Below are 113,027 nucleotides of genomic sequence, written 5' to 3'. Positions count from 1 at the left end.
ATTCCTTTCATGTTAAACCTTCTTTTTCATATCCCTCTCCCACCCGTGATATCTCTTATGTAAGAGCTCACCGTTCTTTATTATATCAGAACATCATGTTTTTACAACAAGTAAAATGATAACGTTTACTTGTAAAGAGAATTCGTTATAAATACGTAAAAATAGCCCGTATGGATGAAATGATTTCTAATTCACCCGATTGAATGGGAGGGGCTGCTTGCGCATGTAAAGTAGCATAAGACGTAACCTCCCGTGGTAATTGGGCAGATTCTTCAACGAATGAGAGGGGAACAGGATTAATATTTAAATTATATGTACTCGCAATAGCACGAGCTTTTTCTACTGCTTGGTGCAGAGCTTGAATGAGAGCTTGCTCATAATATTTATTTGGATGAGATACTCGGAAACGTAAACCTTTTGCTACATTTGCGCCATTTGAAACGGCTATATCATATACTTCCCCAGCTTTTTGTACATTTAAAACGGTAATTTCATACAAATGCTCCACGCGGTATCCTTGTAGCAATGCTTTATCATTTACATATTCGTATTGAGGAGTAATTGTATAAGAAATCGTTTCTATATCTTTATCGGCAATACCAAGCTGTTTAAGTGCATCCAGCAATTGTTTAGATTGCACTGCATTTTCTTCTTGAGCCTGTTTTACATTTTTATCATCTGTTCGAATGCCAAGCGTTAATATAACAACATTCGGTTTTGCTTTGACAACGCCTTCGCCTTGTACAGTAATAGTAGCTTCTTTACCAGTATTAGCTGTGCGTACGTTGTGTAAATAAGGATTCATTCCACCCTGCATTTTCCATCACCATCCTTTTTATATGTATATGTGTGAACAAAAAAGAAATTTATATGAAAAAAGTTACATAAATGAGAATGTTGAGGAAAGAAAGCATGTACAACATAGGTATTTATAGATTATAATATGTGTAAATATGATAAAAAAGGGACGAGGCTATTGAACGAAAAAAGAGAAACACTGATTTTAGATTTATCTGCATCATTTCGAAAAATGATACGTTTATTACAAAATGATATTAATACACGTTTTGCAGAACATATGCCATATAATGAATTTTCTGTATTACGTGCGTTATTTTTAAAGAGTCCACAGATGGCTTCGCAAATTGCGAGTGAAGTAAACGTAACCTCCAGTCATATTACAGCTGTTACAGATCGTCTCGTACGAAAAGGATTAGTAGAAAGAAAACGTTCTAATTCAGATCGTCGAATCGTGTATTTAGAAATTACAGAGCACGGAAGAGAAGTAACTGAAAAACTTGAAGCTGTGCGTAAAGAATATTATAAAGAGAGATTTAAAGGTTGGAGCGACCAAGAAATAGAAATGGTCTTAGAACTATTTGGCCGCGTATTATAATAAATGAGGATAGGAAGCGAAAGCATTCCTATCCTTTTTCTTTTGAATAAAAATATTTTGAAACTCCGATACTTTAATTAAAAGATCGGAGGAAAGATTATGAAATATATTGCTGCACTTACCATTTTATTTGGTGGTTTTTTCTATTTTCAAACATTTACGTACGCAGATACGCCTATCCAAGTGGTACGAAAAGAAGTGAAGTACATTGAAACCGATAATACAGTCTTATATTCGAAATTATGGGTTCGTTCTATGCAAAACGCAGTATTATTCCACCATAGCGATAATATTCGTAATCAGGACACATTACGTAATGTAACAAGTTCATCGCTTGTTAAAGCGAAACAACTATCTTTTCAGAAAGCAGCACTCTATATACCGAGACTATCGCAATACGTATCAAAAATAGGAAAAGAAAATATTCAAGTGTACTACATTGCGATTCACTATAATGTGAAAAAAGAAAATGCATATCAATTAGATGGCATGAACTATTTTCTACAAGTATTTGTGAAAGAGCGTGGGGAATGGAAAATTGCTGAAAGTGTAGTTGCACCGACAGAGCAAATTGTGCAAAATGGTGATGGATTTGGGATGAAAGAAGAGATGGTGTATGGGGATAGGAGAGAGAATGTGAAATAACCTCCTTTAAAAGGAGGTTATTTCACACGCCAAGAAAATTTGAATTTTAATAAGCGAGATAATAGTAGGTAGACTATCGTACTGGTCCCTATAAAACCAATATAATAATTTACGATAGAATGACTTCCGCCCGCTGCCATTCCTCCAAACATTCCAATAAAGGTTACACAACATATCATACATAGTGTTTTAAGCTTCGGATATAATAGAAAGTTTCCGTTTTGTTCATTAGGTGATCTTGTATATAAGTACATTCCTAAAGGTAATAGAATAAGTATATTTACGATTGGACCGATAAGTTTTGTTGCTGAAGGAATATACGTAAAATTAGGTTCATCATGACGTACGCCTTGTTGATCAGTATAAGCACGTTGAGGATCGTAATTAAAATTAATATTGAATCCGCGAACTGGCGCTAAAATACTCACTTTTTCTATTACTGAACCGTAACGATCTACATTTTCCTCCGTATAGACGGGATGATTGGAAATAAGTCCAACCGTATGAATAGAAATAGCCCCGGCAATTAGAGTCGGCAAAATAAAAGGGAATCCAAGTATAGCAACACTGAAAAATCCTTGTGAAATCATATTACCAGCAATTGTTCCTATGCATAATGCAAGTGTATATATAGCAATTAAGATAATAACCATGTATAAGAAGTAAGTATGAAATGGTGAAAATATTTGATACTTATTATGAAAGGTTGTCTTTTTCATAATAGCAAAAAGTCCCCAATTTAGTATAACGATAGCTACAATATTACACACACCAAAAAGCCATTTCGTTATGAAGAGATGTGTTCGTTTAAATGGCATAGACCATAAAATGTCACTTGATTGATTTTGACGTTCCCATCCAATAAGAATACAGGCTAATATAATAAGGAGTCCTCCTTGAACCATAATAGCATCGGGAAGTGAAAGCTGATAATTATATCGGTATATATATTTCCATTCATTATGTTCATGAAAATATTTTAATTGCTCGGCAGCTGCTAAATAGTATTTATATGATAGTACATAAAAACTTACTAACCAAAATAGCCAAACAATATATTTACTTTGTTTGTAGGTATGCACCCATAATGCTTTTTGAAACATAGGATCTCTCCTTTAAAAAACTTTATAGTTTGTAAGACGTGATAATATAAAATAAGTGACGATTCCAAATAAAAAGAATCCAACATAGTAACTAAATAATAAATCAAAACGTTTTAACATTTGCCCACCTATTAATGCAAAATAAAAGGTAGTACCCCACATCCAGAGTGAGTTGTATTTTGGAAAAAGGAAAATTTTCTTATTATGTTCATTAGGTGATCGTGCATAAAGAAACATACCAATTAGTAAGCTGGAAATAGTATAGAAGATAGGAACAAGTATTACTTTTGCAGAGTAGTAACTATGAAAAGTGGGTCCCCTTTGTATTACTTTTCCATGATCTTCATCTGATTGGACAGTAGGGTGGTAATTATAACTAATTGAAAAGTCTAATATAGCGCTTGAAATGTTGGTCTTTTTATTGAATTTATAAATGTTTTCGAAATTCGTATAACTTTTATTCCCCTGTATTGCCTCAGCGTGAGCTGTAAAGAAAAGGAGTAAGAGTGAAAAGATTCCCATTCCCATTATGCAAAAAGTAATGCTGAAGATGCTTTGTGAAATAATACTGCCAGTAAATGTACCTATACATAAAGAGACAGTATAGATAGCGATATATGTGAAAATTGCGTACAGGAAATATCGGTGAAATGGTTCGAAAGATTGATATTCAAAGTGAATCGTAGATTTATAAATAAAATACATAAGACCCCAATTGATTAGAAATGATAGTACAATGAAAAATCCACCGAAAACCCATTTCGATAAGAACATATCACGTCTTTTAAATGGAAATGTCATAAGTGAATCTCCATTTTGATTACTTCGCTCCCAGCCAATTAATATACAGGATAGGATAATTGTAATAATACCTAACCAAAAGCTATTAGAAGAATAAAAAGAATAATGATAGTAGAACTTTTCTTCACCTATTTTTTCTGGATGGAGAAAGAGAGACTGTTGAGTTTCTGCTTCTTGATAGTATTCGAAAGATAAAAAATAAAGTGAACTGAAGAGAAAAAGTAACGCAGCATATTTCCCACGCTTCCAATTCCACATCCACAACGCTTTATGAAACATACTCATCCTCCTCCAGTGTCGTAACGAAGACATCTTCAAGTGACATTGTTAATTCTTCAATAAGTATAGGTTGCTCTTTGTAAAACTTCTCCAGTGTTGTAGCCACATTTCCTTCGATTAAGATTGTATATACTTTTCCTGTTTGATTTAATATTTTAATATTGCTTAAGTTTTCTAGTTTTTGAGGTAATGAACGTTCATAAGCAACTTGTATTTTAGCAAATCGTGATTTTGCATCGTCTAGTGATGTAATAGACGAGATAGTATGGCCTTTTAATATAATAATTGTATCTGCAATTTGTTCTACTTCATCTAAATGGTGGGTGGAGATGAAAATGGTAATCTCTTTTTCTGCAACTTCTCCAACGAGAAACTGTAAAATTTTCCTTTTCACGATAGGATCAAGTCCATTTGTCGGTTCATCTAAAATGATATATTCTGCCTTTGTAGAAACGGCTAAAATGATGGCGAGCAGTGCTTTCATTCCTTTTGAATAACTACGAATTCGTTTATTTGGTAAGTTAAAACGTTCTAACAGTTCATAGAAATGTGTTTCATCAAATGCGGTATAAACTTCTTTATAAAACTTTACGATTTCTTTTATCGTATAGCCGTTCAGTATATTAGTAGAATCAGGAACATATACAATTTTTTGCTTTATTTCAGGAAACTGATGAATGTTTGTATCTTCATATGTAACAGTTCCCTCGTCTGGGTCTAAAATACCGACCATCGTTCGCAATAAAGTTGTTTTCCCCGCACCGTTTCTTCCGAGTAATCCGATGATACTCCCTCTTTGCAATGTGAAAGAAACATCGTCTAAAATTGTTTGATTATCAATTGTTTTCTTCAAGTTTGTCACTTTCAACATCCGTATTCCCTCCAATCTCTTTATAGTATGAATCTATCCAATCATGAATTTTATCTTTCGTAATACCAAGATAAGAGGCTTCTAATAGTAATTGATGAAATTGCTTTTCAACCATAGCGATTTTCCTTTCGTCTAATGTTGGGGTAATCGATTGGGATACAAATGTTCCTTTTCCTCGTAACGTTTCAATAATTCCTTGTCGCTCTAACTCTTGATACGCTTTACTCACTGTATTTGGATTTATAACGAGTAAAGAAGCGAGTTCGCGTACAGAAGGAAGTTTATCACTTGGAGCCAACATGTTTTTCAATACGAGTTCTTTTATATTTTGAACAATTTGTTCCCATATCGGAGTGTTGCTTCTTGGGTCAAGTTGAATATGCAAGAGCAATGTCTCCTTCCTCATATGTATTAAGTGTACTACTGTGTGTAATACACTTAATACAATATAGGGGACGAATGTATTTGTCAACTGAAAATGTTAGAAAAATTTGGTATTAAAAAAAGGTAAATTGGAAAAAATAGGTCTGATATAGAATGGAGGGTTAGTCATGAAGCGAGTTTTTGGAATACTTGTTTGTTTCATGTTATTGCTTTCTGGAACTTCAGTGAGTTTCGCACAATCTGAGAAAACGAAGCAGGAGAAAACAGAAGAAACAACACCGAAGTTAGCGGAACAAGCGTCGTCAGCAATCGTAATTGAGCAAGATACAGGTAAAGTTTTATTTGATAAAAACCCAAATGAAAAATTACCACCTGCTAGTATGACAAAGATTATGACAATGCTTTTAATTATGGAACAAGTTGAAAAAGGAAAACTAAAACTGACCGATAAAGTTAGAGCGAGCGAACATGCAGCTTCAATGGGTGGATCGCAAATCTTTTTAGAACCTGGGGAAGAGATGACTGTAAACGAGATGTTAAAGGGTATTGCAATTGCATCTGGAAATGACGCATCTGTTGCAGTAGCCGAGCATATCGCAGGTTCAGAAGAAGGATTTGTAAATATGATGAACAAAAAGGCGAAAGATCTAGGGCTGAAAAATACACATTTTCAAAACCCAACAGGTCTTCCGGCCAAAGACCATTATTCGACAGCAAATGATATGGCTATAATGGCGAGAGAATTGATGAAGTATCCACTTATTCGTAAATACACAGGTAAGTACGAAGATTATTTACGTGAAGATACGGATAAAAAGTTTTGGCTCGTTAATACGAATAAGCTAGTACGTTTTTATCCTGGCGTAGATGGAGTAAAAACAGGTTTTACGACAGAAGCGAAATATTGTTTAACAGCATCGGCTGAAAAAAATGGCATGCGTGTCATTTCAGTTGTCATGGGAGCACCAACATCAAAAGAACGGAACAACCAAGTGACGAAGCTTCTTGACTACGCATTTGGTCAATATATGACAAAGAAATTGTATACGCGCGGCGAAAAAATTAAGACAGTTCAAGTAGGGAAAGGGAAAAAAGAAAAAGTAGATTTAGTTGCATCAGATAATGTTTCTCTTCTTATGAAGAAGGGCGAGAATATGGACAAGGTAAAACAAGAAGTAATTGCTGAAAAGAAAGTAAAAGCACCGATTAAAAAAGGTGACGCGCTTGGTACACTTGTTATTAAAAAAGATAAAGATGTTTTATTAAAACAAACAATTGTAGCAAAAGAAGATGTTGCTGCAGCGAGCTGGTGGGAGTTATTTAAAAGAAGTTTTGGGATGTTTTCAACATCAAAATAGCGGCAAATATTTTGCCGCTTTTCTATTCGTATGTAAGTGAATAATGCTGAAAGGTTTCACTTTATGACGAAATAGTTCTTCTTTTGTCAGCAGGAAGGATTCTTATTTTGTATCACGAAAATCTTTATGTATGTGAATAAGTAAAGTTTGAGCATAAGGAGGAAATCGTGTGAGTCTTTCCATGCAATTAGAAGTAAAACGTGACGTCCTATGTGTGAGACTAGAGGGTGAATTAGATCATCATACGGCTGAAGAGTTGCGAACGAAAGTAACAGATATGATTGAGACACATGGTGTTCATCATATTGTTTTGAGCCTAGAGAACTTATCTTTTATGGATAGTTCTGGTCTAGGTGTTATATTAGGCCGATATAAACACGTAAAGGGATTAGGTGGAGAAATGGTTGTTTGTGCAATTTCACCGCCTGTTAAGCGTTTATTTGAAATGTCGGGCTTATTCAAAATCGTTCGCTTAGAAGAAAGTGAAGCGCACGCGCTCGCGACGTTGGGGGTGGCATAGATGAGAAATGAAATGAACCTTCAATTTTCAGCATTAAGTCAAAATGAATCGTTCGCTCGCGTTACAGTAGCGGCTTTCATTGCACAACTAGATCCAACGATGGAAGAATTAACGGAGATTAAAACAGTTGTGTCAGAAGCGGTTACAAATGCAATTATTCATGGATACGAAGGAAATGCAGAAGGTATTGTTTATATTTCTGTAATTTTGGAAGAAGCAATGGTGAAACTCACGATTCGAGATGAAGGGATTGGAATCTTTAACTTAGATGAAGCGAGACAACCCCTTTTTACAACTAAACCTGAATTAGAGCGTTCCGGAATGGGATTTACTATCATGGAAAATTTTATGGATGAAGTAGAAGTTATTTCAAACGAATCTTTCGGGACAACAATCCATTTGACAAAATACTTATCAAATAGTAACGCTCTATGCAATTAAGGAGAATAGCCTATGGACATAGAGGTCAAAAATGAGAAGAAGAAACCTCAGTTAAAGGACCACGAGCTAAAAGCGTTAATTCAAAAAAGTCAAGATGGAGATCAACAAGCGAGAGATACAATCGTTCAAAGTAATATGCGCCTCGTTTGGTCGGTTGTACAGCGGTTTCTTAATCGAGGATACGAACCAGACGACCTATTTCAAATTGGATGTATTGGGCTCTTGAAATCGGTAGATAAATTTGATTTATCTTTCGACGTGAAATTTTCAACATATGCAGTTCCAATGATTATTGGTGAAATACAACGTTTCTTACGTGATGATGGATCAGTGAAAGTTAGTAGGTCTTTAAAAGAAACAGGAAACAAAATTCGAAAGATGAGAGATGAGCTTTCGAAAGAATTCGGAAGGGCTCCAACGATTAATGAAGTGGCAGAGGCACTAGAACTAACGCCAGAGGAAGTTGTTCTAGCACAAGAAGCGAGCCGGGCCCCTTCGTCTATACATGAAACTGTATATGAAAACGATGGAGATCCAATCACTATTTTAGATCAAATTGCAGATCAATCTGAAACGAAATGGTTCGATAAAATTGCTTTAAAAGAAGCGATTAGAGAACTAGATGAACGAGAGCGCTTAATTGTATACTTGCGTTACTATAAAGATCAAACACAGTCAGAAGTAGCAGAGCGCATAGGCATTTCGCAAGTACAAGTTTCAAGACTTGAAAAGAAAATATTAAAACAGATGAAAGATCGAATAGACGAATAATTGTCTATTCGATTTTTTTATGCCGTTAATAGGAGAGAGATGTTAATTTTCGCAAAAATTAACAGAATTTATTGATAATTTAGTCAATTTAAAATATAATCCAAGTATGAACTTGTCATAAAGGGGGAAGGAAACATGGAAACGAGGCAACAATGGGGAACGAGAGCTGGATTTATTTTTGCAGCGGTCGGATCTGCCGTTGGATTAGGAAACATATGGCGTTTTCCTTATACAGCGTATGAAAATGGAGGAGGAGCATTCTTTTTACCGTACTTATTTGCATTATTAACGACTGGTATTTCATTGTTAGCGTTTGAGTTTGCCCTTGGTCATCGTCATCGTGGTTCAGCACCACTTACATTTTTCCGTATTAGCCCGCGTGCCGAATTTATTGGATGGTGGCAAATGTGCGTAACATTTATCGTTTCAACATATTATGCAGTGATTATTGCTTGGTCTATATCGTATACATACTTTGCAATTACTGGAGCATGGGGAAAAGACACGCAATCATTTTTATTTAAAGAGTACTTACATGTTGCAGATAAGCCAGGGCAATTTGGAGGACTTGTACCGGAAGTATTAATTCCATTAGCTCTCGTTTGGATTATTGTGCTTGGCGTTGCATTTAAAGGAGTTAAAAAAGGAATAGAAGTTGTTAACCGTATATTTATTCCTTTATTAGTTGTTATGTTCCTTATTATCGTCGTTCGTGCAGTGACGATGGAAGGTGCTATGCAAGGACTAGATGCATTCTTTAAACCAGATTGGAGTCGTATTTTTGATGGGAAAGTATGGCTTGCTGCTTATGGTCAAATATTCTTTAGTCTATCTTTAGCATTTGGAATTATGATTACGTATTCTAGTTATTTACCGAAAAACTCGGATACAACAAATAATGCCTTTATTACTGGATTTGCCAACTCAGGATTTGAATTATTAGCAGGTATTGGGGTCTTTGCAGCTCTTGGATTTATGGCGAATAATATGGGAGTACCGGTTGATAAAGTAGCAAGTGCTGGCGTTGGGCTTGCGTTCGTAGTATTTCCGCAAATTATTAATGAATTGCCGATGTCACCGTTGTTTGGTGTATTATTTTTCTTATCGTTAACGGTTGCTGGAATCACATCACTTATTTCACTCGCGGAAGTATGTTTTGCCGCTGTATCTGAAAAATTCAGTTTGAGTCGGGAAAAAACCATTGGAATTATGGGAACCCTTCTCGTGTTAGTTTCTCTTGTATTTGCAACACGTGGTGGGCTTATGTTCTTAGATGTTGTCGACTATTTCGCTAATAATTTCGGATTAATTACAATTGCACTTGCGGAAGTAGTGACGATAGGGCTCATTTTACGTCGTTTACCAGTTTATCAAAATCATGCAAACTTTGTATCTGATATTAAATTAGGAACGTTTTGGAGAGTAAGTTTACTCGTTATTACTCCGCTTATGTTAGGGTATATGCTAATTGATGGTACAATCCAAAACATTAAAAAGAATTATGGAGATTATCCGACTGAGTTTGTTGTAACGTATGGTTGGTCGATAGCAGCAGCCTTCCTTATCGTTGCGCTAATTATTAGTCTAAAGAAATGGAATGCACAAATACATTCGGATTCTGCCAAGCTTGAAAAAGAATGGAAAGATCGAGGTGTTTCATAATGAGTGGATCAGCAATTATGATGATGGTTATTGGAATAGTAGTCATTTGGGGAGGGCTTGCATTAAGTATTGCAAACTTATTTAAGAAAAAGGCATAAGTAAAAAACATCTGTACCGAAATGGTGCAGATGTTTTTTTATGAAAAAATTGTATTAGAAAAAAATTCAATAACCATACTACAACTACGAGGAAGAGTGAAGGGGTGAATGAAAGTTGGAACAAACGATTTATATTAAAATGCGCAATCGTTTAAAAGTTTCTCCTACTTATGAAGTAAAGCTGGGCGATGTTGCTCAACTTGCCGGAGATTCTTCCGTAGTTGAGTTGTTACAAAATGAGATAGTTTACAAAATAACAGCGCATGATAAGACGCATGTTGTAATTGATGTTATGAAAGTAATTGAGATTATTCAACAGAAAGCATCTCATCTACAAATTAATTTACTCGGTTCTGGACAAACTCTTGTTGAAATTATATACGAAAAAAAGAAGACACACCCAATTTTTTTCGGGCTTGTATGGCTATTACTTTTCATTGGAGCGGCCCTTGCGATCATTTATTTCCATGAAGATGTAAGTATGCAACAAGTACATCAACGGTTATATTACATGATTACTGGAGAATTTAATGCGCAACCACTTTTATTTCAAATTCCTTATTCTTTAGGTCTTGGTTTAGGGATGGTTTTATTCTTTAATCATGTATTTCAAAAGCGAATTAATGAAGAGCCAAGTCCGCTAGAAGTTGAGATGTTTCAATACCAACAGTCACTTGATCAGTATGTAATCGTTAATGAAAACAAGGATAATATGAAACAACTTACCGATGATTGAGTCTGGATTTGTTATTTTAATTGGTTTAGCTGGAGGGATTGCGGTAGGTAGCGGATATGTCGCATTTTTAGCTGTACTTGGTATAATCCCCCGTTTAGCCCAATTAACGAGAAGTGGAAAGCATATTCAATATTTTGAGTGGGCAGTCATTGCAGGTACTTTAACAGGGGCTTGGTGCAGTTTGAAAAACATTACATTTCAAACGTCGCAATATTGGCTCGTTATATTAGGGATATTTTGTGGCACGTTCATTGGAATGCTTGCTGCGGCATTAACAGAGGTGTTAAATGTTCTACCTATTTTAGCGAAACGAGTAGGGGTAGAGGGGAAGATTATTGTTTTACTCGTTGCTCTTGTACTTGGGAAAGTAATAGGATCGTTGTTTCACTGGATTTATTTCGTAAAGTAGGAGGCAGTATATAAATGACAAGTCAGAAATTGAAGGATGATTACATAAATAAAGTGAAGGAGTATCATCCAAAGCCAAACTATTTACTAAATTGTATCAAAGCATTTCTTGTAGGTGGACTCATTTGCACAGTTGGAGAAGTATTGATGAAATTTTATATACATTATTTTCACTTCAGTGAACAAGAGGCAGGAAACCCAACTGTTGCAACCCTTGTTTTATTATCCGCGATTTTAACAGGGTGTGGTGTATATGATAAAATCGGTCAATTTGCTGGAGCAGGATCAGCGGTACCGGTAACAGGATTTGCAAATTCTATGGCGAGCGCTGCCTTAGAACATAAGAGCGAAGGGGTTGTTCTAGGGATTGCTACAAATATGTTTAAACTGGCAGGAAGTGTGATTGTATTTGGGGTTGTTGGTGCATATATCATTGGGTTAATAAGGTATACCTTTAAAATTTTTATGTCTTAAAGGAGGGGCTAGTATGAGGTTGACCGGAAAACAAACGTGGGTATTTCAAAATGATATATATGTGAATGCAACGGGTACTGCTGTCGGTCCGAAAGAAGCTGAGGGCCCTCTTGGGAAAAAATTTGATATTTCATATGATGACTTGCATTGTGGAGAAGAAAATTGGGAGCTCGCCGAACGAAGATTAATGTCAGACTCAATTCAACAAGCAGTGCAAAAAGGGAATATAAAAACATCGCAAATTGATTTCTTTTTAGCGGGAGATTTATTAAATCAAACAGTGACAGCAAATTATGTTGCGCGTAAGTGGGGCATTCCTTTTTTAGGAATGTTTAGCGCTTGTGCAACGTCTATGGAGACTTTAGCAGTTGGCTCAGCTTTTATAGACGGTGGATTTGCAAATCGTGTCTTAGCTACAGTAAGCAGTCATAATGCAACGGCTGAAAGACAATTTCGCTATCCAACAGAGTACGGTGGGCAAAAACCAGGGACAGCAAATTCAACTGTGACTGGTGCAGGATCTATATTAATTAGCAATGAAAAAAGTGCAATTAAAATTACGTCAGCTACAATCGGAAAAGTGCAAGATTTAGGAATTACAAATCCTTTGGATATGGGGGCAGCGATGGCTCCAGCAGCAGCTCATACAATTCAACAACATTTTGAAGATTTAAGAAGAAGTGCCGATGATTATGATTTGATTGTTACGGGTGATTTATCAGCTGTTGGGACGCCGATTGCGAAACAACTTTTACTTGAGGAAGGTTATGATCTTGGGCATATATACAATGATTGTGGATTGATGATTTATGAATCAAGTCAAGAAGAAGTGTTTGCAGGTGGTAGTGGTTGCGCTTGTTCAGCAGTTGTTACGTATGGCCATTTATTACACGAGATGCAAAAAGGGAATTTACAACGAATTTTTGTCGTTGCGACTGGTGCATTATTAAGCCCGATGATGATGCAACAGAAGGAAACGATTCCAACAATTGCACATGGTGTCGTATTTGAGAGAGTTAAAGGAGAGTGAATTGTGGATTTTATATATGCATTTCTTGTAGGTGGAGCTATTTGTTTAATTGGGCAACTATTGTTAGATTTCGTAAAGTTAACACCAGCTCATTTAATGGCAACTTTTGTAGTCATCGGAGCAATTTTAGATGGATTTGGATTGTACGATAAACTAATAAAATTTGCAGGTGCTGGAGCGACAGTCCCTATTACAAGTTTTGGACATTCACTATTGCACGGAGCAATGCATGCAGCAGAAAAACATGGATATTTAGGAATTGGTATTGGCATGTTTAGTTTAACGTCTGCGGGCATTTCCGCAGCGATATTGTTTTCATTTTTTATAGCACTTATATGTAAACCGAAAGGATAAATCAAATGAGACGAAGGGTTGTTTTGGTCACAGATGGAGATGAATATGCAAAGCGGACAATTGAGCTTTTAACGAAGGAATTTGGGGGAAGGTGTATTTCAGCATCACAAAGTAATCCAACCAAATTGACAGGGAAAAAAGTTGTTGAGCTTATTATGCAAACGCCATATGACCCTGTATTTGTCATGTTTGATGACAGTGGATTTATTGGAGAAGGATCTGGTGAAAAGGCATTAAAATATGTGGCTACCCATAAACAAATTGATGTGCTCGGTATTTTAGCAGTGGCGTCTAATACGCATCATTGGGAATGGGCACGTGTAGATGTAAGTGTAGATCGGAACGGGAATTTAACCGAATATGGTGTTGATAAATTTGGACTTCCAGATGGTGAAATTGGCAGGATTAGTGGAGATACAATATATTGTTTAGACGATTTAAATGTTCCTGTCATTGTTGGAGTTGGTGATATTGGTAAAATGTGCGGAAATGATGAATGGGAGAGAGGGTCACCTATTACAAAGAAAGCAATTCAATTAATTTTGGAAAGGAGTGGTTTTTATGACGAAGCCTAAAAAAGTGGATATCCCTATATCAACTTTCATAAGTGACAATGAAAATTATTTAAAGCAGACAGTTGGACTAGGCGTTACATACGATGTTGGCATTCGTAAATTTCAAATTTTGAATAAAGAAATTGGTGTGTTATTTGTAAACGGACTTTGTGATACAAATTATATTATCCCTATTTTAGAAGAAGCGGTGGATACAAATGAGATAAGGGATGTAGAAGAAGATACAGTGAAGCTTTTAGAGAATCGCTTAATCCATCAACAAGTAAGTAAAGTGAAAACGATGGATGAGGTAATGCTCCAAGTATTATCAGGACTCATCGTGATATTTGTGGAAGGTGAAACGGAAGCGTTCGCGATCGATGTTCGTAGTTATCCAGGGCGAACACCGACAGAACCAGATACCGAAAAGGTAGTACGAGGTGCGAGGGATGGATTTGTTGAAAATATCGTTGTAAATACAGCGTTAATTCGTAGGAGAATTCGAGATCCACGTCTTCGAAATGAAATGGTTCGAGTAGGAGATAGATCGCAAACGGATATTTGTATTACATACGTTCAAGATGTTGCAAATCCAGATTTAGTAAAGATTATAAAACAAGAATTAAATAACATCGATGTAGATGGAATTACGATGGCGGATAAAACAGTAGAAGAATTTGTTGTAAAGCAAAGCTATAACCCATTCCCACTTATTCGATATACAGAAAGGCCAGATGTAGCAGCAAATCATCTACTAGAAGGACATGTGTTAGTACTTGTTGACACATCGCCAAGTGCTATGATTACACCGACAACATATTTTCATCATTTACAGCACGCGGAAGAGTTTAGACAAAATCCAGCTGTCGGTACATTTTTACGCTGGGTGCGCTTTTTAGGTGTTATATTCTCGTTATTTTTATTACCATTTTGGTTAGTGTTTGTATTTGATCCAACTCTTTTGCCAGCAAATCTTGCTTTTATTGGACCGACTAAGATGACGCATTTACCAATTTTATTACAGGTGTTAATGGCAGAGGTCGGACTTGAGTTTTTAAGGATGGCAGCCATTCATACTCCAACGCCGTTATCGTCTGCAGCAGGGTTGATTTCCGCTATATTAATTGGTCAAATTGCAATTGATGTAGGTTTGTTTGTGCCAGAAGTAATTTTGTATGTAGCAGTTTCGATGGTTGGTGCATATGCAACACCGAGTTATGAATTAGGATTAGGGAATAAGGTTGGGAAATTGTTTGTTATTATTTTAACAGGTCTCTTCCATGAGATGGGATTTGTAATTGGTATGACGATATTAATTTTATTTTTAACGTCTATAAAAAGTTTACAAACACCTTATTTATGGCCGTTTTTACCATTTGATTGGGGCGCGTTAACAAAAATTTTACTCCGTCCAACGATGTCTAGTTTAAAAGTACGACCAAGTATTGTAAGACCTCAAAATGTAAAAAGACAAAAATAAACGGGATTATACACCCGTTTATTTTTTTTAGCAAAAAATTTATTATTTTTTAACAAAAATCAAACATTTTTTGTGTACACTTAGAGTAGATATTGTGTATGAAAGGGGAAGAGGACATGATTAAATTATTTGTAAGTGATTTAGATGACACGCTCGTTTACGATGTGAATCATATGCAAAAAGAAGATGAACGTGCGCTGTGTTGGTTAGCTGAGAAAGGGACAAATATTTGTTTTGCCTCTGGCCGCTTTACACACAGAATTGATGAAGTTGTAAAAAGGTTTGCATTCCCATATTACACAACTGGCTTAAATGGAGCGACAATGTTACTTCCGGATGGAAATTTATTTCATGAATCGAGTTTTGAAAATGTGGTTGCCCAGGAAATATATCGATATATACATAAAAAAGGACTAGCGGATATTGTTTGTGCAAATGAGCAGCGATATACAAAAAGGAAGAATGAACATCACCATAATTTTGAAGCATATATGGGCGTGCATATCGCTGAAATTGAAGCGTTAGAAGAAGAGTTTGGTAAGACTGTACACCCTGCAAAATTGTTTGTTTTTGGAGAAGAAGAGAAAATTGTGACGTTAGATCAAGAGCTACGAGATACGTTTCAAGGCGAAGCGGAAGTTTTTATATCAGGTAAACGCTATGTTGATATTATGCCAAGAGGCGTGAGTAAGGGGAGTGCTCTAAAGCGACTAATGGATCATTTGCAAATTGAAGCAAATGAAGTTGCTTGTATTGGAGATTCTTTCAATGATATTTCTATGTTTGAAGTAACCCCACATTCATTTACTCTTCATCATGCCCATCCATATGTAAAGGAGAAAGCAAATCATATAGTGCGTTCGGTTGAAGAGGCTGTTATGAAATTACCGTTACTTGTATAAAAAAGAAGCCCGTCATTGGCGGGCTTCTTTTTTACTTGAATAAAGATTTAACAAAATCAATGATACTTGAGAAGAAATCTTTCACTTTATCTAGAAAACTTTGCCCTTCTTCAGATCCTAAAAAGGCAGAAACATGTTCTTTTGCTTTGTTTAATTGACTACCAACTTGATTCCAATCGATATTAAGATTTTTCATTTTATCAAATAACGATACTAAGTTATCTAACTGTTCATCTGTTAATGTAATGCCGAGTTGATCAGCAATTTTTTTAATTAATGAACGTAAATCTTCTGTTGTTTTTGGCTGTTCTTTTGCAATTTCTTCTTTAATTTTTGCAACAAGTTGAACTGCTTTTTCTTCACCAATTTTATCACCAAGCTGGGCTGTTTGTACCATTTCTTCATTCGCTACTTTTTTAACTTCTTCAGGAATTTGTTTATTGGACGCAGTTTCGTATGCTTTCATTAATCCAGTTAAAGCTGCAGTTCCTGAAACTTTAAAAGGTGCAGTAATTTGAATTTCTGCATCTTTTACACCTGCTGTAATCAAAGCGTTAGTGTACATTGCATCTGTTACCCAGTTAATGTTCTTTGATCGTACAATAAGACCAGATCCTGGTTTTGTGTATGTAATCATAGAAGAAGAAATTGCTCTCGTACCAATTTGTGCTTTTGGAACAATGCCTTCTAGAAATTTATGTTCTTCCGCATTAGATACAGTGATAATTGTAGCATCTTTTGGTGCTTTCATTTCTTTTAACAGATCTTGTTTTTGTTGTTCGGATAAGTTCTCTCCTAATGTAACAATTGATTCTCCCTCGATGATGTCTGCAAATGAAGCTGTTGGCATCATAAATACCGTTACAGCTAATAGCAGAGCTAATAATTTCGTTTTCACGAAAAATCGCTCCCTTTCTCTTTCTAAAATTTTCGGGCAACAAAGTTATTATAGTATATATTTCTTATTTGTCACCTAGCTTTTTCCACATTTCAAAAAAGAAGTATCTAGATTGTCGGATTCTTTTTGTTTCTAGTCATGAATGTGGTAATATAGTGCTGAGATAATTGAAAGGAGACATATACGCATGAAAACTTTAGGATACATATTAATGGAAAACGGTGAAAAAATCGACTTGGAATTTTTCCCAGAAGAAGCACCGAAAACAGTAGAAAACTTTAAAAAATTAGCAGAGCAAGGATTTTATGATGGTGTGACATTCCACCGTGTTATTCCTGGCTTCGTAAGCCAAGGTGGAGACCCAACAGGTACAGGTGCAGGTGGCCCAGGTTACTCTATTCCATGTGAAACTGATGGAAACCCTCATAGACACCTTGTAGGATCACTTTCTATGGCTCACGCTGGCCGTAACACAGGCGGTAGCCAATTCTTTATCGTTCATGAGCCACAACCGCATTTAGATGGTGTTCATACTGTATTTGGTAAAGCAACAAGCGGTATTGAAACAGTATTAAAAATGCGTCAAGGCGATGTAATGAAAGAAGTTAAAGTTTGGGAAGAATAAGGTAAGGAAAAAGAGAGCTTTTGCTCTCTTTTTTATTTTTAATGAGATTGAGTACTTCTTCTACAGCTCATCATACAAGTAGTATTGTTGCTAAAATATATTGCTTGTGAGAACAAACCTTTAACCAATTACATAGAATACATTACATTATATGTTTCAATAAATATTTTTTGTTATATTAATTTTGCTAGAATTGTGCTGCTTTAGGGTAACTATGAATGAAGTGGTGTTGAATGATATGTTTCTTTCCATTCCATATAAAATTTTCTTTTTTTAACTCTATTTATTAAAGGAATAGTGCTGAAACATAGATTTGACTTTCTTCTTTTCGCTTTGTATGATTATCAAGTTGTTTTAGACTCTTCTCACTCTGTTGAAAATATTGTAAAATGAATGTGATATGAAAAGAGTGATTGAGGGGATTACTAGTTTGTAACTTTTGTAAGAAGGGATAAGGGTTATGTTAATTCGTTTTAAAAAAAGTTATGAAAAAATTGCAATGGGGCTTCTTTCGTTTATGCCAACTGAAAAAGATGTGAAAACATTACAATTGACAATGAAAGAATATGAAGCAAAAGATGATTGGCAATTGTATTTGTGGAAAGAAAATGAAGATTTTGTTGGAATAATGGGGATTGTAAAAAAAGAGAATCAAGTATTAGAAATTCAGCATTTGAGTGTGAACCCGTCTCACCGTCATGTGGGGATTGGGACGAAGATGGTTCAAGAGTTAAAGAGTAAATTTCTTGAGTTTACAATTTGCGGAAATGAGCAAACGGCAAGTTTTTGCGAAAAATGTAAAGGGCTAGAACAAAATATACATTCGTGAAAGCAGAGATAAGTAGTTTATTATCTCTGCTTTCTTTTTTGTAATTGTTCGTTTCGTTCAGTAATGACCTCTGTGCGATCACGCATAGTGTGCTTGTTTATAATATATTCACCTGGGATAGCATTCAAGTCTTTCCAAGAGAGGTTTTGTTTTTGACATAACTCTATGCACTGCTTCTCTAACGATGGATCTGATAAGGGTAAAAATAAAGGTAAAAAACGTTCTTTTTTATGGATAGATTGCAATCTTTCATTGAGCAAGGAAAGAAGTTGTACTTGATTAATTCCTAAACGTTGTAAAGGCACACCGCTTTTTTCTAAAATTGTGATTGCGCTTTTCATCATTTTTGTGGAACCATTCCAATTAGCACGTCTTTGGTGGTATAAAGAAACTGCGATTTGAATGAGACCAACTAAGTAATAATCACGATTACCTCTTGGTTTTGTTTTCCAATACTCTTCTAGTATTTCGTGGCATTCAAAATAGTCATAATCTCCATGGAAATGAATTAAAAATTGTATGTATTCGGTAGGATACATGTTTTCTCGCTCCTATCTAACGGTTATACATATAAGTGTATCATAGAAATATGAACAATAAACGACTAGGAGGTTTCCCCCTAGCCGTTATTGTTCATATTAGCAGAAGCAAGCTGCTCCTACAATAATTAGTAAAATAAACAGTACAACAAGTAATGCGAACCCACCGCTAAAACCACAATCAACGTGACCCATAGTTTTTTGACCTCCTACATTGTTCTTACTACACTGTTATCATATGAAGTGGTGGGCATGATGACATAGGCATCGGTCTATTTTTAATTAAATTTCTTAAAAAGGTTGGATAGAACATGAGTATGCTCTATACTTATGTTGTTATAGAAAAAATGTGGTGGGATGCTTTGTGCAATATAATTTTAAAGTAGAGGCTTTTGAAGGGCCGTTAGATCTATTGTTACATTTAATACATCGTTATGAAATTGATATATATAATATTCCTGTAGCAGATATTACAGAGCAATATTTATCTTATGTGCATACGATGAAAGAACTTCAATTAGATGTTGCAAGTGAGTATTTAGTAATGGCTGCAACGTTATTACAAATTAAAAGTAAGATGTTGTTGCCGAAACATGAAGAAGATGTACTTGATAACGGTGATGATTTTATAGATGATCCTCGTCAAGAATTGATGGAGAGGTTAATTGAATATAAGAAATATAAGCAAGTTGCTACTGAGTTAAAAGAAAGAGAACAAGAAAGAGCACAGCTATATACACGTCCACCAATTGACTTTACATCGTTGCAACAAGAAGAGGAGACAAGCTTACCTCTTGATGTTACGTTATATGATATGCTAGCAGCATTTCAAAAATTAATGCGCCGTAAAAAGGCAAAAAAACCTGTAACAACACGTATTACTCGTCAAGAAATACCAATTGAACAGCGAATGACTGATATTTTAAAGCAGTTAAAAATAAAGGGTGGTCGCCAAAGCTTTTACGATTTGTTTGTTGATGCTGAACGTGAAATAATGGTTGTAACATTTTTAGCAGTTCTGGAACTTATGAAAAATCAACAAATCATAATTGAGCAAGAACATAATTTTGATGAAATTTTCGTATCAAGCTCTAATAAATCTGCATAGAGCAAGTATGTGAAAATGGGATACAAACATTTTATCTCATGCTATGTTTTAATGTATCGTTTGGAACAAGAGAAAAAATATTGAACCGAACGCATTAATTGTGATTCGGTTTTTTGATGTGTATTTTTATGGGAAAATAGAAGGAAGGAGCTCGTGAAATGGATAGGAAAGAACAAAAGTCAATTATTGAAGGCCTTTTATTTGTTTCTGGTGATGAAGGGATTTATCCAGAACAAATAGCAAAAGTTCTTGAAATTGAAATGAATGAAGTAATTAATATTTTAGAAGAAATGCAACAAGAATGTGAAGGTGCAAACCGTGGTTTGCAAATTGTACAGTATGCAAAAGTATATCGTTTTGCTACAAAGAAAGAACATGCTTCATATTATCAAAAATTAATAGATACACCAACAGCTGCTTCACTCTCACAAGCTGCCCTCGAAACTTTAGCGATTGTTGCATATCGCCAACCAATCACAAGGACTGAAATGGAAGAGATTAGAGGAGTTAAAACCGATAAGGCGTTACAAACGTTGGTTTCACATTTACTTATAAAAGAAATGGGAAGAGCAGAAGGACCAGGGCGTCCTATTTTATACGGAACAACAAAAGAATTTTTGGACACATTTGGATTGAAAACATTAGATGATTTACCACTGCTTTCTGAAGAGAATGAACAAATGAATGAAGCAGATTTATTCTTCGGTTCCTTACAAGAGATATCGAAATAAAAGCTTAGCATTTTGCTAAGCTTTTTTTGTATATCAATTATTTACAGTGCCATACTAAATGAAAAAAGGAGACGAGTTATGAGAGGTATGCGGATTATTTTATTATTAGTTTCTGTTTTATTATGTTTTTCTTTAAATAGCGCATCAGCTAAAAGGTATATGATGTCCATTCATACTACGTCTCCTTTACATATGCATCGGCAACATCTTAGTAAAATGAAAGTGAGCTTTTTAAAAGTGGGGCAAGGTGACGCAACACTTATTATAATGCCAAATGGACAAACAATGTTAATTGATGGAGGACCTTATGAAGCAGGAGAGGTTATTATTCAGAAATTAATTGAGAAAGGGATTAATCATTTAGATGTAATTGTCAGTACGCATCCCGATATGGATCACATAGGGGGGTTAATTCCAATTGTAGAGCAAATGCCGGTATCGCTTATATTAGATAGCGGAAAAACATATAGTTCTCTTACTTATCATACGTATCGGAATAATATTAAAAAAAGAGGGATACCTTTCGTTTCAGTAAAGGAAGGACAATATATACCGCTGGATCCACATGTTTCTATACAAGTATTAAACAACGGGAAATCAAAAGATGAAAATAATGAATCCTCAATTGTTTTAAAGGTGCGATATGGAAAAGCGGATTTTTTATTAATGGGTGACGCGGATGTACGGACAGAACATGAAATATTAAAACAATTTGATGTCCATGCAGATGTGTTAAAAGTAGGGCATCACGGCTCATATACTTCAACAAGTGAAACGTTTATAAAAAAAGTGGAACCGCAGTTTGCTATTTTGTCGTACGGGAGTAGTAATCCGTATGGACATCCTCACCAAAGTGTAGTGAAACGCTTAAAAAGGCACGGTATAATGGTATATAGAACGAATAAACGTACAGTAGAAATGGAAACAGATGGTGAACATATTATGTTAGAGTCTAGCGGGTTAATGCCATTATTGAAGTGATTTCTAGATTAGGGGGCGATACTGTCCCTTTTTGGAAAAATGAATAATATATATTATAATTATAAGAGACGTAAGAAATTTCCTTTTCTGTTGAATAAAAAGGAAATTTCATTAGAATGTATAGACAACTACTCGTGCGTATATTAAGATGGAACTAGGCGAATAAGGTAATAATAAAAAGTAGGTAATTCATGGGAAAGGATCGATGAAAATGAAAACGCAAATTGTCATCAATGCCAAAATTTACACAGGTCAAGAAATAGTGGAAAACGGATTTATTCGTTACGCAGAAACCATTAAAGAAATTGGTTTGATGGCTCAATATGTACCACAAGAAAATGAAACTGTTTTTGATGCTACAGGGAAGATTGTAATTCCAGGTATGATCGATGTTCATATTCATGGTGGATACGATATTGATGCGATGGATGCAAATAGCGATGGGTTAGTAACTCTAGGTAAAGAAATGTTAAAAGAAGGGGTTACAACTTACTTCCCAACAACAATGACACAAGCTCCAGAGGCAATTGAAGCAGCGTTAACTGCTGCAAAAGAAGCAAAAGAAAAAGGAGCGCATTTCGAATATATTCACTTAGAAGGACCTTATGTTTCAAAGAAACGTGCAGGTGCACAACCACTTGAACATATCGTTCCTGCAAATATTGAGCAATTTAAACAATGGCAAGAAGCAAGTGGGAATTTAATTAAATTAGTAACATATGCACCAGAAGAAGAGGGAGCATTAGAGTTTGAACAATATCTTGCTGAAACTGGTGTAGTTGGCACAATGGGGCATACAGATGCAATTGATGAGCAACTAAAAAATAGAAAGATTACACATGCGACACATTTATACAATCAAATGCGTGGATTACATCACCGTGAACCAGGAGTTGTTGGTCATGTGTTATTAAATCCAGATGTAATGGTTGAAGTAATTACAGATGGCATTCATATTCACCCTGATATGGTGAAATTAGCATATAAGTTAAAAGGACCAAAAAAAGTAAGTGTTATCACTGACGCAATGCGTGCAAAGGGTCTTGAAGATGGATTATATGAGCTTGGCGGACAGCCAGTACATGTAAAAGATGGTAGTGCTCGATTAGAAGATGGAACGTTAGCTGGTAGTATTTTAAAAATGGATCAAGCTTTCCGAAATGTAATTGAATTTACAGGTTGTTCAATCGAAGATGCAGTACTGATGACATCAGTTAACCAAGCAGAAGAGTTTGGATTAAATAATAAAGGTGCATTAGCGGTAGGAAAAGATGCAGACTTTGTTGTGATGAATGAAGATTTACATGTATATGATACGGTTCGTTTAGGAATTCATATGAAGGAAGGGAAGTAATTAAATGAATATTCTTGTTGTAAAAACTCCAGAAGAACTAGCAGAAGCAGGTTATAAATTAATTGAAGAAGTTGTAAAAACAAAAGAAAATCCAACGTTAGGAATGGCTACAGGAAGCTCTCCATTAGGTATTTATGCAGAAATGCGAAAAAATAAACTTGATACAAGCCGTGTAACCACTGTAAACTTAGATGAGTACGTAAATTTACCACATGAAGATAAAAACAGCTATCACTATTTCATGCAAGAACAGTTGTTTGATCATCTTCCATTTAAACAAACTTATGTACCAAACGGGATGGCAAGTGATTTAGAGGAAGAGTGCAAACGTTACGAGAGCATTCTAGCTGCTAACCCAGTTGACCTACAGATTCTTGGAATCGGTGAAAACGGTCACATCGGATTTAATGAGCCAGGAACACCGTTTAATTCTCCAACAAACATTGTTGAATTAACAGAATCTACACGCCAAGCAAACCTTCGCTTCTTCGAAAAAGAAGAAGATGTGCCAACTCATGCGATTACAATGGGAATTGGAAGCATTATGAAAGCGAAACAAGTTCTACTTGTTGCTATGGGTTCTAAAAAGGCAGAAGCTGTTAAAGAATTATTGCAAGGTGAATATAGTGAAGAGTGTCCGGCTACAGTTTTACAACGTCATCCGAATGTAACCGTAATCGCTGATCAAGAAGCTCTATCTTTATGCAGTGAGGCGATTGCTGATGAACATCGACAAGTATTCACCATTTCCGATCTATTATCAGATTCAAGAGTGGGTGAAACAGCTAATTGAGGACGGCGAATGGAAGCCGGGAGATAAAATCCCATCTGAGAATGAACTTTGTGATAAGTTCGAAGTGAGTCGAATGACAATCAGACAGGCGATTAATAATTTAGTGGAACAGGGCTATTTATATCGGAAGCGTGGAATTGGAACATTTGTCCAACTTCCGAAAGTGGAACAAAAATTGCAAGGAATGACGGGATTCACAGAAGACATGATTTCTCGTGGGATGAACCCAAGTAGTCAATTACTTAGTTTCCGCCTAGTTCCAGCTACTGCGAAAATAGCAGACCGGTTGAGAATACAGGAGGGGGAATCGGTTTATGAAGTGAGGCGTATTCGCTTAGCTGATGATGAACCGATTGCTTTTGAGACGACATATTTGTCGCCAGCTCTTGTAAAAGATATTAACGAAGAGATATTGCAACAATCTTTATATGAACATTTAGAGAAAAAACTGGGCTTTAAACTTGTTAGCGCTACTCAGTCAATTGAAGCTTCCGTTGCGACGGAAAATGAAGCTGAACATCTGCATATTCCTAAAAAGGCGCCTGTACTTGTAATGCGTCAATGGTCATATTCAGAAGGTGAGGTACCGCTAGAGTACGTGAAATGTATTTATCGTGGAGATCGTTATAAATTTATTACGAATATCGCACGTAACAAATAGTATATTTCAGTTTGTGAAGTACAGTGGAATTGAAAATGGTTAACATGTAAAGAAATAAAAATACGACTCATCCTTATAAGGAATGAGTCGTATTTTTATTATGAGCAATTACGTGGTTAACAGCATCTTTGACGTGATTTACTACATAGTGAGCGTGATTTTTTACTGCATTATCTGCTTGTGACATAGCAAAACTGTGAGGAGTTAAAGAAAACATAGGAATATCATTGTAAGAATCCCCTATACAAGCAATTTCCTCAGGTTTTATTTGAAACTCATTTAATAAAACAGAAATGGCAGAGCCTTTACTAACATTCGGTGGCATTACATCTAAACATTGTTCTGCTGAGATGAAAGTACTAACTTTCCCGTGGAATTTTTCATCAATTTTTTTCTGAAGGAGTTGTAAGCTCTCCTTTGTTCCACCGACAGAAATTTTATTTGGGAAAATTGTATCATCAATCTTCTGTAGTAAGTTTGGTTCTTCAACAGAAGTCATAGTTACTTGTTGTTCAAGTTCTTGAATAAAAGGTGTTTTCTCTTCAATGTAATAATTATGCTCATCACTTACATAACGGAAATAAGGATCTTCATTCGTCATAGCTAACAAATCGGGAAGTATGCTGGAATCAAAAGTTGCAGATAATAGTTGTTTATTTTCATGTGTATATACAAAAACACCATTTACACTAATGCGATGAAAATTTGTATTTACAGCTTTCATTAAGTCTGCAATTTCATTATCAAGTCTTCCGGAAGCGAAGCAAAGAATAACATTTTGTTCGGCAAGGCTGCGTAGTGCCGCAACATCTTGTTCATCAATAAGACCTCCGTGTTGCATCATTGTACCATCGATATCACTTACAAACATTTTAATCATGCTGTTATCTCCTTTCTATGTACAGTTGCTCTTACATTATACGCATCATATATAAACATGTCTAAAAAATGAATTTTTATTAAATGGCAGATGTTTTACATTGACGACAAAGAAGAATATTCTGTAACATAAAAGTAGGCTATTTAAGTACGAGGGTGGTGTTATATGAGTAATTATCTAGAAATTAAAAAAGTTTTAAATAATAATGTCATCATTGCTAGCCATCCGGAACACGAGGAAGTAGTAGTGATTGGTAAAGGAATTGGATTTGGGAAAAAAGCGAAAGATGTATTGGAGCAAGAACAAATCGAAAAAATGTTTGTCTTAAAAAATGAACGTGATCGTGAACAATACAAATTATTAGTGCCGCATATTAGTGAAAAATTAATTGAATTGATGAACGATATTATGCTGTACATTCAAGAAAAAGCGAAATCTCCACTAAATGAACATATTCATATTGCGTTAACGGATCATATTTCATTTGCGATTAAAAGGTTAAAACAAGGACTTACAATTGATAACCCTTTTTTAGTTGAAACAAAAATGCTCTATCCAGAGGAATATGAAATTGCGGAAGGTGTTGTACAACTTTTAAATTCTCGTTTGCAAATTACATTGCCAGAAGGAGAAATTGGTTTTATTGCACTTCACATTTACAGTTCGCTTACAAATTCTGATTTATCTTCAGTTAATCAAAACTCCCGTCTCATTGCACAACTTGTATCTTTAATTGAGACAAACTTACAAATTACATTAGACCAAGAGAGCATTCATTATTTACGCCTTATTCGTCATCTTCAATATGCCATTGAGAGGGTGAAAAAAGGAGAAAAAGTAGAAGAATCGCAAAGTTTTGCTGATTTATTAAAGGCGGAGTATCCAGTTTGCTATAACTTGGCTTGGAAGCTAGTTAAGGTCATGCAAAAAGAGTTGCAACTACCTGTATATGAAGCTGAAAGTATTTATTTAACGATGCACTTGCAACGCTTAGTAAAGGCAGAGCATGTGTAAAAAGTCATATATTTTTGTCTAAAATGAAAACGTTAAAAAAAATGATTGAATCGCTTACAATAGTTATGTATAATAACTATTGCAAAGTTATACAAATTTCGACAAACACATTAAGGTGAGTAACGAAAACGTTTGCCTTAATTATAGTGAACTTATACGTAAACCTATTTTTGACACGTGTTACTGATTCGATCAGGCATGAGTGGAGAAAAGTAAGGAATGTAAGCTAGAGAAAGGGATATACTACCCTTTGTATAGCTATCGTTCTATCTTTTTTTCCTCATGTCTTTTTGGCGTTTGTCGGAAGGTATCAATATAGATAAGAGAGGAAGGGTTTCCATGTTTAAGAATATCTTTGGTGTTCTTCAAAAAGTCGGAAAAGCGTTAATGCTTCCAGTAGCGATTTTACCGGCGGCAGGTATTTTACTTGGATTTGGTAATGCATTTCAAAATCCACAGTTAACAAATGTTATTCCTGCTTTAAAAGCAGATTGGTTCGTAATGGTTGCAAAAATTATGGAACAATCTGGTGATATTATTTTCGCTAACCTTGCATTATTATTCGCAGTTGGGGTAGCAATTGGTTTAGCTGGTGGAGACGGAGTAGCTGGTTTAGCAGCATTCGTCGGCTACTTAATTATGAACAAAACGATGAGTGTGTTCTTAGAAGTAGATAAGCTAGTGAAAGTAACAAGTTCTGGAGCAGACCCAGTAAAAATTGGATTTGCAGATCCAGCGTATGCAAACGTATTAGGTATTCCAACGCTACAAACAGGAGTATTTGGTGGTATTATCGTCGGTATAGTAGCGGCATATTGCTATAATAAATACTTCAACATTGAATTACCATCATACTTAGGTTTCTTTGCAGGTAAGCGCTTCGTACCGATCGCAACTGCAACATTTTCTTTAATAGTAGGTATTATCATGTGCTTCATTTGGCCATACATTCAAGGTGGCTTAAACACGTTCTCACATCAAATGATTGATGCAAATAGAACAATCGCAGCATTTATATTCGGTTTAATTGAACGTTCATTAATTCCATTTGGATTACATCACATTTTCTATTCACCGTTCTGGTTCGAATTCGGTCAGTATACAAATGCAGCTGGCGAATTAATCCGTGGTGACCAAAAAATCTTTATGGCACAGTTAAAAGACGGTGTAGAATTAACAGCAGGTACATTTACAACTGGTAAGTATCCGTTCATGATGTTTGGTCTTCCAGCAGCAGCTTTAGCAATGTACCATGAAGCACGTCCAGAAAATAAAAAATTAGCAGCAGGTATTTTAGGTTCTGCAGCATTAACATCTTTCTTAACAGGTATTACAGAGCCACTTGAATTTTCATTCTTATTCGTAGCGCCAGTATTATTCGGAATTCACGCTGTATTTGCTGGTCTATCATTTATGACAATGCAAATTTTAGGTGTTAAAATTGGTATGACATTCTCTGGTGGTTTAATTGACTTCCTATTATTCGGTGTATTACCAGGCCGTACAGCATGGTGGTGGGTAATTATTGTTGGTCTTGTACTAGCAGTTATTTACTACTTCGGATTCCGCTTTGCAATTCGCAAATGGAATCTAAAAACACCTGGTCGTGAAGTGGCAAATGCAAATGACGGCGCAGGAAAAGCAGAAGCAGGCGAACTTCCTCGTGAAGTATTAGTAGCACTTGGTGGTAAAGAAAACATTGCTTCTTTAGATGCTTGTATTACTCGTTTACGTGTTCAAGTTAACGAACAAAAGAATGTAAACAAAGACCGCTTAAAAGAACTTGGAGCAGCTGGCGTACTTGAAGTTGGAAATAACATTCAAGCTATTTTCGGGCCGAAATCTGACACATTAAAATCACAAATTCATGATATTATGTCAGGTCGTACACCTCATGTTGAAAAAGAAGAACCTGTAAAAGTGGAAGAAACTCCTCAAAAAGTTGATGAAAATGAAACAATTGTATCACCAATCGAAGGAAAAATCTTACCAATTACAGAAGTACCTGACCAAGTATTCTCAGGAAAAATGATGGGAGACGGATTTGCAATTGAACCAACTGAAGGAACAGTAGTTTCTCCAGTGAACGGTGAGATTGTCAATGTATTCCCTACAAAACATGCGATTGGCATTCAATCTGAAGGCGGAAAAGAAATTTTAATCCACTTCGGTATTGATACTGTAAAATTAAATGGTGAAGGTTTTGAAGCGCTTGTAGCACAAGGCGACAAGGTGAAACAAGGCCAACCATTATTAAAAGTAGATCTTGCATTTGTAAAAGAAAATGCACCATCTATCATTACACCAATTGTCTTTACAAACTTACAACAAGGGCAACAAGTCGAATTGAAAAAAGATGGAAATGTTAAGAAGGGCGAAACCGCTATTATTGACATTCAGTAGGAATTTGACGCAAAATGTTTATAATTATAATAGGCGATGTGGTTGACCGAACATCGCCTATTATATACAATAGATGGTGTAGTACTCACGTCTATACAACTAAAAAATACTGTAATTTAAAGGAGATAAATTATCATGGAAAAAATCTTTAAAGTAACTAGCGACTCAGGAATTCATGCTCGTCCAGCAACTCTACTTGTAAACACTGCAAGCAAATTCGGTTCTGACATTAACTTAGAGTATAACGGAAAGAACGTTAACTTAAAATCAATCATGGGCGTTATGTCTTTAGGCATTCAACAAAACGCAGAAATTAAAATCACTGCAAATGGTGATGATGCAGCTCAAGCACTAGCAGCTATCGAAGAAACTATGAAAAACGAAGGATTAGGAGAATAATGACTCTTAACATTCAAGGGATCGCTGCATCAAGTGGGATTGCTATTGCAAAGGCTTTCAGACTTGAAAATCCTGAATTTAACATTGAAAAGAAATCAATTACAAACGAAGCTGCAGAAATTGCACGCTTAGACGCTGCGCTTGAGAAAGCAAAAACTGAATTAGAAGCTATTAAGGACCACGCATTTGCTGAACTAGGTGCTGACAAAGCTGCGATCTTTGAAGCACATTTATTAGTGTTAAATGATCCAGAACTAGTAAACCCAGTAAAAGATAAAGTAAATAGCGAAAAAGTAAATGCTGAATTTGCAATGGATGAAGTTGCATCAATGTTTATTTCTATGTTTGAAAACATGGATAACGAATATATGAAAGAACGTGCTGCGGACATTCGTGACGTAACAAAACGCGTTCTTGCACATTTACTAGGAATTAACTTCTCAAATCCTGGTACAATTTCTGAAGAAGTAATCATCATTGCTGAAGATTTAACACCATCTGATACAGCTCAGTTAAACCGTAAGTATGCAAAAGGTTTCACTACTGATATCGGTGGACGTACATCTCACTCTGCAATTATGGCTCGTTCTATGGAAATTCCAGCTGTTGTTGGTACGAAAGTTGTTATGGAGAAAATCCAAAACGGCGATATCGTTATCATTGACGGTTTAGATGGAGAAGTAATCGTAAACCCATCAGAAGAAACTCTTCGTTCGTTTGAAGAAAAGAAAGCGAAATTTGAAGAGCAAAAAGCTGAATGGGCTAAATTAAAAGACCAAGCTACTGTAACAAGTGACGGACATCACGTTGAGCTTGTTGCAAATATCGGAACACCAAATGATGTACAAGGTATTATCGATAATGGCGGAGAAGGCGTTGGCTTATACCGTACAGAATTTTTATACATGGGCCGTGACAATCTTCCAACAGAAGAAGAGCAGTTCGAAGCGTATAAAGCAGTTCTTGAAGGTGTAAAAGAAGGTCAACCAGTCGTTGTTCGTACACTTGATATCGGTGGAGATAAAGAGCTTCCATACTTACATTTACCAAAAGAAATGAACCCATTCTTAGGATACCGTGCAATTCGCTTATGTCTTGATGAGCAAGATGTGTTCCGTACACAACTTCGTGCATTACTTCGTGCTAGCGTATACGGTAACTTAAAAATTATGTTCCCAATGATTGCAACTCTTGATGAGTTCCGTCAAGCGAAAGCAATTTTATTAGAAGAGAAAGCGAAACTTGTAGAAGCGGGTACAACTGTTTCTGATTCTATTGAAGTTGGTATGATGGTTGAAATCCCAGCTTCAGCAGTATTAGCAGATCAATTCGCGAAAGAAGTTGACTTCTTCTCTATCGGAACAAATGATTTAATCCAATACACAATGGCTGCAGACCGTATGAACGAACAAGTATCTTACTTATACCAACCATATAACCCATCTATTTTACGTCTTGTAAAAATGGTTATCGATGCTGCTCATAAAGAAGGCAAATGGGCTGGTATGTGTGGTGAGATGGCGGGCGATTCACTTGCTATCCCATTATTATTAGGATTAGGTTTAGATGAGTTCAGTATGAGTGCAACATCTATTCTTCCTGCAAGAACACAGCTAAGCAAGTTGTCGAAAGCAGAAATGGAAACATTAGCAGAAAAAGCATTAATGATGTCAACTGCTGAAGAAGTTGTTGAACTAGTTAAAAGCATATAATCAATAAAAAAACCTGAGCCGATTTGAAATCGGTCTCAGGTTTTTTCTATGAGAAAAGTAAATCTTATTTGCTTACTATCGAGGATAAGAGACAGAATTAGATAGCGATTGCAACGATATCAGTTGGGCATACACGTAAAATACCAGTAAAAGTATTTCGATTTTGATTGTTCTTATCGTCTTTATTGTTATCTTTGTTATCTTTGTTATTACGAGCTAAAGCAGAGAAAAGAGCAACACCGTTAGCGAAACCTTCAAAAATTACATTATTGAAAGTGCCATTACCTCTAATGCTTAAAAGAGAAAGCTCTGTTCCAACTGAAATGCTAGCAAGTACGTTACATACAGCTGGTTGTTGTGGTCTAACTACTTCTCTCTCTTTCTCGCGATGTTCGCGATGGTCACACTCTCTTTCACGATGATGACAGTCTCTAAAGTTATCACAGCATCCAAATGATCCAAACATAATCCTCATCACCCCCTTCACACTTATAATCTATGTAAGTTCGGTAGTTAGTGACTGGACAGAGAGTGGAATTTTTTCTAGGGGATTTTCTCATTTTAAATGACTAGCTGGGTGTTTAGTATGGAATGATGTTTAAAATAGGGGGAATATAACAAAAAAATGTAAAAACCACCGAAATAAATGAAATGGGTAGCCTTTACACTTTTTTACTTTTATATAAAACGATGATATATACAGGAAGAGCTAGGAGTAGTGGCACAATGGATCGTGCAGTATGTTTTTCTGATTCTAATTGGAATGCTTCTTCTTTTGGAAATTGTAAAATGGAGATGTTTGCGGCATCACCAATAAAATATAGAAGCAGTACAGTTACTATGTAACATAAAAGTGCGATAAAGCTTCCGTATGAACTCAATGAAAATCCCTCTCTTGTTATCTATTTGTTATCATTGTATCATAATTGTAACAAAAATACACGGGTATATTTCAACACCTTAACAAAATTCGACACGAAACGTCACGTTTATTTATGAGGAGGGAATAGAATATACTTTTCCATAAGTATAAATGTCGAATGATTTGTAGTAATATTACAAAAGTATGACAGAAAATAAAAAACGAAGGCAACGTAGTTACCTTCGTTTTTTATTATTTTGCCCACTCACTCACTTGCTCTACGCTCATGCGAGGTGCAGGGTGGCCTTTTAAAGTTGATTCACCAATTGTAATAAGCATAATTGGAACGTAACGAGATGAAACGTTAAATTCGTCTGTCAGTGCTTGTGGATTGAAGCCACCAATAGCACAAGTATCCCAACCAGTTGCTTTAGCTGCAAGCATAAGTTGCATTGCTGCTAAAGATGCATTTGAAAAGGCAGCATCTCTTGGGAATTGTTCACGAGCATATGCAGATTCAATATTTTTAGCTAAGCGTTCTTTTGCTTCTTCTTTCATAAATCCTTGTTCTACAATTGGACCATATACTGGCTCAACATTTTTATAAGCTTCTAAATCGCCTAAAATAGCGACTACTGCAGAAGCATCAAGAATTTGTTGTTGGTTATAAGCTATTGGGTGTAATCGTTTTTGTACATCTTCGCCTTGAAAAACAAGGAATTTCCAGTGTTGTAAGTTCCAAGCGGAAGGTGCTTGTGCTGCGGCTTTTAAAATCTCATGTAATTCTGTAGATGAGATTTCTTTATTTGGGTTGAATGCACGTGTAGATGTGCGTTCATATAGAACGTCAAAAAAGTTGTCGTTTGTCATTGTATATCCTCCAAATTGTATATCGAATTATTTTCAAAAAAATAATATACACTACTTACATTTTGTAAGTTATCGAATTTAAGAATATAATATCTTTATTTTAATTGTCAAGTTTTAAAAATTAGCTAGGGCATTCATACAAACGATACAATTCCTACAATCATACACTAAAAAAGGAATTTATAGAGTGAAAAGCGAAGATAACATTCTCAATTAGCTTGTTAATATGTATCTCTCACAAATTAAAGTTTATTGGAGACCAGTCTTTTAAAAAAGTTTGTGAGGAATTCAGTAGAACAAGATATATGAAGTGAGTGAAGACTAGTGATGAACATACTACATTTTTTATTAGAGAATACGGTTTTCCAAAATGTGTTACAAGATCTGCAGTTAAATGTCCTTTATATAGAAAATGGATGTAAGCATCAACAAACGGTAGAAAATATCCATCCAAAATGTATGTTTATAGCAAATAGTTTTGAAGAGGGCGAACTATTATTTCAAAGAACGAAACCACACATTATCATTACGTATGTAACAGATTATTCTCAAATAAAATATATAAAGAATATGTATACTCCGCACAGTACATTCATTGTCATTTGGGATCAACAAATAACAAAAGAATTCACAGATGTACTTGCATTAGGAATACGTAATATTGTAATAGCTCCTGTAACTCCGCAAGCAGTGTTAGAGGAAGTGAATAAGAGTTTGTATCAACTTTCTTTAGTAAGGCAAGTTAGTTTGCAGCAGGAATTGCTTCAAACGATGTTTGATTTTCAAAATGATCTATTATTTATAGTAGAAGATGATGAAATAGTTGATTGTAATACAAATTTTTTAGCTTTTTTCGGATATGAAAATTTGTTTGCCTATCGTGAGCAACATTTAGTATTTGCTGAACATTTTATTAGAGAAAATGGATACTACTCGACGACGCATGATATAACATGGCTAGACGATACTTTATCTAGTGGTAGAAGAATTAAGATGTTAAATTATGAAGGGGCAGTATCTACTTTTCTATTACGTGCGACACCATTGCCAGAAGATTTATCAAGATTTATTGTAAAGTGCACGGAAATTACAGAATTAGATGAAATCTATCAAGAACAAGAAAGACTTGCTATGATAGATTCATTGACAGAGATTTATAATCGTTTAAAGTTTCAACAAATACTAGAGGTAGAATGGGAAAAGGTAATACGTAGTGATGAGAAAATAGCAATCATTTTATTTGATATAGATAATTTTAAAACAGTTAATGACACATATGGTCATGATTTTGGCGATTTAGCATTAATACAACTTGCAGAGCTTATGAAATCTAAAGTGGAGCAGCAACATGTATTTGCAAGATGGGGAGGAGAAGAATTCATTATATTAGTGACAAATACAGTAGAAAAGGAAGCATTTCAAGTTGCGGAGTCATTACGATTCTTTATTGAAACAAAGCAATTTACTGGAATTTCGAAGTTAACAGCTAGCTTTGGAGTTGCGTTATATGAACAAGGAACTACAAGAGAAGAATTAATGCAACGAGCGGACATTGCATTATATGAAGCGAAAAAAAATGGAAAGAATCAAGTATGTGTGTATAGAAAAGAAAAAATGTAATTTTTCGCAACAAATTGTTGCGATTTTTTTTTATTGTTTGATAATAGAATAGGGGGGATAATTTTTAGCGAAGGAATTATGGAGGATCAATATGATAAAAAAAGTAATGGTGATGGCTTCACTGTCTGCTATAGTTGGCGGCGGAGTATACTATTTTCTTGTTAGCCCCAATATAAAGGAAAACACTGTATTAACAACTAAAGTGAATCCTACTATTGAATCGGAAGTACAAGGGAATATAGAAGAAAAAGAAGAGCAACAAATTGATTATGCTAGCATATCTCAAAAATTAGATCAATATTTAGTCGGAAAGCAATTTAATGGAACAGTTTTGGTAACAGATAAAGAGCATGTTATATTGAATAAAGGATATGGGTATGCTGATGTTCAAAATAAAATAGAAAATACGCCTCAAACAAAATATCGTATCGGTTCTATTACGAAAACAGTTGTTGCCACATCTATTTTACAGTTGCAAGAACAAGGTAAATTGAATATTCAAGATAATGTAAATAAATATATTCCTTCATTTCCGGAGAATAAAAATATTACGCTATATCATTTATTAACGCATACCTCTGGTTTACCTGAACATGCGAAAGGAAATGTGAATGCTGCTTCCCGTTTACAGTTAATTAATTGGATTGGACGTCAAAATTTAGAATTTCCTGCAGGAACAGGTTGGAGATATACAGATTATAATTATATGGTTCTTGCTTATATAATAGAACATATCTCCAAAAAACCTTTAGGAGATTACATAAAAGAAAACATATTTATAAAAGCAGATATGCATGAATCCGGTATGGGAAATATGGTACCTGGAGATAAAAATTTTGCAAAGGGTTATGTGAAAAAAGATAAAGAGCTTGTACCAGCGCAGAAGTTAGGCATGGATTGGCTATATGGTTGTGGTGAGATGTATACGACAGTTGGAGATATGAAGAAGTTAGACGAAGCAATTATAAATGGAAAACTTCTTTCTGAACAAAGTATACAAGCAATGTTTTCGCCTTCAGCAGAACGGAAATATGCATTTAGTTTTTATATATATCCAGATTATTTTCATAATCATGGTGTGTTATCTGGTTGGAACACTTTCAATAATTTTAATAAAGAAAAAGGAATTTTTGTTATGTTATTTTCAAATGTGAAAAATAGTATGGATGATGACTTTAATAAAGAGTTCCGAAAGATGGTAAATGATTTATTAGAACAAAGGGGATGAGAAAATGGAACATAAAACTGTATCAATAGGTTTCATTGGTATTGGCGTAATGGGAAAAAGTATGGTTTATCACTTAATGCAAGATGGTCATAAAGTATATGTATATAATAGAACGAAAGCAAAAACAGATTCTTTAGTGCAAGCTGGTGCAAATTGGTGTAATACGCCAAAAGAGTTAGTGAAGCAAGTTGATATTGTAATGACAATGGTTGGATATCCACATGATGTAGAAGAAGTGTATTTTGGTATAGAAGGAATTATAGAACATGCAAAAGAAGGTACGATAGCAATTGACTTTACGACATCTACACCTACTTTAGCAAAACGTATTAATGAAGTTGCAAAAAGCAAAAAAATATATACGTTAGATGCACCTGTCTCAGGAGGAGATGTTGGCGCGAAAGAAGCAAAACTCGCAATTATGGTAGGTGGAGAGAAAGAAATATATGATAGATGCTTACCTTTACTTGAAAAGTTAGGAACAAACATTCAATTACAAGGACCAGCTGGGAGTGGACAACATACAAAAATGTGCAATCAAATTGCCATTGCTTCCAATATGATTGGAGTATGTGAAGCTGTTGCTTACGCGAAGAAGGCTGGACTGAATCCAGATAAAGTGTTAGAGAGTATTTCAACAGGAGCAGCAGGTAGCTGGTCATTAAGTAATTTAGCTCCTCGAATGTTAAAAGGAGACTTTGAGCCAGGATTTTATGTAAAGCATTTTATGAAAGATATGAAAATTGCTTTAGAGGAAGCAGAAAAATTACAATTACCAGTCCCAGGCTTAAGTTTGGCGAAAGAATTGTATGAAGAGTTAATTAAGGATGGCGAAGAAAATAGTGGAACACAAGTATTATATAAAAAATATATAAGGGGGTAAACGAGGTGGACCTTCAAAAGTTTGATGAGATGATTGATACTGTACAGCGAGCTACTTGTATGCAAATTAATGAAAGACAAAAAGAAGCTTTTAAACAAAAATATGATTTTGAACCAGAATTTGAATATGGAAGAGATGAGAAGGGGCATTATGTAATTCGAACCTCAAAAAAGATGTTAGAAGAAATGGAGTTTTATTTAGCATTGAAATATGATCGTGATGGAGTGGATCTTTATATGCAAGCTGAGATTGACGGCATATTTTATGTATCTATTAGCTATGGTGAAGATGCCCTACATCTACAAGAATTGTTTCAATTTCTAGAAGAAAATAAATAAAAGTCCTCAAATGAGGACTTTTATTTATTTAGTCATCTTTAATTTTTATAATTATAAGTTAGAAGCCCGGCGGCATCGTTCAACCGGGAACGGGATAATTTGTGCGATGTGATTAGGGCCAAATTGTTTTGTACGAGCATGGCGTATTATATAAAAAGCACACAGAATTGAAACAGGAATAGCGCCGAATAAACCAAATAATAAAGCGCTTACACAAGATGCGACAAATCCTAAAACACCAATTTCTAACTCTTCCATAATAGCTCCTAAAATAACAGGAAATGCTCCACATGTAACTCCAAGTATAAGTGCGATAAGTAAGCTCATGATTATCCCCCTCTGTTTGCGATATTATTTTCCTTCTTAGTTAATTGTAGTATATCACATATAAAACAGAATTTTCAGAAAAAATTCAATAAATGTTCAAAAAATGTTCGAAAAATGCACTTGAAAAATCAAGATGTTAAATTTGTGATGAAATAGTACTTTCAAGTAAATAAAAAATCAGGCTTATTTCAAAATGAAATAAGCCTGTTCCATAGGAGGATGTATATATGTAGAGTGAATAAAAGTTTGGAAAAGGGGGTCCAAGTCCTTTTATTCAACTAACTACCTTAATAGATTGGAACCCAGCCTTCAGTTGTCACAAAAATACGAATAGCTACAACTTGGCGATCATCTTGCAAGGTAAAATAATGTCTTGCATTTTCAGGAACAGATATTAAATCGCCTGGCTCAAGTTCAACATCAAAGAATTTCCCATCTTTACCTTCAATAGCGAAAATGCCATGACCACTGACGATAAAGCGAACTTCGTCATCTGTATGATGGTGTTCCTTTTGGAAATTAATTAATAATTCGTCAAGGTTAGGGGTGCTATTTGAAAGTGAAATTACATCATGTGCTGTATAACCACGGCGTGCTGAAACATCAGCGATTTCTTTTGAAAACACAGCTAATATTTCAGCTTTGTTTTCATCTGTTAACGAATAATTTTCATTTAAATGAGTAGGAAGTTTAGAAATATTCCATTTCTCATATAAAACGCCTTCCTCTTGTAGAAATTTAGATACTTCCACTTCATTTTCAATACGAGTATTTACTTCATGAATACGAATTTGCGCCATTAGAAACGCCTCCTTGAATTGATAATAGTTTTATATGAAATTGGAATAAAAACTCATAAGCTTCTAATCTCTTCTTTGCATCAAAGCTATCTCGGCCCCATACAGTAATACCGTGGTTACGGATTAATACTGCACCCGAATCTCCTTGTATATGCTTTCGGAAGTTTTCTCCAAGCGTTGGGATATGGGCATGGTTTTCAATAATAGGAATTTGAATTGTTGCACCTTCTTCCCAAATATCGAGTGCTTTAATAATTTCTTGATTTTGAAGGGTGACTGCATCACTATATAAATTTGTGATGACATTATTATCAGTTGTATGAACATGAAGTACGCACCCGGCATTCGTATTGTTATAAATGTGTGTATGCAATATTGTTTCTGCTGAAGGGCGTAATTCAGTCTCTAAAACGGGAACTCCTACATGATCTACTAATAGAAAATCATCTGGAGTGGTTTTTGTTTTATCTTTACCGCTTGCTGTAATAAGAAAAGTAAGTGGTTCATGGCTAACCTTTATAGAAATATTACCACTTGTTGCTGGAAACCAATTTCGTGTTGTTAACTCTTTTTTTAACTCGCTTAAGTCATACCATTGACGAAAAAGTTGTTTCATGCCTTCACCTCCAACAAAAGTTTTAATTCAGCTTGCACATCTTGAAACGTTTCAAACGGTGTATAAGCAATATGATTTTCTTCACACTTTGTAATAAGAAAATCGCGAGCGAATACTTTATCAGCTTGTTTCGCGGCTTGTAAATCAGTAATAGAATCTCCAATTACAATATGAAAGTCATTTGTATCACTTAATTTACGGATTAATGATGATTTACATAATCCGCAATGATTATGACAATGATCATCACAAGAATGAGGCCATTTAACTGTAATAAACTCTGCTGAAAAGTCTGTTTCATTACAATAAATTTGCTCTTTTGGAATGATTCCTTGTAAGAGTGGATAGACGAAGAAATCCATTCCACCTGATATCACGTAAAAAGAAATGTTATTTTCCTTTACGAATTGTATAAACTCATGAAAACCACTACGGATTTCAGCAGTTTCTATTAAAAATTGAATAATATCATCGTGCAGATTAGTAGGTATTAATTGAAATAATCGAGAAACACCTTCTTGAATGGATAGTTCTTGTGATAAAATTTTATTCTTTACTTCTTCGGCTTCTGGTGGTGCGAATTTTTCCATAATGGACATAATGTTATCATTATTTGTAATCGTGCCATCGAAATCACAAAATACTTGAATACTCATAATTTCACCTCATAAGAGGGATTTCCCCATATTTGTAGTGCACTATGCAAATTTATGTCGTCTACTTCATGGAGTGGTTTATTTTGCAAAGTAGCATCAATTGCAGTACGGAAAGCTTTACCGCCGCCTTGCGCTCCATTTGGATGTCCGTGTATCCCGCCGCCAGCATTAATAACAACATCTTTACCGAAATCTCGTACAATAAAGGGAACGAAACCAGGATGAATACCAGCAGACGGAACAGAAAAGCTCTTCTTGAAAAATGCATCGTCTTCAGTTAAATATTTTGAGATAGCAAGAGCCTCCTCTTTTTCTAGCGCAACACTTCCGTATGGAGATGGGAATAATGAAAAGTCAGCCCCAGCATAACGTAGTAGCTTTCCAAGTAATAATGGTGATGAAACTCCATATAACTTGGATGCTGAATAAGCACCACTTACAGCAGGATGTGCCATAATAGGAACTGGGATTTCATCATCTTCTGCAAGTGATTGTAGTACATCTAGTCCGTAAGCAAATACGTTAAATAATAGAATATCAGCTCCAGCTTGCACTGCACGTTTAGCATTTTCTTTTAAATCAAAAGTTCGTCCTGTTAAATTTAAGGCATATAACGTTTTATGACCGTATGTTTCGTAGACAGATTGTAAAACTTCTTTTCCAGATACAATGCGTTTCGTAAGTGGTGTTAATGCATTTTCAAATAATATTTCATCATCTTTTACTATATCTACACCACCAATTGCTTGATCGCGTAATTGCGTTTTTAAATACCCAATGTTTCGTCCAATCATTCCTTTAAAAATACTCATTAAAAGGGGACGATCATGCACTTGTAAAAGATTTCGAATACCATCTATCCCGAATTTTGGACCAGGAAAATGTTTTTTTAACTCGTCTGAAAAAGTTAAGTCAATTAGTTTTACTTCGCCATCAAGTGATAGCTTTCCAAATGTAGTCGTTAAAATCGCTGGTAAATCTGGACTGAAGTTTAATAGCGGATATTCGATTTTAATAATTCCGCGTTTTACTTTTTTACGTAAATACGAATTGGTATATTCATGTTCAGCTAATTCCTCAACATGAATGACGTTGCCTTTATGCTGCTTTAATTGTTCTTGCAATAAGTGTGGCAAATGAGTCCAAGAGCCAATTGTTAAACCGAGTGCAATTTGCTCAGCTTTTTTTTCTAAGTTATGTGAATCATCATGGATTAAATACGTCGCTATAATTCCGCTCATTGTTATAACCTCCTAGTTAAATAAAAAAACCTCTCAGCTAAGGAGAGGTTTTTTTACAACCAGCTCCTTATCTGTCAGCGTAATGCTGCGAGAATTAGCACCGTGTCTACATTGTAGATCGGTTGCCGGGTTTCGTCGGGCTCGTCCCTCCACCTGCTCTTGATAAGAAGTATTTAGAAATGTTTAAATTTTTAAGATAACTGAATTTTGTCAGATATTTTTCGTGTTGTCAATTACTTTTTGAAAAAATTTAATTTATCAATTCGATTAATGGCTTCTCGTAATCTATCTTCTGCATGCAAGAGACCAACACGGACATACCCTTCCCCATGCTTACCAAATCCAACACCAGGAGCAACTGCGACATGTGCTTTTTCTAGTAAAATATCAGAAAATTGCTCAGAGGTATATCCTTTTGGAACGGGAAGCCATGCAAAGAATGATCCTTTTGGAATGTCTACATTCCAACCAATTGAGTGACAGGCTGAAATAAGAGCGTTTCTTCGAGATTCGTAACTATTTACAAGGTCTATTACGCAAGACTGTGAACTTAATAGCGCTTCTCGAGCAGCATCTTGAACTGCACCGAATATACTAACATACATATGATCTTGTAATAGGTTAATTGTTTCAATCACACTTTCATTCCCTACAGCAAAAGCGATGCGCCAGCCAGCCATATTGAAAGTTTTTGATAATGTGTAAATTTCAATTCCTATATCTTTCGCACCATCTGCTTGCAAGAAACTAACAGGTTTTTGACCATCAAATCCGATAGCGCCATAAGCAAAATCGTGAACAACTAATATATTGTGTTTATTAGCAAAGTGAATGGTTGCATCAAAAAAATCTTTTGATGCAGTAGCACCGGTAGGATTATTTGGATAGTTTAAAAACATTAATTTTGCACGCTCTGCAATAGAGTCATCAATGTTCGTATAATCTGGTAAAAAGTTATTTTCTGCAATAAGCGGCATTGTTTCAAAGTGTGCTTTTGCTAAAGCAACCCCGGATAAATAATCTGGATAACCTGGATCCGGAACGAGAATCGTATCACCAGGATTTGTAAAACAAATCGGTAATTCTACTAGTCCAGCCTTCCCGCCAAACAAAATAGCAACTTCAGTTTTGGGGTTTAATTCGACGCCGTATTCACGTTTATAGAATGTAGCCACGGCTTCCTTTAAGCTTTCATGTCCGCGAAATGGCGGATATTTATGATGAATGGTCTTTTCGGCAGCATCTTGTAAAGCTTTTACGATATGCTGCGGTGTTGGTTGATCTGGATTACCTTGACCTAGATTAATAACATCGTGACCAGCTGCAACGACTTTGTTAACTTTTGCAACAAGTGAAGCGAAAAATTGTGTTGGCAATGATGTTACTATCTCAGAAGGTTGAAATAATTTCATACTTTCCACCTCTTTTGAAAGTTGTTACAATTCTAGTGACAAATGATATAATCTTTCCAGTATTTTGTAAAGGAAAAAATAAGAATGGGGCTGAAAAAATGAAAGTCGCATGTATTCAAATGGATATTGTTTTTGGAGATGTAGAAAAAAATATTGAGAATGCTAAAAATAAAATAAGCGAAGCTATGAAGGAAAGGCCAGATGTTATCGTCTTACCAGAACTATGGACAACAGGATATGATTTAACGAGACTTTCTGAAATTGCAGATAGGGATGGAGTGGAAACGAAAGAAAAGTTAATAGAATGGGCGAAGCAATATGATATACATATTGTTGGTGGTTCTATAGCAAAGCAAACAGAGCAAGGCGTTACAAATACGATGTATGTTGTAAATAATGAAGGACAGCTAGTCAACGAATATAGTAAAGTACATTTATTTCAGCTTATGGATGAACATAAATATTTAATAGCCGGTAATGGTACGGGCGAATTTAAGCTAGATGATGTCGAATGCGCTGGAACAATTTGTTATGATATTCGTTTTCCAGAGTGGATGCGTGTCCATACTGCTAAAGGGGCAAAAGTATTATTTGTTGTAGCAGAATGGCCATTAGTTCGTTTAGCACATTGGCGTTTGCTATTGCAAGCAAGAGCAGTTGAAAATCAGTGTTATGTTGTTGCGTGTAATAGAGCAGGAAAGGATCCAAATAATGTATTTGCGGGTCATTCTTTAATTGTGGACCCTTGGGGTGAAGTTGTAGTAGAGGCGAATGAAGAGGAATCAATTTTATTTGGAGAGCTTGAATTCGAGAAAATTAAAGAAGTACGTAAAGGAATTCCAGTTTTTGCGGATCGCCGTCCAGAATTATACAAATAAAATGTTGACAAGTGATTTTTATTCTTGGTATAGTCTTCAACATAAAGTTAAAAATTCAAAAAATTATACAACTCTTATCAAGAGCAGGTGGAGGGATTTGGCCCGATGAAGCCCAGCAACCGACCGTAATACCATTGTGAAATGGGGCGTTTATTACGCCAAAAGGCACGGTGCTAATTCCAGCAGAAAGTAAAACTTTCTGGCAGATAAGAGGGGAGAAGATAAACTTCAAACCTCTTTCTTAGTGGAAAGAGGTTTTTCTATGTTAGAAAAACCTCTGAATTTAAAAAGGGGGAGAAGACGATGGGATATTATTCATTAACAGAAATAACAGCTGTACAATATGCGAAAGATCATGGCTATTTTGAAGCGAAGGCAAATGTCGTTTGTCATGAAATTGGAGACGGAAACTTAAATTACGTGTTCAAATTAGATGATGGAGAGAAATCAATTATAATAAAACAAGCACTGCCTTATGCGAAAGTAGTTGGTGAAAGCTGGCCATTGTCTATAAAAAGAGCAACGATTGAAAGCAAGGCATTACAAATTTTTGCGCAGTATGTACCGGATTATGTTCCAGTAGTGTACAGTCATGATGAAGAGTTAGCGATAACGGTAATAGAAGACTTATCAAGACTAACAATTACAAGAAAAGGATTAATAGACGGAGAAGAATATCCGCTTTTATCCCAGCATATCGGCCGTTTTCTAGCACATGTTTTATTTTATACTTCAGATTTTGGTTTACAGTCAGAAGAGAAGAGGGTACTAGAAGGTACCTTTGTAAATCCGGACCTTTGTAAAATTACAGAGGATTTAGTGTTTACAGATCCGTTTGGACATTATGATACAAATGATTATGAGCCAGATTTACAGCTCGTGGTTGATGAACTTTGGAGTGATAAAACTTTAAAACTAAAAGTAGCACAATATAAATATAAGTTCTTAACAAGAAAAGAAACTCTTATTCATGGTGATTTACATACTGGTAGTATTTTTTCGTCACCTTCTGAAACGAAAGTGATTGATCCAGAATTTGCGACATATGGCCCATTTGGATTTGACATAGGTCAATTTATTGCAAATCTATTATTAAATGCTTTATCTAGAGAAGAAGAAAAAAGAAGTGTACTATTTTTCCATATAGAAAAGACGTGGAGTTATTTTGTAGAAACTTTTACAAAGTTATGGATTGGAGAAGGTGTAGAAGCATATACGAAAGAAAAACAATGGTTACCAATTATTTTGCAAAATATCTTTACTGATGCAGTTGGATTTGCCGGATGTGAACTGATTCGTAGAACAATTGGTTTAGCTCATGTAGCAGATTTAGATGAAATAGAAAATAAAGAAACAAGAATTCAAGCTAAGAAACAAGCGCTATCCTTAGGTAAAGAACTAATAAAATATGAATCTAAAAGTGCTGATATTCAACTGTTTCGAACATTATTTCAACAGACAGTTTCAGGGGGCGTAAAAGCGTGAGTACAATTGTTACTGTTCCGAGATCTGTAAGCTGGAAAGGTGATGCAATTGCGGTATTAAATCAAACGAAATTGCCGCATAGCACAGAATACAAAACATTGACGACTATTGAAGAGGTTTGGAAAAGCATCGTAATGTTAGAAGTACGAGGAGCGCCTGCAATTGGAATTGTAGCTGCATTTGGCTTGGCGCTTGCATCAAAAAAATATAACACTGTACATATTGAAGAATTTCAAAAGAAGTTTAATAGAGATTGTAATTATTTAGGAACGTCACGCCCGACAGCAGTAAATTTATTTTGGGCAATTGATCGTATGAGAGAATCTATTCGAGAGATTACTACAATAAAAGAAGCACAAAAAACATTAGAAGAAGAAGCGCTTCGCATTCAGCAGGAAGATGAAGAGGTGTGCCGAAATATTGGGGAATATGCGTTAACATGTTTTAAAGATGGCGATAATATTTTAACAATCTGTAACGCTGGAAGTATCGCAACTGCCAGATATGGAACTGCATTAGCTCCCTTTTATATTGGAAAAGAGAAAGGTGTGCGTTTACATGCATATGCGTGTGAAACGAGACCAGTTTTACAAGGTGGTCGCTTAACGACCTGGGAATTGAAGCAAGCAAATATTGATGTGACCCTTATTACAGATAATACTGCAGCTCATGCTATTCAAACGAAAGAAATAAATGCAATTATTGTAGGGGCGGATCGAATTGTCGCAAATGGAGATACGGCAAATAAAATAGGGACAATGAATTTAGCTATTTTAGCAAAGCACTTTAATATCCCATTTTACGTTGCTGCTCCACTGTCAACATTTGATGTTACGAAAGAAACTGGAGCTGAAATTATTATTGAAGAAAGAGATGAAACAGAAGTTACGAAAATCTTTGGAAAACAAGTAGCACCAATTGGAACGGATGTTTATAATCCAGCATTTGACATAACGCCGAATGAATTAATTACAGGAATTATTACTGAGAAAGGTATTATACGCGGGGACTATAAACGAGAAATTGCATCATTATTTGAAAAACAAGCTAGTACATAATAGCTTGTTTTTTTATGCCTAAATGCAGTGTTTTCTCTTACTTATATAATGAAAGGAGGGGAAGAGGATGGAAGAGTGGATCAAGATGATAGGTAATGTAGGGTTTCCGATTGTTGTAACATTATATTTACTCCACCGTATTGAAAGTAAACTAGAGGGGGTAATTGTTGCAATTGAGAAGCTCCCGCGGCAATTACTAAAGTACGAAGATCCTCGGGAATAAAAATAAAGTTTGCTCTTCTTGAGCAAACTTTATTTTTATTGAGCGGTATAACCACCATCTATAACAACAGCTTGTCCCGTTATACCTTTAGCTTTTTCACTCGCTAAAAACATCGCATAATCAGCGATTTCTTGTACTTGTAATAAGCGCTTTTGTGGGACGAGTGGATAAATAACATCTTCTAAAACATTTTCAAGTGGTACATTTCGTGTAGTAGCTAAGTCTTGTAGTTGATTACGTACAAGAGGGGTATCGACATAACCAGGGCAAAGGGCATTAACAGTAATACCATGCGTAGCACCTTCTAAAGCAGCAACTTTTGTTAATCCAATTACGCCATGTTTTGCACTATTGTAGGCAGCTTTTCCAGCAAATCCGACAAGGCCGTTAATAGAAGCGACATTAATAATACGACCATATTTTTGTTGTTTCATAATCGGAAAGGCATGCTTAATTGCGATAAACGGAGCAATTTGCATAATTTGAATTAGTAGCTCGAACTTTTCAGTTGGAAAGTCTTCAATGGGTGAAACGTGTTGCATTCCTGCGTTGTTAATTAATATATGTAATGAACCGAAATGATCAACTGTTTGAGAAATTGCTGCTGTAATTTCCTCTTCAGATGTAACGTCACATTTTAAACCGATAGCTTGAAAACCTTCATTTTGTAATTGTTCAGCAGCTTCTTTTGCACGTTCTTCAAGTCGATCGGTAATCACAACTTTTGCACCTTCTTTTGCAAAAGCCTTTCCCATTTCATAACCAATACCACTTGCAGCACCTGTTAAAAAGACAACTCGATTTGTAACCATGATGAAAAACATCCCTTCATAATAAAGTTTTCATAGTGCTCTATTTAGAGAAGCTATAATGAAATTCCTGCAAACATTTGGAAAAAAATATTGTTAGGAGGATTTGAATTATGTCGACAAGTCAAATGCTGAAAGGGATTTTAGAAGGATGCTTACTTGCTATTATTTCTGAAGGCGAAATATACGGTTATGAAATGAGTGAAAAGCTAGCGAAGTATGGTTTTACAATGGCGAGTGAGGGGAAGAGTGTAGAAGATATTTTCGGAAGCTCACCGAAAGAATATGCAAATGAACTTGTAAAAGTGATGGAAAGGGATAGACAGGAAACGTGTAAGCAAATTGGTTTTACAGTAATGAATATCGTATCGTTTTGGATTATTGCTTCTATCTTAATAGTGAACCATGGAATGTTACAGATTTCACTTATTCAGTGTATCGGTTATAGTTTTTCATTTATTTTAGTTGTTATAGGTCCTAATTTTCTACTTCGCAAAATGACTTTTGTAACAAGTTTTTCAAAAACGTGGTTTTCTATGTGGTTTTTAGTAATGATAGCGCCAATGTTTTTAATGGGAGTCATTATGGTACTAGATGTGATATATCCTACAAAAATGTTTATATTCAATCAAATGCAAAGTTATTTATTGGCTGGTGGTATTTTTATCATTACAGTAGCGGTAAATATGTATTTTGATGGATGGTTTAAAAACTTATATTTAATTATTCCACTTTCGATTATGTTACTATTTAAAACATTTACATCAGAAGATCTCGTGCCAATGTTATTTCAAATTATATGTTTATACGGAAGTTTGTTTATTTTAATCTTCCTTGAAATTATGATGAAGACGAATAGAAGAGAAATGGTTAAATAAAGGGGGGATAAAAGTGCTATCGAATGAAGGACAAAAGTTTTTAGAGGATACCAAAGGTTATTTACGAACGAAGGGCATTAGAGAAGATGATATTATTTCTTTTATAGAAGATGCAGAACTACATTTAATAGAAGGTGAGAAGAAAGGTAAGACGGTAAGTGATATATTCGGTCATGCTCCAAAAGAATATGCTAATCAACTTGCAAAAGAGATGGATATAGATAGAAAAGGTAATTATAAATTATTACTTTACTTTATTGTAAATTTATTGGCTTTCACGATGATGAAGAGCGTATTCTTTAGTGCAGCCGACCATCGTTTGTCTTATTCTTTAATTGAGTTAATTGGCTATCCGATTATGATTTTTGTAGGAATTACTGTATTAATATGGGGGATGAGAACAGCATCATTTAAGCATAAAAGAACTGAGTTTTTAATTATGTATATAAGCGGTGCGATATGGTTTTTATTAATTTTTAGTATTGCATTATTAAATAATTTTTATGGTACAACATTTATTAAATTTACTAGTACAGAAAGCTTCATTCTTGTTGGTATAGTAGTTCTTTTAGCGGCTGTTACCAATATTAAATTTGGTGGTTGGTTTACTCTGTCATATTTACTGGTTCCAATTGTATTAGAATATGTATTTGTAATGATAGGTGTATCAAGTATTATTGGAATGTATGTACAACAAATAATTCTTTTCATTGTTATTTACATGCTTTTGAAAATTCATATAAAATTAGAAAAAAGGAAAGTATAAGAATAAAAAGAGAGACAGTATTATTTATAGGTAAATTGAGTAGTAGTTTTCTAAGGTTAACCTAACTATACCTCTTTTATAAAAAGGATACATGTTGGCTATTTTAATACTGTAATAGATTATACATCTGGATATGTTTTGTTCTTCGGTTTTATTGGAAAAGGGCTGCTCTGGATATACCAAAAATTATTTCCAAAGAAATATTATATAGGGATTTTTAGAGGGATTACATTTACATTTAGTTGTCTATTTTTATTTCTAGCAGCCGGGATTTGTTTTGTTGATTGGAATAAGTTGTTTTAAACAGTAACATGAGGGTTACTGTTTTTTTCTTTGTAATAAAGAGCTTTGTAAAGAGAGCGCTTTTTGTTCTGCTGTTAATAAGGAATGAATATGAACGTTTTCTGGACGAGGGACTATCGGATACATAAGATTTGTTGGAGAAGGGTGGTGCTCCGACCCGGTTGGAGAATGAGGATCTGCATGAGTAAGTTTTCCATGAATACGTCTTGTAAATAAAATATGACCGATTTCGTGAGCGAGCGTATATATATTTTTCATAGGGGCAGCCGAATTTGTTAAAACGATATAGCCAGTAAGTTGCTGTTGTTTTGCTAAAGAATAAGCGCAGGCAATTACTGCTGTTTCTTTGAAATAATCACTGCCAATATAACAAATATAAAGGTCGCATTCAGGAGCTTCATTTACACATGTTTGGAAAAAGGATGCCAACTTTTCTTGACTTTGAATGGAATTTTTATAACTGATTTCACGGTCAAAAAAACGGAAAAGTTCATTTAATACAATTACTTCTTGAATTTGAAATGTAATGGGGTGCCAAATTGATTCTGCAACAGCTAAATCTTTTGCGATGCGGTCATCAGAAATATCGGCGCCGGGAGTAATGCAAATACATATATTGACGTATGGATCCATAAGGAACACCTCAAATGAAAAAAAGTTCTTCCTATAATATATGTGGGGAAAAGATGTCATGTATGGATAAACGCCTTCTTTATTGAATATATAGATGACAAGTCGAAAAAATTTCATAGTTCTATAACATGGTATGGTCGTCTTTTTGATATAGTAAAGGAAAGGGGGAGAATATATGTATACATTAAAAATCGTTTCAGACAGAGAAGCACTTTATCAATTTGCGAGTTATGTAAGAGTTGTACAAGGGGTTGAAGATGTATATGTAGAGGTGGGAGAACCTTTATATGAACATCCTTTAATGAAGTTTTATGTACATATTAAGCTGAAAGAAACATATGAGCAGCATAAAGCGTTACAGGAAATAGCAAGATTAGTAGAATTGGGTCGTTTTACATATGTCCATTATCGTAATGATGAAATTGAGGAAGCTTTTGAAGCTGTAAAATATGAAAGTTTTAAGAAATAAAGATGAAAAAACGGAGGCGAAAGCTTCCTTTTTTTCTTTAAAATTACATGAACAAAAAGAGAGAAATTTTGTTATGATAAGGGAGGTTAGGGAAAGGGGAATTTACATATGGGGTATATTGAAGAGTTACGAAAAGTCGTTGGTACAAGACCGCTTATTCTCGTAGGATCAGCAATCATTATATTAAATGATAAACAAGAAGTATTGCTTCAATATCGTTCAGATACATATGATTGGGGTGTACCTGGCGGGGCGATGGAACTGGGTGAAACGACAGAAGAAACGGCACGTAGAGAGTTATTTGAGGAAACGGGGTTAACTGCAAAAATAATGCAATTTCTTGGTGTTCTATCAGGAAAAGAAGTATATTTCCGTTATCCGAATGGCGATGAAATTTTCAATGTCATTCATCTGTATCAGGCACATCATGTGAGCGGGGAATTAAAGCTCGATCATGAAGGGTTGAAACTTCAATATTTTCCAGTAGATAAGTTGCCAAAATTGAATGAAACGACAGAGAAAATTTTGCAAAAGTTTTTATATGCACTGACAGAATAGAAGGTTAATTCCTTCTATTTTTATTATATTAAATATTTTGATTTTTTAGTATGTTTATAGTATGATAGTTATAGATATACATCTTATGGAATTTCACCTAAAAACTTACTAGGGTACATAAGAGAGGGGCAAGTACAAAATGCATAATGTTGTTATTACAGCTGCAGTTCGTTCGCCAATTGGAACTTTTGGAGGAGCGCTAAAAAATGTAACGCCAGTAGAATTAGCTGTTCCTGTACTTCAGGAAGCTGTAAAACGAGGCGGGGTAGAACCACATGAAGTTGATGAAGTAATTTTAGGTCATTGTATTCAAAGAACTGATGAAGCAAATACAGCGAGAACAGCTGCATTAGCGGCAGGATTTCCTGACACAGTTACGGGATATACAATCCAACGTCAATGTTCTTCAGGTATGCAAGCAATTATGTCAGCTGCAATGCAAATCCAATTAGGTGTAAGTGATGTTGTTGTTGCAGGTGGAGTAGAAGCGATGAGTTCGAGCCCTTATGCATTGAAACAGCACCGCTGGGGACAACGTCTACAGCACGGAGAAATTCGTGATACGGTGTGGGAAGTGTTAGAAGATCCGATTCACCATATTATGATGGGTGAAACAGCGGAAAATTTAGTTGAACAATATGAAATTACAAGAGAGGAACAAGATGAAGTTGCTCTTCGCAGTCATACATTGGCACTGAAGGCAATCGAGTCTGGACACTTTGACGATCAAATTGTTCCTATTACAATAAAAGAACGTAGAAAAGAAGTAGTATTTTCGAAGGATGAGCATCCACGTGCAGATATTACAGCGGAAAAATTAGCAGGGTTAAAACCAGCATTCCGTAAAGATGGGTCTGTAACTGCAGGTAATGCATCTGGCCTGAATGACGGAAGTGCAGTTCTAGTATTAATGAGCGAAGAAAAAGCGAAAGAAAAAGGCTTACAACCGTTAGCTAGAATTGTTGGATATTCAGTAGCTGGAGTAGACCCGAAAATTATGGGTATTGGACCAGCACCAGCAATTCGTAAAGGTTTAGAAAAAGTAGATTGGTCATTGGAAGATGCAGATTTACTTGAAATTAATGAAGCTTTCGCGGCTCAATATTTAGCTGTAGAGAAAGAGTTAGGCTTAGACCGTGAAAAAGTGAACGTAAACGGTAGTGGCGTAGGACTTGGGCATCCAATTGGTTGTACAGGGGCTCGTATTACAGTAAGTTTAATTCACGAATTAAAAAGACGTGGGTTAGAAAAAGGAATTGCCTCTTTATGCGTCGGTGGCGGTATCGGGGTTGCCTTATTTATAGAAGCACTATAAAAAAGAAGCAGCTATTGCTGCTTCTTTTTTTACGACTCAAATAGATGATGAAATAATCGATCACGATTTTCAAAGAAAAGTTTCGTCGTTTGGTAATGCACAGTTTCTTCTAATGTGGATTCGTGAATCCCTTCTTGTGTTAAAGAATATATAGTGGATTCAGGGTAGGCCATTAAAATAGGAGAATGCGTCGCAATAACAAATTGTGAACCTTGTTCCACTAGCTCATGCATTCGAATAAGCATGGAAAGTTGTCTCATTGGTGATAAAGCTGCCTCAGGCTCATCTAAAATGTATAAACCTTGTCCTGAAAAACGGTTCATAAATAAGGAAAAGAATGATTCGCCGTGAGATTGTTCGTGTAGTGAAACGCCGCCGTAAGATTTTATAGCATCTATTTCATCAATATAAGAAGCAACGTTATAAAATGATTCAGCGCGAAGAAAGAAACCGTCGTTTGGTGTATTGAAACTTTTGGAAATTCGAAGGTATTCATGTAAAGATGAATGTGAATCGTTAGTGCTAAAGCGGAAATTCTTCGTTCCACCTTCTGCATTAAAGCCTAACGCAATTGCAATTCCTTCAAGTAATGTTGATTTACCCGTTCCATTTTCTCCAATAATGAATGTTACATTTGGATGAAAAACTAGTGATTGTAATGTTCGGATAGCAGGTAAGCAGTAAGGATATGCGGAAAAACTAGGGATATTTTCTTTTTTTAATGTAACATTTTGTAAAAAGGGTACGTCAATCAATATATAAACCTCAATTCATAACGGATTTTGATTCTAAAAAGGCGGCAAATACAAGTGTTAATGACACCTGAATTCCTTCCTTATTTTCTGAATATTTTATGTGGATTATATCATTTAAACTATCATATTCCAATGTGAAAATAAATATTGCATGAAGATCCATTCTCTCGTTATGATATATGGTATTCTATTGAAAATGTGAGAAGGAGTTAAAGTATGCCGTTTACATTTGCACATCCAGCAGCAGTTCTTCCTTTTGCGAAAAAGCATTCTAAACATATTTCAGTAACGGCTCTTATATTAGGTAGTATGGCGCCTGACTTTGAATATTTTTTACACTTTAGACCGTATGGTGTTATTGGCCATAAATGGCTCGGGTTCTTATATTTAAATTTACCGCTTGTATTTCTACTCGCATACATATATCACTACATTTTAAAAAAGCCGTTTATAACGCATTTACCTAAACCGTTTGCTGGTTATTATTCATATGCAATAGATGAGAGGTGGGGGCTACATACCTGGAAAGAATTCTTTGTATTTTGCTATTCTGCATTATTCGGTATGCTCACGCATGTTGTTTGGGATGCATTCACTCATAAGACAGGCTATTTCGTTATGAAAATACCATTATTACAAAGAGAATGGTACGGTATCTCTGTTTATAAATATATGCAACATGGAAGTACATGTATTGGTGTTCTACTATTAGTATACGTTTTATGGAAGTATAGAAATGAAATGGGTAAAGATCTTATTTTAGCTTCGGAAAAAAGAAAGTATTGGGTTTCAGTAATTGTTGTAGCAACTATTATATTTATCGTGCACGCGTTCCTAGATCCCTATTTTCATATTTTCCAAATTGGAGGTATAATAGTATCTGGACTGACAAGTTCATTTTGTGGACTTGTCATTGTTTCTATAGTTTACAAAGCCAGGGACTAATTTTATATTCATGAATGATAGCGTTAGGAGAAATGAAATGATGAAAGCATGGAAAAGTATTTTTGTTTTATGTAGTTTTCTTCTTATGTTAAGTGGTTGCTTCCATCAAGAAGAAAAGAAAGCTGAACCGAAGAAGAAAGAATCTATTCCTGAAACAAAAGAATATGGTGGGCGTGAGCTGAAAAAAGTAGGACAAAAAGTGAAAGAAACAGGATGGGGTACTTTTAAGTTAGAGCAGATGCATTCTGTGAATCAAACATTTGAAGTAGCGCCAATGAAAATTCACGTACAAGATGTGAAAGTAATTTCTTTATCACAGATGAGTGAAAAGGCAAAAAAAACATTGAAAGTATACACGGCACTAACCCCTGAAGAAGTAAAACGGAGATTAGGGGATAAAGTAAGCCAAGAAGATGCAGAATTATATGCATCGCTAAGTGGAACAGAGATTAGTAATACAATTCGTTACGTTGAGATTACATATAAAGTGGAGAATACCGGAAATAAAAATATGCAATTTTTCTCTATGAATGATGTTATGATTAATGGTAAGCAACATTTTAAAGTAGCCACTCAAAACTTTTTATATGACGAAGATACGTTAGTTGGTACAAAAAATGTATCAAGAGAAGACTATAAGCCTGGTGAAACAAGAGATGGTATTATTGGTTTAATACTTGACGATGGAAAAGACAAGGTAAAGGATATTCAGTTTACAACTGATGATTTACTTGCAGGAGATTCAGAAACACAAGATGTTGTAAAAGAGCCACAAACGTTTAACATCTCACTAAAATAATGTAAGGCAAAACAGTCAGCACTCAAATATTATGCTGACTGTTTTTTTATTTCTTTTATGTATGAATCTACATTTTGAAAAGGCACCTTAATTTTAAACGCATCTTTTTGTTCATTAAATTGCTTTTCATTGTAGGGACCGAAACGTTTATTGTGCTTTACGTCAATAATCCAATAATGTTCACTTTTTTTATTTGCAATTGCTGCGTCAGGGTTATTCGGATCTGATTTTTCCTCGGTTTGTTTTGCAATAATGTATTTATCATCCCAAGCAATGTCTGTAATTTTTGCAGGGATGTATTGTGTGGCATATACAGCATCTTGCGAGGGGAAAAGTTCAAATGCATTTCCAGAAGTACGTATGAGTTCGTATTCATCGTTAACCGTATAAGTTAAGTGACCTGTGTTTCCTGCACAACCAGTTAATAGGAAGGCGACGAATAGGATTATCCATTTTTTCAATATGGGAACCTCCTTTATAATGCTATTGTAACAAATTGTACAAGAAAAGTAAGAGAAAGGCTAGTTTACAATGTTTTTTAGAAGTGGTACGATGAGACGGGTAAAGAAGGATATGAAGGAGTCGACATAAAATGAAGTTAAAGATGCATCGTCCAGCGCTTGTAATGAATCGCATAGGTGCTTCCCTAATTGACATGTTTTTAATCTCGGTTATGTATGGTGTAGTAGTAGCTATTATGACCGGAAACTATAGTGCTATGTTTAAGCGCTTTAATATAAGCTTAGGTGATTTTAGATATGATTTCGCAGTAGTTTTTATATTAATGGCGATATATTTTATTGTGTTACCCTTTATTTGGAACGGTGTTACACTTGGAAAAAAGGTAACGAGAATAAAATTAATTTCATTGAAGAGTGAAAAGCTAACGTTGCAAACATTAATTATAAGATTTTTTGTAGTGTTATTACCGAACGTATTGCTATTAGGAATTCCATTAATATGTAATATATATATGATGTTGTTCCGCAAAGATAATTGTGGTTTTCAGGATTTAATTACAAAAACGAAAGTAATAAGTCTTGTATAATGAAAAAAAGACCTTTTTATATATAAAAGGGTCTTTTTGATTTTATAAGTATATGGGGAATGTTTACAGTAAGGAAAAGCTAAAATGTGTTAATTCTATTTATAATAGATTGAAAATTAAGAAAATGATATAATGATTAAAAATAATATCTTTATTCCGCCATATTGGGGCTGATTAAAATTTCACTTTATATAATAAGGGGGAGATTAAAATGACTGGAGGTAGTGTAATCTTTTGGGGGATTTTAATTTTCATCGGTTTAGTTTTCGATCAGCGTAATAATAAGAAAAAAGAAGGATAAAAAGTAAACGTTTACAAGTAAAATAGCAATTTTTCTTGCTTGCAGATTAATCTTATAAAGGAGTATACTGAATGACGGTAAGACTTATAGAAGGGGTAATGAAAATGAAGCTTGCAGGAAAAGTTGCTATCGTAACTGGCGGTGGCATCGGTATTGGACGTAATACAGCTCTTTTGTTGGCTAAACAAGGCGCAAAAGTTATTGTGACGGACATTGATCAAGAGAGTGGACAAGCAACAGTGGAGGAAATTATGAATCTAGGCGGAGAGGCACTTTTTGTATCCTATGATATGGGAAAGCAAGGAGATTGGCAACGCGTTATTAGCATTACTTTGAATGCATTCAGTCGCATTGATATGCTTTTTCAAAATGCAGGTTTATATAAAATAGATTCTATTTTTTCTCGCCAACAAGAGAACGATTCCAATGTACTTTGTATTAATGACGTTTGGATAGAGATAAAACAATTAACGTCATCTTTTATGAAACAGCAAGAAGAAGTGGTGCTTAGTGATTTACCGATTTTCGGTATTATTAGCACAAAAGGACAATCATTTCATACAGTAGAAGCCCTAGTATAATAATAAAAACCGCCCTCAATATATGTGGACGGTTTTTTTGTATGTGTATAGTAAAGATAAATTTTTTAGCGAATACGTTGTTCAGTTTGGTTATCAAAGAAATGTGCTTTATTCATATCAAATGCTAATTTAATTTGATCACCAGGTGAAAATGTATGTCTTGCATCTACACGTGCTGCAAAATCTTGATTTCCAAGTTTCATATATAAAATGGATTCAGCACCTAATAATTCAGCGACTTCAATTTTTGTTGTGAAGGCAGTAGATTGCGAAGCTTCTAAAAATAGTAGTTCATCATGAATGTCCTCTGGGCGAATACCTAAAACAATTTCCTTATTTACATAGCCTTGTTCACGTAGCATCTTCATTTTTCCTTCAGATACTTTAATTTTTATAGTATTGTCTATAACGAAATCGGTTTCAGTCAATTTACCACGGAAGAAATTCATCGCTGGTGAGCCGATAAATCCACCCACGAAAATGTTTTCTGGCGTTTCGTATACTTCTTTTGGAGTTCCAATTTGTTGGATTTTTCCATCCTTCATAACGACAAGACGCGAAGCCATAGTCATTGCTTCTGTTTGGTCATGTGTTACATAAATTGTTGTTGTTCCAAGGCGATGATGTAGCTTAGAAATTTCTGAGCGCATTGCAACACGGAGTTTAGCATCTAAGTTTGATAATGGTTCATCCATTAAGAAAACTTTTGCATCTCGAACGATTGCTCTACCTAACGCAACACGTTGGCGCTGTCCACCTGATAATGCTTTCGGTTTTCTATCTAAATATTGTTCAAGTCCTAAAATTTTTGCTGCATCTTTCACACGACGATCGATTTCATCTTTTGGTATTTTTCGAAGTTTTAATCCAAATGCCATATTATCATATACACTCATATGTGGATAAAGAGCGTAGTTTTGGAATACCATAGCGATATCTCGATCTTTTGGAGGAACATCATTCATTAGTTTACCATCAATTGAAAACTCGCCTTTTGAAATATCTTCAAGTCCAGCTACCATTCGTAATGTTGTAGATTTTCCGCATCCAGAAGGACCGACAAATACAATAAATTCTTTATCTTGAATGTGTAAATTAAAATCAGTTACAGCTGTTACGTTATTATCATATATTTTATAAATGTTTTCTAATTTAAGTTCTGCCATGGTATTTCCCCCTAGAAATAATTATGCAAACGTTTTCTTTGAGTTCATTATAAACGAATAGATTCAAAAAATAAATAAAAAAATAAAACGTTTTCATTTATTGGAGATTTATTAGTGGTTTTCATATGTTTTCTTAGAAAAAGAACAATAAAAATTGTAAGCGCTATTTTAAATTGAGATAGAATCTGTTATCATTCATTAATGAAAACGTTTGCGCCTTAAAAAAGAGAAAAATGAATGATGAATGAAATGGGGTAGCATAATGGAAAAACAATGGTGGAAAGAAAGTGTAGTATATCAAATTTATCCTCGTAGCTTTATGGATAGTAATGGTGATGGTATAGGAGATCTTCAAGGGATTATTTCAAAGCTAGATTACTTAAAAGAGTTAGGGATTGATGTGATTTGGTTATCACCAGTCTATGAATCTCCAAATGATGATAATGGTTATGATATAAGCGATTATTGTAAAATTATGAACGAGTTCGGAACAATGGAAGATTGGGATGAGCTATTACATGAAATGCATGAACGTAATATGAAACTTATGATGGACTTAGTTGTTAATCATACTTCGGATGAACATAATTGGTTTATTGAATCACGTAAATCAAAAGATAATAAATATAGAGATTACTATATATGGCGCCCTGGAAAAGAAGGGAAAGAACCGAACAACTGGGGAGCTGCTTTTAGTGGATCTGCATGGCAGTATGATGAAATGACGGATGAATATTATTTACATCTGTTTTCTAAAAAACAGCCAGATTTAAATTGGGATAATGAAAAGGTAAGACAAGATGTTTATGAAATGATGAAGTTTTGGTTAGAAAAAGGAATTGATGGCTTCCGTATGGATGTTATTAATTTTATTTCTAAAGAAGAGGGATTACCAGCTGTTGAAACAGAAGAAGAGGGGTATGTTTCAGGTCATAAGCATTTTATGAACGGTCCAAACATTCATAAATATTTACATGAAATGAATGAGGAAGTATTATCGCATTATGATATTATGACGGTTGGTGAAATGCCTGGTGTAACGACAGAAGAAGCGAAATTGTATACTGGAGAAGAACGAAAAGAGTTGCAAATGGTATTCCAATTTGAACATATGGATTTAGATTCAGGAGAAGGTGGAAAGTGGGATGTAAAACCATGCTCACTTCTTACTTTAAAAGAGAATTTAACAAAGTGGCAAAAAGCATTAGAGCATACCGGATGGAATAGCCTTTATTGGAATAATCATGATCAGCCTCGCGTTGTATCTCGTTTTGGTAATGATGGAATGTATCGCATTGAATCAGCAAAAATGTTAGCGACAGTTCTTCATATGATGAAAGGAACGCCATATATTTATCAAGGAGAGGAAATTGGAATGACGAACGTTCGATTCCAATCAATTGATGAATATCGAGATATTGAAACGTTAAATATGTATAAAGAAAAAGTGATAGACCATGGTGAAGATATAGAAAAAGTAATGGAATCTATTTATATAAAGGGTCGTGATAATGCTAGAACTCCGATGCAGTGGAATGATCAGAATCACGCTGGATTTACAAAAGGTGAACCTTGGATTACTGTAAATCCTAACTATAAAGAGATTAATGTGAAACAAGCAATCCAAGATGAAGGTTCAATTTTTTATTACTATAAGAAATTAATTGAACTACGCAAAAATAATGAAATAGTTGTGTATGGATCATATGATTTAATATTAGATAATGACCCTTCTATTTTTGCTTATGTAAGAACATATGGAGATGAAAAACTACTTGTCATTGCAAACTTTACTGCGGATGAAAGTGTATTTGAAATGCCTAAGGATATTAGTTATAGTGAATCAGAGTTATTTATACACAATTACGATGTAGAAATCGGATCAATAGATAACATTCCATTACGTCCGTATGAAGCGATAGTGTTCAAATTGAAATAAGAAAAAGCCTTATGCCATTTCGAACTTGGCATAAGGCTTTTTTGGATTACCATTTTAATATGGAGAATCCATATGGAGGAAGTGTAACTTGTAATACACTTGCTTCCGCTGAAAATTCTTCGTTTGTATAAATGTTAATTATTTTCTTACCAGTAACATGAAGAGGGAGTGAAACTGTAACTTCACTATTAGTAGGGTTTAAAACGAAAAAGATAGTTTCATCCTCATATGTTTTCGTATAAGAAATATAATTATGTTCATCATTTGCTTCGATGAATTGAAAAGTACCATGTCCTCCAAATGCTTTATGTTGTTTACGTAATAAAATCAATGTTTGTATATGGGTAAATAATGCATGATCTTGTTCTTTAGTATCCCAAATCATACATTTACGGCAATCAGGGTCCATGCCGCCATCCATACCAATTTCATCCCCGTAATAAATACAAGGAGAGCCGATGAAAGAAAGATGGAATACATAGAGCAATTTCAACTTATTTTTATCTCCGTTGCATGTTGTTAAAATTCTTGGAGTATCATGGCTGTCTAATAAATGAAATGCTGCTTCATTTACATTCATAGAGTAGGAATGTAGAGATTCTGTAATTTGCTTCATGAATTCACTTGCTTTAATGGAATCGTTAGCAAAGTAAGAAAGTAGAGCATTTGTAACAGGATAGCTCATGACAGCATCAAATTGATCGCCTTGTAGCCACGGAAGGGCATCGTGCCAAATTTCTCCCAAAATATATACTTCAGGATTTAGTGTCTTTATTTCAGTTCGGAATTCTCTCCAAAAGTTGTGATCGACTTCATTGGCGACATCAAGGCGCCAGCCATCTATATTGAATTCTCGTACCCAATAACGTCCTACTTCAAGTAAGTATTCTTTTACATCTGGATGAGCTGTATTTAATTTAGGCATATACGGTGTAAAGGCGAAAGTATCATAATTTGGAAGTGGTTCGGTTATAATCGGAAATTCATGAATGTGGAACCACTCTTTATATGCGGACTTCTCACCATTCTCTAGTACGTCTTGAAATTTCTCGAAAAAGTATCCACTATGATTAAACACAGCATCGAGCATTACTTTTATACCGTGCTTATGACATTCTTCAACGAGCTCTTTAAAAGTTTCTTTCGTCCCAAATTGTGGGTCAATTTCCATATAGTCAATTGTGTCATATTTATGGTTTGAATGAGCTTTGAAAATAGGTGTGAAATATATTCCGGAAATGCCAAGCTTAACAAGGTAATCAAGGTTTTGAATAACACCAGAAAAATCTCCGCCGAAAAAATTAGTTGGAGTTGGATTCGCACTTCCCCAAGGAAGGGTGTTTTCTGGATTCAGCGTACTATCGCCATTAGCGAATCGCTCAGGGAAAATCTGATACCAAATGGTGTCTTTAATCCAAGATGGTGCTTTGAATACATCATCTGCATGAATAAATGGAAAACAGAAAAAGTTACCAACATCATCATTTGGAATGCTAGAAAAGAATCCTCGCTCTGCATAAATAAGAGTGTCTGTTTCAGATTTTAATTCAAACCCATAACGTAAGCGCTTAAATTTTGGTTCAATTGCAATGGACCAATAATCAAATAATGCAGTAGAACCCGTTTTTTTCATGGGTGTACTTGCTGATATCCATTTCCCGTCTTTCCATTCGTAAGGATCACCGTAAATAAGATCGGCGCTTTGAATATCATCTCTCTTAGTACGTACTCGGATGTGAATTGTTTGTTCATCATAAGCGTATGCATAATTATCTTTCGGCCTATGATAAATGGCTTCTTTAAACATATAGAAAATCCCCCTTCAATATCTCTATACATAGTATTCCCTTAAGTGTAATAATAAAGCCTGTATTGCAAACGATTGCCTTTCTCGTAGCTTTAATATTGCTTATAAGAGTAGTATTCATTTTATATAAAGTCAATGTATAAAGAGTATAATGACATAATTTTTAAATTAATATTTGCAAAATGAATAAAAGAATGTATAATGATAGACAAATAGCGCAAACGTTTTCATAGATTGAGATATTGTTTGCGCTTCAATTAAACTATTAAATGCAAACGTTTTCAGTTACTGAGGTACATAGACAATTTAGGGAGGTTTTTGGGATGAAGAAAGCATTATCATTATTAACGGTTTCAGCATTATCTATTGGTATGTTATCTGCATGTGGACCGAAAGATTCAGGGAAAAAAGAGGAAAGTAAAGCGAAAAAAGACTATGATCTTCTTGTTTGGGAAGATGATAAAAAAGGTGTTGGTTTAGAACCAGCAGTGAAAAGCTTTGAGGAAAAATATAAAGTAAAAGTAAAAGTTGTTGAAATGCAAATGACAGATCAAGTGAAGAAGTTACGCCTTGATGGGCCAGCGGGGACTGGACCAGATGTTGTAACATTGCCACACGATCAAATCGGAAATGCAGTAACAGAAGGTTTACTTTCTGAAGTGAAAGCAGATGATGCTGTAAAGAGTAAATTTACTAATTCATCAATAGAAGCACAGACATATAATGGAAAATTATATGGTTTACCAAAAGCAATTGAGACACCAGTCTTTATTTACAATAAAAAACTAATGCCAAAAGCGCCAGAAACGATGGACGAGCTGTTTAACTTCTCAAAAGAATTTACGAAAGATGGCAAGTACGGATTTTTAGCATTAGGAGATAACTTCTACTTTGCTAATGCATTCATGGCAGGTATGGGCGGTTATGTATTTGGTGAAAAAGATGGAAAGCCAAATGCAAGTGATGTTGGATTAAATAATAGTGGAGCAGTACAAGGTGCTGAATATCTTCAAAAATGGTACAAGGAAAAATTATTCCCAAAAGGTATTATCGGTGAATCAGGTGGGCCTGCTGCTGATGGACTATTCAATGAAGGAAAAGCAGCTTCTATCATGAATGGCCCATGGGCGTTCCAAGCAATGGAAAAGAACGGGATTGATTATGGCGTTGCTCCAATGCCGAAATTACCAAATGGTCAACCAATGAAAACGTTTGTTGGGGTTAAAGGATGGCATGTAACAAGTTTCTCTAAACAAAATGATTTAGCTACAAAATTCACTGAGTGGGTAACAAATGAAGAAAACGCAAAAATTCGATTTGAGAAAACAAAAGAAATTCCTCCAGTAAAATCAGTAATGGAAGATCCAATTATTAAAGATAACGAAGCTGCAAAAGCAGTTGCAACGCAATCTGAAAATGGAATTCCAATGCCAAACATTCCAGAAATGCAAGAAGTTTGGAAACCAGCTGGAGATGCGCTTCAATTAGTTGTTACAGATAAAGAGGCACCAAAAGCGGCGCTTGATAGTGCAGTGAAACAAATTAAAGGTAATATTGAGGCAAATCATAACAAGAAAAAATAAGGTGAAATTCGTGCCTCTAATATGAGAGGCACGAATTCTCTCCCTTCCATGTAGGAAGAAAAAAGGGGGAAGGAACATGCAAACATCTATGGAACCAGCAAATGGGTTAAACCATTCAAAGCATAGGAAAATGGCAACCATGTTATCAATCATTCCAGGCGTGGGCCAAATGTATAATAAACAATTTGTAAAAGGTCTTATTTTTCTAGTATTAACAGGTTCTTTTATTGTAGCCTTTGCTGATTTATTAAATATGGGATTATGGGGTATTGTAACGCTTGGTACAGAAGTTCCACGTGACCATTCTGTCTTTCTATTAGTAGAAGGAATCTTGGCCCTTATCGTTATCGCTTTTGGGCTAGGCATATATGCATTTAACTTATATGATGCATACCAAAATGGAAAGAAACGTGATAGCGGAACACCGTTAAATTCTGTAAAAGAGCAATATCGTAATTTGTTAGATCAAGGTTTTCCTTATTTAATGGTTTCACCAGGTTTTCTACTACTTATCTTTGTGGTCGTATTTCCAATCATCTTCGTAATTTTAATTGGATTTACAAACTATGATTTATATCATTCTCCTCCAGCTAAATTAGTAGATTGGGTGGGCTTTAAAAACTTTATTGATATTTTCACTTTACCGATGTGGAGAGAGACATTTGTAAGTGTATTCTCTTGGACTGTCATTTGGACATTCGTTGCAACAACATTACAAGTTGCACTTGGTATTTTCTTAGCGATTATCGTAAATCAGCCTGGTATTAAAGGAAAGGCGATTATTCGAACAATCTTCATTTTACCGTGGGCGGTTCCAGCATTCGTATCTATTCTTGTTTTCTCTGGTATGTTTAATGAAACATTCGGAGCGATTAACAATCAAGTATTAGCTTTATTCGGAATTGAAAAGATTGCTTGGATGACAGATCCATTTTGGGCGAAGATTGCTTTAATTATGATTCAAACGTGGCTTGGGTTCCCGTTTATCTTTGCGATGACAACAGGTATACTGCAATCGATTCCGGGAGAATTATATGAAGCGGCTACAGTAGATGGAGCGACAGCTTGGCAACAGTTTCGTAAAATTACATTGCCACTTGTGTTATATGCAACAGCACCAATATTAATTACGCAATATACGTTTAACTTTAATAACTTTAGTATCATCTATCTATTTAATGGTGGAGGTCCTGCTGTAGCTGGACAAGACGCAGGTGGAACGGATATTTTAATTTCATGGATTTATAAGTTAACGATGACTTCAGCGCAGTACGGAAAAGCAGCAGCTCTTACAATGATATTATCGTTAATTGTTATTACAGTTGCGTTATGGCAATTTAAGAGAACAAAATCATTCCAAGAAGAGGATATGATGTAAATGAATATTAAAAGACAGAAGATGTTACGTCTCTCATTAAGTTATTTAGTTATTTTCGTAATGTGTGCCATCATTTTCTATCCGTTATTATGGATTATTGGCTCATCGTTTAATCCAGGTGATAGTTTATCTGGATCAAGTATTATTCCACAAAATGCAACGTTAGATCATTATCGTAAGTTATTAGATCTAGAGAATAGTAATTACTTACTATGGTATAAAAACACATTAAAAGTAAGTGTTTTAACGATGATTTTCTCAGTGTTAGCAATTAGTTTTACCGCTTATGCATTTTCGAGATATCGTTTTGTTGGAAGAAAAAATGGTTTATTAACATTTTTAATTCTGCAAATGATTCCAAACTTTGCAGCGTTAATTGCTTTATACGTATTAGCTCAATTAACAGGATTAATTGATACACACCTTGCATTAATTTTAATTTATGTAGGCGGGGCTATTCCGATGAATACATGGCTTATGAAAGGGTATTTTGATACGATTCCGAAAGAACTGGATGAATCAGCTCGAATGGATGGAGCAGGACATTTTCGTATTTTTTGGCAAATCATTATGCCACTTGCAAAGCCAATCGTAGCGGTTGTAGCGTTATTTACTTTCATTGGTCCATTTACAGATTTCATTTTAGCGAGTATTATTTTGCGAACACCAGAAAATTATACTTTAGCAGTTGGATTATATGAAATGGTTGCGAAGAAATTCGGTAATGAATTTACAACGTTTGCAGCGGGTTCTGTGTTAATTGCGATCCCAATTTCAATTTTATTCCTATCACTACAAAAATACTTTATTTCTGGTTTAACAGCTGGAGGTACAAAAGGATGAAAAATGGGACATTACGTCCCATTTTTCTTTTCATCTCCCTATAAATAAGTTTATAGGGAGATGAAAAGAGATTTGACATCACATGTGAAAAGAAGTGAAATAAATAGTATATTATAGTATAGGAAAAAATAGCTATATCCCTTACAATACATGAAGAGGGAGAATAGGATTAGTTTTGCAAGATATAAGAAATGAAAGTTTATGACTTGCAATGAGTGCGAGATAAAATATATGAAAAATGGCAGAGAAATGAGAGGAGGGGGATTTTTATGACAGTTACAATTAAAGATGTGGCGAAGCAAGCGAATGTTGCACCATCAACAGTTTCTCGTGTAATTGCTGATAATCCAAGTATAAGTGAAAAGACAAAGCGCCGTGTTAGGAAAGTGATGAGTGAATTAGGGTATCATCCCAATTTAAATGCGAGAAATCTTGCGAACCAAACGACGAAAACACTTGGTCTTGTTATGCCAAGTTCTGCAAGTAAAGCTTTTCAAAATCCATTTTTCCCAGAAGTTATAAGAGGGATTAGTTCATTTGCACACGTAGAAGGTTATGCGCTTTACATGTCGACAGGTGAAACGGAAGAAGAAATTTTTAATGGTGTCGTAAAGATGGTACAGGGACGCCAAATTGGTGGCATTATTCTTTTATATTCAAGGGAGAATGATCGGATTATTCAATATTTACATGAACAAAATTTCCCGTTTGTTTTAATAGGAAAACCATATGATCGAAAAGATGAAATTACATATGTAGATAATGACAATTATACAGCTGCAAGAGAAGTGGCAGAATATTTAATTTCATTAGGGCATAAGCAAATCGCGTTCATTGGTGGTGGATCAGATTTACTTGTAACGAGAGATCGTTTAGCTGGTATGAGTGATGCCTTGAAATTAGCAGACATTGTATTACCAAAAGAATATATTTTACATTTTGATTTTTCGAGGGAAAGTGGTCAACAAGCTGTTGAGGAATTAATGGGACTGCAGCAACCGCCAACGGCAATTATGGCAACGGATGACTTAATTGGACTTGGTGTGTTAAGTGCTCTTTCTAAAAAAGGATTCGTTGTACCGAAAGATGTTTCTATTGTAAGCTTTAATAATGCTTTATTATCAGAAATTGCGAGCCCTCCACTTTCGACAGTTGATGTGAATATTTATCAGCTAGGATATGAGGCAGCAAAAGCTTTAGTTGATAAAGTAGAGAATGCAGAATCCACTGCAAAGTGTATCATTATTCCTCATAAATTACTAAAACGTCAAACTTGTGATCATTATGCATAAAAAAGCTAAGAGTTTAACTCTTAGCTTTTTTCATTAGAAAGGCTTCTAATCGGTCGCAGCCTTCTTTTAAAGTTTCGATACTATACGCATAGGACAAGCGAAGGTAGCCTTCACCGTATTCAGAGAATGCTGTTCCAGGAACTACAGCTAGTCCCGCTTCTTTGACAAGATCAAGTGCAAAATCAAATGATGAAGATGTCAAATGACCAACATATGGGAATAAGTAAAATGCACCTGTTGGCTTTTCAACTGTTAATCCCATTTGAGTGAGTCTATTATATACGTAATCACGGCGTTTTTTATATTGGTGGCGCATCATTTTTGGTGCGTCTTTAGCTGCTGTTAATGCTTCAATTGCAGCGTATTGAGCGATTGAAGTAGCACACGTTACATTGTATTGATGAACTTTTAATATGTGTCCTGCTAAATAACTTGGTGCAAATAAAAGTCCAACACGCCAGCCAGTCATAGAATGTGATTTAGATAAACCGTTAATGACAATTGTTTTTTCACGCATTTCTGGGAAATGAGCGATAGATGTATGCTTTTGTTCATATACAAGCTCGCTATAAATTTCATCTGAAAGGACGAAAATATTTTTATCTTTTAAAACATCTACAATATCTTTTAGCTCTTCTGTTGATAAAGTTACACCGGTTGGGTTAGAAGGATACGGTAGTACGATACATCTTGTTTTTTCTGTAATAGCATTTTTAAGCGCTTCAGCTGTTAAACGAAATCCAGTTTCACGAACATCTACAAAAATAGGCGTTGCACCGCATAATCGAATAATAGGTTCGTAGCCTGGATAAATAGGAGCAGGTAAAATTACTTCTGTTCCTGGCTCTAAAATCGTTCGGAATGCAACATCAATTGCTTCGCTAGCACCGATTGTAACGATGGTTTCGTTTTCAGGTGAATAATGTAAATCGTAGTTATCTTTTACGAAGTTACAAGCTGCCTTACGTAATTCTAGTAAACCAGCGTTATGTGTATAGCTTGTATAGTTTTCTGTAATAGCCCGTTTAGCCGCTTCTTTCACGAGAGAAGGTGTAGGGAAATCGGGTTGTCCAATTGTTAAAGAAATCAAATTATCATAGTTTTGAATCATGTTAGAGAACTGACGGATTCCAGAAATTTGGATGTCCTTCACTCTAGGGTTAATGAATTGTTCCATTGTATCTCCCTTTCTTCCGTTTGAAAATTAAGTTCATTTTATCATATTTTCTATGATTACGCTTTGTATATGTTATTTAGAAAGAGAGAGAAAAGAGAAAAAAAGCCGCTATAAGCGACTTTTTAATATCCGTATTCCCAATCTATTTCATCTTCATTCCAGAGTACAGAGGATACCTTGCCAAGGTGAACGACTGATTCGTTTACAGCACATGTGCAGTTTTCATCTCCCGCTTTATGCTGTAACTCTTCATATACTGATTTTTCAACATTTTCTAGAACAACCAAATTTTCTTCTTTTAAAACAAGCGTAGTACCCGCCATATTTATCTTCCTCCTACTAAAGTAATGATCACTTATTTGTAAACATAGATAGTATGGATTATATGCTGTATTTTGCTATAATTGTCCGTCTAAAAAAGTATTTTTATATTTTCTTTGTAATCCGTATTCATTGTATACTGCACGAAGGAAATTTGGTACAGGGTTTACAATCATTTCGAAAATCTGTAACAATTATTATGAGTTGTTAACAAAGAATTAACAAATATGTTAAGAAAAATCAAAATTTTAAAACAAATACACCTATAAAATGATATAATCATATCAAAATACATATAGGGGATGAGAGGTTATGGAGCTTATCCGTGATTTATTGATTCAAATTGCCATCATAATTTTGCCACTATTTTTATATGAAGCGATTCGTTTAAATCGCTATCAAGAAATGCCTCCGAAGCCAAATCGTTACTTTATTATGTTTTTATCTAGCGTTACGCTCGTTCTCTCCATGACATACTCTATTTGTTTTGGCAATGTGTGTGGGTATAACTTTCACCCCATTCCAATTGTCAGTGGTTTTTTATATGGTGGGATTGTTGGTTTAATCCCAGCGGTTATTTTTGTTGCATATGAATGGTTACTAAAGGGAATGAGCTTTCTTCCAGTTTTAGAAGTAATATTTCTATTGATAGTTCCGCTATTTTTATCAAAGAAATGGTCTCTTTTTTCAAGGGATAAGAAATTAATTTTAGCATTTATGATTTCATCATTTTATGTGCTTGTTTCTTTAGTATTAGGCATGATTAATGTTCTTTTGGAAACAGGATTTACACCGTATATTTCGCAAATATATAGCGGATTTATATTTGCCTCGCTTATCATGGTCATGACAATGGTATTTCAGGTGTATTTAACTGAATATTTAAATGAAAATGCATTGCTACGTACAGAGATGCAAAAATCAGAAAAGCTTAATATTGTAAGTGAGTTAGCAGCAAGTGTGGCACATGAAGTTCGAAATCCACTAACTGTTGTTCGTGGATTTATCCAATTGCTAGAAAGTACGGAAGATGTGAAGAATAAGGATTATATGCGTCTTGTATTAGCTGAATTGGATCGGGCGGAACAAATTATTTCAGATTACTTAAATTTAGCAAGGCCGCAAATTGAGAAAAAAGAACACATTTGTTTATCAGCCCAATTAATAGAAATGACCACTCTTATGTCGTCATTTGCAGCGATGCAAGGTGTATATTTACAAGTTGAAATTTCAGAAAGTCTTTATACGATTGGTGATAAGACAAAATTGAAGCAAGCTATTATGAATGTTGTTAAAAATGGTATTGAAGCAATTCAAGGAAATAAAGGATATTTAAAAGTAACAGCTATTCAAAAAGATGAAACAATCATAATAAGAGTTAAAGATAGTGGTGTTGGTATGACGAAAGAACAGTTAGCAAGGCTTGGGCAACCATATTATTCTTTAAAAGAAAAAGGGACAGGATTAGGACTTATGGTAACATTTAGTATTTTACAAGCGCATAATGGTACATTGGAATATAAGAGTGAAAGTGGAAAAGGCACTGAAGCAATTATTATATTACCAGCTGTACAAAATAAGGAATAAAAGTTACCGATGAAAGGTAACTTTTTATTTTATATTGTTTATTCATTTGTTTTTTCTTGTTTTGCTCGGCTAAATAAACTTTTAAATGATTGAAAGAAGCTTTGCTCTTTTGAGGCAGCAACCATTCTTTTTGTTTCTTGAATTTCTCGAATAACTTGCATAAGCTGTGCATCACGGTTACTGTCTTTGTTATAAATTTGACTAACAAGTTTATTCATTTTTTCTTCCTGTTTGGATTCTCGTTTATACATATGATTCATTAATAAGTCCATCTTTTCTTTTTGCAGTGCATCTGTTTGAGCGGCGTGATCGACTAACTCTTGAAGCATTTTTTCTTGAGAGCCTTCTTTTACATAAACTTGTTGCATCAATTCGTCTAGTTTCTCATCCTTTAAACGATTTTGTGTAATTAGAGTAGAATTTTGATGAATAATTGCTTCATTTAATTGAGCTAGCATTTCAAGTTTTAACATGAACTCCTCAAAGTTACGCCCATCTTCTTTTTCTTTCGTTTGTATCTCTTGCTTATCTTGTATAACTGGTACAGGTGGGGCCTCTTTTTCTTTTAAAATAATCGGTATCGTTTCTGAAATATCTTCTTGTAATGTAGCAGCTCTTTCGTGTATAGATTTCAATAGTTTTAAATCATCAAGTTTATAAATACGAGCATCAGCTGTTTTGGAAATCATATAACCATGTTCCTCTAACAGCTGACTATATTTGCGAACTATATGTTTTGGGATGCCTGTTTTATTCGTGACATCTTTCGTTTTATAGGTAGCTTCCATCATATTTCCTCCCCAAAAAGTATCGTATATATCATTTCAATCTTTTATGAGGACTTCCTTTGAAAAAGAATGTCGGAAGGCTATTAGTTTTCTACAGCATTAGTGAAAAAATGAAAATTTTTGGCGGAATGGCAAGGAATAACTAAAATAATGTCTGAAAACATATACAGGAGAAGTTTGTTATAATAACGGAGGAAAAGAAACTGGTAGAAACATGGAGGTATACATGAAGCAATTAAAAGGTATTATCATTTCAATTATCGCAATTCTGTCTATTTTAGTAGCAGTTTATGAAGTACTTGTGCCAGAGGAAACAAGTGTAAAGAAAACGAATACGTATGATCAAGTGTTAGAATTTCCGAAAGAACGTTATCCAGAGACAGGAAAACATATTACGGATGCTATAAAAGAAGGGCATTCAGAAGTTTGTACAATCGATCGTGGTGGTGCTGCAGATAGAAGGAAATTGTCGTTAGCACCATATCCATCAAAAAAAGGGTATGATCGTGATGAATGGCCAATGGCGATGTGCAAGGAAGGCGGAAAAGGAGCACATATTGAATATATAAGTCCGGCGGATAACCGCGGAGCAGGCTCTTGGGTAGGGAATAAGTTAGATAAATACCCAGATGGTACGCGAGTAAAATTTGAAGTGAAGTAGTAGTTGTATATTTCATAATGAAGGAGAAGGGGAACTATGGAGTTAACGATTTCTTATTCGCAATTAATGTTGATGAACTATGACGGTGAGCAGCCTTATGTAGATTGGACTGATGAAGATTTTGAAAGAGGTTATGCTAAGGCAGATGGAACTGTTATTTTTGAAGCACTTTCTGATTATACTTGTGAAGTGAAAGTGACCCCAGGGAAACATATTGAAAAAGAAGAAGTAGTTAGAACGATTACGGTTCCTTTTACAGTTGAAAATGAAAGTATCGTTATAACGAGTATTCTTTCTAATAAATTTCAAATACCTATTCCAAATGGTGAGTATACAGTTGTATTACAAGCAATTCCTCTTGAAGAGCCAACGGATGATGAATTATATAAAATACAATATGAATTCTTTTTTGAAAGTAAAGAATAAAAAATGGGTTATCCTGAGAAAAGGATAACCCATTTTTGTTATGCGTTTGTTTTTAAAAGGGAACGAGCATCTTTCGCTGCTTGCACCATATGTTCTAAAGCTGGAATAACTTCTTCTGTTTTTCTCGTTTTTAAACCACAATCGGGATTAATCCAGAAATATTTAGGATCACATACTTCTAAAGATTGTTCTACGATTTTATACATTTCATCTTTACTCGGTACACGTGGGCTATGAATATCATATACACCTAGGCCAATGCCTTTTTCATATGTTGTATGTTTTAATGTATCAATAAATTCTCCGTGACTTCTTGATGTTTCGATAGAAATTACATCTGCATCTAATGCGCGAATCGCGTCAACAATATCTTCGAAGTTACTGTAACACATATGAGTATGAATTTGTGTTTCATTTGCTACAGAAGAAGTTGCTAAAAGGAAGGATTGTACTGCCCATGTAATATAAGCATCCCAATCTTTTTCTTTTAGTGGCATTCCTTCACGAAGTGCGGGCTCATCGACTTGGATTACTCTAATTCCAGAAGATTCAAGTAGTTCAATTTCGTGACGAAGAGCTAGTGCAATTTGATACGAAACTTCTTTTCTTGGAATATCATTTCGAACGAAGGACCAATTTAAAATTGTAACAGGTCCGGTTAACATTCCTTTTACAACTTTCTCTGTTAAGCTTTGTGCATAAACTGTTTCCTTAATAGTCATGCCGTTAATAAAGGCTACATCACCATAAATAACAGGTGGTTTTACGCAGCGGGAACCGTATGATTGTACCCAACCGTTTTTAGTGAATGAGAAACCAGCAAGGCGCTCACCAAAATATTCGACCATGTCAGTTCTTTCAAATTCACCATGTACAAGTACATCAAGCCCAATTTCTTCTTGGTAACGAATCCATTTTTCTGTCTCTTTTTCAATAAATTGTTCATATTGGTCATTTGAAATAACACCGTTACGCCATTCTTTTCGCGTTTGACGAACTTCAGTTGTTTGCGGGAAGCTACCAATAGTCGTTGTTGGTAATAGCGGTAACTCTAGAGCAACTTGTTGTAATTCGTATCGTTTTTCAAATGGAAGAGGACGTGAAAAATCTTCTTCTTTTAGTGCTGTTCGTGCTGCTTTGACATCTTCTCGGTTACGTGCAGCAGATGAACGAATTGTATGATGTACGTTTCGATATGTTTCCAGCTCATTACTAATGCTTTCTGTACCTTGAGTGAGAGCGGAATGAATAAGAACTAACTCTTCTAATTTTTGATTTGCAAATGCTAACGCATCAAACAGCTCAGTCGATAAGTGAGTTTCTTCTGTTTTATCGATTGGTGTATGCAATAAGCTACAAGAAGGCTGAACGATGATATCTTTCGTTTGGACTTGTTTTTGTAACGTTGTAAATAACTCAAGAACTTCATCAAGGTCAGCTCTCCAAATGTTACGGCCATCTATACAACCGACAGCTAAAGTTTTATCAGCTGGGAATCCATATTTTGAAATAGCATTTAGATTACCTTCTTTACCATGAATGAAATCTAATCCAATACCGGATACCGGGAATGTAATAATTTCTTCATAGTTTTCTTCTACGCTATCAAAATATGTTTGTAAAAGAAGAGTCGCATTTGGAACTTCTTTACGAATAGCTTCATAAATTTCTTTTGCTTGTTGAACTTCTTTTTTAGTTAAAGAAGCGAAAATCGGTTCATCAACTTGAATGGCTTGTGCCCCAGCTGCATGTAGTTCTGAAAGCAGTTGTACGTAAGGTGCAACTAACTGTTTTAAAATGTTAGGAAATTGTTCTTGTGTATAGCCTTTAGCTAATTTTAAGAAAGTATATGGTCCTAAAATAACAGGCTTTCCATCTACTCCTAATTCTTGTTTTGCCTCTTCGTATAAGCGAAGTGGGCGATTATCTTTTAAAGAGATTTGTAATCCCTCTTCATATTCAGGAACGATATAGTGATAGTTTGTGTTAAACCATTTTGTCATTTCGGAAGCTACGTGATCTTTAGAGCCACGCGCCATTGCGAAATATACATCAAGGTAAGATGTAAACTCAGAAAAACGTGATGGAATAAATCCTAGCATATAGGCAGTATCCAAAACGTGATCATAATATGTAAAGTCGCCAATTGGAATGAGTTCAATCCCTTTTTCTTGCTGTACTTTTACGTGTTGAAGGCGAATTTCTTTCATTGTTGTTAAAAATTGTTCTTCATCGATTTTATTGGACCAAAAAGCTTCCAATGTTTTTTTCCACTCTCGTTGTAGTCCGATACGTGGATAACCTAAGTTACTTGTTTGAATTGCCATTTTAAATTCCTCCCTAATTGAAAGTAAGCATTTCCGTTTACTAGGAAATACCTATAACAAAAAGTACAAAGACATAGAAAATAAGCCTTCCTTTTTGTTTTAACACCTCATCATCATCCGTGAATCTATCAGTGTTGTTAAAACAGGCAGGTCTCCTGACTTATGCTTCATATAATTTCTTTCACCTTCCCGTTTTCACAGTGGCACCAAAAAGAAATCTCAGCATTTACAGTGGCGGGACCGTGTTGGAGTTTCACCAAGCTTCCCTTTTAAACACGAAACGAAACTTTCGTGTACCTATTTTCCTTTTGAAAGGAATTTAACAAGCGATATGATATTGAAACAAATTCTAACACAATTTTTGGAATTTTGTCTACTGTTTTGAAATAAGAAAATTCAAAAGTTTTTATTTCTTATTATTATGACTTTTCATCCTGGATTAACTAATAATATTACAGTATAAAAAGAGAAATTGAGCTATGAAAGAAGTAGGGATGCCTTCTTTCATAGCTCAATTTTCATCTATAGCAACTTCTGAAAGTCGGCCTGCTATAGCATCTTTAAGGAGGGTGTTTAGCCATTGTAATTCAACTGTAATATGCTCAATTACACTTTGCAAAATATATAGTTGTGCACGTGGAACCTTTCCTTTATTACAATCATATATCGTTTGCATAGTATGTAAATATTGAAGAGTATCGTTTTTCTTTTTTTCTAAAATAGGAACTAATTCGTGATCATTGCTAAAGTGAGCGAAAGATAAGGCCGAATAAATAGGTTTATATATTTGGTTTTTGGCTTCGAATTGTTTTAATAGTAAAGTATGGAATAGTTTTTTGCCTTCTTCTGTTATATGAAAAATCGTTTTGTCAGGTCGATTTGTGTCTCTAATTACATTTGTAATATGAATTGCGCCTTGCTTTTCTAATTGCTCGAAGGCGTAATAAAGTGATCCTTTAGCATATTTAATGTAACAATCCATTTGTCGTTCTTTCATAATATGCTGCACTTCATATGGATGTTTATCTCCTTCGAGTAGCAAGCCGAGAATGACTAATTTCATGCTCATGCTGTCTCAACTCCTGTATATAAAAACTTTATCTAGTAAGATCCCCACCCAAAAATTCAGCGGAAGCAAAGAAGTTAGGTGGGGATTAACTGCCCGTAAAAGCCCGATTGGTGAGGGCTAATAATCAGTGGGGGATGAACACCCCCCCACTGATTAAAGTTTCACTTTATACATATTATAAACGGCATATCCTTTTTCATAAAGGAATATGCCGCTTCTTTTTTATATTAACTAACTTGCTTTTGTTTTTCTTTCTTTTTAGGGCCTGTAAAGAGGCGTTCATTTCCCATAAGTAAAATACAAATAATACTTAGTACAGCCGGGATGAGTGCCCAGAAGAATGTATTCGCAATAGATGTAGCGAGAGCTTCTTTAATACCCGCTAATATTTCAGCAGGAATTTTTGCGGTAGCGCCTGGTGATAATAAGAAACTTGTGTCTCCGCCTTTTGGAGCTAATTTTGCTAGTTCAGGGGGAAATACAGAGTTTAGTTTATCTGTAAAAATATGATTTTGAATTGTACCGAAAATCGTTACACCAAGAGTCATACCGAGTGATCGGAAGAATGAGTTTGTTGATGTCGCCGAACCACGGTCCCGCATTTCCAACTTGTGAATAGAAGACATACTTAATACTGAGAATGAGAAACCAACACCAAGCCCAGCGAGAATCATAAATAGTGTTACGAGTAAACGAGGTGTGTCCATTGTTAAAGTACTTAATAAATAAATACCAAGAACGAAGAAGAAACCAGATACCATCATAATGTTACGATAGCTTGTTCGAGACGCTAATTGTCCTCCGGTTTGACTTCCAATTACAGAACCAACCATCATTGGTGTTAAAATTAATCCAGCATTAGAGGCGGAACCTCCAAGAACGCCTTGAATGAAGATTGGAATATAAACTGTACAGATAATAAAAGCGGCACCATAGAAAAAGGCAACTCCTTGACTAGCTGCGAATAAAGGTTTTTTAAATAGATGGAACGAAATAATAGGCTCGGTTGCTTTTCGTTCTACAAAGAAGAAAATAATAAGCGTAATAACTACTGTTGTAAATAAGCCAATAATTACAGTAGAATTCCAGGCATATTCTTTACCACCAAGTTCTAATGCGAACATTAAGCAAACGATACTTATGACAAGTGTAATAGCACCAGCCCAATCAATTTTTTGTTTTCTAAATCCTAGAGACTCACTGTAGTATTTAGTAATGAAGAAAAAGGAGATAAGTCCTAATGGAATATTAATATAGAAGACCCAATGCCAACTTATGTAGTCAGTAATATAAGCACCTAATAAAGGACCGAATACACTAGATGTCCCAAAAACAGCACCAAATAGCCCTGTCATCTTCCCGCGTTTTTCTGGTGGGAAGATATCATACATAATTGTGAAGGCGATAGGCATAAGGGCACCACCACCGATACCTTGAATAGCTCTATAAATACTTAATTGCTCAATACTTGAAGCTGTTCCGCAAAGAGCAGAACCGAATAAGAAAAGAATGAGGCCCCCAATATAAAAACGTTTCCGCCCGTACATATCAGAAAGTTTCCCGAAGATAGGCATCCCTGCCATTGTTGCTACCATATAAGCTGATGTGACCCAAACAAACTTATCAAATCCTCCTAGGTCTCCAACGATTGTTGCCATTGCGGTTGCAACGATTGTATTATCCATTGCGGCCATTAATATACCAAGCAGTAAACCAGCAACAACAAATTTTGTTTTGTTGGCGTCTTTTTTTAATGGTTGAGTTTCCAAATATAACCCTCCTTTAGAAATAAGTAAACTATATTAAGTTTTGAGTGCAGTGGATAAAAAATTTTAAATGTATAGTTGATTTTAATTCCTTTTCCATAAGTGCACTGATATGCCATAAAGAATATTATAGTCAAATTTGACTATAAGGCAAACTTTTTCTTCCGTCAAAATATTCTTTCGTATGAGTAGAGAACGAGTGAGCCATACTGAATATTGCTATAAAGGAAATGAAGTAAATTGTAAAAAAATTTCATAAAGAACACCTTCTGTTAATAGATGAAAAATGGTTTTTTCTTCATATTGTCGAATAGGATAAAAGGAAGAGAAATATTAAACATTGCTTGTAGCAAGCTTTAGTGATTTGGGGAATTCATTGTGTGTATGTTACATCTGAAATGAGGTGAATATATATTATGAAAATATGGGGACGAATTTCGGATACAGGAAAGTATTCAATACCGCTACAACCAGTATTGTGGATTGACGGATCGAAAAAGGAAAACGAATTTCCTCAAGTAGCCGTTACATTACAAATTGGTAGTATGTATACAGAACAGTTTTCGTATGAATTGACCTACGATGTAAACGACATACTTATTATGCGAATTGAAGTGGAAAATAAAGGGGTAGAAATGATTTCGAGAGTTGTTGTAAGTCATATGATTCGAGATTACTTTGCTTATATTCCTAATTCTTTAAAAGTTGATAAGGGGATAAGTGAGTTTTTATTCCAGCTTGTTAGATGGCGAATTGATGATTTGTTACCGAATGAGAAGGTGGAACTACGTTGTAAAATAAAAGCTAATAAAGATAAAGCTCTTAAACAAACATTCTTTCAGGCTACATATACATTTCAAGATAAAGAGATATCATATGGCCCACTGCAAACAAATGAAGTTGTTGTGCGTCAATGATAAAAAGGAACCTGTACAAAAGGTTCCTTTTTTAGTGAAGGTTGTGTTTTTTGAGTATTTTCTTTTGCTCTATTCCTTTTTTTCCTACATAGTTATTTTTGTAGCCAAAGTATAGAATAAATAAAAATGAAACAACATTAACAATAGCGTCGATTTGATCGTTTGTAATAAAGTGTATGCCGAAAGAGGTAAATAATAATTTTAATGATAATAGAAAACCAGCTAGTAAACGCATAGCATCTGATAGATTCTCTTTTTGTAGCATATAGATTACTCCTTTCTATAAAAGTTATATTATATATATATATGAAATAGAGTAGAAAAGGTATACAAGCTTAAGCAGAAATGTACATTGCATATGTACATTTTTTATTTTGTAGAAAAACATTATTGATATAGAAACATATATTGGTATAAAAGGGGGAAAAGTATGAAACATAAAGGGAAAATTAGTGGATTATTGCTTGGCAATACTGTGGCAGTTACAGAATGGATTGCACTTCAGGATGTAATTGCAAAACTGGATTCACGATCATTTTATACCGTCTTTATTATTTATATATTGCAAATGATACTAAGTTATTATTTTGGACATTGGTACGATAAAAGAGCGAACGAGCGTATGGGTATGGAAGTAGGAGGAATGGCAAGCAATGATTTTGTTGTTGATTTTTTTGGGAAAGTAGCTGCTTTATCTGAAAGAGATTCTCGTAATATTACAGTGTACATTCTTTCTGTAAAAGAATGGGAAGGATTAAAAGACACGTTGCAAGAAAAAAAGTTGGGAGTATTAGTACAAAAATTAGAGAGTACCATTGTAAAGACAATTCGGAAGGGCGATGTTGTTACAAAGTGGGATGAAAATAAGTACGTTATTGTAGCAATTGATAATGGTCATGAAACATCAACAATAACAAAACGATTAATGAAAAATATTGAAAGTGAAATAGAAGGTGATTTACTCAGTGTCACTCTTTTATTTGGAGCAGCTAGCTATCCAGTAGAAGGAAAAACGTTTGAAGAACTGTTGAGAAAGTCGCAAAATCAATTGTACCAGTATAGAAATTTGCAAGAAAATGAGTGAAGCTTTGATTTGAAGATATATGATAGGAAGATGTTTTATTTGTAACATTTTTTTGACTTTTATTACAAAAAAACGCCACGTTTGTAATAAAAGTCTTTAAAAATATATGAAATAAGCATATAATTATGATGGTAGTGTCAATGCAATTTGCACAGTGTGTTTTATTTTAAAAGTGTAGAGGAAAGCAAGCTCTACACTTTTCCTTTTTAGGAAATGAAAAGAATATTTGTAAGTTGTTGCGAGATATCGATTGTACTGTGTAAAATGAACAAAGAGATTAATTGATAGAAAGCTGGAAAGGGAATGATAGACGTGAGAGCGGAGCGATCACCTTTTATCAGGTGAACTATTATAGTCTTATTAAGACTGAGGTGAAATTCCGTGGACATTAAAGTAATACATAGTGTAAACAGGCCTTAAAAAACACGAAGTAGTATACTTAAAGATGGATATGGAATTGCTAAATAATTCAAAAAGAATAATGTAATATCAAGTAATAATTTGTACAAACAATATTAATGATCTTCGTAAAAAAGATGCGAGTGTATAGAACAATTACATATTTTATAACTTTTTTATATTACACGATGGTCGTTTATAAGTAGGAGGAAGAGATGTTGAAATATAGTAAATTAGCAATTGTAACTGCATTATCAATGATTTTATTAGCCGGTTGTTTCGGTCCGAAACCAGAAGAAGAATTATATGTAGCGTTTGAAAACGCTGCTAAACAAGAAAAAACAATGTTTGAAGATGCAAAAAAACTTGAGACTTTAGAGAAAGAAGGACAAGAATTATATAACCAGATTGTTCAAGAAGGAAAAGATAATAATCAAACTGTTAAAGAAAAACTGAATCAAGCAGTGAAAAATACAACTGAACGAGAAAAAGTGCTTGCAAAAGAAAAAGAAGTTTTAAATAAAGCGCAAGAAGAAGTGAAGTCAGCTGATAAGTATGTGAAGAAAATTGAAGATAAGAAATTGAAAGATCAAGCTGATAAAGTGAAAAGCACGTATGAGAAACGACACGATTCATTTAATAAAATGTATGACAGCTATGACAAATCTTTAAAACAAGAAAAAGAGTTATATACAATGTTACAAGATAAAGGTACTAAATTAAAAGATATTAGTGAAAAAGTAAAAGTAGTAAATCAATCTTATAAGGATATTGAGTCAGAAAAAGATAAATTTAATGAATTCACAAAGTCTTATAATACAGAAAAAGTAGCTTTTTATAAACAAGCAAATATTAAAATTAAAGAAGAGAAAAAATAAAACAGTTTGGCCTACACTTGGCCAAACTGTTTTATTTTTTTGTATAAGTACGACTATACCATGGAACAGGTTCACTTAATTTTTTTTCTTGTTTTAATGCTTCAGGACCAATATAATCTTGAATTGTTTTTTTTGCCACTGTTAAAGATAAGGTTGTTTTCGGATTTCGATAGGAGGATTCAAGATGACCAAGATGCGGTAGAATTCGAAAATCTTCTTTCGTAGGAGGGATGTGGAAAAAATAATCGCCTAAACGTATAAGGACATCAGATTGTTGTTGGCTAAAACGTGGGTTTCTAGAAAAATGTAATCCTTCTTTAATTGCTTTTTTTTCAGCAATCAAACGTTCTAAAGCTGTCTTTTTTAACCAGTATAAATATTTAGGATTAGTAGCTGCTTTAGCATGACGATTCACAACGAAAATAGATTGAGCTAGTCGATTAATAGAATGTTGGTTTTGTAATTGAGATTGTGGTTGTGAAGGTTTCATATTGAATCTCCTTTCAATTTTTCATTATTATACCATAAATAAAATAGGTATTTATTATACGCAAAAAGTGATTGTATATATTTTCAATATTAAAGCAATATTGTTACAAAAAACAACTATTTTGTATAATAGTAATAGAATATGTTTTTGAAATTTGATAATGAAAGAGTGAGAAGTTTGAAAGAAATATTAAAACAACAGTATGCCATTATAGATATTGGATCTAATACAATGCGTTTAGTTATTTATGAAAAGCAAAATGGAGGTTTTTATAAAGAGATTGAAAATACGAAAGTTGTTGCTAGGTTAAGGAATTACTTAATTGATGGTGTGTTGAATGAAGAGGGAATAGAAGTATTATTACAGACATTATTTCAATTTCAAGAAAGTACAAGATTCCATCAGTTGCATCATGTACTTTGTGTTGCAACAGCAACAATTAGACAGTCGGAGAATCAAGAGGAAATTAAAAAGCTTGTTGAAGGACAAACGGACTTTACTCTTAGAGTATTATCAGAGTATGAGGAAGCGCGTTACGGATACTTGGCGGTTATGAATTCTACATCGTTTTCAGAAGGAATAACGGTAGATATCGGCGGGGGAAGTACAGAAGTTACATACTTTAGAAATAGAGAGATTTTAGAGTACCATAGTTTTCCATTTGGGGCACTTTCTTTAAAGCAACAATTTATTAAAGGGGATATTCCTACTAAAGATGAGTTAGAGGGAATGCAACAGTATTTAGAGTTTCAATTTCGAACGTTACCATGGTTAATCAATAAGAAATTGCCTCTTATTGCAATTGGTGGTAGTGCTAGGAACTTAGTGAAAATCCATCAAAATTTAATATGCTATCCTATAGCAGGATTACATTTATACAAGATGAAAGAAGAAGATATTGAAAGTGTAAAAGATGAATTGGAAAAATTGTCGTACATAGAACTTCAGAAATTGGAAGGATTGGCAAAAGATCGAGCAGATACGATTATTCCAGCGGTTGAAGTATTTCATACACTTGTTAATGTTATAGAGGCACCGGCATTTGTATTAAGTAGAAAAGGGTTAAGAGAAGGTGTTTTCTATGAAGAGTTGACAAAAGATTTGGGGATTTCATATTATCCGAACGTAGTTGAAGAAAGTCTGCATTTACTATCACATGAATACGAAATGGACATGGAATTTGTTATTCAGCTTATTAAACATGGAAGACTAATTTGCAAACAACTTGAGGAAATAGGGCTTATTTCTATGTCAGTAAAAGACTGGGAAGTGTTCCATCAAGCAGCGAAAGTATTTAATATAGGCAAATATATAGACGAAGAAGCAAGTCGTTTACATACGTTTTATTTATTAGCGAATAAGACAATTGATGGCATGATGCATAAAGATCGAGTAAGGCTAGCGCTTATTGCATCGTATAAATCAAAAATGTTATTTAAACAACATTTATCTCCATTTGAAGGTTGGTTTGATAAAAGCGAACAAAAAAAAATCCGCCTGTTAGGAGCTGTTTTACAATTTTCAGCTACTTTAAATGTAAGGCAACGATCGCTTATTGATACCATATCTATAACAGAAAACGAAGAAGGATTAACATTTAAAGCTTTATGTGAACAATCGGCATTAGCGGAAAAAGTGCAGGCTGAAAAACAAAAAAAACAGTTAGAAAGAGTGTTAAAAACGAATATTAACTTGTTATTCGAACTAAAACATTAGGTTGTACGGATGTCTTTACAAAAAATTTACACTTTATAATATTGTAATTTGCTAAAATAAAAGTAACTAAATTATAGTGAAAAAGTTTCAAGGGGAAGTGTGAAGAGAATGGAATTATTGAAGGGGAATGCAGTAAATTTAAATGATACAGCTTATTACAATAATCGAGAGTTAAGTTGGTTAGCATTTAATGAACGTGTCTTACAAGAAGCGCAAGATGCAAATAATCCACTTTTGGAAAGATTGAAATTTATTAGTATTTTTAGTTCGAATTTAGATGAATTTTTTATGGTACGTGTAGCGGGATTAAAGGATCAAGTGAGTGCTGGATTTAATCAGCCAGAAAATAAAGCTGGCTTAACACCAAAAAAGCAATTAAATAAAATTGCGATAAAAGCCCATGCACTAATGACAGTACAATATGATACATTTAAAAATTATGTATTACCAGCGCTTGAGTTAGAGGGAATTGAACGTTTAACATTCAATGATTTGACGAAAGAGCAGCGAGAATTTATAGAAGAGTATTTTGATGAGCAAATTTTTCCGGTGTTAACTCCTGTAGCTATTGATGCATATCGCCCATTTCCAATGTTATTAAACAAAAGTTTGAATTTGGCTACTCTTTTATATGATGAGAAGCAAGCGGAAGAGGAAAACAGGACGAAGTTAGGAATTGTGCAAGTTCCTTCATTACTTGAGCGCTTCATAATTTTACCGAGCGAAGGGCAAAAGCATAAATTTATTTTATTAGAAGACGTAATTAGTAGCTTTACTCATAAATTATTTACGGGATATACAGTATCATCTGTTACTCGTTTCCGTATTACACGCAATGCAGATTTAACGATTCATGAAGAAGGTGCGAGAGATTTATTAAAGGTAATTGAAAAAGAATTAAAAAAGCGTAAGTGGGGGGCTGCTGTTCGTTTAGAAGTTGGGAAAGAACACATTGATGAAAGAGTACTAGCGTTATTATATGAGGTTCTGGAAGTAAAAGATGAAGATGTATATATAATGGATGGTCCATTAGATTTAACATGTTTGTTTTCTTTATATAAAAAACTAGCTCCTTTATATGAACATCTTGTATATCCGGCTCTTATTCCGCAACCACCTCAAGATTTAGGTGATGAAGAAGATGTATTTGAAAAAGCAATTGAGCATGATATTTTATTACATCATCCTTTTGAATCATTTCAGCCGGTAGTTGATTTTGTCCGTGATGCGGCGGACGATCCGAATGTACTTGCGATTAAACAAACGTTATATCGTGTAAGTGGTGATTCACCGATTATTCAGGCGTTAAAGATAGCGGCTGAAAAGGGAAAACAAGTGACAGTATTAGTTGAATTAAAGGCAAGATTTGATGAAGAAAACAATGTTCATTGGGCTAAAGAATTGGAACAGGCAGGCTGTCATGTTATTTACGGTGTAAGTCACTTGAAAACACATAGTAAAATTACATTAGTTGTAAGAAGAAAAAACGGAAAAATCGAAAGGTTCGTACATCTCGGAACTGGAAACTATAATGATGCAACAGCGAAGTTATATACTGATTTTGGATATATTACATCAAGAAAAGACTTTGGGGTTGATGCAACCAATTTCTTTAATTATTTAAGTGGTTATACAACAAAGCCACATTTTCATCATTTATCGGTTGCTCCATTTGATATAAGAGAGCAATTTATAGATTTAATAGATGAAGAAATCCGTTATCATAGGCAATATGGAAATGGATATATTATCGCTAAGATGAATTCATTAACAGATAAACCATTAATTAAAAAAATGTACGAAGCATCACAAGCTGGAGTAAAGGTAGAGCTCATTGTTCGAGGGACATGTTGTTTAAGACCTGGCATTCCAAATGTAAGTGAAAATATTCGTGTAGTTAGTGTTGTTGGAAGATACTTAGAGCATAGCCGTATTTATTATTTCCATCATAATGGGGAGGAGAAAATATATTTATCTTCAGCTGATTTGATGACGCGAAATATGGAGAAGCGAGTGGAAATATCTTTCCCGATATTAGATATTGAAATGAAGGCACGAATTAAGGCGATTTTACAGCTTACATTAGCTGATAATGTGAAAACACGTGAACAAAATAAAGATGGTGATTACTATTATGTTATTAATAGTAGTACAGAAGAAATTGATAGCCAAGTGAAGTTGTTTAAGATGGCATATCAAAATACAGACGCTGAATAATGAAAAAAGTAAAAACCTCTTATGTCAATAAGAGGTTTTTACTTTTTTCTACTCATATGCTCCAAAAATGGAAGGATGAGTAGAAACAATAGTTTTATTATAAGCGTGTAATGAGATGGCTCGTTGAGAGAATAATATTTGAAAGAATCGTTATTTTAACTTAGTAATAGTATGGTTGCTGACATGGTCCACCGTAACAAGGATAAGGTGCTGGCGGCGGGAAAGGTGGTGGATAAGGTGGATAAAATGGTCGAGGGCCGAAAGCTAATGCTCCACCGAGCAATCCACCAGCAATTCCAGCTAGAAAGGGAACGCCAAAAAACGGGAAGAAGCGTGAGTCGCCTACTGGACCAATAGGTGCTGAACGGACTGGAATTGGTTGATAATATGGATACATGAACATACCTCCTTTATTGGACTCACTTTTATCATATGGTAAACAAAACGTGGATGAGCGCGTACAAGAAAGGATATGTAAGAAAATAGGCGAATTATTACGAATGTTGGAGTGTGAAAATTGTGATTTCAGGTTTTGACATAAAGCGAAATGGGACACGTGTTCTTCCCAGGCCTCGATTGACATAGAGAGTTAAATCCTGAATTGTATAGAAGCCTTCAATATAGTCTTTGGCGAGTGAAGGTGTAATAATAGCTCCTAAAAAAGGAATTTGTACTTGTCCGCCGTGACTATGACCAGAAAGTTGCAAGTTGATTGGATATTTAGAAACTTTGGGCGCGATATCTGGTTCGTGAACAAGAACAATGTTATAAGTACTTTGCCGTGCATGCTCTAATGTTTTCTCTATTTTTGGTTTGCCTAATAGTATATCATCGAGACCGAAAATAGAAATTTCACTATTATCCATTAGATGAATTCTTTTTTCACTATTGAGCAATAGCTCAAATCCTGATTCACGCATGATGTGCTCATAGTATTCAGTTCCATATCCACCGTGATCATGGTTACCATAAATAGCGAATTTACCAAAGGGGGCTTGTATATTTTTTAAAATGGATGCAACGAAAGGAGTGTCAGTATACGTTTGATAATTATCAATGAGATCTCCGGTAAAAAGGACAATATCTGGATTTACAGCATTAATTTTAGAAACAACTTTAGATAAATGTTGAAGCGAGAAATAGTATCCGAGATGTAAATCGCTGAATTGAAGAATTTTCATACCATGAAAACTTTTTGGGATGAGTTGTGATTTTAATGTGTGCTGTGTAAAAGAAATGAAATGGGGCTCTATATATTTAGCATAGTAGTATCCGATGCTACTGGTTATAAATGAATAGAGACAAGTACGCATACCAATTTTTAAAAAATTTCTTCTTGTAATGTGCTTCATAAAAATATGAGTATACCTCAATGTTTTCATTCCATTTATAGGCTACTCAAATCTCCTTTCAGTTTATTTAAAATATACTTTACATAATAAAAAGTAGTATAGATTACGAAAAAAAATGAATAAAAAGAAAGTTCTTTACGCTAAAATATCAGAAAAGTTTAAAAATATAAAGATTTCTATTAAATAAAGTGATAAAATGAATGTGTATTCATTTTTTGGAGGGGATGTATGTGAAAGAAAAGGTAGTTATTATAACAGGTGGATCGAGTGGAATGGGAAAAGGAATGGCGACTCGTTTTGCAAAAGAAGGGGCACGAGTTGTTATTACAGGACGTACAAAGGAAAAACTAGAGGAAACAAAGTTGGAAATTGAACAATTTCCAGGGCAAGTATTACCTGTACAAATGGATGTAAGAAATACGGATGACATTCAGAAAATGATTGAACAGATTGATGAGAAGTTTGGTAGAATTGATGTTTTAATAAATAATGCAGCTGGAAACTTTATTTGTCCAGCAGAAGATTTATCTGTGAATGGCTGGAATTCAGTCATTAATATTGTATTAAACGGTACGTTTTACTGTAGTCATGCTGTCGGAAAATATTGGATTGAAAAAGGTATAAAAGGGAATATCATTAACATGGTAGCAACATATGCATGGGATGCTGGTCCAGGAGTTATTCATTCGGCTGCAGCGAAGGCAGGAGTATTAGCGATGACGAAGACGCTCGCTGTTGAGTGGGGACGTAAATATGGAATACGAGTTAACGCTATCGCGCCAGGACCAATTGAACGTACGGGCGGTGCTGATAAATTATGGATTTCAGAAGAAATGGCTAAACGTACGATACAAAGTGTTCCGCTTGGAAGGCTGGGTACGCCAGAAGAAATCGCTGGTCTAGCTTATTATTTATGTTCAGATGAAGCTGCGTACATAAATGGAACTTGCATGACAATGGATGGAGGACAACATTTACATCAATATCCATTTTAAAAGGGATAAAAAAATGAATATTTGATTCATTTTTTTATGGCTAAATGTGACGGAATTGTGACATATGAAAGAAAAGTGTTTACAAGAGGTCATATATACGTTATATTTAAGACCTCTTTTTTCTTCATAGTAGAATTGCTAATTCCCCTTAGCATTTTACCCCTCTAATCCCTTCAGGAAAACTGAAGGGATTTTTTATTATTTTTCCGTAAATATCATGTTATAATTTTTGAAAAGTAAAGGGAGGGAAGCACGTTGATAGATGCATTAGATGTAATGAGTAACTTGGATAAAGTCCTTCCTTATTATCAAGCTATTTTTAGTGCTGATGAGCATACTGTAATTGGATACGAAGTAGTAGGACGTATTCAAACAGAAGAGGGCATACAAAGTTTAGCTTCTTTCTTTCACGATGATTCGATTCCAAGTGAATTTCAACTGGAAGCGGATAATATTATAGTAGAAAAAGCTTTAAATCGTTATTTAGAAAGCGATCAAAAATTATTATTATTTATACATCGGAATGCTAATGTATTAATGAATGATGATGATGAAAGCTTGCTTCAACTTTTATTGAGGTATGAAGAACAAGGTTTAAATTTAAAACAAATTGTTTTAGAGATTACAGAACATGAATGTAAAGAAGATATAGAGCAATTTAATCATTTGCTTATGTATTATCGTACATATGGTATTCAAATTTCGATTAATAAAGTCGGAACGGGCACAAGTAATTTAGAGCGTATTAGCGTGTTAGCACCTGATATTTTAAAAGTAGATTTAACGAACTTAAGGCAAACAGCACTTTTACAATCTTATCAAGATATTTTATATTCTTTATCATTACTTGCTAGAAGAATTGGTGCAACTTTGTTATATGAAGAAATAGATGCTTTTTATCAACTGCAATATGCTTGGAAGAACGGCGGAAGATATTATCAAGGTAATTATTTGAAAGAATGTTTACCTGATTTTATTGAAACGAATGTTTTGAAAGAGCGACTAGGTAATGAATGTCATCAGTTTATTCAGCATGAAAAGAAGAAGTTACAAAAAATTTATAATTTAACAGAGATGTTACGCGATCGCATTGGCGATGTTTTATCAAAACAAAAAAAGAATGAAGATATAAATGATTGGTTATTACAATTTAGTCAAAGTGTATCACAGTGTAGTTTTCGTATATTTATTTGTAATGAAGATGGTTTCCAACAATCAGGAAATGTTATGAAAAAAGATGGAGAATGGATTGTGATGCCGGATTATTATATGAAGAACTGGAGTTGGCGCCCGTATTTTCTCGAGAATATCATGAAAATGCGTTTTGAGAATAAGGCGAGGCTTTCAGATTTATATGCAGATATTGAAACGGGAGAAATGGTACGAACATTTTCTTTCCCGATTGATGATGACAACTTTTTATTTATAGATTTATCTTATGAATATTTATATGAAGAAGATGTTTTATTTTAATGCACGAAGAGATTCGTGCATTTTTTGTTTGTTTTTATCATAAATTGGTAATAGTGAAAATGGTGATGAAAATGCTGTCTATCGTTGTAAAGATTTTACGAACGAAATCTGTCCTGTCTTTGCATAATCATTGTTACAATGAATACTACAAAGACAAGTTCTTTTAAAAGGAAGGTGAAAAAATGAGGAAATATGGAATATGGCTTGTTCTATTTGTATGTGTTGCCTTTCTAGTTGGTTATAGTGTTACGACTGTTTTAGGAAAAGAGGAAGTGGAAGTCGATCGGAAAGAAGTATTTACAACGATACAAAAAGGCTATGAAACCCAGTTTTCAATTCGTGGGAAGCATTTGCCGATGAATAAGATGATAGAGACGTTATCACCGTATTTTACAGATAATTTCCTTCAAGTATTTACAGATGAAAATAGTAGAAGTGATAAACAAAGTGGTGAATATTTACTTCCGGCAAAAGAAGCACCGTTTTCTTTTAATTCAGAAACGAAAATGTCGTATGATGAAGAACATAAAAATTTATATGTATATGAGCGGACAAAAAGTGGACAGTATCAAATTGTAACATTGAAAAGGGATCAAGATAAATGGAAGCTAGCAGGATATCATGAAAGTCAGGAACTTTTAACTGAAATAAAAAGGTTGCAACAATTATAAAGTGAAACTTTTAATCAGTGGGAGGGATTACTCTTCCATCTAACTTCTTTGCTGTAGCTAAATTTGGGGTAGGAGTTTTACTACCCACAAATAGCGGGATAAGAATAGGAATAGGTATTTACCTATTCCTATTCTATATTGAGTAGTTGTTGTAACTTTTCAATTTGAAACCCTGCAACTACTTCGCCATCAATTACGACTGTTGGAGTTGAATAAGAATCATAGTCGTATAAAAGACGATTGCGAGCAGCAGCGTCTTTTTTTACGTCAAATTCTTCATATGCAACGTTATTATGCTTCAAAAATTCTTTCACAATAACACAGGGCGGACAATCGGGTTGTGTATAAACCTCAATTTTTTTCATTGTTATTCCTCCTTTTTTCTGTTTTTTATTATATTCTTCCAGTATAAAAACCGCAATAAAGAAGGGGAAATATGTTCTTTCTGTTTTTTCCTTCGCATTTCGACAAATTTTTAGTTGAGTTTCTGGCCAATAACCTTTATCCTAGAGTGTGGAACATTTTTTCTGTTATGACGGATAGAATGAGTATAGCTGTAAAACCTATTGGTAGGAAGATCAGAGAAAGGAGAGATTTCATGTCTCTACTCCAAGGAATTTTAACTCGACTTGTTAGTCTACAAGAACAAGCTGAAAGCGGTGAAGTAGCACAACGCTATTTTGAAGTGAACGGTGAGCGCAAATGTAGCGTGAAATTTTTCGATAAAAGTGAAATGTATGAGTTAGAAGTGTATCAACAAGGTGAAAAACCTCAAGTGTATCAATTCGATAATATCGACATGGTTGCAATTGAGATTTACGATATCATTTCTTGATACATATAAAAAAGGTACTGCCATGTGGCAGTACCTTTTTTAGTTCTATTACTTTCTAGTGGAATGTATAGAAGTTTTTTATTTTTCCTACAATGGTATTAAAATGAAATTTTAATCCGTGCAAGTTTGCTTATCCATGTGGAAAATGAGTCCCGTCAACCGGGTGAATATGTGAAGCTAAACTTCTCACAATCGCTGGGTTCTGCAAATAGCGGGAGAAATATAACTAGGAGGTTATCGTATGGAACGTTTACCAGTTGTGATTTGTCCTAATTGTCAAAGTTCTGCTGAGATTATTCATGTATTAACGGCTCAATCTAATCAAAATGTAATTTATACGTGCCAAGTTTGTCACTTTGTAATTCGAAATATTGAAACGAATAAAGGATAGGAAGTTATAATTTTAGTTTTTGTCCCATACAATGAGAATACGAAAAGTCTGTCTAATTGAAAGGACGTGACTCTGTGGACGGTGCACATAAATTTTACAATGTTTCAGAGAGACATTTAAATTTTGATATGGTCTTTAACCGTATTTGTAGTTTCATTGAAAAGGATCCGCGAAATTTATATCGATTATCCATTGGGACAGACTCACAAGCGCATCAAAAGGATACGAGGTTTATTACAGCAATCCATATTCATCGTGTTGGAAAAGGTGCCTGGGGCTGTTTACACCATAGATCAGTAAAAGATAAGCCGGCAACCTTACGTGAGAAAATATATTTAGAAACGCAGTTTAGTCAAGAAATCGCATGTCTATTTACGCCTACTCATATACAAACAATATGGGAGTTATTGCATCCTTATGCTCAAGATGGGGCTGGATTCATAATGGAAATTCATTTAGACATTGGGAATGATGGTTTAACAAAAGAATTTATTTTAGATATGACAGAAAAAATTCGAGCGATGGGATTAACTGCAAAAATTAAGCCAGATGCTTATGCGGCGTTTAGCTATGCAAATCGATATACGAAATGATTTTTTTTGTATGTATACGATTGCTACATATCTTTTAATAAAAACTGAATATTACATCTATTAAATAGGTTGAATTTTTTATATAATAAGAGTAACGATGCGAGTGTAAGGAGAGGGGTATATGCAAAGGGAAGTTGTTTTAACGAAGGAAGAAGAAAGTTTACTACTAGATATTTTATTTCAGCAAAATTACGCAAGTGAAATTTTAGCTGTGGAACTTACAGATATTGAGAATGGTTTGAAACAGACAGATGTGATGCAATATAAAAAAATCACAAGGTTATTTTACAGATTAAAAAATAAAGGGTATTAAGCGCTACCGGAATGGTAGTCTTTTTTTTGTGCTGTATGCTAAAATAGCTGTGTGATTGTATTTTTATTGAAATAAATTTAGGACAAAATAATAATATGAAAACGCTGTCATAAAATGTGAATAGAGTTGTGAACATAAGCAGGAAAAAGGGAAAATGGGGGATGTAATATGATTAGTATTCCGAAAGACGAATTTCAACAAATTCTTGTGAAGGATTTAATGATTTCATCGGAAAAAGTAGCTCATGTCCAAATTGGAAATAGTTTAGAACATGCTTTACTCGTTCTTGTGAAATCTGGATATTCGGCGATACCTGTCTTAGATCCAATGTATAAACTACATGGTTTGATTAGTACTGCCATGATATTAGATGGTATGTTAGGATTAGAACGTATTGAGTTTGAAAGACTCGATGATATGAAAGTAGAGCAGGTGATGAAAGAAGATATACCTGTTCTTAAATTAGACGATTCATTTGCAAAAGCTTTAGAAATGACAATTGATCATCCTTTTATTTGCGCTGTTAATGAAGAAGGCTATTTTGAGGGGATTTTAACACGTCGGGCTATTTTAAAATTGTTGAATAAGAAAGTAAGGCAACATAATCGATAACGTAAGAAAAGTGACTTCATAGAAACGAAGAAGTCACTTTTTTTTCGTGCATATCACTTGTGTATGTATTATATTTAAAAAGACATAAAACATAAGGAAAGTTTGCGCTGGACAATTGTATTTTCTGAATGAAAGCATTCGGGTAAATTAAGGATGAAAAGCTTATTGAAATAAGGTGTATGGAAGCTAAGGAAAGAGGGAGAAAGTTGCAAATTGATGATTTTCAAATGATGGTTGTGTTAGCTCAGGAATCAAATATGAGAAAAGCGGCGGAACGTTTATTTGTTTCCCAACCTGCGCTGAGTCAACGATTACAATCTATGGAGAAACAATGGGGAATGAAGTTTTTTATTCGCTCACAAAAAGGATTGACAATTACACCTGAAGGGGAAAAAGTTGCAAATTATGCTAAAGAAATGTTGCAAAGGGAAGAAGATATAAAAAGTGAGCTAGCTGTTTTCAGAACGGAAACTCATGGAACGTTAAAAATAGCTGTTGCATCAGTTATTGGTCAATATTGGCTCCCTCCTGTTTTGAAAAAGTTTGTGCATAAATATCCTTCTGTCAAGATATCGCTGTTTACTGGATGGAGTAGTGAAGTGCAAAAGCAGTTTTATGAAGGAGACGTTCATGTTGCTATACTGAGGGGAACACAAGAATATAAAGGTCAGAAGCAACAATTATTTGAAGATGAACTGTATTTAGTTGATAAAGAAATAAAAGATATTTCGATGTTAAAAGAAACAAATAGGCCGTTCATTCAATTTAAAAGTGATTCGACTTATTATGGACAAATACAAAATTGGTGGTATGGTTTATTTTCTAATCCGCCTAAGCGAACGATTGTAGTTGACCAAATTGAAACATGTAAACAACTTGTTTTAAATGGTATAGGTTATGCCCTTTTACCTTCTACTGTTTTAAAGGAAGTACAGGAAAATATGTATAAAACACCTGTTCAACTGACGAGAGAAACATGGTTGTTAACAAGTGACTCGGCAAGGCAGTTGAAGCAAGTACAAGCATTTTTAGAAATTATAGAAGAAATTCAAAGGGAAAAATAAGATTATTATCTTGCTACTCGCTCTTTCGTTTGGTAGAGTAACATTATAAATGGATTTAGGAGGCAACAAGAATGAAAATGATGGACGCTAACGAAATTATTTCGTTTATTCAAAAAAGTGAAAAGAAAACTCCTGTAAAGGTATACATAAAAGGGGATTTAAAAGAAGTAACATTCCCTGAAACAGTACAAGCATTTGTGAATAAAAAGTCAGGTGTATTATTCGGAGAATGGTCTGAAATTAAGACAATTCTTGATGAGAATAATAAGCACATCGTTGACTACGTTGTAGAAAACGATCGTCGTAATTCTGCAATCCCGATGCTTGATTTAAAAGGTATTAAAGCTCGCATCGAGCCAGGTGCTATTATTCGTGACCATGTTGAAATTGGTGACAACGCTGTAATTATGATGAATGCAACAATTAACATTGGTGCTGTAATTGGTGAAGGTTCTATGATCGACATGAACGCAGTACTTGGTGGACGTGCAACAGTCGGTAAAAACTGTCACGTAGGTGCAGGTGCTGTACTTGCAGGTGTTATTGAGCCACCTTCTGCAAAACCAGTTATCGTTGAAGATGATGTAGTAATCGGTGCAAACGTGGTTGTTTTAGAGGGTGTTACAGTAGGGAAAGGTGCAGTCGTAGCAGCAGGAGCTGTTGTAACAGAAGATGTGCCTCCATACACAGTTGTTGCAGGTACTCCAGCACGTGTAATTAAAGAAATTGATGAGAAGACAAAAGCAAAAACAGAAATTAAACAAGAGCTTCGTCAATTAAACCCAGAGAAATAAAAAGTAAAAAAAGCGTAAGAGCGTAAATGGGCTCTTACGCTTTTTATAGATAGAGGTGCAAAAATGACAGTAAGCAAATTTATCCAAATTCGTAGAGATTTACATAGAATTCCAGAAATCGGATTTAAGGAATGGAAAACACAACAGTATATTTTAGATTATATAGGAACACTTTCTCATGAATTTGTGGAAGTGAAGACATGGAAAACGGGTGTAATCGTTAAAGTAAATGGAAAAAATCCCGAAAAAATAATAGGTTATCGTGCAGATATAGACGGTTTACCAATTACAGAGGAAACTGGATACGAGTTTGCTTCTATTCATGAAGGAATGATGCATGCATGTGGCCATGATGTACATACAACAATCGGTTTAGGCCTTCTAACGAAAGCTGTGAGCGAAAGAATAGATGATGACCTTGTATTTCTATTCCAGCCAGCAGAAGAAGGACCAGGCGGTGCTCTTCCTATGTTAGAAAGTGAAGAGTTAAAAGAATGGAAACCAAATATAATTCTTGGTCTTCATATTGCACCAGAATACGCTGTGGGGACAATTGCAACGAAAGAAGGACTGTTATTTGCCAATACTTCAGAATTATATATTGATTTAAAAGGGAAAGGTGGCCATGCTGCCTATCCGCATACTGCAAATGACATGATTGTTGCAGCGAGTCACCTTGTTACACAGCTTCAATCCGTTATTAGTCGCAATGTAAATCCTCTTGATAGTGCAGTAATTACAATCGGGAAAATTACAGGTGGTACGGTTCAAAATATTATTGCAGAAAAATCTCGTTTAGAAGGAACGATTCGAACATTATCAGTGGAATCAATGAAGCGTGTGAAAAGCAGAATTGAGTCAATTGTTGCAGGTATCGAAGCTTCTTTCCAGTGTGAGGCGATTATAGATTACGGAGCAATGTATCATCAAGTATATAACCATGAAGAGTTAACGAGAGAGTTTATGGAATTTGTACATAAACAAACTGATATGAATGTTATTACATGTACTGAGGCAATGACGGGTGAAGATTTTGGTTATATGCTTCGAGAAATCCCTGGATTTATGTTTTGGCTTGGAGTAAATTCAGAATATGGTTTACATCATGCAAAATTAAAACCAGACGAAGAAGTGATTGAAAAGGCAATCACATTTTTAAGCCAATATGTAAAGTGGAAAGGGAATAGAAAATAAAACTTCCGCTCTCTTGAAGGTTCCAAAAAACTTTTTGTTCTGAGGTGTAAGTAACGCTCGTATAGATTGATTTTAGACATTTACATACAAATGGAAGAATTAAAGTTAATTGTACTGTTTTAATAATGAGCAGGGGGTTTAGCCACTGCTCATTATTAATTATTTGACTAACTTATATATGTTTACTTTTAGTATGAAAAGTGTGTAAAATCAATGTGAAACATAGAAAAAAGGGTGGGGAATTACGTGCAAATTAGCAGTGCGATTTTATGTTTCGTCTTATATGCGTATGTTATTATTGCGGCGGTTTATTTTGGGATAAGTTTTTATGCCTATCGTCTAGTAGATAATAATGAATATGACGAAACATACAAATGGGTGAAGAGATATTTATCACCTGTACTAGAAATTATGAATGGGTTTGTGCTCTTTTTATTTATTGGATTAATTGCTTTCTCAACGAGTTTAGTAGGGAATAAAACTACGTTATTTGTATTGGGTATCATTATTTTTATGTTGTTAGGAATAAGGATTGGTAATACGGTCTTTTGGAATGAAAGAAAAGTAGATGGTTGGACGGGAATGTTAATTCCGTGCATGTTAGCTGCAATCGTGACAAATATAGAGCATGAATATTATCAATTACATTTTTGGCTTATTATCGTTTTAACAATTCTTTCTGTTTTGTATATAAGCACAGTAGTACTAACATATATTGCACATGAAAAAGGAGATGTTAAAGGCACTCGTTTCTTTAGAGGACGGGCATTATTTTGGAGTGTGCCGACGATGGCAGTTATCGCGCTTATTGCAATATTAGTAAATGGATATCAATTTTCTAATTGGCAACTATTTTTAGAAAATTGGTGGATCTTTATCTTTTCGTTTATTGCTTTTTTAGGTGCAACGCATTATTTATTCCATCAACATCATTACATATGGGCGTTGTTATTTGCATTCACACAGCTTCTATTTGCCTTTTTTGGTCAAGAAACATTATTATTCGTTTTTGAAACATTTAGTTCTTTTGGAAATATATTTGTATTTGCTATGCTACTTGTTGGTATCGCTTTTTACTTGCAACAATATTTTTATATACAAAAACAAAAATAAGAGCTAATCATAGTTTTTGTGACGCATATAAAGTGTGTTACACTGAAAATAAATAGTACTTGAAGTTATTGGAGGAATTCTTGTGGGTGAGAAAGAAAAAGAATTTGCTGTCATTGGACTTGGTCGCTTTGGTGGAAGTATTTGCCGAGAACTAGCTCAATTAGGTATGGAAGTAATGGCAATCGATTCAGATGAGGATAAAATTAATGAATTTGCAAATATAGCTTCGCATGCTGTAATTGCAGATTCAACAGATGAGATGGTATTAAAAAGCCTTGGTATTCGAAATTTTGATCACGTAGTCGTTGCTATTGGAGATAATTTAAATTCAAGTATTTTAACGACTTTGATTTTGAAAGAGTTGGGTGTAAAAAATATTACTGTAAAAGCTCAAAATGATTATCATGAAAAAGTGTTAAGTAAAATAGGTGCAGATCATATTGTGCATCCAGAACGTGATATGGGAAAAAGGATTGCTAATAATATTGCATCAAGCAATGTGCTAGACTACCTTGAGCTTTCAGATGAGCATAGTATTGTAGAGATTATTGCGAATAAAAAAATTGATGGGCACTCTTTAATTGAATTAGATATTCGTGCGAAGTTTGGATTGAATATTGTAGCAATTAAACGAGGCAAAGAAGTTATCGTATCCCCTCGAGCTACGGAGAATATTCAAGCAGGAGATATATTAATTGTCATTGGTCATGACGATGAAGTGGATCGATTTAAACACTTTTTAAGATAAGAGAAAAGAAAAGGACAATGCCTTCATGGCATTGTCCTTTTTCTTATATTTCCATAATGATTGGTAAAATCATTGGACGACGTTTCGTTTTCTCATATAGGAATGGGGCTAATGTGTCTGTAATTTCATTTTTAATTTCAGACCATTGTGTTGTTTTACGCTCCATTACTTTTTCTAAATGAGTTGTAATTAATGTTTGTGCATCATTGATTAAATCGCTGCTTTCACGCATGTAAACGAAACCGCGTGAGATGATATCAGGTCCTGCTGCAACTTTAAATTCTTTCATATCAATGCTTACAACTACAATTACAAGTCCTTCTTCAGAAAGGATACGACGATCGCGTAATACGATATTGCCAATATCTCCAATACCGTTTCCATCAATGTAGACCGAACCAGATGGGATTTTTCCAGCTACGCTAGCTTCATCCGAACGTAAAGCAAGAACATCGCCATTATCCATAATGAAGCAATTTTCTTCAGGGATGCCACAATCATTTGCTATGTTCATGTGCATACGCTGCATACGATATTCACCATGAATTGGCATGAAGTACTTCGGTTTAATTAGACGTAACATTAACTTTTGTTCTTCTTGTCCACCGTGTCCACTTGTATGGATATTTGAAAGTTTCCCGTGAATTACATCAGCGCCAGCGCGGTACAACATGTTAATTGTACGACTTACGCTAATTGTATTTCCTGGAATTGGTGAAGAAGAGAAAACAACTGTATCTCCAGGAATAATTTGAATTTGGCGGTGTGTACCATTTGCAATACGTGAAAGTGCTGCCATCGGTTCACCTTGACTACCTGTACATAAAATAACAACTTTATTAGCTGGTAAGCGGTTTAGTTGAGATGCATCTATGAATGTATCTTTCGGGCAACGAATATAACCAAGGTTTTGTCCAATTTCAATCGCTGCTTCCATACTTCGACCAAACACAGCTACTTTACGGTTGTTTTCAACAGCAGCTTCAACAACTTGTTGTAAGCGGTGGATATTTGATGCAAAGGTTGCGAATATAATCCGTCCTTCTACTTTACGAAAAATGTCTTGAATGCTATCACCAACGCGACGCTCAGACATAGTAAAGTTTGGAACTTCACTGTTCGTACTATCAGATAATAGACATAGTACGCCATCTTTACCGATTTCAGCCATTTTTGTTAAATCAGCTGGTTCACCAACTGGTGTGAAGTCAAATTTGAAGTCACCTGTATGAACAACTTGACCTTGAGGTGTTTTCACAACAACGCCGTACGAATCTGGAATACTGTGAGTTGTACGGAAGAAGGATACAGACGTTTTTTTGAATTTAATAACGTCATCTTCTTGAATCTCGTAAAGTTTTGCTTTACGAAGTAAGCCGTGTTCTTCTAATTTGTTTTTGATGAGTGCAATTGCTAATTTTCCGCCGTAAATCGGAATGTTCACTTGACGTAATAGGTAAGGGATTCCGCCGATATGATCTTCGTGACCATGTGTAATGAATAACCCTTTAATTTTATCTTCGTTTCGCACAAAATAAGTGTAGTCTGGTATTACATAATCGATCCCGAGAAGTTCGTCCTCTGGAAATTTAATTCCAGCATCAATTATAATAATTTCATCTTGAAATTGAACAGCGTATGTATTTTTACCGATTTCACCAAGCCCACCGAGAGCAAATACAGCAACTTGGTCGTTTTTTAGAAATTTCATATCGCTATACGATTTCCGCTAATGTTAAATCAGCGTTTTCTTTTTCATATTCAAGATGAGCGCCAGTAACAGACTGAACAAACTCGATATTATATGCGAACTTATTTAACTTTGTACGAACATCCTTTTCAGACGTAGCCTCTAAATATAAAACTTTTGTATTTTCACGTACTGGAACCTCAGTTAATTTTTCTTGATAAAATACTTTAAAAATCATTTGGAAAACCTCTCCTTGTCTATGTTTTGCATTATCTGTTACTTATTATAAAGCAAACAGTCACGATTTTCATGTTTTTTCGAATGAGAATGAAGAAAAAGCCCGAAATGGGCACAATTTAAGCGATTGTCTTTTTACGGACTAGACCGTTTAAATAACGCTTGAGCTTTTTCTTCAGCTTCTTCAGCATGATTACTCCTTCCTTTCCTTATTTTAAACATGCCTATTACTAGTGAAAACTCTATCTCTGATATAAGAGATAGGACAAAAGTGAATGGTGAATCTTGTCCTTTCCCATACAGTGAAAGTTATTCTATAGTAACGATCAGTAGCCGTTAGTTATAGGTATAGTATGAGGAAGAATGGAAAAGAAAATTCATCCGAACAAGTATCTACATGTTTTACTAATATATATATGCAAAGTTTACAAATAAGGTCAGAAAGGGAACGCTTTCTTCACAGATGTTTAATATGTTATACTTTTTTTTAGAATTTGAAAAGTGATATTCAAAATAGGAATATAGAGTCCCAGAAAGGATTTTGACAAATGAATGATAAAATTGTCTTTTTTGATATTGATGGAACATTATTAGATCATGATAAAAAAATTCCGCAATCTACACGAGATGCAGTAAAACAGTTACAAGAAAAAGGTGTACATGTAGCAATTGCGACAGGGCGCGCGCCATTTATGTTCGAAGATATTCGCAGGGAACTTAATATACATAATTATGTTAGTTTTAATGGACAATATGTTGTCTTTGAAGATGAGGTAATATTTAATAATCCGTTACATCCAGATGCTTTACATAGGTTTACTCAGTTTGCAAAACAAGAAGGATATCCACTTGTATATCTTGACCATCAAGATATGAGAGCATCAGTGGAATATCATGATTATGTGAAAGAAGGCTTTGGAAGCTTAAACTTTGAGCATCCAGCATATGAGCCTAATTTTTATGAGGAACGTAATATTTATCAAACACTACTTTTTTGTGAAGTAAATGAAGAGGAAAAGTTTATTAATCATTATCCAGATTTTCATTTTATTCGTTGGCATGCATATTCAATGGATATCATTCCGAATGGTGGTTCTAAGGCAAAAGGAATTGAGAAATACATTGAAAAGTTAGGTTTTAATCGTGATCAAGTGTATGCATTTGGAGATGGCTTAAATGATTTAGAAATGATCGAAGCCGTTGGCACAGGTATTGTGATGGGAAATGGCCATGAAGACTTGAAAAAACTTGCAAATCATGTGACAAAGGATGTTAATGAAGACGGTATATATCATGGACTAAAGTGGGCTGGATTGCTATAAGTGAATATGGAACCCATTTCATAATAAAAAGGCGGAAGATTAACTTCCGCCTTTTTATTATTATCGCTCTAGAGGTTTGGAATCATCAGGAGCGGCAAAAGGATTTTCTTTATTGATATGGTCATAGAACATAACGCCATTTAAATGATCAATCTCGTGTTGGAATACGATTGCTGGTAAACCTTTTAAACGCAATTTTACTTCTTCTCCGTTAATAGAAGTTGCTTTTACTGTAATTCTTGTATAACGAGGAACATAACCAGGTACTTCGCGGTCTACAGACAGACAGCCTTCACCACCCTGTAAATATGTACGTTCAACAGAATGGCTAATGATTTTTGGATTGAATAATGCATGGCTATATAATGTACCATCCGCATCGGTTACATGAACTGCAATCATTTTTTTTGAAACACCGATTTGCGGAGCCGCTAATCCGATTCCAGGGCGTAAACTATATTTTTCAGCCATTTCAGGATCTTGGCTATTTATTACGAATTCAATCATTTCTTTTAAGGTAGTTGTATCTTCTTCGCTTGCCGGTAATGACACCTCTTCTGCAACGTTGCGCAAAATAGGATCTCCTTCGCGAATAACATCTTTCATTGTAAGCATATGTAATCTCTCCTTTCCTCTTTAGTCTACCAAAGGAGATGGAAAAAGTCATCGGCAAGAAAGGGAAGGCATTTTGGAAATTGTTCTATTATAGAGTAGTTATGTATGTGATAAAAAGAAAAAGACGGCAAAGCCGTCTTTTTCTTTCCATAGTTGTTTCGTTTTACATTAGCGAATGCAAGCAGCACCAACGATAATTAAAAGAATAAACAACACAACGATTAAGGCGAAGCCGCGTCCAGACCCGCCACAAGAACCGCCATAACCGTAGGAAGGATATGAACAAGTTGGATAGCAATATGAGTATCCGTACATGAGATGACCTCCTTTATCATTTCCCGCTAATACTGCGGTTACTATAATGTATGGAAGAGAGGGTAGAAATGTATAGGTATTTACCTAAAAAAGGAAGAGTAGTTTGTATATTTTTGTTACGAAGAGAGAAAAACTAAAGAGAATTAAATCGTTTACATATTATTCTAAGAGAAAAAATAAGTGAAAAAGGGAATAATATAACAGTAGGTCAATGCTTACTAATACAGATGTAAAAAATAAAAACACGTTTGTGTAGTAGAAACCTGCATATTATTTATAAAAAAACGTATTCAAAGTAATTGACATCGTAATTAGAATAGTTGTAAACTAAAAAACGTGATCAAGATTGTATTAATATGTTTCTGAAAAAACATTAGTACAGATTGTTAGGTACACAAAATTATTCTCAACCGACATACAAACATGTTGGTTTACATCGTTGCGCTTTTTAAACTGGAAAATAGCCAGTGAAAGCGTTTCAGAATATGGTTCAAGAGAGGAAGAGGTGAACGGAATGGGTACTAAAACAAAAAAGACCCTATTTAATGTTGATGAGCAAATGAAAGCTATCGCAGCTCAATTTGAAACATTACAAATTTTAAATGAAAACGGTGAAGTTGTGAATGAAGCAGCTATGCCTGAATTATCTGATGATCAATTAAAAGAATTAATGCGTCGTATGGTGTATACTCGCGTATTAGATCAACGTTCTATTTCTTTAAACCGTCAAGGACGTTTAGGTTTCTACGCACCTACAGCTGGACAAGAAGCTTCTCAATTAGCAAGTCATTTCGCACTTGAAGCAGAAGACTTCATCTTACCAGGATACCGTGATGTACCACAATTAGTATGGCACGGATTACCATTATACCAAGCATTCTTATTCTCTCGTGGACACTTCATGGGTAACCAAATGCCTGAGAATGTAAATGCATTAGCTCCACAGATTATTATCGGTGCGCAAATCATCCAAACTGCTGGTGTTGCGTTAGGTATGAAACTACGTGGTAAAAAATCTGTTGCAATTACTTACACTGGTGACGGTGGTGCTTCACAAGGTGACTTCTACGAAGGTATGAACTTTGCAGGTGCATTCAAAGCTCCAGCAATCTTCGTTGTTCAAAACAACCGTTATGCAATCTCTACTCCAGTAGAAAAGCAATCTGCAGCTAAAACTGTAGCACAAAAAGCAGTAGCAGCAGGTATTTACGGAATTCAAGTAGACGGTATGGATCCATTAGCTGTATACGCAGCAACTGCTTTTGCTCGTGAGCGCGCAGTAAATGGCGAAGGCCCTACTTTAATCGAGACTTTAACATTCCGTTACGGTCCACATACAATGGCTGGTGATGACCCAACTCGTTACCGTACAAAAGATATCGAAAACGAATGGGAACAAAAAGACCCAATCGTACGCTTCCGTAAGTTCTTAGAAGCTAAAGGCCTATGGTCTCAAGAAGTTGAAGAGACAGTAATCGAAGAAGCAAAAGAAGATATCAAACAAGCAATTGCTAAGGCTGACCAAGCTCCAAAACAAAAAGTAACTGATTTAATGGAAATCATGTACGAAAAAATGCCTTACAACTTAGCTGAACAATATGAAATCTACAAAGAAAAGGAGTCGAAGTAAGCCATGGCTCAAATGACAATGATTCAAGCAATCACTGATGCTTTACGCGTTGAAATGAAAAATGACCCTAACGTACTTGTATTTGGTGAAGACGTTGGTGTAAACGGCGGTGTATTCCGTGCTACTGAAGGTTTACAAGCTGAATTTGGTGAAGATCGTGTAATGGATACTCCACTTGCAGAGTCTGGTATTGGTGGACTTGCAGTTGGTCTTGCACTTGAAGGATTCCGTCCAGTTCCAGAAATCCAATTCTTCGGTTTCGTTTATGAAGTAATGGATTCAATTTCTGGTCAATTAGCTCGTATGCGTTACCGTTCTGGTGGACGTTGGACTGCTCCAGTAACAGTTCGTTCTCCATTCGGTGGTGGTGTTCATACTCCTGAACTACATGCTGATAGCTTAGAAGGATTAGTGGCTCAACAACCTGGTCTAAAAGTTGTTATTCCATCTACTCCATACGATGCTAAAGGTCTTTTAATCTCTGCGATTCGTGACAACGATCCAGTTATCTACTTAGAGCATATGAAATTGTACCGTTCATTCCGTCAAGAGGTACCAGAAGGTGATTACACAATTGATTTAGGTAAAGCTGATATCAAACGTGAAGGTACAGATGTATCTGTTATCGCTTACGGTGCTATGGTTCACGCTGCATTAAAAGCTGCTGAAGAACTTGAAAAAGAAGGTATCTCTTTAGAGGTTGTTGACTTACGTACAGTTCAACCATTAGATATCGAAACAATCATCGCTTCTGTTGAAAAAACAGGTCGCGTAGTTGTAGTTCAAGAAGCTCAAAAACAAGCTGGTATTGCAGCTAACGTTGTAGCGGAAATTAACGACCGTGCAATCTTAAACTTAGAAGCTCCAGTTGTACGTGTTGCAGCTGCTGATACAGTATTCCCATTCTCTCAAGCAGAGAGCGTATGGTTACCAAACCACAAAGATATTGTTGAAGCTGTAAACAAAGTAATGAACTTCTAATTTTTAGCTTTTCATGTGCAAAAGAAATCAGCACATGCTGGTTTCTTTTGTACATATTCCATAATAATGAAATGAATCAGGGGGCTGAATTCCGTGGCATTTGAATTTAAACTACCAGATATCGGTGAAGGTATCCACGAAGGTGAAATCGTAAAATGGTTTATTAAACCAGGCGATGAAGTAAACGAAGACGATGTACTTCTTGAAGTACAAAATGATAAAGCAGTAGTAGAAATCCCTTCTCCTGTTAAAGGTAAAGTACTTGAAGTACTTGTAGAAGAAGGAACAGTTGCAATCGTAGGAGATACATTAATTAAATTTGATGCTCCTGGATACGAAAACCTTAAATTTAAAGGTGACGATCATGATGAAGCTCCAAAAGCTGAAGAAGCAGCAGTAGAAGCTCCAGCAGCGGAAGCTACTCCAGCAGCAACTGCAGAAGTAGTAAATGAGCGCGTAATTGCTATGCCATCTGTTCGTAAATACGCTCGTGAAAAAGGTGTAGACATTCATAAAGTAGCTGGTACTGGTAAGAATGGCCGTATCGTAAAAGCTGACATCGATGCATTTGCAAATGGTGGACAAACTGTAGCAGCAACTGAGGCTCCAGCAGCAGTAGAAGCTACTCCAGCAGCAGCGAAAGAAGAAGCACCAAAAGCACAACCAATCCCAGCTGGTGAATATCCAGAAACTCGTGAGAAAATGAGTGGTATCCGTAAAGCGATTGCGAAAGCAATGGTTAACTCTAAACACACAGCTCCTCACGTAACATTAATGGACGAAGTAGATGTAACAGAACTTGTTGCTCACCGTAAGAAGTTCAAAGCAGTAGCAGCTGACAAAGGTATTAAATTAACTTACCTTCCGTACGTTGTTAAAGCTTTAACATCTGCATTACGTGAATACCCAATGTTAAACACTTCTTTAGACGATGCATCTCAAGAAGTAGTTCATAAACATTACTTCAACATCGGTATCGCAGCTGATACAGACAAAGGTCTATTAGTACCAGTTGTTAAAGATACAGATCGTAAGTCTATCTTCACAATCTCTAACGAGATCAATGATCTTGCTGGTAAAGCACGTGAAGGTCGTCTAGCTCCAGCTGAAATGAAAGGTGCTTCTTGCACAATTACAAACATTGGTTCTGCAGGTGGACAATGGTTCACTCCAGTTATCAACCACCCAGAAGTAGCAATCCTTGGTATCGGCCGTATCGCTGAAAAACCAGTTGTGAAAAACGGTGAGATCGTTGCAGCTCCAGTATTAGCATTATCTCTAAGCTTTGACCATCGTTTAATTGACGGTGCAACTGCTCAAAAAGCGTTAAACCAAATTAAACGTCTATTGAATGACCCACAATTATTAGTAATGGAGGCGTAATAACAATGGTAGTAGGAGATTTCCCAATTGAATTAGATACAGTCGTTGTTGGTGCAGGTCCTGGTGGATACGTTGCGGCAATTCGTGCAGCACAATTAGGTCAAAAGGTAGCAATCATTGAAAAAGCTAACCTTGGTGGCGTATGCTTAAACGTTGGATGTATTCCTTCAAAAGCGTTAATCAATGCAGGTCATCGTTATGAGAATGCAATGCATTCTGATGACATGGGTATTACTGCAGAAAACGTAAAAGTTGACTTTACAAAAGTTCAAGAATGGAAAAACGGCGTAGTTAAGAAATTAACTGGCGGTGTTGAAGGCCTTCTTAAAGGTAACAAAGTTGAAATCATTCGCGGTGAAGCTTACTTCGTAGATGCTAATACATTACGCGTTATGACTGAAGATGCAGCTCAAACTTATACGTTTAAAAATGCTGTTCTTGCAACTGGTTCTACACCAATCGAAATTCCAGGATTCAAATACTCTAAACGTGTTATCAACTCTACAGGTGCTTTAAGCTTACCTGAAATTCCTAAAAAACTTGTTGTAATCGGCGGCGGTTACATCGGTATGGAATTAGGTACTGCATATGCTAACTTCGGTACAGAAGTTACTGTAGTAGAAGCTGGCGACGAAATCTTAGCTGGTTTCGAAAAAGCTATGAGCTCTGTTGTTAAACGTGCTCTACAGAAAAAAGGTAACGTAAATATCCATACAAAAGCTATGGCTAAAGGCGTTGAAGAAACAGAAACTGGCGTAAAAGTTAGCTTTGAAGTTAAAGGTGAAATCCAAACTGTAGAAGCAGATTACGTATTAGTAACTGTAGGTCGTCGTCCAAACACTCAAGAAATCGGTCTTGAGCAAGTTGGAGTTAAAATGACTGACCGCGGCATCATCGAAATCGATGAGCAATGTCGTACAAATGTACCAAACATCTATGCAATCGGTGATATCGTTCCTGGACCACCATTAGCTCACAAAGCTTCTTACGAAGGTAAAGTAGCTGTAGAAGCAATTAGTGGCCATGCATCAGCTATCGATTACATCGGAATTCCTGCAGTATGCTTCACTGATCCAGAACTAGCATCTGTTGGTTACACTAAAAAACAAGCTGAAGAAGCTGGAATGACTGTAACTGTATCTAAGTTCCCATTCGCTGCTAACGGTCGTGCATTATCATTAAACAGCACTGACGGTTTCCTACAACTTGTAACACGTAAAGAAGATGGTCTTCTTGTAGGTGCTCAAGTTGCAGGTGCAGGTGCTTCTGATATTATTTCTGAGATTGGTTTAGCTATCGAAGCTGGAATGACAGCTGAAGATATCGCTCAAACAATCCATGCTCACCCAACATTAGGTGAAATCACAATGGAAGCAGCTGAAGTTGCTCTTGGAATGCCAATTCACATTGTAAAATAATTTAAGTAATGTAAATAGCCCTTCTCTTATTGTAAGAGAGGGGCTATTTTTATTTTCATCAAATGACTTGCAAGGTCTTTAAACGTACTTGTCGAATGAATATATAATACTTTAACAAATGATTCAGGCTTAACTTACTTCGAAGGTAATATATATCATCCTATAATATGTAATTGATTCAAACTTACCCCCATATATTAATAAAATAGAGCATGTCAAAGGAGAAGGTTCCATGAAAATATTACATGTTATATTTTATCATTTACTACTATGGAGTGGCTTTTCCACTGTATTAACATTATCGAATGGTGATAAGTTTCATTATAAAGTTATTCTTTTTTTCGTATTTCTATATTTAGCCTATGTAATAGCATATTTTGTATTGCACGTAAGAAAGCAAGCTTTATTTCTTACATGTTCGAATTGTATATTATTTTTAATCATATTATCTATTTTTTAAATTAGCGTTTATAAAAATACATTGTTCTTCCATTAAATAATTGTAACTCTCCTTCTAATTTCTTCGCTAAAAAACGGCAAAATTCATTTGCTTTCCCTTTGTCACCAAATGTTGCATTAGGTGGTAAAGAAACTTGGATGAAAGATTGTTCATTTTCTATACCAACACCAATATAAATTGAGTCATACCGGTCGTGAGTGGATTGAAGTTTTAATGTTGTTGTAGATGTATCTAAAATTTCATAAGGAAAAGCGGTATTTGTATACGTGTAATTAATTTGGGCACCAGTTTTAGAAGTAACTGTTTTATAATAATGAAAAAGTTGTTTTATATCATCTATTGAAACTGATTGTTGGTTGGATTTCGGTACAAGCGTAATAAAGGCGTGTTGCATATAAGTTCCCCCTAGCTTAGTAGAATACTATCATTCTACATCCTACTGAATTTTTTGACAATTAAAAGGAGTATTACATGTTTTGTTTAATATACTATTAATGAAACGTGATGTAGAAAGGTGGAAACCAATGTTTGAAAAATTGTATGATGAGCATGAAAGTGTGAAGGTACGATTTTTAGGGTTTATGACACATGATACACGTTATGATTTTGGTGTTATTTATACAAATATGTTTTTTGGAAAGCCGCTCATTGTTTGTATGCAAACAGGAAGGTCTACTTTACTCGGACGAGATGATGTAGAGAATGTTCAATATATACAGGAGATTTTTAAATTAGGATCAGAAGAGGAAGCAAAGGAGTTAGCTCAGTTTTTCAAATTTCTAGTTCCGTCAACTTCTTTACATGCGGAATATGAAGAATAATTAATGTGAAACAGTCGTACTTATAAATATGGCTGTTTTTTTATTTTAATATCGCATACTAATTTAAATTAAAAATATTTAATGTGTTATACTAAAAACCTATTGACGTAAAAAGTATAACATATTAAAATGAAGACAGAAAGTTAAGCGGTTACAAAAAGTTTTTGGGATTATAAACTTAGGGGGAAATGAAAAATGGGAACAATCGTATGTCAAGATTGTGAAGGTACAATTGCACACTTCGAAGATGAGAAAGTAACGGTACTTTACGGGAAATGTGGATCTTGCGGATGTGATCACACAGAGCATACAAAAGCCCAATAATTGATAGGAAATGGACAGCTAAAAGTTTTTAGGACCATAAACTTAGGGGGAAATGAAAATGGGAACAATCGTATGCCAAGTATGTGAAGGAACAATCGGACATTTTGAAGATGAGAAAACGACGGTACTTTACGGAAAATGTGGAACAAATTGTGACTGTGCTAGAAAAGATAATGCGAAAGCTTAATGATAAATAAATAGATTACTATTAAAACTCAGGGGGAAATGAAAATGGGAACAATCGTATGCCAAGTATGTGAAGGAACAATTGGACATTTTGAAGATGAAAAATCAACAGTACTATACGGGAAATGTGGATCTCATTGCGAATGTGACCATAAAGAACATACAAAAGCTTAATAATAAGAAAAAGCGCCTACATGTGTAGGCGCTTTTTTAATAAATTGTAGTTGTATGACCAACTGTTGCAACGATTGCATCATCTCTAATTGGAATAAAGCTTATGGATGTATGTGGTGTACTAGAAGAAGCATATTGGCTCATTATACGGCTATCGATACGGGTAATAGTATCAGTCAAGAAAGCTGAAATAAAAGCGTAAGGGACTCTTCGTTCATTTAATGAATAAATAATTTCTTCTTTTGTTTTTACACCCACGCCATGTCCGTAAAAAAAGAAATTTCCTAAATAGATTGTGTTTTCTCCTTGCCACTCAATCGTAGCTGGATTCACTTGTGGGTTTTTAAAGTAAACGAGGTCACCTGGAACAAGATCGCCACCGTTTTTTGTTATGAGCCTTAGATCTTGATCGTAGTCCCATGTATAAAGTAAAAGATTTGCAAATAGACGATTGAAAGTTTCTTCCTCATACAATGATAGTAAAGCTTTATAAAAAATAATGATCATAGCGGTTGCGCATTCAGTTCCATATAGTTTTCCATTTTTAAAAATATCTTGTATGGCAATAGAAGATGGTATGTTTGGAAGAAGCTCGAATCCTCCAAGGGATGTTCTTTTCCAATACTGGGGGTTGCAAAAGGATTGTTGAAATGTGCGAAACTGAAATCCACTTTGAAAAAGCTCTAGTGCAGAGATAATAATATTAACTCGTAAATTGAGATCAAAGCTGAGTTCATCAGCTGTTCGGAAGGAATAAACTTCTTGATTTCCTGCCATTATTGATAAAATTTGTTGTTTCTCTGCTGCAAATGGCTCATATTCATTTGTAATATAAGGATGTACAATAGAACGGCCTATTACAATCATAATAGTATCCCCACCTATACGTTACATTCTTAAGTATCGTATGAAGAAAAGGAAAAAAGGTGAAAAAAAAGCCTATCAACTGATAGGCTTGTACTCTTTAATAACACGTAATGTTTGTAATGTCATATCTTCAGGACCTTGTACAGGTAAACCTGCTTCTAAGTTTTTCCGAATATACTCTAAGTTTTCTTGTGTAATAATTTCCCCCGGAGTAAAGATTGGAATCCCTGGCGGATAAACCATAACAAAATCAGCTATAATACGACCCGCTGCATTTTCAAATGGGATGACTTCTGTTTCCGAATAAAAAGCATCTCGAGGAGAAAGTGCTAGCACTGGAATTTCTGGAATCTCTACTTGTACTTGAACACCTTTATCTGCCCTATTTCTAAATGTTGCTGCTAAATCGTGTAAAGCTGCAATAAGTGTATTTGTATCACTTTCTGTATCTCCCAAAGTGATAAGACATAGTATGTTGTATAGATCTGAGAGTTCTACTTCAATGTTATATTGCTCTCTAAGCCATACTTCAGCTTGGTGGCCGGTAATACCTAAATCTTTTACAGATACAATTATCTTTGTAGGATCATAGTTAAAGGTAGCATCTGTACCTAACATTTCTTTTCCAGGACAGTAAAGATGCTCAATAGAATTTATAGCATCACGAACATGCTCAGCTAATTGTATTGTTTGTTCTATGAGTGCTGTTCCTTCTGTAGCAAGACGTTTTCTCGCAACATCAAGGGATGCTAACAAGATGTAAGAAGTTGATGTAGTTGTAAGCATACTAATAATAGATTGGACATGCTTTACATTCACTAAGCCTTCTTTCACATTAAGAATAGAACTTTGAGTTAAAGAGCCTCCTAATTTGTGAACACTTGTTGCTGCCATATCCGCACCAGCTTGCATCGCTGACATAGGTAATTCATCGTGAAAATGAATATGAACACCATGAGCCTCGTCGACTAGTACAGGGATGTCATAAGAATGTGCTAATTGTACAATCTGTTCTAAGTCTGCAGCAAACCCAAAGTACGTTGGGTTAATAACAAGTAAGCCCTTTGCATCTGAGTGCTCTTCAAGTGCTTTTTTGACAGATTGAATTGTGATTCCATGAGAAATACCGAGCTTCGGATCGATTTCAGGATGCATGAAAATCGGTTTTGCACCTGAGAAAATAATAGCTGACATTACTGATTTATGCACGTTTCGTGGTACTAGGATTTTGTCACCAGGACCGCAAACGCTCATCACCATTGTCATAATAGCGCCACTTGTACCTTGAATAGAAAAGAAAGTATGATCTGCACCGAATGCAGCGGCTGCTAAATCCTGTGCTTCTTTAATCATACCTTTTGGATGATGTAAATCATCGAGTGGCGCAATATTAATTAAATCAATTGCTAATGCATTATGCCCAATAAATTCGCGAAATGTAGGATCCATGCCCTGTCCTTTTTTATGACCAGGAATATGGAATTGAATTGGATTTCGCTTACTGTGCTCAACTAAAGCGGTAAACAATGGTGTTTCGTATTGGGACAATCTATACACCCCTTCTTCTTCATAATATTTAGTGTAATTTGTTTTATATAATCCTGCTCTAAAAAAGTGTAGCCTTTTTTAGAATAAGGCTTGTTTTTCTGCCATTCAAAAAATCGTTTTTGAGATGGTAGCTTCACTTTATTTTCTATAAAACAAAAGCATTATATCACCAATAATTATAGATGTATAGAAAAAAATGTTTTTAAGGTGAGTATGTTTAATAGTTAGCCTCAACTAATGAATAGAGGAAGACAATTCCATTAAAATGAATAAATAGTGTATAATGCAGAGTGGCTATAATGAAGAATAAAATATTCTCTTTAAGATAGCATAATGAAACAAGAAGAAATGATAAATGAGGTGCGAAATGGAATATCAATATCCGTTAGATTATGATTGGTCAAATGAGGAAATGGTTACAATTGTTAAGTTTTATGAAGCGATTGAGAAAGCTTATGAAAAAGGGATTATAAGAGAAGAGTTAATGGGTTTATATCGTCGTTTTAAAGAGATTGTTCCATCGAAAGCAGAAGAAAAGAAAATTGATAAAGAATTTCAAGAAGTAAGTGGATACTCTATATATCGTGCTATTCAAAGGGCAAAAGAAGTCGAAGAACAAAAGCTCGTAAAAATGTAAAAAATATTTTGAAAAATAAAAACTGAAGTGATATAATGTGATAACAACTAAAAACGGACAATATAAATTGTCCGTTTTCTACTATCGATTACACAGTGCATATAAAGGAAGGAGTGATTGCATCGTAGATTCAATCTTAGCAAGGAATTGTTCGTTGGTCATTGCTGAAAACTCCTCTGGTGATATATGAATACCAACTAATAATTCTGCTTTTTTTACAGTAGCTAATCGTTCAATCATCTTTTGTAAGTCTTCGGTTTCAAGTGTTTTATGTAATTTCACACTTGGTTTAGTATGGTCAATGGACCAAACGAAGTCATTTGGAATATTTGTTTTTAAATCATTTAAATGTTCTAAGAAGGCATGAGCCGTCTCAACTTTTTGTGGACACTCATAGATTAAACCAAAGTATATGAAGGCATGAGTACCCCATAAGCCGATTTGGAAATGCGGTAGCATTTTATATCCTCGTTTATTTGTTGAAAAAGCAACCCAAGTATCGTTTGGTGGATTGACTTTGCGGCGTGCGTGTTTTGCAACATGATAAAAAAAGTTCTCATCAGTTTGTTTGGATAAGTATTCTGCAAATTGTTCCCCTAAAGCTTCTAGCTTAGGATGAATGTTCGTTTTAATTGCACTCATTCGTTCTTCGAGACCATCAACTGTAAAGACATCAAAATCAGTTGACTTGAATGTTTGTATTGTCATGATTGTTCCTCCAACTCCTATTTTGCTTTTATTTTAGCATAGCTTGTACTATTCATAAAAAAAACAGCACAAAAAAATTTAAATAAAAAAATATAATTTTGTTGCATAGATGATTTATCCAACATAGTATAGTATAAAACAAAAAATCAGAAAATTGAATTAATTCTAGTCCGAGGGCAGACGAATATTGGGAGGAGGCAAATAATATGAGACAGGTGATTAATGCGTTAAAGAGAACAGATGCTGAAAAGAGAATACCGGTGCTACGTTTGGAGCTAGATTATGAATTAGCAACTTTATATGATGCGATGATGGAAGATGACAAACAGAAAAAAGAAGAGTGTGTACAAAAGTTAGAAGTGTTAAGACTTGAAATGATTCGTTTAGAAGCGTAATAATAGTATATGTATAAAAAATTAGTTGGTGCGAACCTTATAAAGGGTTCGTTTTTTCTGTGAACAGTATAGATCGGAGTGTTTAAACATGCAAGAAGTATGGAAAGACATTGATGCACACGCCAAACGGTGGATTCGGGATGCAGGAGAGCATTTAATGGCATCAATGAAAAAAGCACTTATTATAGAAACAAAATCAAATGCAGCTGACTTAGTTACAAATATGGACCGAGAGATAGAACAGTTTTTAATTGGGAAAATTAAAGAAACATTCCCGAATCATAATATTTTAGGAGAAGAGGGTTATGGAGACGAGATAACGTCTTCTGACGGGGTTGTTTGGTTAATTGATCCAATTGACGGCACGATGAACTTTGTTCATCAAAAAAGAAATTTTGCGATTTCAATTGGGATTTATGAGAACGGTATCGGAAAGATTGGACTTATATATGATCCAGTGCATGATGAACTATATCATGCAGTCAAGGGATATGGAGCTTTTTGTAATGATATATCAATTCCTCCACTGAAAAAAGGAACTGTAGAGCAAGGTATTGTAGCTTTAAATGCGATATGGCTTACAGATAATCCATTGCTTAATATGGAAAGTATGATGGCACTTGTTAAGAAAGCAAGAGGCACAAGATCATATGGCTGTGCAGCGTTAGAGATGGTATACGTTGCAACAGGAAGAATAGATGCATATGTAACGCCGAGATTATCACCATGGGATTTTGGCGGAGGAAAGATAATTGTAGAAGAAGTTGGAGGTAAGGTGACGACATTCTCTGGAGCGCCACTTTCTATCATAGAGAAGAGCAGTGTGTTAGTTGCAAAACCAGGAGTGTATGAAGAAGTGTTATCGTTTATATGAGAGCAACAAAAAAAGTAAGAGGCTGTGTATAAGCTTCTTACTTTTTAGCGTTATTGTGATTTGCGCATTTTTCTTTTTGTTACAAAACCGTATCCAACTGTAACAAATGTGCCGATAATGCAAATAATAATACCGATTGGACTATTTTCAGCAATCATAATGCCGATACCGATTAAGAAAATAACACCGATAATTGCAGTTAATAAAAAGCGATATTGAATGTGTTCCATTTCTTCACCCTCCAATCTCATTTTACTTTCACAAAAGTAAGAATACAACTATATTTTCATTCTTGCTTTTATTTTAATTGCTATTGTATCCCCTTCGCTCTTATAATAGAGAAGGATTAAAAAGACATTAGGAGTTGGACATGTTGAAAAAACGACAAGATTTACGTAATATAGCAATTATTGCCCACGTTGACCATGGTAAAACAACACTTGTTGACCAGTTATTACGTCAAGCGGGGACTTTCCGTGCGAACGAACACGTTGAAGAACGCGCAATGGATTCAAATGATCTAGAAAGAGAACGCGGTATTACAATTTTAGCGAAAAATACAGCGATTCACTATGAAGATAAAAGAATTAACATTTTAGATACACCTGGTCA

The 113,027-nt window shown here is 34.9% G+C and carries 131 protein-coding genes, 1 pseudogene and 3 riboswitches (2 of these 135 running past the window's edge); of the genes and pseudogenes, 87 read left to right on the top strand and 45 right to left on the bottom strand.

The window, feature by feature from the left end; genetic code table 11:
* Positions 1-11, bottom strand: the beginning of a protein-coding gene (locus HFD78_RS06185) for an NCS2 family permease (protein ID WP_000676242.1). It extends 1,279 nt beyond the left edge of the window; the window shows 11 of its 1,290 coding nt (coding positions 1-11); the start codon lies at positions 9-11; the stop codon falls past the left edge of the window.
* A 134-nt stretch (positions 12-145) separates the two neighbouring features.
* Positions 146-817, bottom strand: a complete 672-nt coding sequence (locus HFD78_RS06180) for an SIMPL domain-containing protein (RefSeq protein ID WP_001161448.1) — start codon at positions 815-817, stop codon at positions 146-148.
* 159 nt (positions 818-976) lie between these two features.
* Between HFD78_RS06180 and HFD78_RS06175 the strand changes: the two genes are divergently transcribed.
* Positions 977-1,396 (top strand): MarR family winged helix-turn-helix transcriptional regulator, encoded by a 420-nt coding sequence (locus HFD78_RS06175; RefSeq protein WP_001003305.1) that lies wholly within the window; start codon positions 977-979, stop codon positions 1,394-1,396.
* Between the two features lie 99 nt (positions 1,397-1,495).
* Complete coding sequence (locus HFD78_RS06170) at positions 1,496-2,041, top strand: hypothetical protein (protein WP_000873785.1); 546 nt, start codon at positions 1,496-1,498, stop codon at positions 2,039-2,041.
* A gap of 17 nt (positions 2,042-2,058) precedes the next feature.
* Here HFD78_RS06170 and HFD78_RS06165 read toward each other — a convergent pair whose 3' ends face one another.
* The 4 genes from HFD78_RS06165 to HFD78_RS06150 are packed head-to-tail and all read right to left on the bottom strand — an operon-like array spanning position 2,059 to position 5,480.
* Complete coding sequence (locus HFD78_RS06165; RefSeq protein ID WP_000486561.1) at positions 2,059-3,144, bottom strand: ABC-2 transporter permease; 1,086 nt, start codon at positions 3,142-3,144, stop codon at positions 2,059-2,061.
* Positions 3,145-3,156: 12 nt separating this feature from the next.
* Positions 3,157-4,224 (bottom strand): ABC transporter permease, encoded by a 1,068-nt coding sequence (locus HFD78_RS06160; protein WP_000468528.1) that lies wholly within the window; start codon positions 4,222-4,224, stop codon positions 3,157-3,159.
* Entirely contained in the window at positions 4,214-5,095 is an 882-nt protein-coding gene (locus HFD78_RS06155; protein ID WP_000922108.1) for an ABC transporter ATP-binding protein, read from the bottom strand. Before HFD78_RS06155 ends, HFD78_RS06160 begins: the two co-directional genes overlap by 11 nt.
* Positions 5,061-5,480 (bottom strand): GntR family transcriptional regulator, encoded by a 420-nt coding sequence (locus HFD78_RS06150; RefSeq protein WP_000548027.1) that lies wholly within the window; start codon positions 5,478-5,480, stop codon positions 5,061-5,063. Before HFD78_RS06150 ends, HFD78_RS06155 begins: the two co-directional genes overlap by 35 nt.
* A gap of 166 nt (positions 5,481-5,646) precedes the next feature.
* Here HFD78_RS06150 and dacF point away from each other — a divergent pair, with 166 nt between their 5' ends.
* The 14 genes from dacF (at position 5,647) to HFD78_RS06080 (ending at position 16,267) form a co-directional block, all read left to right on the top strand.
* On the top strand, positions 5,647-6,837 hold the full coding sequence (dacF, locus tag HFD78_RS06145; protein ID WP_000831998.1) for a serine-type D-Ala-D-Ala carboxypeptidase DacF: 1,191 nt from the start codon (positions 5,647-5,649) through the stop codon (positions 6,835-6,837).
* Between the two features lie 169 nt (positions 6,838-7,006).
* A complete protein-coding gene (gene spoIIAA / locus HFD78_RS06140; RefSeq protein ID WP_000059135.1) occupies positions 7,007-7,357 on the top strand; it encodes an anti-sigma F factor antagonist in 351 nt (116 codons plus the stop codon).
* On the top strand, positions 7,358-7,798 hold the full coding sequence (gene spoIIAB, locus HFD78_RS06135; RefSeq protein WP_001243398.1) for an anti-sigma F factor: 441 nt from the start codon (positions 7,358-7,360) through the stop codon (positions 7,796-7,798). It begins immediately after the preceding gene.
* 12 nt (positions 7,799-7,810) lie between these two features.
* Positions 7,811-8,569, top strand: coding sequence for an RNA polymerase sporulation sigma factor SigF (gene sigF / locus HFD78_RS06130; RefSeq protein WP_000350729.1), 759 nt, complete (start codon positions 7,811-7,813; stop codon positions 8,567-8,569).
* A 135-nt stretch (positions 8,570-8,704) separates the two neighbouring features.
* On the top strand, positions 8,705-10,231 hold the full coding sequence (locus HFD78_RS06125) for a sodium-dependent transporter (RefSeq protein ID WP_000450089.1): 1,527 nt from the start codon (positions 8,705-8,707) through the stop codon (positions 10,229-10,231).
* Positions 10,231-10,329 carry a methionine/alanine import family NSS transporter small subunit gene (locus HFD78_RS06120; protein ID WP_000016826.1) on the top strand — a complete coding sequence of 33 codons (99 nt, stop codon included), beginning with the start codon at positions 10,231-10,233 and terminating at the stop codon, positions 10,327-10,329. Before HFD78_RS06125 ends, HFD78_RS06120 begins: the two co-directional genes overlap by 1 nt.
* A 115-nt stretch (positions 10,330-10,444) precedes the next feature.
* Positions 10,445-11,065: a stage V sporulation protein AA gene (locus tag HFD78_RS06115; RefSeq protein ID WP_000438366.1), complete on the top strand. Its 621-nt coding sequence runs from the start codon at positions 10,445-10,447 to the stop codon at positions 11,063-11,065.
* Positions 11,058-11,474 (top strand): stage V sporulation protein SpoVAB, encoded by a 417-nt coding sequence (gene spoVAB / locus HFD78_RS06110; RefSeq protein ID WP_000572936.1) that lies wholly within the window; start codon positions 11,058-11,060, stop codon positions 11,472-11,474. Before HFD78_RS06115 ends, spoVAB begins: the two co-directional genes overlap by 8 nt.
* Positions 11,475-11,488: 14 nt before the next feature.
* Positions 11,489-11,947: a stage V sporulation protein AC gene (gene spoVAC, locus HFD78_RS06105; RefSeq protein WP_000203810.1), complete on the top strand. Its 459-nt coding sequence runs from the start codon at positions 11,489-11,491 to the stop codon at positions 11,945-11,947.
* A 13-nt stretch (positions 11,948-11,960) separates the two neighbouring features.
* Positions 11,961-12,977 carry a stage V sporulation protein AD gene (gene spoVAD, locus HFD78_RS06100; RefSeq protein WP_001241163.1) on the top strand — a complete coding sequence of 339 codons (1,017 nt, stop codon included), beginning with the start codon at positions 11,961-11,963 and terminating at the stop codon, positions 12,975-12,977.
* 3 nt (positions 12,978-12,980) lie between these two features.
* The gene (spoVAE, locus tag HFD78_RS06095) at positions 12,981-13,331 is read left to right on the top strand and encodes a stage V sporulation protein AE (protein ID WP_000345904.1); all 351 of its coding nucleotides are present in this window, start codon (positions 12,981-12,983) and stop codon (positions 13,329-13,331) included.
* A 5-nt stretch (positions 13,332-13,336) separates the two neighbouring features.
* On the top strand, positions 13,337-13,906 hold the full coding sequence (gene spoVAEA / locus HFD78_RS06090) for a stage V sporulation protein SpoVABEA (protein ID WP_001254415.1): 570 nt from the start codon (positions 13,337-13,339) through the stop codon (positions 13,904-13,906).
* The gene (spoVAF, locus tag HFD78_RS06085; protein ID WP_000165596.1) at positions 13,893-15,365 is read left to right on the top strand and encodes a spore germination protein SpoVAF; all 1,473 of its coding nucleotides are present in this window, start codon (positions 13,893-13,895) and stop codon (positions 15,363-15,365) included. Before spoVAEA ends, spoVAF begins: the two co-directional genes overlap by 14 nt.
* Positions 15,366-15,463: 98 nt before the next feature.
* Positions 15,464-16,267 carry a Cof-type HAD-IIB family hydrolase gene (locus HFD78_RS06080; RefSeq protein ID WP_001987215.1) on the top strand — a complete coding sequence of 268 codons (804 nt, stop codon included), beginning with the start codon at positions 15,464-15,466 and terminating at the stop codon, positions 16,265-16,267.
* A gap of 31 nt (positions 16,268-16,298) precedes the next feature.
* Here the strand turns inward: HFD78_RS06080 and HFD78_RS06075 are convergent, their stop codons facing one another.
* On the bottom strand, positions 16,299-17,165 hold the full coding sequence (locus HFD78_RS06075; RefSeq protein WP_000850515.1) for a DUF1002 domain-containing protein: 867 nt from the start codon (positions 17,163-17,165) through the stop codon (positions 16,299-16,301).
* Positions 17,166-17,352: 187 nt separating this feature from the next.
* Between HFD78_RS06075 and HFD78_RS06070 the strand changes: the two genes are divergently transcribed.
* On the top strand, positions 17,353-17,790 hold the full coding sequence (locus tag HFD78_RS06070) for a peptidylprolyl isomerase (RefSeq protein WP_000853782.1): 438 nt from the start codon (positions 17,353-17,355) through the stop codon (positions 17,788-17,790).
* A 460-nt stretch (positions 17,791-18,250) separates the two neighbouring features.
* Complete coding sequence (gene ribT, locus HFD78_RS06065) at positions 18,251-18,619, top strand: GNAT family N-acetyltransferase RibT (protein WP_000908401.1); 369 nt, start codon at positions 18,251-18,253, stop codon at positions 18,617-18,619.
* A 20-nt stretch (positions 18,620-18,639) separates the two neighbouring features.
* Here ribT and HFD78_RS06060 read toward each other — a convergent pair whose 3' ends face one another.
* Both HFD78_RS06060 and HFD78_RS06055 read right to left on the bottom strand, forming a co-directional pair.
* The gene (locus HFD78_RS06060; protein ID WP_000283606.1) at positions 18,640-19,158 is read right to left on the bottom strand and encodes a DUF309 domain-containing protein; all 519 of its coding nucleotides are present in this window, start codon (positions 19,156-19,158) and stop codon (positions 18,640-18,642) included.
* Between the two features lie 99 nt (positions 19,159-19,257).
* Entirely contained in the window at positions 19,258-19,353 is a 96-nt protein-coding gene (locus HFD78_RS06055) for a YjcZ family sporulation protein (protein WP_000510194.1), read from the bottom strand.
* 169 nt (positions 19,354-19,522) lie between these two features.
* Here HFD78_RS06055 and scpA point away from each other — a divergent pair, with 169 nt between their 5' ends.
* The 6 genes from scpA to phnF all read left to right on the top strand — a co-directional run bounded on the left by scpA (position 19,523) and on the right by phnF (position 24,786).
* Entirely contained in the window at positions 19,523-20,266 is a 744-nt protein-coding gene (scpA, locus tag HFD78_RS06050; RefSeq protein ID WP_001199752.1) for a segregation/condensation protein A, read from the top strand.
* A gap of 158 nt (positions 20,267-20,424) precedes the next feature.
* Positions 20,425-20,997, top strand: a complete 573-nt coding sequence (gene scpB / locus HFD78_RS06045) for a segregation/condensation protein ScpB (RefSeq protein ID WP_000375170.1) — start codon at positions 20,425-20,427, stop codon at positions 20,995-20,997.
* 78 nt (positions 20,998-21,075) lie between these two features.
* Positions 21,076-21,978, top strand: a complete 903-nt coding sequence (locus HFD78_RS06040) for a ComEC/Rec2 family competence protein (RefSeq protein ID WP_001214829.1) — start codon at positions 21,076-21,078, stop codon at positions 21,976-21,978.
* Between the two features lie 211 nt (positions 21,979-22,189).
* Positions 22,190-23,332: an N-acetylglucosamine-6-phosphate deacetylase gene (nagA, locus tag HFD78_RS06035; RefSeq protein ID WP_002103552.1), complete on the top strand. Its 1,143-nt coding sequence runs from the start codon at positions 22,190-22,192 to the stop codon at positions 23,330-23,332.
* Positions 23,333-23,336: 4 nt separating this feature from the next.
* Complete coding sequence (nagB, locus tag HFD78_RS06030) at positions 23,337-24,125, top strand: glucosamine-6-phosphate deaminase (RefSeq protein ID WP_001024210.1); 789 nt, start codon at positions 23,337-23,339, stop codon at positions 24,123-24,125.
* Positions 24,055-24,786, top strand: a complete 732-nt coding sequence (gene phnF, locus HFD78_RS06025; RefSeq protein WP_021727649.1) for a phosphonate metabolism transcriptional regulator PhnF — start codon at positions 24,055-24,057, stop codon at positions 24,784-24,786. Before nagB ends, phnF begins: the two co-directional genes overlap by 71 nt.
* 73 nt (positions 24,787-24,859) lie before the next feature.
* Here the strand turns inward: phnF and HFD78_RS06020 are convergent, their stop codons facing one another.
* Positions 24,860-25,666: a Cof-type HAD-IIB family hydrolase gene (locus tag HFD78_RS06020; protein ID WP_000594245.1), complete on the bottom strand. Its 807-nt coding sequence runs from the start codon at positions 25,664-25,666 to the stop codon at positions 24,860-24,862.
* 165 nt (positions 25,667-25,831) lie between these two features.
* On the opposite strand from HFD78_RS06020, the gene glcT reads away from it, so the two are divergent.
* The 4 genes from glcT to ptsP all read left to right on the top strand — a co-directional run bounded on the left by glcT (position 25,832) and on the right by ptsP (position 31,194).
* Complete coding sequence (glcT, locus tag HFD78_RS06015; RefSeq protein ID WP_000073854.1) at positions 25,832-26,680, top strand: glucose PTS transporter transcription antiterminator GlcT; 849 nt, start codon at positions 25,832-25,834, stop codon at positions 26,678-26,680.
* 339 nt (positions 26,681-27,019) lie between these two features.
* Positions 27,020-29,083, top strand: a complete 2,064-nt coding sequence (gene ptsG, locus HFD78_RS06010; protein WP_000475797.1) for a PTS glucose transporter subunit IIABC — start codon at positions 27,020-27,022, stop codon at positions 29,081-29,083.
* 135 nt (positions 29,084-29,218) lie between these two features.
* Entirely contained in the window at positions 29,219-29,482 is a 264-nt protein-coding gene (gene ptsH, locus HFD78_RS06005; RefSeq protein ID WP_000411080.1) for a phosphocarrier protein HPr, read from the top strand.
* Positions 29,482-31,194 carry a phosphoenolpyruvate--protein phosphotransferase gene (gene ptsP / locus HFD78_RS06000; protein WP_000174207.1) on the top strand — a complete coding sequence of 571 codons (1,713 nt, stop codon included), beginning with the start codon at positions 29,482-29,484 and terminating at the stop codon, positions 31,192-31,194. Before ptsH ends, ptsP begins: the two co-directional genes overlap by 1 nt.
* Positions 31,195-31,291: 97 nt before the next feature.
* Here ptsP and HFD78_RS05995 read toward each other — a convergent pair whose 3' ends face one another.
* The 3 genes from HFD78_RS05995 to HFD78_RS05985 form a co-directional block, all read right to left on the bottom strand.
* Positions 31,292-31,660, bottom strand: coding sequence for a DUF3915 domain-containing protein (locus HFD78_RS05995; protein ID WP_000468039.1), 369 nt, complete (start codon positions 31,658-31,660; stop codon positions 31,292-31,294).
* Positions 31,661-31,856: 196 nt separating this feature from the next.
* Entirely contained in the window at positions 31,857-32,075 is a 219-nt protein-coding gene (locus HFD78_RS05990) for a hypothetical protein (protein WP_000100485.1), read from the bottom strand.
* Positions 32,076-32,308: 233 nt separating this feature from the next.
* The gene (locus tag HFD78_RS05985) at positions 32,309-32,926 is read right to left on the bottom strand and encodes a nitroreductase family protein (protein ID WP_000180372.1); all 618 of its coding nucleotides are present in this window, start codon (positions 32,924-32,926) and stop codon (positions 32,309-32,311) included.
* Positions 32,927-33,253: 327 nt separating this feature from the next.
* Between HFD78_RS05985 and HFD78_RS05980 the strand changes: the two genes are divergently transcribed.
* From HFD78_RS05980 to HFD78_RS05965, 4 genes are all read left to right on the top strand, one after another.
* Positions 33,254-34,546: a GGDEF domain-containing protein gene (locus HFD78_RS05980; protein ID WP_001023189.1), complete on the top strand. Its 1,293-nt coding sequence runs from the start codon at positions 33,254-33,256 to the stop codon at positions 34,544-34,546.
* 91 nt (positions 34,547-34,637) lie between these two features.
* Complete coding sequence (locus HFD78_RS05975; protein WP_000592898.1) at positions 34,638-35,774, top strand: serine hydrolase; 1,137 nt, start codon at positions 34,638-34,640, stop codon at positions 35,772-35,774.
* Positions 35,775-35,778: 4 nt separating this feature from the next.
* Complete coding sequence (locus HFD78_RS05970) at positions 35,779-36,657, top strand: NAD(P)-dependent oxidoreductase (protein ID WP_000400473.1); 879 nt, start codon at positions 35,779-35,781, stop codon at positions 36,655-36,657.
* 5 nt (positions 36,658-36,662) lie between these two features.
* Positions 36,663-36,995: a DUF3909 family protein gene (locus HFD78_RS05965; RefSeq protein ID WP_000365624.1), complete on the top strand. Its 333-nt coding sequence runs from the start codon at positions 36,663-36,665 to the stop codon at positions 36,993-36,995.
* A gap of 51 nt (positions 36,996-37,046) precedes the next feature.
* On the opposite strand, the gene HFD78_RS05960 is transcribed toward HFD78_RS05965, so the two are convergent.
* From HFD78_RS05960 to HFD78_RS05935, 6 genes are all read right to left on the bottom strand, one after another.
* Positions 37,047-37,322: a hypothetical protein gene (locus HFD78_RS05960; protein ID WP_000054659.1), complete on the bottom strand. Its 276-nt coding sequence runs from the start codon at positions 37,320-37,322 to the stop codon at positions 37,047-37,049.
* Between the two features lie 287 nt (positions 37,323-37,609).
* Positions 37,610-38,122: a 1,2-dihydroxy-3-keto-5-methylthiopentene dioxygenase gene (locus tag HFD78_RS05955; RefSeq protein ID WP_000057321.1), complete on the bottom strand. Its 513-nt coding sequence runs from the start codon at positions 38,120-38,122 to the stop codon at positions 37,610-37,612.
* On the bottom strand, positions 38,100-38,738 hold the full coding sequence (locus tag HFD78_RS05950) for a methylthioribulose 1-phosphate dehydratase (RefSeq protein ID WP_000811347.1): 639 nt from the start codon (positions 38,736-38,738) through the stop codon (positions 38,100-38,102). The genes HFD78_RS05955 and HFD78_RS05950 overlap by 23 nt, the downstream gene beginning before the upstream one ends.
* The gene (locus HFD78_RS05945; RefSeq protein ID WP_000027466.1) at positions 38,735-39,394 is read right to left on the bottom strand and encodes a 2-hydroxy-3-keto-5-methylthiopentenyl-1-phosphate phosphatase; all 660 of its coding nucleotides are present in this window, start codon (positions 39,392-39,394) and stop codon (positions 38,735-38,737) included. Before HFD78_RS05945 ends, HFD78_RS05950 begins: the two co-directional genes overlap by 4 nt.
* Positions 39,391-40,635 carry a 2,3-diketo-5-methylthiopentyl-1-phosphate enolase gene (gene mtnW / locus HFD78_RS05940; RefSeq protein ID WP_000014192.1) on the bottom strand — a complete coding sequence of 415 codons (1,245 nt, stop codon included), beginning with the start codon at positions 40,633-40,635 and terminating at the stop codon, positions 39,391-39,393. The genes HFD78_RS05945 and mtnW overlap by 4 nt, the downstream gene beginning before the upstream one ends.
* 64 nt (positions 40,636-40,699) lie before the next feature.
* Positions 40,700-40,804: riboswitch (SAM riboswitch) on the bottom strand.
* A 64-nt stretch (positions 40,805-40,868) separates the two neighbouring features.
* On the bottom strand, positions 40,869-42,047 hold the full coding sequence (locus tag HFD78_RS05935) for a pyridoxal phosphate-dependent aminotransferase (RefSeq protein ID WP_000765513.1): 1,179 nt from the start codon (positions 42,045-42,047) through the stop codon (positions 40,869-40,871).
* A 14-nt stretch (positions 42,048-42,061) separates the two neighbouring features.
* Between HFD78_RS05935 and HFD78_RS05930 the strand changes: the two genes are divergently transcribed.
* From HFD78_RS05930 to HFD78_RS05915, 4 genes are all read left to right on the top strand, one after another.
* On the top strand, positions 42,062-42,925 hold the full coding sequence (locus HFD78_RS05930) for a carbon-nitrogen family hydrolase (RefSeq protein ID WP_033668346.1): 864 nt from the start codon (positions 42,062-42,064) through the stop codon (positions 42,923-42,925).
* Positions 42,926-42,996: 71 nt separating this feature from the next.
* Positions 42,997-43,138: riboswitch (SAM riboswitch) on the top strand.
* A 90-nt stretch (positions 43,139-43,228) separates the two neighbouring features.
* Entirely contained in the window at positions 43,229-44,410 is a 1,182-nt protein-coding gene (mtnK, locus tag HFD78_RS05925; RefSeq protein ID WP_000542674.1) for an S-methyl-5-thioribose kinase, read from the top strand.
* On the top strand, positions 44,407-45,468 hold the full coding sequence (gene mtnA / locus HFD78_RS05920; RefSeq protein ID WP_000104613.1) for an S-methyl-5-thioribose-1-phosphate isomerase: 1,062 nt from the start codon (positions 44,407-44,409) through the stop codon (positions 45,466-45,468). The genes mtnK and mtnA overlap by 4 nt, the downstream gene beginning before the upstream one ends.
* Positions 45,469-45,535: 67 nt before the next feature.
* Positions 45,536-45,691: a YvrJ family protein gene (locus tag HFD78_RS05915; protein WP_000393337.1), complete on the top strand. Its 156-nt coding sequence runs from the start codon at positions 45,536-45,538 to the stop codon at positions 45,689-45,691.
* Between the two features lie 35 nt (positions 45,692-45,726).
* Here the strand turns inward: HFD78_RS05915 and HFD78_RS05910 are convergent, their stop codons facing one another.
* Positions 45,727-46,503: a 3-hydroxybutyrate dehydrogenase gene (locus HFD78_RS05910; protein ID WP_000258428.1), complete on the bottom strand. Its 777-nt coding sequence runs from the start codon at positions 46,501-46,503 to the stop codon at positions 45,727-45,729.
* 233 nt (positions 46,504-46,736) lie between these two features.
* Here HFD78_RS05910 and HFD78_RS05905 point away from each other — a divergent pair.
* From HFD78_RS05905 to HFD78_RS29390, 3 genes and pseudogenes are all read left to right on the top strand, one after another.
* Positions 46,737-47,378: pseudogene (locus HFD78_RS05905) on the top strand (DUF1129 domain-containing protein); the annotation flags it as partial.
* 13 nt (positions 47,379-47,391) lie between these two features.
* Complete coding sequence (locus tag HFD78_RS05900) at positions 47,392-48,144, top strand: DUF1129 domain-containing protein (RefSeq protein WP_000950460.1); 753 nt, start codon at positions 47,392-47,394, stop codon at positions 48,142-48,144.
* 78 nt (positions 48,145-48,222) lie between these two features.
* Positions 48,223-48,447, top strand: a complete 225-nt coding sequence (locus HFD78_RS29390; RefSeq protein WP_098657781.1) for a DNA-binding protein — start codon at positions 48,223-48,225, stop codon at positions 48,445-48,447.
* A 15-nt stretch (positions 48,448-48,462) separates the two neighbouring features.
* On the opposite strand, the gene HFD78_RS05895 is transcribed toward HFD78_RS29390, so the two are convergent.
* Entirely contained in the window at positions 48,463-49,080 is a 618-nt protein-coding gene (locus tag HFD78_RS05895) for an ImmA/IrrE family metallo-endopeptidase (protein ID WP_000371605.1), read from the bottom strand.
* A gap of 175 nt (positions 49,081-49,255) precedes the next feature.
* On the opposite strand from HFD78_RS05895, the gene HFD78_RS05890 reads away from it, so the two are divergent.
* The 3 genes from HFD78_RS05890 (at position 49,256) to HFD78_RS05880 (ending at position 51,422) form a co-directional block, all read left to right on the top strand.
* Positions 49,256-49,549 (top strand): DUF3928 family protein, encoded by a 294-nt coding sequence (locus HFD78_RS05890; RefSeq protein WP_000288330.1) that lies wholly within the window; start codon positions 49,256-49,258, stop codon positions 49,547-49,549.
* A gap of 108 nt (positions 49,550-49,657) precedes the next feature.
* Positions 49,658-50,107 (top strand): NUDIX hydrolase, encoded by a 450-nt coding sequence (locus tag HFD78_RS05885; RefSeq protein WP_002005651.1) that lies wholly within the window; start codon positions 49,658-49,660, stop codon positions 50,105-50,107.
* 139 nt (positions 50,108-50,246) lie between these two features.
* Positions 50,247-51,422, top strand: coding sequence for an acetyl-CoA C-acetyltransferase (locus HFD78_RS05880; RefSeq protein ID WP_000552075.1), 1,176 nt, complete (start codon positions 50,247-50,249; stop codon positions 51,420-51,422).
* 29 nt (positions 51,423-51,451) lie between these two features.
* Here the strand turns inward: HFD78_RS05880 and HFD78_RS05875 are convergent, their stop codons facing one another.
* The gene (locus HFD78_RS05875) at positions 51,452-52,177 is read right to left on the bottom strand and encodes an AAA family ATPase (RefSeq protein WP_000568012.1); all 726 of its coding nucleotides are present in this window, start codon (positions 52,175-52,177) and stop codon (positions 51,452-51,454) included.
* 216 nt (positions 52,178-52,393) lie between these two features.
* On the opposite strand from HFD78_RS05875, the gene HFD78_RS05870 reads away from it, so the two are divergent.
* On the top strand, positions 52,394-53,122 hold the full coding sequence (locus HFD78_RS05870) for a DUF4184 family protein (protein ID WP_001116847.1): 729 nt from the start codon (positions 52,394-52,396) through the stop codon (positions 53,120-53,122).
* 37 nt (positions 53,123-53,159) lie between these two features.
* The gene (locus HFD78_RS05865) at positions 53,160-53,921 is read left to right on the top strand and encodes a hypothetical protein (protein WP_000973895.1); all 762 of its coding nucleotides are present in this window, start codon (positions 53,160-53,162) and stop codon (positions 53,919-53,921) included.
* A gap of 29 nt (positions 53,922-53,950) precedes the next feature.
* Here the strand turns inward: HFD78_RS05865 and HFD78_RS05860 are convergent, their stop codons facing one another.
* Complete coding sequence (locus tag HFD78_RS05860) at positions 53,951-54,382, bottom strand: DUF3997 domain-containing protein (protein ID WP_000758785.1); 432 nt, start codon at positions 54,380-54,382, stop codon at positions 53,951-53,953.
* 131 nt (positions 54,383-54,513) lie between these two features.
* Between HFD78_RS05860 and HFD78_RS05855 the strand changes: the two genes are divergently transcribed.
* From HFD78_RS05855 to HFD78_RS05845, 3 genes are all read left to right on the top strand, one after another.
* Positions 54,514-54,969 carry an RDD family protein gene (locus tag HFD78_RS05855; protein ID WP_000769098.1) on the top strand — a complete coding sequence of 152 codons (456 nt, stop codon included), beginning with the start codon at positions 54,514-54,516 and terminating at the stop codon, positions 54,967-54,969.
* A 211-nt stretch (positions 54,970-55,180) separates the two neighbouring features.
* Positions 55,181-55,270 (top strand): hypothetical protein, encoded by a 90-nt coding sequence (locus HFD78_RS05850; RefSeq protein ID WP_000145650.1) that lies wholly within the window; start codon positions 55,181-55,183, stop codon positions 55,268-55,270.
* A 71-nt stretch (positions 55,271-55,341) separates the two neighbouring features.
* Complete coding sequence (locus HFD78_RS05845) at positions 55,342-55,851, top strand: SDR family NAD(P)-dependent oxidoreductase (RefSeq protein WP_000218410.1); 510 nt, start codon at positions 55,342-55,344, stop codon at positions 55,849-55,851.
* A gap of 65 nt (positions 55,852-55,916) precedes the next feature.
* Here the strand turns inward: HFD78_RS05845 and HFD78_RS05840 are convergent, their stop codons facing one another.
* The gene (locus HFD78_RS05840; protein WP_000818931.1) at positions 55,917-57,017 is read right to left on the bottom strand and encodes an ABC transporter ATP-binding protein; all 1,101 of its coding nucleotides are present in this window, start codon (positions 57,015-57,017) and stop codon (positions 55,917-55,919) included.
* Positions 57,018-57,279: 262 nt separating this feature from the next.
* On the opposite strand from HFD78_RS05840, the gene malL reads away from it, so the two are divergent.
* Positions 57,280-58,956 (top strand): oligo-1,6-glucosidase, encoded by a 1,677-nt coding sequence (malL, locus tag HFD78_RS05835; protein WP_000415178.1) that lies wholly within the window; start codon positions 57,280-57,282, stop codon positions 58,954-58,956.
* Between the two features lie 46 nt (positions 58,957-59,002).
* Here the strand turns inward: malL and HFD78_RS05830 are convergent, their stop codons facing one another.
* Positions 59,003-60,763 carry an alpha-glycosidase gene (locus tag HFD78_RS05830; RefSeq protein ID WP_000471776.1) on the bottom strand — a complete coding sequence of 587 codons (1,761 nt, stop codon included), beginning with the start codon at positions 60,761-60,763 and terminating at the stop codon, positions 59,003-59,005.
* 323 nt (positions 60,764-61,086) lie between these two features.
* Here HFD78_RS05830 and HFD78_RS05825 point away from each other — a divergent pair, with 323 nt between their 5' ends.
* The 4 genes from HFD78_RS05825 (at position 61,087) to malR (ending at position 65,859) form a co-directional block, all read left to right on the top strand.
* Positions 61,087-62,346 (top strand): extracellular solute-binding protein, encoded by a 1,260-nt coding sequence (locus HFD78_RS05825; protein WP_000709923.1) that lies wholly within the window; start codon positions 61,087-61,089, stop codon positions 62,344-62,346.
* A 76-nt stretch (positions 62,347-62,422) separates the two neighbouring features.
* Positions 62,423-63,724, top strand: a complete 1,302-nt coding sequence (gene malC, locus HFD78_RS05820; protein WP_001194996.1) for a maltosaccharide ABC transporter permease MalC — start codon at positions 62,423-62,425, stop codon at positions 63,722-63,724.
* Positions 63,725-64,567, top strand: coding sequence for a maltosaccharide ABC transporter permease MalD (gene malD, locus HFD78_RS05815; RefSeq protein WP_001022608.1), 843 nt, complete (start codon positions 63,725-63,727; stop codon positions 64,565-64,567).
* A gap of 269 nt (positions 64,568-64,836) precedes the next feature.
* Entirely contained in the window at positions 64,837-65,859 is a 1,023-nt protein-coding gene (gene malR / locus HFD78_RS05810) for a maltose operon transcriptional repressor MalR (protein WP_000219053.1), read from the top strand.
* 13 nt (positions 65,860-65,872) lie between these two features.
* Here the strand turns inward: malR and HFD78_RS05805 are convergent, their stop codons facing one another.
* Positions 65,873-67,036 (bottom strand): aminotransferase A, encoded by a 1,164-nt coding sequence (locus HFD78_RS05805; RefSeq protein WP_000434578.1) that lies wholly within the window; start codon positions 67,034-67,036, stop codon positions 65,873-65,875.
* 122 nt (positions 67,037-67,158) lie between these two features.
* Positions 67,159-67,359, bottom strand: coding sequence for a hypothetical protein (locus HFD78_RS05800; protein ID WP_000929277.1), 201 nt, complete (start codon positions 67,357-67,359; stop codon positions 67,159-67,161).
* A gap of 310 nt (positions 67,360-67,669) precedes the next feature.
* Between HFD78_RS05800 and kinB the strand changes: the two genes are divergently transcribed.
* On the top strand, positions 67,670-68,944 hold the full coding sequence (kinB, locus tag HFD78_RS05795; RefSeq protein ID WP_000420369.1) for a sporulation sensor histidine kinase KinB: 1,275 nt from the start codon (positions 67,670-67,672) through the stop codon (positions 68,942-68,944).
* Between the two features lie 38 nt (positions 68,945-68,982).
* On the opposite strand, the gene HFD78_RS05790 is transcribed toward kinB, so the two are convergent.
* Positions 68,983-69,732: a DUF3967 domain-containing protein gene (locus HFD78_RS05790; protein ID WP_000388471.1), complete on the bottom strand. Its 750-nt coding sequence runs from the start codon at positions 69,730-69,732 to the stop codon at positions 68,983-68,985.
* Positions 69,733-69,958: 226 nt separating this feature from the next.
* Between HFD78_RS05790 and nucA the strand changes: the two genes are divergently transcribed.
* Both nucA and comJ read left to right on the top strand, forming a co-directional pair.
* Positions 69,959-70,393, top strand: a complete 435-nt coding sequence (nucA, locus tag HFD78_RS05785; protein ID WP_000811494.1) for a DNA-entry nuclease — start codon at positions 69,959-69,961, stop codon at positions 70,391-70,393.
* 36 nt (positions 70,394-70,429) lie between these two features.
* Complete coding sequence (gene comJ / locus HFD78_RS05780; protein WP_000424030.1) at positions 70,430-70,819, top strand: competence protein ComJ; 390 nt, start codon at positions 70,430-70,432, stop codon at positions 70,817-70,819.
* Between the two features lie 38 nt (positions 70,820-70,857).
* Here comJ and metE read toward each other — a convergent pair whose 3' ends face one another.
* From metE to HFD78_RS05765, 3 genes are all read right to left on the bottom strand, one after another.
* Positions 70,858-73,146 (bottom strand): 5-methyltetrahydropteroyltriglutamate--homocysteine S-methyltransferase, encoded by a 2,289-nt coding sequence (gene metE / locus HFD78_RS05775; protein ID WP_001007603.1) that lies wholly within the window; start codon positions 73,144-73,146, stop codon positions 70,858-70,860.
* A gap of 128 nt (positions 73,147-73,274) precedes the next feature.
* Positions 73,275-73,462, bottom strand: a riboswitch (cobalamin riboswitch).
* Positions 73,463-73,657: 195 nt separating this feature from the next.
* Entirely contained in the window at positions 73,658-74,215 is a 558-nt protein-coding gene (locus HFD78_RS05770) for a PadR family transcriptional regulator (RefSeq protein WP_000062063.1), read from the bottom strand.
* Between the two features lie 227 nt (positions 74,216-74,442).
* On the bottom strand, positions 74,443-75,984 hold the full coding sequence (locus tag HFD78_RS05765) for an MDR family MFS transporter (RefSeq protein WP_000449902.1): 1,542 nt from the start codon (positions 75,982-75,984) through the stop codon (positions 74,443-74,445).
* A gap of 413 nt (positions 75,985-76,397) precedes the next feature.
* Between HFD78_RS05765 and HFD78_RS05760 the strand changes: the two genes are divergently transcribed.
* Positions 76,398-76,898: a hypothetical protein gene (locus tag HFD78_RS05760; RefSeq protein ID WP_000708120.1), complete on the top strand. Its 501-nt coding sequence runs from the start codon at positions 76,398-76,400 to the stop codon at positions 76,896-76,898.
* Positions 76,899-76,929: 31 nt separating this feature from the next.
* On the opposite strand, the gene HFD78_RS05755 is transcribed toward HFD78_RS05760, so the two are convergent.
* Entirely contained in the window at positions 76,930-77,163 is a 234-nt protein-coding gene (locus tag HFD78_RS05755) for an SPP1 phage holin family protein (protein WP_000939446.1), read from the bottom strand.
* 165 nt (positions 77,164-77,328) lie between these two features.
* On the opposite strand from HFD78_RS05755, the gene HFD78_RS05750 reads away from it, so the two are divergent.
* Entirely contained in the window at positions 77,329-77,982 is a 654-nt protein-coding gene (locus HFD78_RS05750; RefSeq protein WP_000680811.1) for a diguanylate cyclase domain-containing protein, read from the top strand.
* Positions 77,983-78,596: 614 nt separating this feature from the next.
* A complete protein-coding gene (locus HFD78_RS05745) occupies positions 78,597-79,259 on the top strand; it encodes a YkyA family protein (protein WP_000922482.1) in 663 nt (220 codons plus the stop codon).
* Positions 79,260-79,290: 31 nt separating this feature from the next.
* Here the strand turns inward: HFD78_RS05745 and HFD78_RS05740 are convergent, their stop codons facing one another.
* The gene (locus HFD78_RS05740; protein ID WP_000804862.1) at positions 79,291-79,749 is read right to left on the bottom strand and encodes a YkyB family protein; all 459 of its coding nucleotides are present in this window, start codon (positions 79,747-79,749) and stop codon (positions 79,291-79,293) included.
* Between the two features lie 141 nt (positions 79,750-79,890).
* Here HFD78_RS05740 and HFD78_RS05735 point away from each other — a divergent pair, with 141 nt between their 5' ends.
* Positions 79,891-81,465 carry a Ppx/GppA family phosphatase gene (locus HFD78_RS05735; RefSeq protein ID WP_050552234.1) on the top strand — a complete coding sequence of 525 codons (1,575 nt, stop codon included), beginning with the start codon at positions 79,891-79,893 and terminating at the stop codon, positions 81,463-81,465.
* 108 nt (positions 81,466-81,573) lie between these two features.
* Positions 81,574-83,682 (top strand): polyphosphate kinase, encoded by a 2,109-nt coding sequence (locus HFD78_RS05730; RefSeq protein ID WP_000421677.1) that lies wholly within the window; start codon positions 81,574-81,576, stop codon positions 83,680-83,682.
* A gap of 160 nt (positions 83,683-83,842) precedes the next feature.
* Here HFD78_RS05730 and HFD78_RS05725 read toward each other — a convergent pair whose 3' ends face one another.
* Both HFD78_RS05725 and HFD78_RS05720 read right to left on the bottom strand, forming a co-directional pair.
* Positions 83,843-84,079 (bottom strand): hypothetical protein, encoded by a 237-nt coding sequence (locus HFD78_RS05725; RefSeq protein ID WP_000283738.1) that lies wholly within the window; start codon positions 84,077-84,079, stop codon positions 83,843-83,845.
* Between the two features lie 97 nt (positions 84,080-84,176).
* The gene (locus HFD78_RS05720) at positions 84,177-85,034 is read right to left on the bottom strand and encodes a metallophosphoesterase (RefSeq protein ID WP_033667426.1); all 858 of its coding nucleotides are present in this window, start codon (positions 85,032-85,034) and stop codon (positions 84,177-84,179) included.
* A 230-nt stretch (positions 85,035-85,264) separates the two neighbouring features.
* On the opposite strand from HFD78_RS05720, the gene fadH reads away from it, so the two are divergent.
* The 3 genes from fadH (at position 85,265) to HFD78_RS05705 (ending at position 88,173) form a co-directional block, all read left to right on the top strand.
* Positions 85,265-86,029 (top strand): 2,4-dienoyl-CoA reductase, encoded by a 765-nt coding sequence (gene fadH / locus HFD78_RS05715; RefSeq protein WP_000660913.1) that lies wholly within the window; start codon positions 85,265-85,267, stop codon positions 86,027-86,029.
* A 255-nt stretch (positions 86,030-86,284) separates the two neighbouring features.
* Entirely contained in the window at positions 86,285-87,502 is a 1,218-nt protein-coding gene (locus HFD78_RS05710) for an EAL domain-containing protein (protein ID WP_000564306.1), read from the top strand.
* Positions 87,503-87,684: 182 nt separating this feature from the next.
* Positions 87,685-88,173: a DUF3993 domain-containing protein gene (locus HFD78_RS05705; protein WP_001233804.1), complete on the top strand. Its 489-nt coding sequence runs from the start codon at positions 87,685-87,687 to the stop codon at positions 88,171-88,173.
* A 128-nt stretch (positions 88,174-88,301) separates the two neighbouring features.
* On the opposite strand, the gene HFD78_RS05700 is transcribed toward HFD78_RS05705, so the two are convergent.
* Positions 88,302-88,538, bottom strand: a complete 237-nt coding sequence (locus HFD78_RS05700) for a glutaredoxin family protein (RefSeq protein WP_000717875.1) — start codon at positions 88,536-88,538, stop codon at positions 88,302-88,304.
* Between the two features lie 233 nt (positions 88,539-88,771).
* Between HFD78_RS05700 and HFD78_RS05695 the strand changes: the two genes are divergently transcribed.
* The 10 genes from HFD78_RS05695 (at position 88,772) to HFD78_RS05650 (ending at position 95,830) form a co-directional block, all read left to right on the top strand.
* Entirely contained in the window at positions 88,772-89,008 is a 237-nt protein-coding gene (locus HFD78_RS05695; protein WP_000055151.1) for a YkuJ family protein, read from the top strand.
* Between the two features lie 241 nt (positions 89,009-89,249).
* The gene (locus HFD78_RS05690; protein WP_000440540.1) at positions 89,250-89,399 is read left to right on the top strand and encodes a hypothetical protein; all 150 of its coding nucleotides are present in this window, start codon (positions 89,250-89,252) and stop codon (positions 89,397-89,399) included.
* Between the two features lie 74 nt (positions 89,400-89,473).
* Positions 89,474-89,992 (top strand): ribonuclease H-like YkuK family protein, encoded by a 519-nt coding sequence (locus HFD78_RS05685; protein WP_000348489.1) that lies wholly within the window; start codon positions 89,474-89,476, stop codon positions 89,990-89,992.
* Positions 89,993-90,113: 121 nt separating this feature from the next.
* Entirely contained in the window at positions 90,114-90,305 is a 192-nt protein-coding gene (gene abbA, locus HFD78_RS05680) for an antirepressor AbbA (protein ID WP_001188692.1), read from the top strand.
* A 168-nt stretch (positions 90,306-90,473) separates the two neighbouring features.
* Positions 90,474-90,917 carry a cyclic-di-AMP-binding protein CbpB gene (gene cbpB / locus HFD78_RS05675; protein ID WP_000623579.1) on the top strand — a complete coding sequence of 148 codons (444 nt, stop codon included), beginning with the start codon at positions 90,474-90,476 and terminating at the stop codon, positions 90,915-90,917.
* A gap of 179 nt (positions 90,918-91,096) precedes the next feature.
* The gene (locus tag HFD78_RS05670) at positions 91,097-91,981 is read left to right on the top strand and encodes a LysR family transcriptional regulator (protein ID WP_001987174.1); all 885 of its coding nucleotides are present in this window, start codon (positions 91,097-91,099) and stop codon (positions 91,979-91,981) included.
* Between the two features lie 71 nt (positions 91,982-92,052).
* Entirely contained in the window at positions 92,053-92,775 is a 723-nt protein-coding gene (dapD, locus tag HFD78_RS05665; protein WP_000783241.1) for a 2,3,4,5-tetrahydropyridine-2,6-dicarboxylate N-acetyltransferase, read from the top strand.
* 63 nt (positions 92,776-92,838) lie between these two features.
* Positions 92,839-93,969 (top strand): N-acetyldiaminopimelate deacetylase, encoded by a 1,131-nt coding sequence (locus tag HFD78_RS05660; protein WP_000218663.1) that lies wholly within the window; start codon positions 92,839-92,841, stop codon positions 93,967-93,969.
* A 246-nt stretch (positions 93,970-94,215) separates the two neighbouring features.
* A complete protein-coding gene (locus HFD78_RS05655) occupies positions 94,216-95,082 on the top strand; it encodes a cytochrome c oxidase assembly protein (RefSeq protein WP_001167321.1) in 867 nt (288 codons plus the stop codon).
* Positions 95,083-95,164: 82 nt separating this feature from the next.
* The gene (locus tag HFD78_RS05650) at positions 95,165-95,830 is read left to right on the top strand and encodes a potassium channel family protein (protein WP_000504032.1); all 666 of its coding nucleotides are present in this window, start codon (positions 95,165-95,167) and stop codon (positions 95,828-95,830) included.
* A 43-nt stretch (positions 95,831-95,873) separates the two neighbouring features.
* Here the strand turns inward: HFD78_RS05650 and rnjA are convergent, their stop codons facing one another.
* Together rnjA and HFD78_RS05640 are read right to left on the bottom strand one after the other, a co-directional pair.
* A complete protein-coding gene (gene rnjA / locus HFD78_RS05645) occupies positions 95,874-97,541 on the bottom strand; it encodes a ribonuclease J1 (RefSeq protein ID WP_000670377.1) in 1,668 nt (555 codons plus the stop codon).
* A 4-nt stretch (positions 97,542-97,545) separates the two neighbouring features.
* A complete protein-coding gene (locus tag HFD78_RS05640; RefSeq protein WP_000576435.1) occupies positions 97,546-97,758 on the bottom strand; it encodes a DNA-dependent RNA polymerase subunit epsilon in 213 nt (70 codons plus the stop codon).
* A 547-nt stretch (positions 97,759-98,305) separates the two neighbouring features.
* Between HFD78_RS05640 and HFD78_RS05635 the strand changes: the two genes are divergently transcribed.
* Positions 98,306-99,079, top strand: a complete 774-nt coding sequence (locus tag HFD78_RS05635) for a Cof-type HAD-IIB family hydrolase (protein ID WP_000998279.1) — start codon at positions 98,306-98,308, stop codon at positions 99,077-99,079.
* Between the two features lie 60 nt (positions 99,080-99,139).
* On the opposite strand, the gene def is transcribed toward HFD78_RS05635, so the two are convergent.
* Together def and HFD78_RS05625 are read right to left on the bottom strand one after the other, a co-directional pair.
* Positions 99,140-99,694 carry a peptide deformylase gene (gene def / locus HFD78_RS05630; protein ID WP_000957048.1) on the bottom strand — a complete coding sequence of 185 codons (555 nt, stop codon included), beginning with the start codon at positions 99,692-99,694 and terminating at the stop codon, positions 99,140-99,142.
* A 168-nt stretch (positions 99,695-99,862) separates the two neighbouring features.
* Positions 99,863-100,009 (bottom strand): YjcZ family sporulation protein, encoded by a 147-nt coding sequence (locus HFD78_RS05625; protein WP_000274562.1) that lies wholly within the window; start codon positions 100,007-100,009, stop codon positions 99,863-99,865.
* 514 nt (positions 100,010-100,523) lie between these two features.
* On the opposite strand from HFD78_RS05625, the gene pdhA reads away from it, so the two are divergent.
* The 5 genes from pdhA to HFD78_RS05600 all read left to right on the top strand — a co-directional run bounded on the left by pdhA (position 100,524) and on the right by HFD78_RS05600 (position 105,881).
* Positions 100,524-101,639, top strand: coding sequence for a pyruvate dehydrogenase E1 component subunit alpha (gene pdhA, locus HFD78_RS05620; RefSeq protein ID WP_000536895.1), 1,116 nt, complete (start codon positions 100,524-100,526; stop codon positions 101,637-101,639).
* A 3-nt stretch (positions 101,640-101,642) separates the two neighbouring features.
* Positions 101,643-102,620, top strand: coding sequence for a pyruvate dehydrogenase complex E1 component subunit beta (gene pdhB, locus HFD78_RS05615; protein ID WP_000068168.1), 978 nt, complete (start codon positions 101,643-101,645; stop codon positions 102,618-102,620).
* A 93-nt stretch (positions 102,621-102,713) separates the two neighbouring features.
* Positions 102,714-104,003 (top strand): pyruvate dehydrogenase complex dihydrolipoyllysine-residue acetyltransferase, encoded by a 1,290-nt coding sequence (gene pdhC, locus HFD78_RS05610; protein WP_000863419.1) that lies wholly within the window; start codon positions 102,714-102,716, stop codon positions 104,001-104,003.
* 5 nt (positions 104,004-104,008) lie between these two features.
* Positions 104,009-105,421: a dihydrolipoyl dehydrogenase gene (gene lpdA, locus HFD78_RS05605; RefSeq protein WP_000260104.1), complete on the top strand. Its 1,413-nt coding sequence runs from the start codon at positions 104,009-104,011 to the stop codon at positions 105,419-105,421.
* Positions 105,422-105,653: 232 nt separating this feature from the next.
* Positions 105,654-105,881: a hypothetical protein gene (locus HFD78_RS05600; RefSeq protein ID WP_000697469.1), complete on the top strand. Its 228-nt coding sequence runs from the start codon at positions 105,654-105,656 to the stop codon at positions 105,879-105,881.
* A gap of 1 nt (position 105,882) precedes the next feature.
* On the opposite strand, the gene HFD78_RS05595 is transcribed toward HFD78_RS05600, so the two are convergent.
* Complete coding sequence (locus HFD78_RS05595; RefSeq protein WP_001163302.1) at positions 105,883-106,275, bottom strand: DUF1885 family protein; 393 nt, start codon at positions 106,273-106,275, stop codon at positions 105,883-105,885.
* A 130-nt stretch (positions 106,276-106,405) separates the two neighbouring features.
* Here HFD78_RS05595 and HFD78_RS05590 point away from each other — a divergent pair, with 130 nt between their 5' ends.
* From HFD78_RS05590 to HFD78_RS05575, 4 genes are all read left to right on the top strand, one after another.
* Positions 106,406-106,702: a DUF3055 domain-containing protein gene (locus HFD78_RS05590; RefSeq protein ID WP_000462038.1), complete on the top strand. Its 297-nt coding sequence runs from the start codon at positions 106,406-106,408 to the stop codon at positions 106,700-106,702.
* Positions 106,703-106,897: 195 nt separating this feature from the next.
* A complete protein-coding gene (locus HFD78_RS05585; protein ID WP_000536778.1) occupies positions 106,898-107,026 on the top strand; it encodes a GapA-binding peptide SR1P in 129 nt (42 codons plus the stop codon).
* A gap of 58 nt (positions 107,027-107,084) precedes the next feature.
* Positions 107,085-107,213 (top strand): GapA-binding peptide SR1P, encoded by a 129-nt coding sequence (locus HFD78_RS05580; protein ID WP_000536803.1) that lies wholly within the window; start codon positions 107,085-107,087, stop codon positions 107,211-107,213.
* A 44-nt stretch (positions 107,214-107,257) separates the two neighbouring features.
* On the top strand, positions 107,258-107,386 hold the full coding sequence (locus HFD78_RS05575) for a GapA-binding peptide SR1P (protein ID WP_000536796.1): 129 nt from the start codon (positions 107,258-107,260) through the stop codon (positions 107,384-107,386).
* 36 nt (positions 107,387-107,422) lie between these two features.
* Here the strand turns inward: HFD78_RS05575 and HFD78_RS05570 are convergent, their stop codons facing one another.
* On the bottom strand, positions 107,423-108,253 hold the full coding sequence (locus HFD78_RS05570) for a protein-glutamine gamma-glutamyltransferase (protein ID WP_000635340.1): 831 nt from the start codon (positions 108,251-108,253) through the stop codon (positions 107,423-107,425).
* Positions 108,254-108,328: 75 nt separating this feature from the next.
* Entirely contained in the window at positions 108,329-109,801 is a 1,473-nt protein-coding gene (gene speA / locus HFD78_RS05565) for an arginine decarboxylase (protein ID WP_000084898.1), read from the bottom strand.
* Positions 109,802-110,168: 367 nt separating this feature from the next.
* Between speA and HFD78_RS05560 the strand changes: the two genes are divergently transcribed.
* Entirely contained in the window at positions 110,169-110,438 is a 270-nt protein-coding gene (locus HFD78_RS05560) for a UPF0223 family protein (RefSeq protein WP_000456552.1), read from the top strand.
* Positions 110,439-110,519: 81 nt separating this feature from the next.
* Here HFD78_RS05560 and HFD78_RS05555 read toward each other — a convergent pair whose 3' ends face one another.
* On the bottom strand, positions 110,520-111,146 hold the full coding sequence (locus tag HFD78_RS05555) for a YktB family protein (protein WP_000155317.1): 627 nt from the start codon (positions 111,144-111,146) through the stop codon (positions 110,520-110,522).
* Between the two features lie 206 nt (positions 111,147-111,352).
* Here HFD78_RS05555 and HFD78_RS05550 point away from each other — a divergent pair, with 206 nt between their 5' ends.
* Both HFD78_RS05550 and HFD78_RS05545 read left to right on the top strand, forming a co-directional pair.
* Entirely contained in the window at positions 111,353-111,541 is a 189-nt protein-coding gene (locus HFD78_RS05550) for a hypothetical protein (RefSeq protein ID WP_001250164.1), read from the top strand.
* A gap of 88 nt (positions 111,542-111,629) precedes the next feature.
* The gene (locus tag HFD78_RS05545) at positions 111,630-112,415 is read left to right on the top strand and encodes an inositol monophosphatase family protein (protein ID WP_001158704.1); all 786 of its coding nucleotides are present in this window, start codon (positions 111,630-111,632) and stop codon (positions 112,413-112,415) included.
* Positions 112,416-112,465: 50 nt separating this feature from the next.
* Here the strand turns inward: HFD78_RS05545 and HFD78_RS05540 are convergent, their stop codons facing one another.
* Positions 112,466-112,645, bottom strand: a complete 180-nt coding sequence (locus HFD78_RS05540) for a DUF5325 family protein (protein WP_000400127.1) — start codon at positions 112,643-112,645, stop codon at positions 112,466-112,468.
* 140 nt (positions 112,646-112,785) lie between these two features.
* Between HFD78_RS05540 and typA the strand changes: the two genes are divergently transcribed.
* Positions 112,786-113,027 carry the 5' end (the start) of a translational GTPase TypA gene (gene typA, locus HFD78_RS05535; RefSeq protein WP_000914762.1) on the top strand. 1,603 nt of this gene lie beyond the right edge of the window, so only the first 242 of its 1,845 coding nucleotides appear in the window; its start codon is at positions 112,786-112,788; its stop codon lies beyond the right edge, outside the window.

The organism is Bacillus sp. EKM501B (assembly GCF_011800505.1).
Taxonomy (GTDB): Bacteria; Bacillota; Bacilli; order Bacillales; family Bacillaceae_G; genus Bacillus_A; species Bacillus_A cereus.
Note: the sequence above shows the minus strand (reverse complement) of the source record. Positions and strands in the feature narration are given on the sequence as shown.

What these genes read in the sequence shown, in the direction of transcription:
- HFD78_RS06180 (WP_001161448.1), bottom strand. Translation starts at nt 817, where the DNA reads ATGCAGGGTGGAATGAATCCTTATTTACACAACGTACGCACAGCTAAT.
- HFD78_RS06170 (WP_000873785.1), top strand. Translation starts at nt 1,496, where the DNA reads ATGAAATATATTGCTGCACTTACCATTTTATTTGGTGGTTTTTTCTAT.
- HFD78_RS06165 (WP_000486561.1), bottom strand. Translation starts at nt 3,144, where the DNA reads ATGTTTCAAAAAGCATTATGGGTGCATACCTACAAACAAAGTAAATAT.
- HFD78_RS06160 (WP_000468528.1), bottom strand. Translation starts at nt 4,224, where the DNA reads ATGTTTCATAAAGCGTTGTGGATGTGGAATTGGAAGCGTGGGAAATAT.
- HFD78_RS06155 (WP_000922108.1), bottom strand. Translation starts at nt 5,095, where the DNA reads ATGTTGAAAGTGACAAACTTGAAGAAAACAATTGATAATCAAACAATT.
- dacF (WP_000831998.1), top strand. Translation starts at nt 5,647, where the DNA reads ATGAAGCGAGTTTTTGGAATACTTGTTTGTTTCATGTTATTGCTTTCT.
- spoIIAB (WP_001243398.1), top strand. Translation starts at nt 7,358, where the DNA reads ATGAGAAATGAAATGAACCTTCAATTTTCAGCATTAAGTCAAAATGAA.
- sigF (WP_000350729.1), top strand. Translation starts at nt 7,811, where the DNA reads ATGGACATAGAGGTCAAAAATGAGAAGAAGAAACCTCAGTTAAAGGAC.
- HFD78_RS06125 (WP_000450089.1), top strand. Translation starts at nt 8,705, where the DNA reads ATGGAAACGAGGCAACAATGGGGAACGAGAGCTGGATTTATTTTTGCA.
- HFD78_RS06120 (WP_000016826.1), top strand. Translation starts at nt 10,231, where the DNA reads ATGAGTGGATCAGCAATTATGATGATGGTTATTGGAATAGTAGTCATT.
- spoVAB (WP_000572936.1), top strand. Translation starts at nt 11,058, where the DNA reads ATGATTGAGTCTGGATTTGTTATTTTAATTGGTTTAGCTGGAGGGATT.
- spoVAC (WP_000203810.1), top strand. Translation starts at nt 11,489, where the DNA reads ATGACAAGTCAGAAATTGAAGGATGATTACATAAATAAAGTGAAGGAG.
- spoVAD (WP_001241163.1), top strand. Translation starts at nt 11,961, where the DNA reads ATGAGGTTGACCGGAAAACAAACGTGGGTATTTCAAAATGATATATAT.
- spoVAEA (WP_001254415.1), top strand. Translation starts at nt 13,337, where the DNA reads ATGAGACGAAGGGTTGTTTTGGTCACAGATGGAGATGAATATGCAAAG.
- spoVAF (WP_000165596.1), top strand. Translation starts at nt 13,893, where the DNA reads ATGACGAAGCCTAAAAAAGTGGATATCCCTATATCAACTTTCATAAGT.
- HFD78_RS06080 (WP_001987215.1), top strand. Translation starts at nt 15,464, where the DNA reads ATGAAAGGGGAAGAGGACATGATTAAATTATTTGTAAGTGATTTAGAT.
- HFD78_RS06070 (WP_000853782.1), top strand. Translation starts at nt 17,353, where the DNA reads ATGAAAACTTTAGGATACATATTAATGGAAAACGGTGAAAAAATCGAC.
- ribT (WP_000908401.1), top strand. Translation starts at nt 18,251, where the DNA reads ATGTTAATTCGTTTTAAAAAAAGTTATGAAAAAATTGCAATGGGGCTT.
- HFD78_RS06060 (WP_000283606.1), bottom strand. Translation starts at nt 19,158, where the DNA reads ATGTATCCTACCGAATACATACAATTTTTAATTCATTTCCATGGAGAT.
- HFD78_RS06055 (WP_000510194.1), bottom strand. Translation starts at nt 19,353, where the DNA reads ATGGGTCACGTTGATTGTGGTTTTAGCGGTGGGTTCGCATTACTTGTT.
- scpB (WP_000375170.1), top strand. Translation starts at nt 20,425, where the DNA reads ATGGATAGGAAAGAACAAAAGTCAATTATTGAAGGCCTTTTATTTGTT.
- HFD78_RS06040 (WP_001214829.1), top strand. Translation starts at nt 21,076, where the DNA reads ATGAGAGGTATGCGGATTATTTTATTATTAGTTTCTGTTTTATTATGT.
- nagA (WP_002103552.1), top strand. Translation starts at nt 22,190, where the DNA reads ATGAAAACGCAAATTGTCATCAATGCCAAAATTTACACAGGTCAAGAA.
- nagB (WP_001024210.1), top strand. Translation starts at nt 23,337, where the DNA reads ATGAATATTCTTGTTGTAAAAACTCCAGAAGAACTAGCAGAAGCAGGT.
- phnF (WP_021727649.1), top strand. Translation starts at nt 24,055, where the DNA reads ATGAACATCGACAAGTATTCACCATTTCCGATCTATTATCAGATTCAA.
- HFD78_RS06020 (WP_000594245.1), bottom strand. Translation starts at nt 25,666, where the DNA reads ATGATTAAAATGTTTGTAAGTGATATCGATGGTACAATGATGCAACAC.
- glcT (WP_000073854.1), top strand. Translation starts at nt 25,832, where the DNA reads ATGAGTAATTATCTAGAAATTAAAAAAGTTTTAAATAATAATGTCATC.
- ptsG (WP_000475797.1), top strand. Translation starts at nt 27,020, where the DNA reads ATGTTTAAGAATATCTTTGGTGTTCTTCAAAAAGTCGGAAAAGCGTTA.
- ptsH (WP_000411080.1), top strand. Translation starts at nt 29,219, where the DNA reads ATGGAAAAAATCTTTAAAGTAACTAGCGACTCAGGAATTCATGCTCGT.
- ptsP (WP_000174207.1), top strand. Translation starts at nt 29,482, where the DNA reads ATGACTCTTAACATTCAAGGGATCGCTGCATCAAGTGGGATTGCTATT.
- HFD78_RS05995 (WP_000468039.1), bottom strand. Translation starts at nt 31,660, where the DNA reads ATGTTTGGATCATTTGGATGCTGTGATAACTTTAGAGACTGTCATCAT.
- HFD78_RS05985 (WP_000180372.1), bottom strand. Translation starts at nt 32,926, where the DNA reads ATGACAAACGACAACTTTTTTGACGTTCTATATGAACGCACATCTACA.
- HFD78_RS05980 (WP_001023189.1), top strand. Translation starts at nt 33,254, where the DNA reads ATGAACATACTACATTTTTTATTAGAGAATACGGTTTTCCAAAATGTG.
- HFD78_RS05975 (WP_000592898.1), top strand. Translation starts at nt 34,638, where the DNA reads ATGATAAAAAAAGTAATGGTGATGGCTTCACTGTCTGCTATAGTTGGC.
- HFD78_RS05970 (WP_000400473.1), top strand. Translation starts at nt 35,779, where the DNA reads ATGGAACATAAAACTGTATCAATAGGTTTCATTGGTATTGGCGTAATG.
- HFD78_RS05960 (WP_000054659.1), bottom strand. Translation starts at nt 37,322, where the DNA reads ATGAGCTTACTTATCGCACTTATACTTGGAGTTACATGTGGAGCATTT.
- HFD78_RS05955 (WP_000057321.1), bottom strand. Translation starts at nt 38,122, where the DNA reads ATGGCGCAAATTCGTATTCATGAAGTAAATACTCGTATTGAAAATGAA.
- HFD78_RS05950 (WP_000811347.1), bottom strand. Translation starts at nt 38,738, where the DNA reads ATGAAACAACTTTTTCGTCAATGGTATGACTTAAGCGAGTTAAAAAAA.
- HFD78_RS05945 (WP_000027466.1), bottom strand. Translation starts at nt 39,394, where the DNA reads ATGAGTATTCAAGTATTTTGTGATTTCGATGGCACGATTACAAATAAT.
- mtnW (WP_000014192.1), bottom strand. Translation starts at nt 40,635, where the DNA reads ATGAGCGGAATTATAGCGACGTATTTAATCCATGATGATTCACATAAC.
- HFD78_RS05935 (WP_000765513.1), bottom strand. Translation starts at nt 42,047, where the DNA reads ATGAAATTATTTCAACCTTCTGAGATAGTAACATCATTGCCAACACAA.
- mtnK (WP_000542674.1), top strand. Translation starts at nt 43,229, where the DNA reads ATGGGATATTATTCATTAACAGAAATAACAGCTGTACAATATGCGAAA.
- HFD78_RS05915 (WP_000393337.1), top strand. Translation starts at nt 45,536, where the DNA reads ATGGAAGAGTGGATCAAGATGATAGGTAATGTAGGGTTTCCGATTGTT.
- HFD78_RS05910 (WP_000258428.1), bottom strand. Translation starts at nt 46,503, where the DNA reads ATGGTTACAAATCGAGTTGTCTTTTTAACAGGTGCTGCAAGTGGTATT.
- HFD78_RS05895 (WP_000371605.1), bottom strand. Translation starts at nt 49,080, where the DNA reads ATGGATCCATACGTCAATATATGTATTTGCATTACTCCCGGCGCCGAT.
- HFD78_RS05890 (WP_000288330.1), top strand. Translation starts at nt 49,256, where the DNA reads ATGTATACATTAAAAATCGTTTCAGACAGAGAAGCACTTTATCAATTT.
- HFD78_RS05885 (WP_002005651.1), top strand. Translation starts at nt 49,658, where the DNA reads ATGGGGTATATTGAAGAGTTACGAAAAGTCGTTGGTACAAGACCGCTT.
- HFD78_RS05880 (WP_000552075.1), top strand. Translation starts at nt 50,247, where the DNA reads ATGCATAATGTTGTTATTACAGCTGCAGTTCGTTCGCCAATTGGAACT.
- HFD78_RS05870 (WP_001116847.1), top strand. Translation starts at nt 52,394, where the DNA reads ATGCCGTTTACATTTGCACATCCAGCAGCAGTTCTTCCTTTTGCGAAA.
- HFD78_RS05865 (WP_000973895.1), top strand. Translation starts at nt 53,160, where the DNA reads ATGATGAAAGCATGGAAAAGTATTTTTGTTTTATGTAGTTTTCTTCTT.
- HFD78_RS05855 (WP_000769098.1), top strand. Translation starts at nt 54,514, where the DNA reads ATGAAGTTAAAGATGCATCGTCCAGCGCTTGTAATGAATCGCATAGGT.
- HFD78_RS05850 (WP_000145650.1), top strand. Translation starts at nt 55,181, where the DNA reads ATGACTGGAGGTAGTGTAATCTTTTGGGGGATTTTAATTTTCATCGGT.
- HFD78_RS05845 (WP_000218410.1), top strand. Translation starts at nt 55,342, where the DNA reads ATGACGGTAAGACTTATAGAAGGGGTAATGAAAATGAAGCTTGCAGGA.
- HFD78_RS05840 (WP_000818931.1), bottom strand. Translation starts at nt 57,017, where the DNA reads ATGGCAGAACTTAAATTAGAAAACATTTATAAAATATATGATAATAAC.
- malL (WP_000415178.1), top strand. Translation starts at nt 57,280, where the DNA reads ATGGAAAAACAATGGTGGAAAGAAAGTGTAGTATATCAAATTTATCCT.
- HFD78_RS05830 (WP_000471776.1), bottom strand. Translation starts at nt 60,763, where the DNA reads ATGTTTAAAGAAGCCATTTATCATAGGCCGAAAGATAATTATGCATAC.
- HFD78_RS05825 (WP_000709923.1), top strand. Translation starts at nt 61,087, where the DNA reads ATGAAGAAAGCATTATCATTATTAACGGTTTCAGCATTATCTATTGGT.
- malC (WP_001194996.1), top strand. Translation starts at nt 62,423, where the DNA reads ATGCAAACATCTATGGAACCAGCAAATGGGTTAAACCATTCAAAGCAT.
- malD (WP_001022608.1), top strand. Translation starts at nt 63,725, where the DNA reads ATGAATATTAAAAGACAGAAGATGTTACGTCTCTCATTAAGTTATTTA.
- malR (WP_000219053.1), top strand. Translation starts at nt 64,837, where the DNA reads ATGACAGTTACAATTAAAGATGTGGCGAAGCAAGCGAATGTTGCACCA.
- HFD78_RS05805 (WP_000434578.1), bottom strand. Translation starts at nt 67,036, where the DNA reads ATGGAACAATTCATTAACCCTAGAGTGAAGGACATCCAAATTTCTGGA.
- HFD78_RS05800 (WP_000929277.1), bottom strand. Translation starts at nt 67,359, where the DNA reads ATGGCGGGTACTACGCTTGTTTTAAAAGAAGAAAATTTGGTTGTTCTA.
- kinB (WP_000420369.1), top strand. Translation starts at nt 67,670, where the DNA reads ATGGAGCTTATCCGTGATTTATTGATTCAAATTGCCATCATAATTTTG.
- HFD78_RS05790 (WP_000388471.1), bottom strand. Translation starts at nt 69,732, where the DNA reads ATGGAAGCTACCTATAAAACGAAAGATGTCACGAATAAAACAGGCATC.
- nucA (WP_000811494.1), top strand. Translation starts at nt 69,959, where the DNA reads ATGAAGCAATTAAAAGGTATTATCATTTCAATTATCGCAATTCTGTCT.
- comJ (WP_000424030.1), top strand. Translation starts at nt 70,430, where the DNA reads ATGGAGTTAACGATTTCTTATTCGCAATTAATGTTGATGAACTATGAC.
- metE (WP_001007603.1), bottom strand. Translation starts at nt 73,146, where the DNA reads ATGGCAATTCAAACAAGTAACTTAGGTTATCCACGTATCGGACTACAA.
- HFD78_RS05770 (WP_000062063.1), bottom strand. Translation starts at nt 74,215, where the DNA reads ATGAGCATGAAATTAGTCATTCTCGGCTTGCTACTCGAAGGAGATAAA.
- HFD78_RS05760 (WP_000708120.1), top strand. Translation starts at nt 76,398, where the DNA reads ATGAAAATATGGGGACGAATTTCGGATACAGGAAAGTATTCAATACCG.
- HFD78_RS05755 (WP_000939446.1), bottom strand. Translation starts at nt 77,163, where the DNA reads ATGCTACAAAAAGAGAATCTATCAGATGCTATGCGTTTACTAGCTGGT.
- HFD78_RS05750 (WP_000680811.1), top strand. Translation starts at nt 77,329, where the DNA reads ATGAAACATAAAGGGAAAATTAGTGGATTATTGCTTGGCAATACTGTG.
- HFD78_RS05745 (WP_000922482.1), top strand. Translation starts at nt 78,597, where the DNA reads ATGTTGAAATATAGTAAATTAGCAATTGTAACTGCATTATCAATGATT.
- HFD78_RS05740 (WP_000804862.1), bottom strand. Translation starts at nt 79,749, where the DNA reads ATGAAACCTTCACAACCACAATCTCAATTACAAAACCAACATTCTATT.
- HFD78_RS05735 (WP_050552234.1), top strand. Translation starts at nt 79,891, where the DNA reads ATGTTTTTGAAATTTGATAATGAAAGAGTGAGAAGTTTGAAAGAAATA.
- HFD78_RS05730 (WP_000421677.1), top strand. Translation starts at nt 81,574, where the DNA reads ATGGAATTATTGAAGGGGAATGCAGTAAATTTAAATGATACAGCTTAT.
- HFD78_RS05725 (WP_000283738.1), bottom strand. Translation starts at nt 84,079, where the DNA reads ATGTATCCATATTATCAACCAATTCCAGTCCGTTCAGCACCTATTGGT.
- HFD78_RS05720 (WP_033667426.1), bottom strand. Translation starts at nt 85,034, where the DNA reads ATGAAGCACATTACAAGAAGAAATTTTTTAAAAATTGGTATGCGTACT.
- HFD78_RS05705 (WP_001233804.1), top strand. Translation starts at nt 87,685, where the DNA reads ATGAGGAAATATGGAATATGGCTTGTTCTATTTGTATGTGTTGCCTTT.
- HFD78_RS05700 (WP_000717875.1), bottom strand. Translation starts at nt 88,538, where the DNA reads ATGAAAAAAATTGAGGTTTATACACAACCCGATTGTCCGCCCTGTGTT.
- HFD78_RS05695 (WP_000055151.1), top strand. Translation starts at nt 88,772, where the DNA reads ATGTCTCTACTCCAAGGAATTTTAACTCGACTTGTTAGTCTACAAGAA.
- HFD78_RS05690 (WP_000440540.1), top strand. Translation starts at nt 89,250, where the DNA reads ATGGAACGTTTACCAGTTGTGATTTGTCCTAATTGTCAAAGTTCTGCT.
- abbA (WP_001188692.1), top strand. Translation starts at nt 90,114, where the DNA reads ATGCAAAGGGAAGTTGTTTTAACGAAGGAAGAAGAAAGTTTACTACTA.
- cbpB (WP_000623579.1), top strand. Translation starts at nt 90,474, where the DNA reads ATGATTAGTATTCCGAAAGACGAATTTCAACAAATTCTTGTGAAGGAT.
- HFD78_RS05670 (WP_001987174.1), top strand. Translation starts at nt 91,097, where the DNA reads ATGGAAGCTAAGGAAAGAGGGAGAAAGTTGCAAATTGATGATTTTCAA.
- dapD (WP_000783241.1), top strand. Translation starts at nt 92,053, where the DNA reads ATGAAAATGATGGACGCTAACGAAATTATTTCGTTTATTCAAAAAAGT.
- HFD78_RS05660 (WP_000218663.1), top strand. Translation starts at nt 92,839, where the DNA reads ATGACAGTAAGCAAATTTATCCAAATTCGTAGAGATTTACATAGAATT.
- rnjA (WP_000670377.1), bottom strand. Translation starts at nt 97,541, where the DNA reads ATGAAATTTCTAAAAAACGACCAAGTTGCTGTATTTGCTCTCGGTGGG.
- HFD78_RS05640 (WP_000576435.1), bottom strand. Translation starts at nt 97,758, where the DNA reads ATGATTTTTAAAGTATTTTATCAAGAAAAATTAACTGAGGTTCCAGTA.
- HFD78_RS05635 (WP_000998279.1), top strand. Translation starts at nt 98,306, where the DNA reads ATGAATGATAAAATTGTCTTTTTTGATATTGATGGAACATTATTAGAT.
- def (WP_000957048.1), bottom strand. Translation starts at nt 99,694, where the DNA reads ATGCTTACAATGAAAGATGTTATTCGCGAAGGAGATCCTATTTTGCGC.
- HFD78_RS05625 (WP_000274562.1), bottom strand. Translation starts at nt 100,009, where the DNA reads ATGTACGGATACTCATATTGCTATCCAACTTGTTCATATCCTTCCTAC.
- pdhA (WP_000536895.1), top strand. Translation starts at nt 100,524, where the DNA reads ATGGGTACTAAAACAAAAAAGACCCTATTTAATGTTGATGAGCAAATG.
- pdhB (WP_000068168.1), top strand. Translation starts at nt 101,643, where the DNA reads ATGGCTCAAATGACAATGATTCAAGCAATCACTGATGCTTTACGCGTT.
- lpdA (WP_000260104.1), top strand. Translation starts at nt 104,009, where the DNA reads ATGGTAGTAGGAGATTTCCCAATTGAATTAGATACAGTCGTTGTTGGT.
- HFD78_RS05600 (WP_000697469.1), top strand. Translation starts at nt 105,654, where the DNA reads ATGAAAATATTACATGTTATATTTTATCATTTACTACTATGGAGTGGC.
- HFD78_RS05595 (WP_001163302.1), bottom strand. Translation starts at nt 106,275, where the DNA reads ATGCAACACGCCTTTATTACGCTTGTACCGAAATCCAACCAACAATCA.
- HFD78_RS05590 (WP_000462038.1), top strand. Translation starts at nt 106,406, where the DNA reads ATGTTTGAAAAATTGTATGATGAGCATGAAAGTGTGAAGGTACGATTT.
- HFD78_RS05585 (WP_000536778.1), top strand. Translation starts at nt 106,898, where the DNA reads ATGGGAACAATCGTATGTCAAGATTGTGAAGGTACAATTGCACACTTC.
- HFD78_RS05580 (WP_000536803.1), top strand. Translation starts at nt 107,085, where the DNA reads ATGGGAACAATCGTATGCCAAGTATGTGAAGGAACAATCGGACATTTT.
- HFD78_RS05575 (WP_000536796.1), top strand. Translation starts at nt 107,258, where the DNA reads ATGGGAACAATCGTATGCCAAGTATGTGAAGGAACAATTGGACATTTT.
- HFD78_RS05570 (WP_000635340.1), bottom strand. Translation starts at nt 108,253, where the DNA reads ATGATTGTAATAGGCCGTTCTATTGTACATCCTTATATTACAAATGAA.
- HFD78_RS05560 (WP_000456552.1), top strand. Translation starts at nt 110,169, where the DNA reads ATGGAATATCAATATCCGTTAGATTATGATTGGTCAAATGAGGAAATG.
- HFD78_RS05555 (WP_000155317.1), bottom strand. Translation starts at nt 111,146, where the DNA reads ATGACAATACAAACATTCAAGTCAACTGATTTTGATGTCTTTACAGTT.
- HFD78_RS05550 (WP_001250164.1), top strand. Translation starts at nt 111,353, where the DNA reads ATGAGACAGGTGATTAATGCGTTAAAGAGAACAGATGCTGAAAAGAGA.
- HFD78_RS05545 (WP_001158704.1), top strand. Translation starts at nt 111,630, where the DNA reads ATGCAAGAAGTATGGAAAGACATTGATGCACACGCCAAACGGTGGATT.
- HFD78_RS05540 (WP_000400127.1), bottom strand. Translation starts at nt 112,645, where the DNA reads ATGGAACACATTCAATATCGCTTTTTATTAACTGCAATTATCGGTGTT.